The sequence below is a fragment of the uncultured Parasphingorhabdus sp. genome (assembly GCF_963677535.2).
GTDB lineage: Bacteria > Pseudomonadota > Alphaproteobacteria > Sphingomonadales > Sphingomonadaceae > Parasphingorhabdus.
Window position 1 is genome coordinate 911,693 of record NZ_CAXXUT010000001.1, and the last position, 115,343, is coordinate 1,027,035.

General features: G+C 58.7%; 98 protein-coding genes and 2 tRNA genes (2 of these 100 running past the window's edge). 35 read left to right on the plus strand and 65 right to left on the minus strand.

The features are described 5' to 3' along the window. On the plus strand, nt 1-506 hold the 3' portion of the coding sequence (locus tag ACHZCJ_RS04415) for a MoxR family ATPase (protein WP_159642075.1). It extends 340 nt beyond the left edge of the window; 506 of the gene's 846 nt are visible here — the last part of the coding sequence; its start codon lies beyond the left edge, outside the window; it ends in the stop codon at nt 504-506. A 15-nt stretch (nt 507-521) separates the two neighbouring features. Beyond that, nucleotides 522-1,703, plus strand: a complete 1,182-nt coding sequence (locus ACHZCJ_RS04420) for a VWA domain-containing protein (RefSeq protein ID WP_321324214.1) — start codon at nt 522-524, stop codon at nt 1,701-1,703. Nucleotides 1,704-1,706: 3 nt separating this feature from the next. Here the strand turns inward: ACHZCJ_RS04420 and ACHZCJ_RS04425 are convergent, their stop codons facing one another. Genes ACHZCJ_RS04425 through ACHZCJ_RS04435 form a run of 3 tightly spaced genes read right to left on the minus strand, consistent with a single transcriptional unit; the run spans nt 1,707 to nt 3,808 of the window. After that, nucleotides 1,707-2,009 carry a hypothetical protein gene (locus ACHZCJ_RS04425; RefSeq protein WP_321324215.1) on the minus strand — a complete coding sequence of 101 codons (303 nt, stop codon included), beginning with the start codon at nt 2,007-2,009 and terminating at the stop codon, nt 1,707-1,709. 57 nt (nt 2,010-2,066) lie between these two features. After that, nucleotides 2,067-3,263: a DUF1343 domain-containing protein gene (locus tag ACHZCJ_RS04430; protein ID WP_321324218.1), complete on the minus strand. Its 1,197-nt coding sequence runs from the start codon at nt 3,261-3,263 to the stop codon at nt 2,067-2,069. Beyond that, complete coding sequence (locus tag ACHZCJ_RS04435) at nt 3,263-3,808, minus strand: DOMON-like domain-containing protein (RefSeq protein ID WP_159642067.1); 546 nt, start codon at nt 3,806-3,808, stop codon at nt 3,263-3,265. The genes ACHZCJ_RS04430 and ACHZCJ_RS04435 overlap by 1 nt, the downstream gene beginning before the upstream one ends. Before the next feature lie 38 nt (nt 3,809-3,846). On the opposite strand from ACHZCJ_RS04435, the gene tyrS reads away from it, so the two are divergent. Together tyrS and ACHZCJ_RS04445 are read left to right on the plus strand one after the other, a co-directional pair. Then, entirely contained in the window at nt 3,847-5,076 is a 1,230-nt protein-coding gene (tyrS, locus tag ACHZCJ_RS04440; RefSeq protein ID WP_321324220.1) for a tyrosine--tRNA ligase, read from the plus strand. 129 nt (nt 5,077-5,205) lie between these two features. Continuing rightward, nucleotides 5,206-5,490 (plus strand): PilZ domain-containing protein, encoded by a 285-nt coding sequence (locus ACHZCJ_RS04445; protein WP_159642063.1) that lies wholly within the window; start codon nt 5,206-5,208, stop codon nt 5,488-5,490. A 3-nt stretch (nt 5,491-5,493) separates the two neighbouring features. Here ACHZCJ_RS04445 and recG read toward each other — a convergent pair whose 3' ends face one another. Continuing rightward, the gene (recG, locus tag ACHZCJ_RS04450) at nt 5,494-7,551 is read right to left on the minus strand and encodes an ATP-dependent DNA helicase RecG (protein ID WP_321324223.1); all 2,058 of its coding nucleotides are present in this window, start codon (nt 7,549-7,551) and stop codon (nt 5,494-5,496) included. Nucleotides 7,552-7,610: 59 nt separating this feature from the next. Here recG and ACHZCJ_RS04455 point away from each other — a divergent pair, with 59 nt between their 5' ends. Both ACHZCJ_RS04455 and mfd read left to right on the plus strand, forming a co-directional pair. Then, on the plus strand, nt 7,611-7,877 hold the full coding sequence (locus tag ACHZCJ_RS04455; RefSeq protein ID WP_321324225.1) for a succinate dehydrogenase assembly factor 2: 267 nt from the start codon (nt 7,611-7,613) through the stop codon (nt 7,875-7,877). Between the two features lie 32 nt (nt 7,878-7,909). Then, entirely contained in the window at nt 7,910-11,380 is a 3,471-nt protein-coding gene (gene mfd / locus ACHZCJ_RS04460) for a transcription-repair coupling factor (RefSeq protein ID WP_394700028.1), read from the plus strand. Here mfd and ACHZCJ_RS04465 read toward each other — a convergent pair. Continuing rightward, nucleotides 11,377-13,350 carry a GGDEF domain-containing phosphodiesterase gene (locus ACHZCJ_RS04465; protein ID WP_321324229.1) on the minus strand — a complete coding sequence of 658 codons (1,974 nt, stop codon included), beginning with the start codon at nt 13,348-13,350 and terminating at the stop codon, nt 11,377-11,379. The genes mfd and ACHZCJ_RS04465 overlap by 4 nt on opposite strands. Before the next feature lie 197 nt (nt 13,351-13,547). Here ACHZCJ_RS04465 and moaA point away from each other — a divergent pair, with 197 nt between their 5' ends. From moaA to ACHZCJ_RS04480, 3 genes are all read left to right on the plus strand, one after another. After that, on the plus strand, nt 13,548-14,546 hold the full coding sequence (moaA, locus tag ACHZCJ_RS04470; protein WP_159642053.1) for a GTP 3',8-cyclase MoaA: 999 nt from the start codon (nt 13,548-13,550) through the stop codon (nt 14,544-14,546). Next, nucleotides 14,543-15,316 carry an NAD kinase gene (locus ACHZCJ_RS04475; RefSeq protein ID WP_321324232.1) on the plus strand — a complete coding sequence of 258 codons (774 nt, stop codon included), beginning with the start codon at nt 14,543-14,545 and terminating at the stop codon, nt 15,314-15,316. Before moaA ends, ACHZCJ_RS04475 begins: the two co-directional genes overlap by 4 nt. A 74-nt stretch (nt 15,317-15,390) precedes the next feature. Next, nucleotides 15,391-15,465 (plus strand) — tRNA-Asn (locus ACHZCJ_RS04480). A 168-nt stretch (nt 15,466-15,633) separates the two neighbouring features. Here the strand turns inward: ACHZCJ_RS04480 and ACHZCJ_RS04485 are convergent. The 5 genes from ACHZCJ_RS04485 to ACHZCJ_RS04505 all read right to left on the minus strand — a co-directional run bounded on the left by ACHZCJ_RS04485 (nt 15,634) and on the right by ACHZCJ_RS04505 (nt 23,020). Continuing rightward, a complete protein-coding gene (locus ACHZCJ_RS04485) occupies nt 15,634-16,788 on the minus strand; it encodes a GGDEF domain-containing protein (protein ID WP_321324234.1) in 1,155 nt (384 codons plus the stop codon). A gap of 1,273 nt (nt 16,789-18,061) precedes the next feature. After that, a complete protein-coding gene (locus ACHZCJ_RS04490) occupies nt 18,062-19,003 on the minus strand; it encodes an RHS repeat-associated core domain-containing protein (RefSeq protein WP_321324236.1) in 942 nt (313 codons plus the stop codon). A gap of 43 nt (nt 19,004-19,046) precedes the next feature. Then, on the minus strand, nt 19,047-19,814 hold the full coding sequence (locus tag ACHZCJ_RS04495) for a sulfite exporter TauE/SafE family protein (RefSeq protein ID WP_321324238.1): 768 nt from the start codon (nt 19,812-19,814) through the stop codon (nt 19,047-19,049). A 32-nt stretch (nt 19,815-19,846) separates the two neighbouring features. After that, nucleotides 19,847-22,588: a preprotein translocase subunit SecA gene (gene secA / locus ACHZCJ_RS04500; RefSeq protein ID WP_321324241.1), complete on the minus strand. Its 2,742-nt coding sequence runs from the start codon at nt 22,586-22,588 to the stop codon at nt 19,847-19,849. Between the two features lie 105 nt (nt 22,589-22,693). Next, nucleotides 22,694-23,020: a hypothetical protein gene (locus tag ACHZCJ_RS04505; RefSeq protein ID WP_321324242.1), complete on the minus strand. Its 327-nt coding sequence runs from the start codon at nt 23,018-23,020 to the stop codon at nt 22,694-22,696. Nucleotides 23,021-23,079: 59 nt separating this feature from the next. Here ACHZCJ_RS04505 and argJ point away from each other — a divergent pair, with 59 nt between their 5' ends. Both argJ and ACHZCJ_RS04515 read left to right on the plus strand, forming a co-directional pair. Next, nucleotides 23,080-24,309 carry a bifunctional glutamate N-acetyltransferase/amino-acid acetyltransferase ArgJ gene (argJ, locus tag ACHZCJ_RS04510; protein ID WP_321324244.1) on the plus strand — a complete coding sequence of 410 codons (1,230 nt, stop codon included), beginning with the start codon at nt 23,080-23,082 and terminating at the stop codon, nt 24,307-24,309. 4 nt (nt 24,310-24,313) lie between these two features. Beyond that, on the plus strand, nt 24,314-25,120 hold the full coding sequence (locus tag ACHZCJ_RS04515) for an inositol monophosphatase family protein (RefSeq protein ID WP_321324246.1): 807 nt from the start codon (nt 24,314-24,316) through the stop codon (nt 25,118-25,120). On the opposite strand, the gene trxA is transcribed toward ACHZCJ_RS04515, so the two are convergent. The 7 genes from trxA to ACHZCJ_RS04550 form a co-directional block, all read right to left on the minus strand. Further along, the gene (gene trxA / locus ACHZCJ_RS04520) at nt 25,117-25,443 is read right to left on the minus strand and encodes a thioredoxin TrxA (protein WP_089132615.1); all 327 of its coding nucleotides are present in this window, start codon (nt 25,441-25,443) and stop codon (nt 25,117-25,119) included. The genes ACHZCJ_RS04515 and trxA overlap by 4 nt on opposite strands. A gap of 75 nt (nt 25,444-25,518) precedes the next feature. After that, on the minus strand, nt 25,519-28,971 hold the full coding sequence (gene addA / locus ACHZCJ_RS04525) for a double-strand break repair helicase AddA (protein WP_321324250.1): 3,453 nt from the start codon (nt 28,969-28,971) through the stop codon (nt 25,519-25,521). Beyond that, entirely contained in the window at nt 28,964-31,963 is a 3,000-nt protein-coding gene (gene addB, locus ACHZCJ_RS04530) for a double-strand break repair protein AddB (RefSeq protein ID WP_321324252.1), read from the minus strand. The genes addA and addB overlap by 8 nt, the downstream gene beginning before the upstream one ends. Further along, the gene (locus tag ACHZCJ_RS04535) at nt 31,956-32,672 is read right to left on the minus strand and encodes a nucleotidyltransferase family protein (protein ID WP_321324254.1); all 717 of its coding nucleotides are present in this window, start codon (nt 32,670-32,672) and stop codon (nt 31,956-31,958) included. Before ACHZCJ_RS04535 ends, addB begins: the two co-directional genes overlap by 8 nt. Beyond that, nucleotides 32,669-33,655, minus strand: coding sequence for a phosphotransferase (locus ACHZCJ_RS04540; RefSeq protein ID WP_321324990.1), 987 nt, complete (start codon nt 33,653-33,655; stop codon nt 32,669-32,671). The genes ACHZCJ_RS04535 and ACHZCJ_RS04540 overlap by 4 nt, the downstream gene beginning before the upstream one ends. Continuing rightward, nucleotides 33,652-34,095: a tRNA (adenosine(37)-N6)-threonylcarbamoyltransferase complex ATPase subunit type 1 TsaE gene (gene tsaE, locus ACHZCJ_RS04545; RefSeq protein WP_159647869.1), complete on the minus strand. Its 444-nt coding sequence runs from the start codon at nt 34,093-34,095 to the stop codon at nt 33,652-33,654. The genes ACHZCJ_RS04540 and tsaE overlap by 4 nt, the downstream gene beginning before the upstream one ends. Before the next feature lie 7 nt (nt 34,096-34,102). Further along, nucleotides 34,103-36,454: an ATP-binding protein gene (locus tag ACHZCJ_RS04550; protein WP_321324259.1), complete on the minus strand. Its 2,352-nt coding sequence runs from the start codon at nt 36,452-36,454 to the stop codon at nt 34,103-34,105. A 113-nt stretch (nt 36,455-36,567) separates the two neighbouring features. Here ACHZCJ_RS04550 and moaB point away from each other — a divergent pair, with 113 nt between their 5' ends. Together moaB and ACHZCJ_RS04560 are read left to right on the plus strand one after the other, a co-directional pair. Continuing rightward, on the plus strand, nt 36,568-37,095 hold the full coding sequence (gene moaB, locus ACHZCJ_RS04555; protein ID WP_321324261.1) for a molybdenum cofactor biosynthesis protein B: 528 nt from the start codon (nt 36,568-36,570) through the stop codon (nt 37,093-37,095). A 48-nt stretch (nt 37,096-37,143) separates the two neighbouring features. After that, complete coding sequence (locus tag ACHZCJ_RS04560) at nt 37,144-38,241, plus strand: PA0069 family radical SAM protein (RefSeq protein ID WP_321324263.1); 1,098 nt, start codon at nt 37,144-37,146, stop codon at nt 38,239-38,241. Here ACHZCJ_RS04560 and ACHZCJ_RS04565 read toward each other — a convergent pair. The 5 genes from ACHZCJ_RS04565 to ACHZCJ_RS04585 form a co-directional block, all read right to left on the minus strand. After that, nucleotides 38,238-39,845 carry a long-chain fatty acid--CoA ligase gene (locus ACHZCJ_RS04565; protein WP_321324265.1) on the minus strand — a complete coding sequence of 536 codons (1,608 nt, stop codon included), beginning with the start codon at nt 39,843-39,845 and terminating at the stop codon, nt 38,238-38,240. The two genes, ACHZCJ_RS04560 and ACHZCJ_RS04565, sit on opposite strands and share 4 nt — an antisense overlap. Before the next feature lie 50 nt (nt 39,846-39,895). Continuing rightward, the gene (gene dnaE, locus ACHZCJ_RS04570; RefSeq protein WP_321324267.1) at nt 39,896-43,399 is read right to left on the minus strand and encodes a DNA polymerase III subunit alpha; all 3,504 of its coding nucleotides are present in this window, start codon (nt 43,397-43,399) and stop codon (nt 39,896-39,898) included. Between the two features lie 135 nt (nt 43,400-43,534). Next, a complete protein-coding gene (locus ACHZCJ_RS04575; RefSeq protein WP_159642015.1) occupies nt 43,535-44,008 on the minus strand; it encodes a glutathione peroxidase in 474 nt (157 codons plus the stop codon). 97 nt (nt 44,009-44,105) lie between these two features. Continuing rightward, a complete protein-coding gene (locus tag ACHZCJ_RS04580; protein ID WP_159642013.1) occupies nt 44,106-44,792 on the minus strand; it encodes an ABC transporter ATP-binding protein in 687 nt (228 codons plus the stop codon). Further along, complete coding sequence (locus ACHZCJ_RS04585) at nt 44,785-46,035, minus strand: lipoprotein-releasing ABC transporter permease subunit (protein WP_321324271.1); 1,251 nt, start codon at nt 46,033-46,035, stop codon at nt 44,785-44,787. The genes ACHZCJ_RS04580 and ACHZCJ_RS04585 overlap by 8 nt, the downstream gene beginning before the upstream one ends. Nucleotides 46,036-46,556: 521 nt before the next feature. Here ACHZCJ_RS04585 and ACHZCJ_RS04590 point away from each other — a divergent pair. Beyond that, nucleotides 46,557-47,036, plus strand: a complete 480-nt coding sequence (locus ACHZCJ_RS04590; protein WP_159642009.1) for an Hsp20 family protein — start codon at nt 46,557-46,559, stop codon at nt 47,034-47,036. A 168-nt stretch (nt 47,037-47,204) separates the two neighbouring features. Here ACHZCJ_RS04590 and ACHZCJ_RS04595 read toward each other — a convergent pair whose 3' ends face one another. The 4 genes from ACHZCJ_RS04595 to tpiA all read right to left on the minus strand — a co-directional run bounded on the left by ACHZCJ_RS04595 (nt 47,205) and on the right by tpiA (nt 51,236). Next, nucleotides 47,205-47,792 (minus strand): Crp/Fnr family transcriptional regulator, encoded by a 588-nt coding sequence (locus ACHZCJ_RS04595; protein WP_394700029.1) that lies wholly within the window; start codon nt 47,790-47,792, stop codon nt 47,205-47,207. 238 nt (nt 47,793-48,030) lie between these two features. Beyond that, nucleotides 48,031-49,662: a CTP synthase gene (locus tag ACHZCJ_RS04600; protein ID WP_321324275.1), complete on the minus strand. Its 1,632-nt coding sequence runs from the start codon at nt 49,660-49,662 to the stop codon at nt 48,031-48,033. A gap of 176 nt (nt 49,663-49,838) precedes the next feature. After that, entirely contained in the window at nt 49,839-50,231 is a 393-nt protein-coding gene (gene secG, locus ACHZCJ_RS04605; protein WP_321324277.1) for a preprotein translocase subunit SecG, read from the minus strand. A 258-nt stretch (nt 50,232-50,489) separates the two neighbouring features. Beyond that, the gene (gene tpiA, locus ACHZCJ_RS04610; RefSeq protein WP_321324280.1) at nt 50,490-51,236 is read right to left on the minus strand and encodes a triose-phosphate isomerase; all 747 of its coding nucleotides are present in this window, start codon (nt 51,234-51,236) and stop codon (nt 50,490-50,492) included. A 153-nt stretch (nt 51,237-51,389) separates the two neighbouring features. Between tpiA and ACHZCJ_RS04615 the strand changes: the two genes are divergently transcribed. Continuing rightward, the gene (locus ACHZCJ_RS04615) at nt 51,390-53,333 is read left to right on the plus strand and encodes a SurA N-terminal domain-containing protein (RefSeq protein WP_321324282.1); all 1,944 of its coding nucleotides are present in this window, start codon (nt 51,390-51,392) and stop codon (nt 53,331-53,333) included. Nucleotides 53,334-53,339: 6 nt separating this feature from the next. Then, entirely contained in the window at nt 53,340-54,881 is a 1,542-nt protein-coding gene (trpE, locus tag ACHZCJ_RS04620) for an anthranilate synthase component I (RefSeq protein WP_321324284.1), read from the plus strand. A gap of 523 nt (nt 54,882-55,404) precedes the next feature. Here the strand turns inward: trpE and ACHZCJ_RS04625 are convergent. Next, on the minus strand, nt 55,405-55,707 hold the full coding sequence (locus ACHZCJ_RS04625; RefSeq protein ID WP_321324286.1) for a polyhydroxyalkanoic acid system family protein: 303 nt from the start codon (nt 55,705-55,707) through the stop codon (nt 55,405-55,407). Between the two features lie 199 nt (nt 55,708-55,906). Here ACHZCJ_RS04625 and ACHZCJ_RS04630 point away from each other — a divergent pair, with 199 nt between their 5' ends. From ACHZCJ_RS04630 to lexA, 7 genes are all read left to right on the plus strand, one after another. Further along, the gene (locus ACHZCJ_RS04630; protein ID WP_321324288.1) at nt 55,907-56,491 is read left to right on the plus strand and encodes an aminodeoxychorismate/anthranilate synthase component II; all 585 of its coding nucleotides are present in this window, start codon (nt 55,907-55,909) and stop codon (nt 56,489-56,491) included. After that, the gene (gene trpD, locus ACHZCJ_RS04635) at nt 56,488-57,474 is read left to right on the plus strand and encodes an anthranilate phosphoribosyltransferase (RefSeq protein ID WP_321324290.1); all 987 of its coding nucleotides are present in this window, start codon (nt 56,488-56,490) and stop codon (nt 57,472-57,474) included. The genes ACHZCJ_RS04630 and trpD overlap by 4 nt, the downstream gene beginning before the upstream one ends. Further along, entirely contained in the window at nt 57,471-58,262 is a 792-nt protein-coding gene (gene trpC, locus ACHZCJ_RS04640) for an indole-3-glycerol phosphate synthase TrpC (protein ID WP_321324292.1), read from the plus strand. Before trpD ends, trpC begins: the two co-directional genes overlap by 4 nt. Next, on the plus strand, nt 58,259-58,729 hold the full coding sequence (gene moaC, locus ACHZCJ_RS04645) for a cyclic pyranopterin monophosphate synthase MoaC (RefSeq protein ID WP_321324295.1): 471 nt from the start codon (nt 58,259-58,261) through the stop codon (nt 58,727-58,729). Before trpC ends, moaC begins: the two co-directional genes overlap by 4 nt. Then, nucleotides 58,726-59,910 carry a gephyrin-like molybdotransferase Glp gene (glp, locus tag ACHZCJ_RS04650; RefSeq protein WP_321324297.1) on the plus strand — a complete coding sequence of 395 codons (1,185 nt, stop codon included), beginning with the start codon at nt 58,726-58,728 and terminating at the stop codon, nt 59,908-59,910. Before moaC ends, glp begins: the two co-directional genes overlap by 4 nt. Nucleotides 59,911-60,118: 208 nt before the next feature. Then, nucleotides 60,119-60,622 carry a hypothetical protein gene (locus ACHZCJ_RS04655; RefSeq protein WP_321324299.1) on the plus strand — a complete coding sequence of 168 codons (504 nt, stop codon included), beginning with the start codon at nt 60,119-60,121 and terminating at the stop codon, nt 60,620-60,622. 194 nt (nt 60,623-60,816) lie between these two features. Then, entirely contained in the window at nt 60,817-61,506 is a 690-nt protein-coding gene (lexA, locus tag ACHZCJ_RS04660) for a transcriptional repressor LexA (RefSeq protein ID WP_321324301.1), read from the plus strand. Here the strand turns inward: lexA and ACHZCJ_RS04665 are convergent. Then, a complete protein-coding gene (locus ACHZCJ_RS04665; protein WP_321324304.1) occupies nt 61,500-63,713 on the minus strand; it encodes a ComEC/Rec2 family competence protein in 2,214 nt (737 codons plus the stop codon). The two genes, lexA and ACHZCJ_RS04665, sit on opposite strands and share 7 nt — an antisense overlap. Nucleotides 63,714-63,783: 70 nt before the next feature. On the opposite strand from ACHZCJ_RS04665, the gene gltX reads away from it, so the two are divergent. Together gltX and ACHZCJ_RS04675 are read left to right on the plus strand one after the other, a co-directional pair. Continuing rightward, complete coding sequence (gltX, locus tag ACHZCJ_RS04670) at nt 63,784-65,187, plus strand: glutamate--tRNA ligase (protein WP_321324306.1); 1,404 nt, start codon at nt 63,784-63,786, stop codon at nt 65,185-65,187. Between the two features lie 27 nt (nt 65,188-65,214). Further along, a complete protein-coding gene (locus ACHZCJ_RS04675; protein ID WP_159641952.1) occupies nt 65,215-66,498 on the plus strand; it encodes a citrate synthase in 1,284 nt (427 codons plus the stop codon). Between the two features lie 45 nt (nt 66,499-66,543). On the opposite strand, the gene ACHZCJ_RS04680 is transcribed toward ACHZCJ_RS04675, so the two are convergent. The 5 genes from ACHZCJ_RS04680 to ACHZCJ_RS04700 form a co-directional block, all read right to left on the minus strand. Then, nucleotides 66,544-67,944 carry a HAMP domain-containing sensor histidine kinase gene (locus tag ACHZCJ_RS04680; RefSeq protein ID WP_321324309.1) on the minus strand — a complete coding sequence of 467 codons (1,401 nt, stop codon included), beginning with the start codon at nt 67,942-67,944 and terminating at the stop codon, nt 66,544-66,546. After that, complete coding sequence (locus tag ACHZCJ_RS04685) at nt 67,941-68,981, minus strand: hypothetical protein (RefSeq protein ID WP_321324311.1); 1,041 nt, start codon at nt 68,979-68,981, stop codon at nt 67,941-67,943. Before ACHZCJ_RS04685 ends, ACHZCJ_RS04680 begins: the two co-directional genes overlap by 4 nt. A 72-nt stretch (nt 68,982-69,053) precedes the next feature. Next, a complete protein-coding gene (locus ACHZCJ_RS04690) occupies nt 69,054-70,259 on the minus strand; it encodes a hypothetical protein (protein WP_321324313.1) in 1,206 nt (401 codons plus the stop codon). 307 nt (nt 70,260-70,566) lie between these two features. Next, nucleotides 70,567-70,782 (minus strand): hypothetical protein, encoded by a 216-nt coding sequence (locus ACHZCJ_RS04695; protein WP_321324316.1) that lies wholly within the window; start codon nt 70,780-70,782, stop codon nt 70,567-70,569. A gap of 128 nt (nt 70,783-70,910) precedes the next feature. Continuing rightward, nucleotides 70,911-71,219 (minus strand): Hpt domain-containing protein, encoded by a 309-nt coding sequence (locus ACHZCJ_RS04700; RefSeq protein WP_159641940.1) that lies wholly within the window; start codon nt 71,217-71,219, stop codon nt 70,911-70,913. 69 nt (nt 71,220-71,288) lie between these two features. Between ACHZCJ_RS04700 and ACHZCJ_RS04705 the strand changes: the two genes are divergently transcribed. Continuing rightward, nucleotides 71,289-73,625 (plus strand): hypothetical protein, encoded by a 2,337-nt coding sequence (locus ACHZCJ_RS04705; RefSeq protein WP_321324318.1) that lies wholly within the window; start codon nt 71,289-71,291, stop codon nt 73,623-73,625. Nucleotides 73,626-73,635: 10 nt separating this feature from the next. Here ACHZCJ_RS04705 and ACHZCJ_RS04710 read toward each other — a convergent pair whose 3' ends face one another. From ACHZCJ_RS04710 to efp, 23 genes are all read right to left on the minus strand, one after another. After that, nucleotides 73,636-73,914 carry a DUF1467 family protein gene (locus tag ACHZCJ_RS04710; RefSeq protein ID WP_159641934.1) on the minus strand — a complete coding sequence of 93 codons (279 nt, stop codon included), beginning with the start codon at nt 73,912-73,914 and terminating at the stop codon, nt 73,636-73,638. A gap of 6 nt (nt 73,915-73,920) precedes the next feature. Continuing rightward, the gene (locus ACHZCJ_RS04715; protein WP_321324321.1) at nt 73,921-75,561 is read right to left on the minus strand and encodes a ribonuclease J; all 1,641 of its coding nucleotides are present in this window, start codon (nt 75,559-75,561) and stop codon (nt 73,921-73,923) included. Beyond that, nucleotides 75,558-76,340 carry a type III pantothenate kinase gene (locus ACHZCJ_RS04720; protein ID WP_321324323.1) on the minus strand — a complete coding sequence of 261 codons (783 nt, stop codon included), beginning with the start codon at nt 76,338-76,340 and terminating at the stop codon, nt 75,558-75,560. The genes ACHZCJ_RS04715 and ACHZCJ_RS04720 overlap by 4 nt, the downstream gene beginning before the upstream one ends. A 15-nt stretch (nt 76,341-76,355) precedes the next feature. Further along, nucleotides 76,356-77,147 (minus strand): biotin--[acetyl-CoA-carboxylase] ligase, encoded by a 792-nt coding sequence (locus tag ACHZCJ_RS04725; RefSeq protein WP_394700059.1) that lies wholly within the window; start codon nt 77,145-77,147, stop codon nt 76,356-76,358. After that, nucleotides 77,066-78,520: an NADH-quinone oxidoreductase subunit NuoN gene (nuoN, locus tag ACHZCJ_RS04730; protein WP_321324325.1), complete on the minus strand. Its 1,455-nt coding sequence runs from the start codon at nt 78,518-78,520 to the stop codon at nt 77,066-77,068. Before nuoN ends, ACHZCJ_RS04725 begins: the two co-directional genes overlap by 82 nt. Further along, on the minus strand, nt 78,520-80,058 hold the full coding sequence (locus ACHZCJ_RS04735) for an NADH-quinone oxidoreductase subunit M (protein WP_321324327.1): 1,539 nt from the start codon (nt 80,056-80,058) through the stop codon (nt 78,520-78,522). Before ACHZCJ_RS04735 ends, nuoN begins: the two co-directional genes overlap by 1 nt. Beyond that, nucleotides 80,058-82,058 (minus strand): NADH-quinone oxidoreductase subunit L, encoded by a 2,001-nt coding sequence (nuoL, locus tag ACHZCJ_RS04740; protein WP_321324330.1) that lies wholly within the window; start codon nt 82,056-82,058, stop codon nt 80,058-80,060. Before nuoL ends, ACHZCJ_RS04735 begins: the two co-directional genes overlap by 1 nt. A gap of 4 nt (nt 82,059-82,062) precedes the next feature. Beyond that, nucleotides 82,063-82,368 (minus strand): NADH-quinone oxidoreductase subunit NuoK, encoded by a 306-nt coding sequence (gene nuoK, locus ACHZCJ_RS04745; protein ID WP_089132663.1) that lies wholly within the window; start codon nt 82,366-82,368, stop codon nt 82,063-82,065. Next, on the minus strand, nt 82,365-82,979 hold the full coding sequence (locus ACHZCJ_RS04750; protein WP_159647867.1) for an NADH-quinone oxidoreductase subunit J: 615 nt from the start codon (nt 82,977-82,979) through the stop codon (nt 82,365-82,367). The genes nuoK and ACHZCJ_RS04750 overlap by 4 nt, the downstream gene beginning before the upstream one ends. Nucleotides 82,980-83,187: 208 nt before the next feature. After that, nucleotides 83,188-83,673: an NADH-quinone oxidoreductase subunit NuoI gene (nuoI, locus tag ACHZCJ_RS04755; protein WP_321324333.1), complete on the minus strand. Its 486-nt coding sequence runs from the start codon at nt 83,671-83,673 to the stop codon at nt 83,188-83,190. Next, complete coding sequence (nuoH, locus tag ACHZCJ_RS04760) at nt 83,670-84,728, minus strand: NADH-quinone oxidoreductase subunit NuoH (RefSeq protein ID WP_321324335.1); 1,059 nt, start codon at nt 84,726-84,728, stop codon at nt 83,670-83,672. The genes nuoI and nuoH overlap by 4 nt, the downstream gene beginning before the upstream one ends. A 160-nt stretch (nt 84,729-84,888) precedes the next feature. Continuing rightward, nucleotides 84,889-86,904 (minus strand): NADH-quinone oxidoreductase subunit NuoG, encoded by a 2,016-nt coding sequence (gene nuoG, locus ACHZCJ_RS04765; protein WP_321324337.1) that lies wholly within the window; start codon nt 86,902-86,904, stop codon nt 84,889-84,891. Continuing rightward, nucleotides 86,904-87,299: a hypothetical protein gene (locus tag ACHZCJ_RS04770; protein ID WP_394700037.1), complete on the minus strand. Its 396-nt coding sequence runs from the start codon at nt 87,297-87,299 to the stop codon at nt 86,904-86,906. Before ACHZCJ_RS04770 ends, nuoG begins: the two co-directional genes overlap by 1 nt. Nucleotides 87,300-87,660: 361 nt before the next feature. Next, nucleotides 87,661-88,398 (minus strand): hypothetical protein, encoded by a 738-nt coding sequence (locus tag ACHZCJ_RS04775; protein ID WP_321324341.1) that lies wholly within the window; start codon nt 88,396-88,398, stop codon nt 87,661-87,663. Continuing rightward, nucleotides 88,395-89,717 (minus strand): NADH-quinone oxidoreductase subunit NuoF, encoded by a 1,323-nt coding sequence (nuoF, locus tag ACHZCJ_RS04780; RefSeq protein WP_321324343.1) that lies wholly within the window; start codon nt 89,715-89,717, stop codon nt 88,395-88,397. Before nuoF ends, ACHZCJ_RS04775 begins: the two co-directional genes overlap by 4 nt. 317 nt (nt 89,718-90,034) lie before the next feature. Then, nucleotides 90,035-90,700: an NAD(P)H-dependent oxidoreductase subunit E gene (locus tag ACHZCJ_RS04785; RefSeq protein WP_321324345.1), complete on the minus strand. Its 666-nt coding sequence runs from the start codon at nt 90,698-90,700 to the stop codon at nt 90,035-90,037. Continuing rightward, a complete protein-coding gene (locus ACHZCJ_RS04790; RefSeq protein ID WP_321324348.1) occupies nt 90,701-91,261 on the minus strand; it encodes a hypothetical protein in 561 nt (186 codons plus the stop codon). Then, nucleotides 91,258-92,490: an NADH-quinone oxidoreductase subunit D gene (locus ACHZCJ_RS04795; RefSeq protein WP_321324350.1), complete on the minus strand. Its 1,233-nt coding sequence runs from the start codon at nt 92,488-92,490 to the stop codon at nt 91,258-91,260. The genes ACHZCJ_RS04790 and ACHZCJ_RS04795 overlap by 4 nt, the downstream gene beginning before the upstream one ends. A gap of 123 nt (nt 92,491-92,613) precedes the next feature. Next, entirely contained in the window at nt 92,614-93,396 is a 783-nt protein-coding gene (locus ACHZCJ_RS04800; protein WP_159641891.1) for an NADH-quinone oxidoreductase subunit C, read from the minus strand. Between the two features lies 1 nt (nt 93,397). Further along, nucleotides 93,398-93,913, minus strand: coding sequence for an NADH-quinone oxidoreductase subunit B family protein (locus ACHZCJ_RS04805; protein WP_159647866.1), 516 nt, complete (start codon nt 93,911-93,913; stop codon nt 93,398-93,400). Nucleotides 93,914-93,960: 47 nt separating this feature from the next. Beyond that, nucleotides 93,961-94,335: an NADH-quinone oxidoreductase subunit A gene (gene ndhC, locus ACHZCJ_RS04810; RefSeq protein WP_159641888.1), complete on the minus strand. Its 375-nt coding sequence runs from the start codon at nt 94,333-94,335 to the stop codon at nt 93,961-93,963. A 105-nt stretch (nt 94,336-94,440) separates the two neighbouring features. Continuing rightward, nucleotides 94,441-95,259 (minus strand): inositol monophosphatase family protein, encoded by an 819-nt coding sequence (locus ACHZCJ_RS04815; RefSeq protein ID WP_159641885.1) that lies wholly within the window; start codon nt 95,257-95,259, stop codon nt 94,441-94,443. A gap of 125 nt (nt 95,260-95,384) precedes the next feature. After that, a complete protein-coding gene (efp, locus tag ACHZCJ_RS04820) occupies nt 95,385-95,948 on the minus strand; it encodes an elongation factor P (protein ID WP_159641882.1) in 564 nt (187 codons plus the stop codon). 151 nt (nt 95,949-96,099) lie between these two features. Here efp and ACHZCJ_RS04825 point away from each other — a divergent pair, with 151 nt between their 5' ends. Further along, nucleotides 96,100-96,345 carry a hypothetical protein gene (locus ACHZCJ_RS04825; RefSeq protein ID WP_321324356.1) on the plus strand — a complete coding sequence of 82 codons (246 nt, stop codon included), beginning with the start codon at nt 96,100-96,102 and terminating at the stop codon, nt 96,343-96,345. A 9-nt stretch (nt 96,346-96,354) separates the two neighbouring features. Here the strand turns inward: ACHZCJ_RS04825 and thiE are convergent, their stop codons facing one another. The 5 genes from thiE to tkt all read right to left on the minus strand — a co-directional run bounded on the left by thiE (nt 96,355) and on the right by tkt (nt 102,219). Continuing rightward, on the minus strand, nt 96,355-96,981 hold the full coding sequence (gene thiE / locus ACHZCJ_RS04830) for a thiamine phosphate synthase (protein WP_321324358.1): 627 nt from the start codon (nt 96,979-96,981) through the stop codon (nt 96,355-96,357). Nucleotides 96,982-97,085: 104 nt separating this feature from the next. Then, nucleotides 97,086-97,973, minus strand: coding sequence for a fructose bisphosphate aldolase (locus ACHZCJ_RS04835; protein WP_321324360.1), 888 nt, complete (start codon nt 97,971-97,973; stop codon nt 97,086-97,088). A 25-nt stretch (nt 97,974-97,998) separates the two neighbouring features. Next, nucleotides 97,999-99,189, minus strand: coding sequence for a phosphoglycerate kinase (locus ACHZCJ_RS04840; RefSeq protein WP_159641870.1), 1,191 nt, complete (start codon nt 99,187-99,189; stop codon nt 97,999-98,001). A gap of 19 nt (nt 99,190-99,208) precedes the next feature. Next, a complete protein-coding gene (gap, locus tag ACHZCJ_RS04845) occupies nt 99,209-100,216 on the minus strand; it encodes a type I glyceraldehyde-3-phosphate dehydrogenase (protein WP_159641867.1) in 1,008 nt (335 codons plus the stop codon). A gap of 35 nt (nt 100,217-100,251) precedes the next feature. Beyond that, nucleotides 100,252-102,219 (minus strand): transketolase, encoded by a 1,968-nt coding sequence (gene tkt / locus ACHZCJ_RS04850; RefSeq protein WP_321324364.1) that lies wholly within the window; start codon nt 102,217-102,219, stop codon nt 100,252-100,254. Between the two features lie 200 nt (nt 102,220-102,419). On the opposite strand from tkt, the gene ACHZCJ_RS04855 reads away from it, so the two are divergent. The 4 genes from ACHZCJ_RS04855 (at nt 102,420) to ACHZCJ_RS04870 (ending at nt 104,024) form a co-directional block, all read left to right on the plus strand. Then, nucleotides 102,420-102,608 carry a hypothetical protein gene (locus tag ACHZCJ_RS04855; protein ID WP_159641861.1) on the plus strand — a complete coding sequence of 63 codons (189 nt, stop codon included), beginning with the start codon at nt 102,420-102,422 and terminating at the stop codon, nt 102,606-102,608. Nucleotides 102,609-102,612: 4 nt separating this feature from the next. Next, on the plus strand, nt 102,613-102,936 hold the full coding sequence (locus tag ACHZCJ_RS04860) for a cell division protein ZapA (RefSeq protein ID WP_159641858.1): 324 nt from the start codon (nt 102,613-102,615) through the stop codon (nt 102,934-102,936). A 228-nt stretch (nt 102,937-103,164) separates the two neighbouring features. Next, the gene (locus ACHZCJ_RS04865; protein WP_321324368.1) at nt 103,165-103,731 is read left to right on the plus strand and encodes a 5-formyltetrahydrofolate cyclo-ligase; all 567 of its coding nucleotides are present in this window, start codon (nt 103,165-103,167) and stop codon (nt 103,729-103,731) included. A 14-nt stretch (nt 103,732-103,745) separates the two neighbouring features. Continuing rightward, entirely contained in the window at nt 103,746-104,024 is a 279-nt protein-coding gene (locus tag ACHZCJ_RS04870) for a DUF2842 domain-containing protein (RefSeq protein ID WP_321324371.1), read from the plus strand. Here the strand turns inward: ACHZCJ_RS04870 and ACHZCJ_RS04875 are convergent. Beyond that, nucleotides 104,003-104,079, minus strand: a tRNA-Asp gene (locus tag ACHZCJ_RS04875). The two genes, ACHZCJ_RS04870 and ACHZCJ_RS04875, sit on opposite strands and share 22 nt — an antisense overlap. A 417-nt stretch (nt 104,080-104,496) precedes the next feature. On the opposite strand from ACHZCJ_RS04875, the gene ACHZCJ_RS04880 reads away from it, so the two are divergent. From ACHZCJ_RS04880 to ACHZCJ_RS04895, 4 genes are all read left to right on the plus strand, one after another. Then, nucleotides 104,497-105,477, plus strand: a complete 981-nt coding sequence (locus tag ACHZCJ_RS04880) for a hypothetical protein (protein WP_321324373.1) — start codon at nt 104,497-104,499, stop codon at nt 105,475-105,477. A gap of 21 nt (nt 105,478-105,498) precedes the next feature. Beyond that, nucleotides 105,499-105,963, plus strand: a complete 465-nt coding sequence (locus tag ACHZCJ_RS04885; protein WP_321324375.1) for a hypothetical protein — start codon at nt 105,499-105,501, stop codon at nt 105,961-105,963. A 62-nt stretch (nt 105,964-106,025) separates the two neighbouring features. Then, on the plus strand, nt 106,026-107,135 hold the full coding sequence (locus ACHZCJ_RS04890; RefSeq protein WP_159641843.1) for a DUF11 domain-containing protein: 1,110 nt from the start codon (nt 106,026-106,028) through the stop codon (nt 107,133-107,135). A 66-nt stretch (nt 107,136-107,201) separates the two neighbouring features. Further along, nucleotides 107,202-112,340: a hypothetical protein gene (locus tag ACHZCJ_RS04895; RefSeq protein WP_321324378.1), complete on the plus strand. Its 5,139-nt coding sequence runs from the start codon at nt 107,202-107,204 to the stop codon at nt 112,338-112,340. Between the two features lie 136 nt (nt 112,341-112,476). Here ACHZCJ_RS04895 and ACHZCJ_RS04900 read toward each other — a convergent pair whose 3' ends face one another. The 3 genes in view from ACHZCJ_RS04900 to ACHZCJ_RS04910 are tightly spaced (each overlapping or abutting the next) and all read right to left on the minus strand, a layout consistent with a single transcriptional unit that may run on beyond the window. Further along, nucleotides 112,477-113,796, minus strand: coding sequence for a dihydrolipoamide acetyltransferase family protein (locus ACHZCJ_RS04900; protein ID WP_321324380.1), 1,320 nt, complete (start codon nt 113,794-113,796; stop codon nt 112,477-112,479). Continuing rightward, nucleotides 113,793-114,806, minus strand: coding sequence for an alpha-ketoacid dehydrogenase subunit beta (locus ACHZCJ_RS04905; RefSeq protein ID WP_321324996.1), 1,014 nt, complete (start codon nt 114,804-114,806; stop codon nt 113,793-113,795). The genes ACHZCJ_RS04900 and ACHZCJ_RS04905 overlap by 4 nt, the downstream gene beginning before the upstream one ends. Further along, nucleotides 114,803-115,343: the 3' portion of a 3-methyl-2-oxobutanoate dehydrogenase (2-methylpropanoyl-transferring) subunit alpha gene (locus ACHZCJ_RS04910; protein ID WP_321324382.1), read on the minus strand. 734 nt of this gene lie beyond the right edge of the window; 541 of the gene's 1,275 nt are visible here — the last part of the coding sequence; the start codon falls outside the window, past its right edge; it ends in the stop codon at nt 114,803-114,805. Before ACHZCJ_RS04910 ends, ACHZCJ_RS04905 begins: the two co-directional genes overlap by 4 nt.

Here is a 115,343-nt window from a genome sequence, read left to right on the forward strand (position 1 = left end):
TCGACGAGATCGACAAGGCCGACATCGAATTTCCGAACGATCTGCTGCAGGAACTCGACCGCATGGAATTTCATGTTTACGAGACCAAGGAAACCGTCAAGGCGACGGAACGGCCGATCGTGATCATCACCTCGAACAACGAGAAGGAATTGCCGGACGCCTTCCTGCGCCGCTGTTTCTTCCATTATATCAAATTCCCGGACCGGGAGACGATGCAGGACATCATCAATGTCCATTTCCCTGACATTCAGGGTGTTCTGGTCAAGAAGGCAATGGACATTTTCTACGATGTCCGTGACGTTCCCGGCCTCAAGAAGAAACCCAGCACCAGCGAACTGCTGGACTGGCTGAAGCTGATCCTCAACGAGGACATGCCACTCGAAGCGCTGCAATCCTCCGACAGCAGCAAGGCGATCCCGCCTCTGCACGGCGCGCTGCTCAAGAACGAGCAGGACGTAATGCTGTTCGAGCGCCTGGCTTTCATGGCGAAACGCGAAGCACGCTAAGCAAGGGCAGATAGGATGTTCTTCAACTTCATGGACGAACTACGAGCCGCCGGTATTTCGGCGTCGCTCAAGGAACATCTGGTTCTGCTCGAAGCGCTTGAGAAAGACGTTATCCGGCGCAGTCCAGAGGAATTCTATTATCTGTCGCGCGCAACCTTCGTGAAAGACGAGGGCTTGCTCGACCGTTTTGACCAAGTGTTTTCAAAAGTCTTCAAGGGCATCGAAACTTCCTACGGCACCCAGGAAGAAGATATTCCGCTCGACTGGCTGAAAGCGGTTGCCGAGAAATATCTGTCTGAAGAAGAGATGGAGAAGATCAAGTCGCTCGGCAGCTGGGAAGAAATCATGGAGACGCTGAAAGAGCGGCTCGAGGAACAGCAGAAACGCCACGAAGGCGGGAGCAAGTGGATAGGCACTGGTGGCACATCGCCCTACGGCAATTCGGGCTATAATCCCGAAGGCGTGCGGATCGGCGGCGAAGGCGGTCAGAAGAAAGCGATCAAGGTCTGGGACAAGCGCGAGTTCCAGAATCTTGACAATACCAAGCTGCTGGGCACGCGCAATATCAAGGTCGCGCTCCGCCGGTTGCGCAAATTTGCCCGCGAAGGGGCTGCCGACGAGCTCGACATCGACCGGACAATCAGTGGTACGGCCAAACAGGGCTGGCTCGACATCCACATGCGCCCGGAACGGCACAATGCAGTGAAGCTGCTATTGTTTCTCGACGTCGGCGGGTCGATGGATCCGTTCATCAAGCTTTGTGAGGAGCTTTTCAGCGCGGCGACCAGCGAGTTCAAAAATCTCGAATTTTTCTATTTCCACAACTGCCCCTATGAAGGCCTGTGGAAAGACAATCGCCGCCGCTTTTCCGAGCGCACCAACACCTGGGATGTGCTGCACAAATATGGCCATGACTATAAGCTGATCTTCGTCGGCGACGCATCGATGAGCCCCTATGAAATCACCCATCCGGGCGGATCGGTCGAACATTTTAATGAAGAAGCCGGGGTGACCTGGATGAACCGGCTGACCAACACCTATCCTGCCGCGGCCTGGCTCAATCCGGTACCGGAAAAGCAGTGGGGCTATTCCCAAAGCGTCAAGATCATTCGCGAACTGATGAATGACCGGATGTATCCGCTGACGGTGGACGGTCTGGGCGATGCGATGAAAGAATTGACCCGGAAACAGGGCTGATCGCTAGTCTTCGATTGCGAGCAGCGTCGTTCCGTCGTATTTTTCGGCCTGCGGTTCGAAAACATCGGACCGTTCGAAATGCTGATCTTCGACGAGCACATCCTTCAGCCCGGCAAGCTTGAACGTTGCCAGCTTGATCTCACGTGGCGGCTGACCGTCCTTTTCCAGCGGCACCGCATCGACATGCATCTCGTCGTGACGGGTGTAGAGGATATGGGGCGCCAGCTTGAAGGCCGTTTTGTTATAAGTAGCAGAGACGCATTTTTTCAGCGCAACGCCTTCGAAAAACTCTTTACTCGGTAACATGGCGGCCAATTACCAGATTCCGGACTGATTGCAAGCATATGTTGCAGTGCAGCATAGTCAGTAAAGAAAAAACTCTTTCGACCGTTCTTGCCACTGATTTTCATCGGGCTCCGCTATCGCATCCAGATCGGCTGCAGTGGACGAGGGAGCCTCGATCCACTGCCGCAATGACGGACCGCCATTGATGACATCGAACGCTAATTTATCATTCTCATATTCGTAGGGAAAATCCCGCCACAGCTGATAGCCGCTGTAAAGTTTGCCGATTGCCTTCAATGCCAGAGCCTGCAGTCGCCACGGCCGGAATGCGGAGTGGTCATAAGCCGGTCCCTCGGCATGGATATGGACGCCGTTGCACAGCAGGCCCTGATGCTTGTGAAAGGTCGGTTCGAACCAGATATCCCGCAACAGGCAACCCTCGAGCCATTGCGACGCCATGTCCCGCATTGCCGCCATCACCGAGCGCGCATCGATATCCGGCGCACCGAAAAGCTCCAGCGGACGTGTCGTGCCTCGCCCTTCGGACAGCATCGTGCCTTCCAGCATCACCGTCCCGGCATAGGCGCGCGCCATATTGACATTCGGTGCATTGGGACTGGGATTGATCCAGATGCGATCTTCCGGCCAGCCGAATCCCGGGCCTTCGGGCTGCCAGCCCTGCATCTCGATAACCCGATAGTCGACGTCGAGATCGAAATGGCTGATCATCCAGCATCCCATTTCGCCCATGGTCAGCCCGTGCCGCATCGGCATCGGCCCTGCCCCGACAAAACTTTCCCATCCGTCTTCCAGCAACGTGCCCTCGACGGGTCTTCCGGCAGGATTGGGCCGGTCCAGCACCCACACGGTCTTGCCATGCTCTGCTGCGGCTTCCAGCATATAGCGCAGGGTGGTGATGAACGTGTATATCCGGCAACCGAGATCCTGTAGATCGATCAGGATCGCGTCAAAACTCTCCATCGACTCCGCCGTCGGCCGGCGCACTTCGCCATAGAGACTGAACACCGGAATATCATGGATCGGATCGTTGTAATCGGGCGACTCGATCATATTGTCCTGCTTGTCTCCGCGCAGACCGTGCTGGGGACCAAAGGCGGCGGTCAGGTTGATATCGTCCAGAGCGGACAAGGCATCGAGACTGTGCACCAGATCGCATGTTACCGAAGCCGGATGCGCCAGCAATGCGATCCGCTTGCCCGCCAGCGGCCGGCGCAGTTCGGCGTTTTCGATCAGCCTGTCTATTCCGAATTTCATCAACCTTCCGCTGCCTCCATTTTGAGCGTAAAACCATCCCGGTGGTGGAAATCCGGCCTAGCGCCGGGATGCGCCAAAGCCCAGAGGGATTTCTCTCCATCCTGCGTTTCGATCACAGCCGACAGACCGGCGTCGAGTACGGGTGCCACCCATGGGTCCGGCAATGCCACCGTGGCTTCGAGCGCTATATGCGTGTCGCTGAAATCGATATGAATCTCGGGCGTTTTTGACAGGATGAGCGGCTTCATCCCGGCCCGATAGCGGTCGAATCCATAAGCCGCCCAGTTGCCCGACGGAGAAAAATTGAATTCGCAATATTGCTCGGCCGCCGGCTCGCCGAGGAAAAGTTCGAAGCAGGTGGTTTCCCATAAATTGTCCGCCCGCGCATATTGCTCCAGATCATCCGGCAGTTTTATTTTCCCGGCCTCTCCGGAGACATGATATCGCAACCATATCGTACCGGTCTTTGCCATCGACCATTGGACTGCTATTCCCTCTATTGCCGAAACCGGCGTCGCGGGATGGCTTTGCAAGTTCAAACGCATATTGCGACTTTCGTTGTCCCCATGTAACGGACCAATCCATGACCCATTATCAATCCGATCTCCTGCGTCTACTGAATGATCGCGGCTATATCCACCAGTTAACCGATGCCGAAGCATTGGACTCGCTTGCTTCGAAGAGCATTATTCCCGGCTATATCGGATTTGATGTTACCGCCGATTCCCTGCACGTCGGCAACCTGGTCCAGATCATGATGCTCCGTCGGCTGCAGCAGGCCGGACACAAACCGATTGTGTTGATGGGAGGCGCGACCACAAAAATCGGCGATCCGTCAGGCAAGGACGAAATGCGAAAGATACTCGACGATGAAGGTATCGCGTCGAATTTCGCCAAAATTCGCGGCTGTTTTGAAAATTTTCTGACGTTTGGTGACGGTCCGACCGATGCGATCATGGTCAATAATGACGATTGGCTTGGCCAACTCGAATATATCCCGTTCCTCCGGGACATCGGCCGTCATTTTACGATCAATCGCATGTTGACCTTTGACTCTGTCAAACTCAGACTCGAGCGCGAACAGCCGCTTACGTTTCTGGAATTCAACTATATGATCCTGCAGGCCTATGACTTTGTCGAGTTATCGCGGCAATATGGATGTAAATTGCAGCTCGGTGGTTCCGATCAATGGGGCAATATTGTAAACGGCGTCGAACTCGGTCGCCGGATCGAAGGAGCCGAACTGTTCGGAGTCACCACGCCCCTGATTACGAAGGCGGACGGATCCAAGATGGGCAAATCCGTGGACGGCGCGATCTGGCTGAATGCCGAGCGGCTGTCGCCCTATGATTACTGGCAATTCTGGCGCAACACCGACGATCGCGATGTCGGCAAGTTCATGCGATTGTTTACCGACATTGATCTGGAAGAAATTGCACGACTGGAATCGCTTGAAGGGTCTGAAATAAACGAAGCCAAGAAATTATTGGCTGATGCCGCCACTGCGATGGCGCACGGTGACAGCGCGGCAGCGGATGCCGCCCGGACCGCGCAGCAGACCTTCGAGCAAGGCACTGCCGGCAACAATTTGCCTGTTTTCGAGGTGGCGGACAGCGAGATTTCCATTCTGGACGCGCTTGTCGGAATCGGCTTCTGCGCCTCCAAGGGCGAAGCCAAACGTCTGGTGGCCGGTGGTGGCGCGCGAATTGATGATGATCCTGTGCGGGACGCGGGGGCAATGGTTGATCTGGCCGGCGAGGACAGGAAGATTTCCGCCGGCAAGAAAAAACACGGTTTGCTTCGCAGCGCCTGACCGCGCAAGAATCTTAGCCCACCAACGAGGTCATTTACCAATTATTCTTGATCGACCGTTATGGTTGCGATGAACCATCTATGGAGCTCGCTGCGAATGAACGGTCTAACACCTCAAACAGCCACAGATATGCGTCGCGCCACACGTTTTTCGGTCGACTTCGAGACCGTCTGCGAAGTGCAGCCTGATAGTGAAATCCAGGTCCGGATCGCCAATATTTCTGCAAACGGCATGATGCTGGCCGACCCGATAGACATGGAAAAGGGCGACCGGGTCACCGTTCGCCTGCCGGTCGCCGGTCGAATCGAAGCCTATCTGGTCTGGTCTCATCAGGGCCGCCATGGCTTCAAATTCGAACGAGTCATCCGGGAGCCGGATTTCTACGCAATGCTCGACAAGATCAACGGCCAATAGGCTCTATCCACTGCGCAAAAGACCGACGCCCCAGTCTCGTTCGAACAGATAAAGGGCAATGCGCGCCGCCTGCCCTCTTTCGCTGGCCAGTCCTCCGTCCCGGTCAAGCAACAGCCGGGCATCATCGGTGGCCGCTCCGATAAACTCGCTGACCTGTGTCGGCGTTGCCACGCGAAAGCCGGCGTCTCCGGATTGCCGGGTCCCGAGCAGCTCACCCGCCCCGCGCAACCGGAGATCTTCCTCTGCGATCCGGAACCCATCATTGGTTTCCCGCATCAGGCTGAGTCGCGCGCGTGCCGTTTCGCTGAGCGTATCGCCGCGAATCAGCAGGCAATTCGATTTGACACTACCCCGGCCGACGCGACCGCGAAGCTGGTGCAATTGCGCGAGCCCGAAACGGTCGGCCGCTTCGATGATCATCAGACTGGCATTGGGTACATCAACGCCAACTTCGATCACGGTGGTAGCGACCAGCACCTTGATCTCGTTCCGCTGGAAGCGTTCCATCTCCCGATCTTTTTCGGGGCCTTTCATCCGGCCGTGAACAAGACCGACCTGATCACCAAAGCGCGCCTTCAGAGTGGCAGCGCGTTCCTCCGCCGCAGCCAGATCGCTTTTCTCGCTTTCGTCGATCAGCGGGCAGACCCAATAGGCCTGACCGCCAGAGCCGATATGGCGCGCCAGCCCGTCAACCACATCGGGCAAACGCCCGACAGAAATCACCCTGGTATCAATAGTCTGCCGCCCCGGGGGCAGTTCATCGATCCGCGACACATCCATTTCGCCAAATTGGCTGAGGGTCAGCGTGCGCGGAATGGGCGTGGCGGTCATCGCCAGCAGATGCGGTGTGCGGTCCGCTTTCTGGGTCAGCAAAAGGCGCTGGGAAACACCGAATTTATGCTGTTCATCAATGACCGCGACAGCAAGATTTTTATATTTCACATGCTCCTGGAATATCGCGTGGGTACCGATCAATATGTGGATGGACCCGTCCATCAGACCCATCAGTGTTGCTTCGCGTGCCTTGCCCTTGTCGCGACCGGTCAGAATTGCGATATTGACCGGTAGGCCGGTCAACAGTTTCTGCAGGCTCTCGAAATGTTGCCGCGCCAATATTTCTGTCGGGGCCAGAAATGCGCCCTGATATCCGGCTTCCACCGCCGACAACAATGCCATCAGCGCGACCAGCGTCTTGCCGGAACCGACATCGCCCTGCAGCAGCCGGAGCATTGGAGCGCTTTGTCCGAGATCGCCTTCAATCTCTGCAATGCAGCGTTGCTGGGCGTTGGTCAGATCAAAAGGCAGCTTCAGCTGCTTGCGCAGCCTGCCGTCTCCCTGAACGGGGATGCCTTTCTTGGCCCGATTGTCCGCACGCACCAGCATGAAAGCCAGCTGGTTGGCAAATATCTCGTCATAGGCAAGACGGTCGCTGTTCCCCTCGCTTTCCGTGCGATGGACAGATTGAATTTCATGTTTCCAATTCTTCCAGCTTTTGGCCGCCAGCTGGCTCGGTTCTATCCATTCCGGCAGGTCCGGAGCAAGCGCAAGCGCCTGCTCGACCAGCTGCTTCATTCGTCCATTTCCGAGCCCGTCGGCCAACGGATAAATCGGCTCTAGTACCGCAATATTTTCGCCTTGGTCGGGTTCCAGGATCTGGTCGGGATGCACCATCTGGAGTTCGTCGCCATAGCGTTCGAGCTTACCCGAGATTATCTTCGGTTTACCTAGCGGCAGCAGCTTCTTCGGCCATGCCGGATTGCGTCCGAAAAACGTCAGACTGATATAATTGCCTGCCTCGTCCGTTGCGTGAACCCGCAGCGGGCTGCGCGGTCCGCCGGTGCGATAGTCGACCGGGGTAATCTGGATAATGATCGTCTCGCCAACATCGACTTCGTCAAGTTCATCAACTCGCTTTCGACGCATCCAGTAGCTCGGCTGATGATAGAGCAGATCCTTGATACGGGTCAGTCGCAACTTCTCGAGCGGCTTGGCCAAAGCCTTGCCGACGCCCTTGAGCGACTGGGTTTCGCCAAATAATGGATTGAGTATCTCGGGCCGCATGTCTATCCGCCTTTATACCCCCGCTGGCTCAATAAGCCAGCCAAGTTGGAGCAGTAAATATGGATCGCGAGACAAGGCTCAAACGGCTACAATTTCGCGCCTGGCATCGCGGAACGCGTGAAGCCGATTTCTTGATCGGCGGCTTCTTTGATCGCTATAGTCCGGACTGGTCCGGCGAGGAGATCGAATGGTTCGAACGGCTGCTCGTGGAAGACGATGTGGATGTCATGGCCTGGGCGATCGGCACCCTTCCCGTGCCTCAGGCTTTCCAAGGCCCGCAAATGGATAATATGCGGAAGCTCGACTATATTGATGCCACAAAATAACCTTCCAATTCTGAACCCAAAAGCGATCGCAAGTGTCTCATTTAGATAGATTATCAAGTTCAACCAGGAGCATGACCGTCGCCGGTGTGCCAGCTGGCTACCGCCCGCTGTTCCTGTCGGAAATTGCAACCGCATCGAACAGGCGGACGATGTTCATCGCCACCGACGACGCGGCGATGAGCGCAATTGTCGAAGCCGCTCGTTTCTTTGCCCCCGAACTGGACATTATCGAATTTCCGGCTTGGGACTGTCTGCCCTATGACCGGGCTTCTCCGGCGCTTCATACCACCTCGGACCGGCTGGCTGCTCTGGCAAGGCTGGCGCTGCCCTTCACGGGATCACAATTGGTAATCACCACGGTCAACGCGGTAACCCAGCGCGTGCTGGCACCATCACGAACCCAGGAACTGGTCACCCGCCTCGCGCCCGGTACCGTGGTCGAGCAAGAAAAGCTGATCTCCTTTCTCTACGCCAACGGCTTTGTCCGGGTTGATACAGTCGCCGACAGCGGTGAATTTGCCGCCCGCGGAGGCTTGATCGACTTGTTTCCACCCGGAGCGGAACTGCCCATTCGCATCGACCTGTTTGGCGACGAGATTGAGACCTTGCGGCAGTTCGATCCGGCCGATCAGCGGACAGTTGCCAATATCGATGGTCTGGAACTGCTGCCGGTATCGGAGTTTCTGCTGGATGCCGAAAGCATCACCCGCTTCCGCACCGGCTATCGCGATCTGTTCGGGGCCGTTGCGACGAGCGACGCACTCTATCAATCGATTTCGGACGGACGCCGGCTGGCGGGCATGGAGCATTGGCTGCCGCTGCTAGAAGACAAGCTGGCGACGATCTTTGATTATGTCGGAGACGATTGTCTGATCCTGCGGGATACCGCCGTCACTGCCGCCGCAGAAGCGCAATTTGTCGCTATTGCAGATTATTACAAGAACCGTGTTGAAGCCGACAGGGCTAATTTGTCGAGCTACCGCCCGCTGCCGCCCGAGATGTTGTACCTTACGCCGGAAGAATGGCGAAGCCGCGAAATTGACGCTCCTATTCATGCCCTGAGCGAATTTGACGAACCGGAATCGGACACGGTGATGTCGATGGCGGTATCTTCTCCCCGCGACTTTTCCCCCGAACGGGCGCGCAACGAGAATATCTATCAGGCACTGGGCAGCCATCTCAACAGTCTGACAAAAGCCGGAACGACTGCGATAGTTGCGAGCTATAGTAAGGGTTCGCGCGCGCGTATATTTGACCTTCTTAAAGACCATGACGTCAAGGGAGCCGTTCTTTGCGATGATTGGGATGCCTGTCTCTCGGCTGCCCCCGCCATAGCGCTGACGATATTGCCCTTGTCTTCCGGCTTCCGGTCAGAAAGCCTATCTTTGCTCACCGAACAGGATATTTTCGGTGACCGGCTGGTTCGCAAATCCAAACGGCGCAAGAGCAGCGATGCCTTCATCGAAGAATTGTCCGCGCTCAGCCTGGGCGATCTGGTGGTCCATCTCGAACATGGCATCGGACTATATGAAGGCATTGTCTCGATCCCGGTCGGCGACAGCCCGCATGATTGCGTCCACCTCAAATATGCCGGCGGCGACAAGCTGTATGTCCCCGTCGAGAACATCGATGTTCTCAGCCGCTATGGCGAAGGTGGCGACAGCGTGGTGCTGGACAAGCTCGGCGGCGAAGGCTGGCAGCGGCGCAAGTCGAAGCTCAAGGAACGTATCCGCGCGATTGCCCATGAACTCCTGAAAACCGCCGCGGCCCGTGCCTTGCAACCGGCGACACCGGCCCGGGTGGAAGCCAGTGAAATGGCCGGCTTCGTCGACCGGTTCCCCTATCAGGAAACCGATGATCAGCAGCAGGCAATCGAGGAAGTCCTCGGCGACATGGCGTCCGGCAAGGCGATGGACCGTCTGGTCTGTGGTGATGTCGGCTTTGGCAAAACCGAAGTGGCAATGCGGGCGGCCTTTGCCGCTGCCATGGCGGGCATGCAGGTCGCAATCATTGCCCCGACAACTTTGCTCGCGCGTCAGCATTTTAACAATTTCGAAGAACGTTTCCGGCCCTTCCCGATCAAAATTGGTCGATTGTCTCGTCTGGTTTCTCCAGCAGAAGCCAAAAAGACCAAGGAGGGTCTGGCAAGCGGCGAGGTTGACATCGTCATCGGCACCCACGCCCTGCTCGCCAAATCAATTGGGTTCGAGCGGCTCGGCCTGATCATTATCGATGAAGAACAACGGTTCGGCGTGACCCACAAGGAACGGCTCAAAGCGATGAAGGCGGATGTGCACGTCCTGACCCTAACCGCCACGCCGATTCCACGGACATTGCAGATGGCGATGACCGGCATGCGCGAACTGTCGGTTATCCAGACTCCGCCCGTCGACCGGCTGGCCGTGCGCACCTATGTCATGCCATGGGACCCTGTTCCGCTGCGCGAAGCGCTGCTGCGGGAACATTATCGTGGCGGCCAGTCATTCGTGGTTGTTCCTCGCATCGCCGACCTTGCCGATATCGAGGATTTCTTCAAGGAACATGCCCCCGAACTGACCTATGTCGTGGCACATGGGCAGATGCCGCCAGCAACCGTGGAAGAGCGGATGTCTGCTTTTTACGACCGCAATTATGACGTGCTGCTCTCAACCACGATCGTGGAGAGCGGGCTGGATATTCCCAGCGCGAACACGTTGATCATTCACCGCGCCGATCGTTTCGGTCTAGCCCAGCTTTACCAGCTACGGGGCCGGGTCGGGCGATCTAAAACGCGCGCTTATGCCTATATGGTCACGCCGAAAGACCGGATTATTACCGAAAAGGCCGAGAAAAGACTCAAAATCCTCGGTGATCTCGACAGTCTTGGCGCCGGCTTCGAACTCGCCAGCCACGATCTGGATATTCGCGGTGCCGGCAATCTGCTGGGCGACGAGCAATCCGGGCATATCAAGGAAGTTGGCTTCGAACTTTACCAGTCGATGCTCGAAGATGCTATTCTGGAAGCCAAAGCCAAAGGATCCGGCCTGCAAGCAGCGACCGACAGCTTCTCGCCACAGATCACCGTAGACGCGCCGATCCTGATCCCGGAGGCCTATGTCCCGGATCTATCGCTACGGATGGGACTGTATCGCCGTATGAACGGACTGAAATCCCTGCAGGAAATCGAATCTTTTGCCGCGGAAATGATCGACCGTTTCGGCGACCTGCCGATCCAGACCGACAATCTGCTCAAGCTCATGCATATCAAGATGAATTGCGTGAAAGCGCGGATTTCCAAGATCGAAATGGGTCCGCGCGGGGCTTTGGTCACGTTCCACAATGACAGTTTCCCGAATGTTCCGGGTCTTCTTGACTATGTCGAGCGGCTGAAGGGGACCGCCAAGATCCGGCCAGACAACAAATTGTTCATCGAACGCAAATGGCGCGATCCCAAATCCCGCCTGCATGGCCTCACGCAGCTTACCACCGGACTGTCAAAACTGGCGCAACGGGTATCGGCCTAGTTGCTGCGCAAGGCGAAGGCTTCGAACTCGTCCGGCGACAACGCACCGGATCGCAGGAAACCCTGAAAAAACTCGCAACCTTGTTCAGCGAGAATATCCAGCTGTGATTCGGTTTCAATTCCTTCGGCAATCACACTGAGATCAAGGCTATGCGCCATGTCGATTATCGAGCGCACGACAACCTGATCCTTGGGAGAGCCTGAGATATCTCCGGTCAGGCCGCTGTCGATCTTCAGATAGTCCACCGGTAGCTCCTTGAGATAGGACAGGCTGCTGTATCCGGTGCCGAAATCATCGATCGCAATGCAAATGCCAGCCTCGCGCAATTGATGCAATTTATCCGCCGAAGCCGACAAATTGCCTATCAGTTCTGATTCAGTGATTTCGAGAGTCAGCTGGCCCGGTTCGAAGCCGGCTGCAGCGATCTCTTCCAGCATATCGTCTACAAAAGTTTTTGCCGCCAGATCACCCGCAGTGACATTCAGTGAAAGCCGCAAGAAACCGATACTTTCCGGCCAACTGGCAGCCAGTGTCAAGGCTTGCCTATGGATCTGGGACGACAGCGAATCCATCAGTCCAGCCCGCTCGGCCACGGCAAACAAGGTGGAGGCTCCCAGCAACCCATATTCGGGATGTTCCCATCGCGCCAATGCCTCAGCCCCGACCAGTTCTCCGGTAGCAACCTTTATTTGCGGCTGAAAGACAATGACGATCTCCCCCCTGCTCATCGCTCCGGGTAACTGGTTTTCCAGCTCCTCCTCCAGATGGACATCGGCTTCCGACATGGTGGAGAAATTGATCGGAAGAGCGTCTGCAGCGGTTGCTTCGGCAAGCGCCAGCACGGCTTTTCTGATCAATGTTTTCTCGCTGGAATCGCCATCGCCAATCGCAACCCCGGCCCGAACAACGGGATTGATCGGCCTTCCCTCCAGCTGCAGATCGTCAAAAATATTGCTGATCAGATCATTGACAAATTCGGAAATCTTGCCGGTCTGGAAATTGGCGAGTGCGATCAGGAAATTCTGGCCGGCGAGACGCGCTACCAGTTGTGCTCCCGCATATTCACGATGGGTTTGATCCATCAGCTTATGGCCCACAATCCGCAGCAGCTGGTCCCCGGCATTGCGTCCAAAAGCCGCGTTGATCATGCGGAAATTCTTGATACCGATCGCCACCAGCGTCAATTGGTTGCCATCTTCCAGCTGCCGTTTGATCCAGCTGCGGGCCGATGTCGTATTGCGCAGTCCCGAAAGCAGATCCCGCCCGGTCCAGTCCTCAACCTCGCCATTATTTGCCAGATATTCGATTCTACCGGAAATCAGGCCATCGGCCTCGTGCAAATGATGGATGACAGATCGGCCGTTAAACCGGTGCGGCACCGCCGCCTGCCTTGCTCCGTCTCGCAGTCGCCCCAGGGCCCCGCGCGCGCGGGACCGCTCTTCCTGCGACAGCGAGCGATAGACTCCAGTCACAGGATAGCGCTCGAAATCAATGTCTCCGGCTGCGGCGAGCAGACTGTCGCTTATCCAATATTCCCTGGTGGACCCGACGGTCATCGACCACTGCAAGTCCGCAAGCGTCAGCAAGGACTGTTCGTGACTAGCGCGCTCAGCCCCGCCTCGGAAATTTTCAACATAGCGATACGCATAGTTTATCGACTGTTCGAGATTCGCACCGGCATCGGCAAAATCCAGATAATGGGTTGCACCGGCATCGTAGCATTGCCTGATAATTTCCGCGCTTTGACTGCTGTCCGCCAGCGCCAGTATCGCAATCCCGCTCTCGGTTGCCGTGCGGGAAAGCTCGGCAATAGCCTTCAAGCCTTCCGGCTCGGCTTGACGGACATCGATCACCGCAATCATTGCACCGGCCGAGAAAAACCGGGCTCCCAGATTATCCAGCCTGCGGGCAGAATGGACCCGCCATCCCAATACCGCGATTTCGGCGGCCAGCGGATCGCGTTCGTGCACAGAAAGCAAAAACAGGTTTCTGAACTCGGTCGGGCGCACAGTCGGGATGGATGATATTTTGACCTTGCAACTCCTTTGGCGCGGTGACCTGAACGACATTTTACGGGCGATGGACTATCTTTTTCCGTAGCAGCAAAACCTTTATAGGCCGTTGCCTGCCTATCGGGAAAGCGCTAGCCCTATAGCATTGAATCAACATGAGGCGCCCAATGCAAGACGGTTTCGGACGCAAAATTGATTATCTCCGTATATCGGTCACCGACCGGTGCAATTTCCGCTGCCAATATTGCATGTCGGAGAAGATGACCTTCATGCCGAAGTCCGAGCTGCTGACTCTGGAAGAGATTACCCTGATTGCCGAGCGCTTCATCGGACACGGCATCCGCAAGATCCGGCTTACCGGCGGCGAGCCACTGGTTCGGCGGGACATGAAAGACGTCATTCAGCGGCTCGGCAGAAAGGTCGCTTCCGGCGAACTGGAAGAACTCACCCTGACAACCAACGGATCGCTGCTAACCGAATATGCCGACCATCTCGCAAGCCACGGCGTGCGGCGAATCAATGTCAGTATGGATACGCTCGATGCCGGACGCTTTTCCGAGATCACCCGCGGTGCCGATGTGCATGTTGTGCTGGACGGAATAAAGGCCGCCAGCGACGCGGGCATCCGGGTCAAGATCAACATGGTTGCGGTTCGCGATTTCAACGAAGCCGATCTTCTTCCGATGGTCGAATATTGCGCTGAACAGGGACATGATCTGACGATCATCGAGAGCATGCCATTGGGCGATGTCGGTGCAGACCGGCAGCTCGCCCATATCTCAGCCGAGGCGTTTCTGGCGCCTTTGCGCGACCGCTATACGATTCTCCCGATTGCCCATCGCAGCGCCGGCCCCGCGCGCTATGTTTCGGTTGATCCGCTTGGTCTGCGTCTTGGCCTGATCACCCCGCTCAGCAACAATTTCTGCGACGACTGCAACCGGTTGCGGCTGACGACGGACGGCAAGATATTCATGTGCCTTGGCCACAACGCGCATGTCGATCTGCGTGCGGCGGTTCGCGAGAATGGCATCGCAGCCGTTGACCAATTGCTCCAACGGGCTTTAAAGCTCAAACCGCAGCGTCATGATTTCAATGCGCAGCTGGAGGGGTCCGCAGAGATATTGGAGCGTCACATGAACGTCACGGGCGGATGAACGACAAGAAATGGGCACTGATCGTGTCACCTACGCAACCGGCCCAGGAAGCGGCCGAGAAGCTCAAATCGCTGATTGACTGGGTTCCGGTCGAAGAAGCCGATCAGGCCGTGGTTCTGGGCGGTGACGGCTTTATGCTGCAAACCCTGCACCAGATGCTCAACCGACGGAAGATCATGCCGGTCTATGGTATGAATCTGGGCACGGTCGGCTTTCTGATGAACAACTGGCATATGGAGGACCTGGAACAGCGTCTGCACAAGGCCCGGGCGTTCAAGGTCAAGCCGCTCAGAATGGATGTGGAGACCATTTCCGGCGCCAGCTTCACCCTGCCCGCAATCAATGAAGTGTCGCTGCTGCGCGAAACCCGGCAGACGGCGAAGCTCGAGATCGAGATCAACGGCCGGATCATGATGGACGAACTGGTGTGCGATGGCGTGCTGATCGCTACACCCGCCGGTTCCACGGCTTATAATCTCTCCGCAAACGGCCCAATTCTTCCCCTGACCTGCAATCTCCTTGCCCTGACGCCGATCAGCCCGTTCCGGCCAAGGCGCTGGAAAGGCGCAATCCTGCCCGACAAGATGGAGATTACCATCCGGGTCCTGAACCCCGAAAAACGGCCGGTCAGCGCGGTTGGCGACCAGCAGGAAGTCCGCGATGTCAGCTGCGTCAAGGTGGCGATCGACCGGAGCCAGTCTCTGACCATGCTGTTCGATCCGGAGCATGCCCTCGACGATCGCATCGCCATGGAACAATTTGTCGTTTGATGGCTTGCGGGACGCAAATGACATTGTTATAGGCGCGCTTCACCATGAAAGGCTCGGTCCAGAATCGAGCGTGTTCCCCGATAGCTCAGTGGTAGAGCATTCGACTGTTAATCGAATGGCCGTTGGTTCGAATCCAACTCGGGGAGCCATTTTTCTGCTTCTGTTTTCCTGATATTTGCCAGTTTCCCTGCCTCGTTTATGGCATGTGCCCCTTGTCATCCGGTGAGGAACCCGAATGGCGAACCTGTTACATTTGCGATCTGTATCGGCCCGATAACTGCAGGAAAGCCGCGCCCTGCGTCCAGCAGAGGCAATCGTCAGGCGGCTTCGGCCAGAACGACCTGATTGCGACCGTTCCGCTTGGCGTGATAAAGGGCCTGATCCGCCCGATCCATGACATCGTGCAGCGAATCGACATTGGCCAGAACCGCCAGTCCGAAGCTCGCGGTTATCTTGTGGTCGGCAGCCAGTTCGGGATGGGCCACGAATCGCAACGAATCGCAAATATGCTGCGCCAGAAGCTGCGCCGATTCGAGCGGGATCCAGCCAGTCAGGATGGCAAATTCCTCGCCTCCGGTCCGGGCCACCTGCCCCTGTTCCTGACACAGGCCGGAGGCCGTCTTTGCCACTCGCTGCAATACCTTGTCTCCCGCCGCATGACCATATTCGTCGTTCACCCGCTTGAAATGATCAATATCGAACAGAATCAGGACCCGGGTAAAATCCATGTTTGGATCCTGAGCACCCGATGCGTCGAACAGCCCTTTCAACCCGCGCCGGTTCAACAAGCCGGTCAAGGGATCGCGATTGGACTGCCCGTGAAAATGCCAGACCATATCGAGCCCCGCGGCATATAGGAGCACCACCGCGAGACCAAGCGCGCAAAGGCCGCTGGTGAAATGCAATATCCAGGCATATTCCGATTGCGAATAGCTCTGCTCGGTCAGCGTGAGACCATGCAGGGAATAGACGATCAGGATACGCACGATGAAGATGACCGCTACGGTTGCAATCACCCCGAACAGGGCGCCATCGATCACCTTTTCTCCCGCTTTCCACAAGGGAGGGAGCGCCAGCGCCAGAAGAATGGCAGCCACCACGCTGACCAGAACCGAACGTATTGAAATATCCGGAGCGACAAAGGTGAGAACAGCAAAGGCCGTGATCGCCGATGACAGGATCAACCCGACCACCACGTTGGGGAAAGCTGCGTTGCAGCGGGCATAGATCGCCTTGGCGATGGCCAGGCTGAAGATCCAGAACAGGCTGGTAGACGCGTAGATGAAACCGATATGGGTCGACTCGTTCCGCGTGCTGTCGATGACATAGGCCGCCAACGCCGCCGAATAGGCAACAGCGACCCATCCGGAAAATGGCTGGCGCCGGTTGAAAAAATGGATGAGCCAGAATACCAGCGCGAAAATCGCCAATATCATGATCGTTTGGATATGAAAGCCGGAGTTTTCAGACATCTGACCTTGTCTAACAGCAGCGCGTCAACAAAATGTTAACTGCATCATTCTGGCACAATTTTCTCCGCGCCACCTGCCCCCGACGATCCCGAAGTTCGTCAAAGTTCGGGCCAATGACGCCTTTGCCCAGAGAAATATTTGATCGCAATTAAGTCTTTCAATAATTTGATATTCAACGATTTTCTTGACGAAAACACTATCCAGGCCACACCGGTCACACATATTGAAGCGGAAACAGCGTCCCGGCGGCAGCATTTACGGCGTAGCGACCGGGCGTTCGCGCAGCGGTGCACAGCGCACAAGCGCGCATCTGGCTATGAAGCGGCATCGCCGTGGCTCCGGTTTATGCAAAGATAGATGCTGTAGGAAAGAAGAGATTATATTCTCGTACAGGCGGATACGCCCTCGCCGCCACGCGAGCGGACAAGCGCGGATGCGGCAGCGGTCGTGACCGCGAGTGCAAGGGACCAGGCAAAGCCGCGAAGGCGCGAAGTGGGTGCGCTCTGTATTCCAGACCTTCTGCCTTTGTGCCTTGGTAAGACATAGTCCTGATCGCAGAAAAAAGTCTGGCTGCGCCAATGGCCCGCTGGGTTGCACGATGCGGGAGACCGGGAATGACATAGGATTAGTGCGTTTGGTAAACTGTCACCGTAATTGCGGTGCGCGTCGGCGAAGGTCGCGCGCAACCCGTCGTCATGACTGGGCACAATGATGATATGAACATGATTGGGCATCAGGCAATAGCACCAGATATCCGACCCAGCCTTCCCCGCGGCTTCGCTCAACAAATATTTGTAGAGCGCATAGTCGTCGTCATGGAAGAATGTTGGCAGGCGACGATTGCCTCTCTGGGTCACATGATGAGGACAGCCAGGGACAACAAGGCGGGCAAGGCGAGCCATGGCCGCAAGTTATAAATATCCTTGGCGATGGTAAATGCGGTCAGGTTGTCAATAACGGACAGCAGGCGGGAAATTGGTGTATTTAGTAAACTGTCACCGTAATTCTATGATTGTTAGGTTCACTAGCGATGCTAACAGGAAAAAACCGAACAAGCCTCGCCAAGCAAGAAGCTGGTTTCGGAACTTCGGAAAATATGGAAAAAACCCAAAGGCTATCAAGTATGTGAAGAAATTCAACAGTATCGATGCAAAAACAATCAACAAATATTCTACAGAAAAAAAGAGATGTAGTAAGGTAAATATCGTACAGTTCACAAATGAGTTGGCCAGAAACGTTTTGTAACCCAGGGAAGGAGAGCCGATTCCAGGCATCATCTGCAGCCAGACGGATTATAGGTGCTATATGCCGCCGTATGATCTTTTGTTTGGTTGAGCCTTCCAGTGGCCCGTGGTCCGCCGGCTACCGAGAAAGTCCCGCTACCGCGACCGCTACCAGATTGGTCGACTTGGTAACTCCCACCTACACCAGCCTGCACTGCTAGAGTAGCTGTCCGACTCGTCCCACTGGTTGGCACGGCCCCGGAACCACTTGGGGCGATTACGGCAGTCAAGCCAAAATCCACTCCCAAACCCGCCTCTGGGGAGCTATACTTGGCATACAGCGCACCTTGGCCAGTACCTACATCGTGCATCGAACCTGCTTCTACGTAAAACCCAAACAAGCCTACGTTAAACCCAAACCCACCTGACAGTCCAAGAGCTAACTTGCAGGTGAAGTTTTGATGTATCCACTCAGACGCCCCATTTTGCGGCAAATCATCCCCCCTAACGTAATTTCTTAACATCAATATTCCAACATCATTTTGAGAACTGTCTGTTAACTCCGGGCCGACAACCACAATTTCACCATACCCAGGGTCGCTGCAATTTTCTCCGGTCGGACCACAAGCGGTATCCATTCCCGTCGGATCCCTGGCGTTCATCGGATCATTCCCGACATAAGCATAGAGATTGTACTGGTCCTCATACCCAATAGGATCGGTCTGCAGGAACCTTCCCAGATAGGGCGAATAAGCCCGCGCCTTGTAGTGATAGATGCCGATCTCGGGGATCAGGATCTGGCTGCGCGTGCCACCATGTCCCCCGGACACAGCGCATGCTCGCGTATATTGGAACCGGCCAAGGTTGGTGGCATTGGGGATGCCATAGGCGTCATAGGCGTTGACCTGGACCACGTTGCCAGTCGCGTCTGTTATCGCGGTGATGCTGCCCTGCCAATTGGCGAACGGATGGCGGCGATTGGTCGCGTTCACCGGAATTACCGTGACAGTTGGAACAAACCCCGATTCCCCACCCTCAAACCCACAAGATTCGCACCGCCACATAGAGGATCAGCAGCGCGGTCAGCCGCCGGATCCAGATCTCGGGCAGCGCTTTGCTGGCCAACAGGCTGCCGACCTGCCCGCCGAGCAGCACGCCGAGGAACAGCGGCCAATAGGCGAGGATCGCCTCGCCGCCGCTGCTGAAACCCGACTTCATCAACTGTCCGGCCAGGCCGGCGATGGAATTGACGAGAATGAAGACGCTGGCGGTCGCGGCGATGCGGCGGCTGTCGGACCAGCGGGTGAGCAAAAGGATCGGAGCGAGGAAGATGCCGCCGCCGATGCCGACCATGCCGGAGAGGAAGCCGATGCCGGTGCCGGTGGCGGGGGCGAACAGGCGGTGGCCGGTCCATTGTCCCGCGGGGGCGCTATCCCCTGCCCGCTTGATGAACGGTTCGATGATCAGCAACAGGCCCGCGGCCGCCAGCGACAGGCCGAGCAGCAACATGAAACTGTCCTGCGCCAGAATCATGCGCCCGCCCAGCCAGGCGGCCGGCACGGACAGCAACAGGATCGGCCAGATCCTGCGCCAGTCGATCAGGCCGCGCGACTGGAAGCGGATGGTGCCGCCGGTCACAACGATGATATTGCACAGCAGCGCAATGACCGGCAGCGCCCGATAGTCGAGCGCGGCCAGCGCCAGCAGCGCGATATAGGTGGAACCGCCGCCAAAACCGACGCTGGCGTAGAGCGCGGCGGTCAAAGCAAACAGCAGGGCCAGGACGGGAATTGAAAAATCCATCTCAGTTCCCGCCCGGCTGCCGGTGTTTCAGATCAAAATTTGCCGTGGCAATGCTTGTATTTACGGCCCGAGCCACAGGGGCACGGCGCATTGCGGCTGATCTTGCTGCCATCGAAAGCATCTTGCGGATTGTCCATCTGGCCGGATTGCCGTGGCGGCAATGACGATGACACCGTTCCCAATGTACCGCCGTCAATGTCGTTGCTGTTATCTTCGCCGGTCAGCGGATCAATATGCGTGGTCAGGAAATCCGGCAGTTCCGGCAGTTCCGGCACAACCAGCTCTTCCGGCTGGTTGAACTGGCTGATCGCGATAGTCTTCGTCACGCCTTCGCGAATGATTTCCAGCATCCGCTCGAACAGGCCAAAGGCTTCCTGCTTATATTCGTCGAGCGGCTTTTTCTGGGCATAGGCGCGCAGGAAAACCACTTGGCGCAGCGCGTCGAGCGTGGCGAGATGCTCCTTCCAGTGATGGTCGAGCAATTCGAGCAGGATCGACTTTTCGATATTTTCCCACATTCCGGGTTTCTCGGCGTCAACCTGGGCCTTTTTCTCTGCGAAATCGGCATCGGCCAGCTCGGCGATCCGGGTCTCGATCATCTCGGGGTCAACCGCATCTTCCTGCAACCAGCTGTCGATATCGGGAGTGAGGTTGAGCACGTCCTGGACGCGGGTCTTCAGCCCTTCGATATCCCACTGCTCGGGATAGCTGCCCGGCGGACAGGCATCGGCTACCATTGCGTTGACGGTTTCATGGCGCATGTCCTCGACGACGTCGCCGACCGTGTCGGCATCCATGATTTCCGAGCGCTGCTCGTAGATCACCTTGCGCTGGTCGTTCATCACGTCGTCATATTCGACAACCTGCTTGCGCGCTTCATAGTTGCGCGCCTCCACTTTTTTCTGTGCGGTTTCAATGGCTTTCGACAGCCATTTGCCACCGATTGCCTCGCCGTCCTCGAGATTCTTGTTCATCATCTTGGCAAACATCGTCTCGGTGCCGAAGATGCGCAGCAGATCGTCCTCTAGGCAGAGATAGAAACGGCTGAGGCCCGGATCGCCCTGACGACCGGAACGGCCGCGCAGCTGGTTATCGATCCGCCGGCTTTCGTGGCGCTCGGTGCCAAGCACGAACAGGCCGCCCGCCTCCCGCACTTCTTCGCGCAGCGCCCGCACTTCTTCCTCGATCTTGGCGATGGCCTTGTCGCGTTCCGGCCCCTCTTCCATGTCGGCAAGTTCTTCCTCGATCCGGAAATCGATATTGCCGCCGAGCTGGATATCGGTACCGCGACCGGCCATGTTGGTCGCGATCGTCACCGCGCCGGGAGAACCGGCCTGCGCGACAATATGCGCTTCCTGCTCATGGAAGCGGGCGTTGAGCACATTATGCTTCACCCCTTCCTTGTTCAGGAAGTTCGAGAGCAGTTCGGATTTTTCGATGGAAACGGTGCCGACCAGAACCGGCTGGCCCTTGTCGCTATGTTCCTTGACGGTTTTTGCGATGGCCGCGAATTTGTCGAGCGTATTCTTGTAGAATTCGTCATTCTCGTCGATCCGCTGCACCGGCTTGTTGGTCGGAATGGTGACGACGTTCATCTTGTAGATTTCGAAAAATTCTGCCGCTTCGGTTTCCGCCGTGCCGGTCATGCCGGACAATTTGGGATACATGCGGAAATAATTCTGGAAGGTGATCGAGGCCATGGTCTGGTTTTCTGGTTCGATCCGGACGCCTTCCTTGGCTTCCACCGCCTGATGCAGGCCGTTCGACCAGCGCCGCCCGTCCATCATCCGGCCGGTAAATTCGTCGATGATAATAACCTTGCCGTCCTTGACGATATAGTCGGTGTCGCGCTTGCGCATGACATTGGCCATCAGCGCCTGGTTCAGATGGTGGACCACCTGGGTATTCTCGAAATCATAGAGATTGCTACCGACCAGCAGACCGGCCTCCTCGAGCAGGCGCTCCGCCTTCTCCGTGCCGTCTTCGGTGAGAGAAAGATTGCGGGATTTTTCATCCTTTTCATAATCTTCTTCGGTGATGTGCTGAACCACCTCGTTGACCGATATATAGAGATCGGACTTGTCATCGGTCGGGCCGGAGATGATCAGGGGCGTCCGCGCTTCGTCGATCAGGATCGAATCGACTTCGTCGACGATCGCGAAGTTGAACGGCCGCTGGACCATCTGGGCACGCTCGTGCTTCATATTGTCGCGCAGATAGTCGAAACCGAATTCGTTGTTCGTGCCATAGGTGATATCAGCCGCATAGGCTGCGCGGCGTTCCTCCTCACCAAGATTCGGAACAATCACACCGACTTCCAGGCCAAGGAAATTATAGACCTGGCTCATCCACTCCGCATCGCGGCGGGCGAGATAGTCGTTGACGGTAACGACATGCACGCCCTTGCCCTCGATCGCATTGAGATAACAGGCGAGCGTCGCGACCAGAGTCTTACCTTCACCGGTGCGCATCTCGGCGATTTCGCCACGATGGAGCACGATACCGCCGATCAGCTGGACATCATAATGCCGCTGGCCCAGCGTCCGCTTGGCCGCTTCGCGAACGACCGCAAAGGCTTCCGGCAATATGTCATCAAGCGATTCGCCGCCGACGACCCGTTCCTTGAACTGCACGGTCTTGGCCGCCAGTTCCGCGTCGGAGAGCGGTTCGACTTCCGCTTCGAACGCGTTGACCGCATCGACCACTTTCTGCATGGATTTGACGTACCGGTCATTTGCTGACCCGAAGAGTGATTTGGCTAAACCGCCGAACATGACATTTTCCAATTTGTAAATTTTGCCGGCCGGTAGCCGGCCGCGAACAGGGTGAATTTGGGGAGAGTCGTTCGCCGTTCAATATCGGCGAAACAGAGAATGGCGCTAGGGCGCGCCTTCTTCATGCTCCAGCTTGTCGCCCGCTTCGCGAGCCATGGCAAGAACGGGCCAGACAGGCGCCTTGCGACCGGTCTTGACCATAGTCCGTGGCGCTAACAGGCAGGTCTCTGCGACCGCGCAATATTGCTGGTCCGATGCAGTAAAGCCTGCTGTTGCGACAACGGAGGATGACGCCATCTCCGCCATTTCCGGTTGACTGGCCTGGCTTCCGAGCTCGGGCACCATGCGTTCTGCAGCCGCTGCCGACGCAGGCACGGCGAGGCCGACAGCGTTGAAAAGCAGCAACATTAAACTTGCAAAATATGCGTTCATGGACAAGGCCCCGTCAATATCAGCGCGTTCTATCAAAACAATGTATAAAGGCAAGTTAAGTGTCGGACAAACTTTCGCCCCTGGCGCCAGCACAATCTCCCGTTTTACCCGATATAGAGGGCGTATCCTGCCGCATCGCGCGCGCGCGCTACAAGGAATGGGACCGCTGCGATCTGACCTTTGTCGAACTGGCAGCCGGCACAGCGGTCGCCGGGGTGCTGACGCAAAGCAAATGCCCTTCGCCGGAAGTCGAATATTGCCGCGAAGCGCTGAAAGGCGGCAAGGCACGCGGTCTGGTCGTCAACGCCGGCAATGCCAACGCTTTCACCGGCGCCCGCGGCATGGCAGCGGTGCAGAAGATTCTGTCCCTGACCGCTGGCCATCTCGGCTGCGCGGAACAGGAGATATTCGTATCCTCGACCGGGGTGATCGGCGTGCCGCTGCCGCAGGACAAGGCCGAAGCGGGCCTGAAAGCGGTGTTCGCAGCGGAACCCTGTAGCTGGGAAGAGGCCGCGGCAACGATCATGACGACCGATACCTTCCCGAAAATGGCGACCACGAGCGCCATTGTCGGCGGTAAGACCGTTCATCTGAGCGGCATCATCAAAGGCTCCGGCATGATCGCCCCGGACATGGCGACCATGCTCGGTTATATTTTTACCGACGCCGCGGTTGACGCGAAGCTTCTGCAGGAAATGCTGAGCGCGGCGACGGCGAAAAGCTTCAACTGCATCACCGTCGACAGCGACACGTCGACCAGTGATACCGTGCTGGCTTTCGCCACAGGGCAAAGCACGGCCCCTGCCCTGACGTCCTTTGACGACAATGGCGCCGATGCCTTCCAGGCGGCGCTGAACGATCTGTGCATGCAATTGGCGCATCTGGTGGTCCGCGACGGCGAAGGCGCGAGCAAATTTATCGAAATCGCCGTGACCGGCGCGGAAAGCGATGACAGCGCCAAGCGCATTGCTCTCTCGATTGCCAATTCGCCGCTGGTCAAGACCGCCATCGCCGGCGAGGACGCCAATTGGGGCCGCGTTGTCATGGCCGTGGGCAAGGCCGGCGAACCGGCGGACCGTGACCGCCTCGCGATCAGCTTCGGCGGTGTAACGGTCGCCCGCGAAGGCCTGGTCGTGCCCGATTATGACGAGGCGCCGGTCGCCGCCCATCTCCAGGGCAGCGAAATCGACATCGCGGTCGATATTGGTCTGGGCGAAGGCCGGGCAACCGTCTGGACCTGCGATCTGACCCATGGCTATATCGAAATCAACGCCGACTACAGGAGCTAGTCTCATGCACAATCTCTATCAGCCCGTCCTCGACATTATCGAAAAGGCGGCGCGCGATATTGTGATGCCTTATTACCAGAATCTGAAGTCTCACCAGATTGACGAGAAAACTCCTGGCGATCTGGTGACGGTCGCCGACAAGCTGAGCGAACAATATATTGCCGGAGAGCTGTCAAATTTGCTGCCGGACACCAAGATTGTCGGCGAGGAAGCTTTTGCGGCTGATGAATCGGTGCTGGACCAGCTGGCCGACGGCCAGGTCTGTATTATCGATCCGATAGACGGGACCGGCAATTATGCCGCCGGGCGGGGACCTTTCGGAATCATGATCGCGCTGGTCGAGGAGAATGAAACTGTTGCCGGCTGGCTTTACGACCCGCTGACCGGACGCATCTGTCACGCCGCCAAAGGAGGTGGCGCCTTTATAGACGGGACGCCGGTTGCGGTTCCGGAGGTGCATCCGGAGAGACCTGTTGCCGCGCTCGCGACCGGCTTCATGACGCCGGACGACCGGAACAGTCTGCTCGCTGCTGCCGAACCATTTTACGAGATAGTCGACATTCCCCGCTGTGCCGCCGAGCAATATCCCCGGCTGGTACAGGGATCCAACCATATTTCGGTGTTCCAGCGCACCCTGCCCTGGGATCATGCTTCGGGGGTATTGTTCCTCAACGAAGCGGGCGGCAAATGCGCGCGCTGGGACGGATCGGACTATCGCCCCGCAGACCGCAGGAAAGGCCTGCTCGGCGCCTCATCCCCGAAACTCTGGGACGAGGCAGCCGAGCGGCTCGGGGATATCTTCAGAAATTAAGCGGGCAATGACTGTTCGAGCCATTGCTTGAGCTGGCTTTTCGGAGCCGCACCCACCTTGGTTTCAACCTGCTCGCCATTGTTGAACAGAATCATGGTCGGAATGCCACGCACACCATATTTTGCAGGAGCATCCGGGCTGTCATCGATGTTGAGCTTGGCAATGGTTACCTTGCCGGCCAATTCATCGCTGATTTCTTCCAGCGCGGGGCCGATCATCTTGCAGGGGCCGCACCATTCCGCCCAGAAATCGACGAGCACGGGGCCGTCAGCCTTCAGGACATCGCCTTCGAAACTTGCATCAGTAATTGCTTTGGTAGCCATAACGAATCTCCAATTGTTCGGGACCTATTTAGGTATGCTGGCGTCTCGGCTCAAGCGCGCTGGCGTAAAGCTTTTTCATATCGGCTCAAAGCCGGGCTTGTGCCGGTCGATCAGATCCGGCGCAAGCTCGAGCATGAGCGGACCATGCGAATAGAGCAGCCCGGCCTTGATCGGCCGATCCGGGAATATCTTTTCCAGCGCGGCGACATAGGCCGCCATCTGCCGGAGATAGGCGACCGGCGCCTGTTCAGCATCGTCCGGAACCCGGCGACCGGTTTTGAAATCCACAACATAGATATGATCATCGGTGATCAGCAAACGGTCGACCGTACCGGAAATAACATGTTCGCCGACAACCGCAGCAATCGGCGCTTCTGCAAGGCTTTCCGGCGCAAAAAGAGCGGACCAGGTCGGGTTGTCCATGACCGCCAGAACCGTTTTGATGATCTCCGAACGGCGCGCCAGGTCGGCAATCTGCTTTTGCTTTTCCAGCCAGCGATCGGCGACGTCGATCCGGCGCGCCGGCGCGATATTGGGTAATCGCTGGAACAGGCTGTGCAGCAAGATGCCCCGTTCGGCCGCATCGCGCATGATCAGGTCCGGTGGCGGATTGCTGGCGTCGTCGGGGCCGAGATGCGACGGGGTCAAGGGTCGCGGCGGGCGGGATTCTTCCGGAGCAGCCCGGAACAGCCAGTCCGGTGGCGGCAGATGATCCCCTGCCCCGTCAGCAGCCCGTTCGGGGGCTGCCGGTGCAACGGGCCTGTTCCGGCTCTCCGTCCGATATTCCCGCACAGCCTGCCAGTCGGGATCTTCGCGCCATTCGCTGCCCAAGGCCGTCAGACCGCGCTCCATCGCCCCATACCAGCTCAGTTCCGGCACTTCGCCTTTCGCTCTGGGTCCGAGCACGCCGGCAACGACCAGATGTTCTTCCGCGCGGGTCATCGCGACGTAGAGCAGCCGCCAATGTTCTTCCATCGCGACCTTGTCGGCATAGGCCGCATGTTCAGCCAATATGCCGACGCGCTCAGCCTTGCGGACCGGGACAACCGGATATTCCAGTTCGCGACCGGTCCCTTCGCCCAGTTTGATGCTGAAACCGCCGCTTTTCTTGCTCGCCGGGTCAAAGGTCGCATTGGCAAGGATCACAAGCGGCGCCTGCAATCCCTTTGCGCCATGAACGGTCATCAGCCGCACTTCATTGCCGCCCTCGACCTGCTCGCGCTTGATTTCGACATCGCCGCGGTCGAACCAGTCGAGAAAACCCTGCAAGGTCGGGATATGATCCCGCTCGAAGGCGAGAGCCGTGGCCAGCAGTTCGTCCAGCGGATCGACCGCCGCATGGCTAAGCCGGGAGAGCAATTTGCGCCGCCCCTGCATCGGCCCGGACAATATCGTCTCGAGAAACTGGTAGGGCGTGTTGAAATCGGCCATCGCCAGCAGCTGCTGCAACGGCTTTATCTGCTCTCCCAGACCGTCCTGTCGGCGCAGAAATTCCCAGAGGCTCTTCTCGCCATTGGCCTTGCCGCGATGACCGCGCGCCAGCAGATCCTCTTGCGTCCAGCCAAGCAAAGGCGACACCAGCAAGCTGGCGAGATTAAGATCATCATTGGGCTGCAGCACGAAACGGATGGCCGCGAGCAGATCCTGCACAACCAGCGGCTGGTTGAGGCGGATACGATCAATCCCCGCCACCGGAACCTTTTCGGCAAACAGACGGGCAACGATGAGCGCACTGAGCTCGTCGCGCTTGCTCACCAATATCAATATATCCTTGGGTTGCAGCGCCCGTTTTTGCCGTTCCAGCCAAAGCGGGTTTTCCGGCGACAGCCATTGCCTGATCTGCACAGCCAGCTGCTGGGCAAAGACCCTTTTCTCTTCGCTGGCCCAGGATTCCTCGTCCTCATCGTCGGCATCGCTTCTGTTGGCAATCGGTTTCCACAAGGTCACGCTACCGCTCGCATCCTGATAGTTGCTGCGATGTTCAGGGACCTGTTGATCGAGCCCCAGCTGTTCGTGGCCCAGTTGTTCCAGCGTTGCATCGACCACTTTCAATATCGGCGGGGTCGAGCGGAAACTGCGGTCCAGCGACAGGTCGCCGAACGGCTGTTCCGATGCCTCTGCCAGAGCAAAAAATTCGGTGCGCGCATTGGCATAATTATGCGGGCTGGTGCCCTGAAAGCCGAAGATTGCCTGTTTGAAATCGCCCACGGTGAACAATGTCCGGTGCCGCTCGGGTTCCACGCCCATGCCGGCAAAAAATTCGCTGGCGAGCGCGCGGACGATATCCCATTGCGCGACATTGGTATCCTGCGCCTCGTCGATCAATATATGATCGGTACGCTGGTCTAGCTTGTAGCGGATCCATTCCGCCATATCGCTTTTCTGCAACAGCCGGGCGGTCATCCGGATCATATCGTCGAAATCGACCACGCCGTGCAGCTTTTTGGCATCGGCATAGCGGTGGTAGAAAGCCTGTCCGGCCTGCAACGCGCCCGCAAACAGGTCGGCATATTCGAACAGGACTGCTTTTCCGAGAAGGTCGCTGCTCCACTCATACAGCGATCCGGCGATGAAATCATAGTCCGGCAGAGCTTTGAGCAGGCCTTTCGTGGGTTTGGGCGGGGCTCCGGTGGATTTGGTCGCCCAGGCCAGATGAACATCAGGCAAGGCTGCTGCGCGCTCCTGCGGATTGAGGGTCAGCCAGAGGCGGATCGCCAATTGCCGCTCCTGCTCCTTCTTGCCGCCGGCTTCGGCCATCGCATCGCGCAACCGCGTGATTGCCCGCAGATCAATTGCTTCATCAGTGCAGCGGCTGGCCAGCCACGACTGGGCATCCCCGTCGATCGGCAAACCAAGCAACTGACGGACGAAGGGCAAGGTTCCGGAAGGCAGCCCTTCCATCGCATCGGCCTTGGCCGCGCAAGTCATCAGAAACTGTTCGGTCGCTTCCTCGCCCATCCGGACGCTCAGGCGCTGGATCGCTTCGACAATCTGCGGACGTCCGGCCTGCTCCTCCTCGAGCAGCAGATCACCCAGCGCCTCGCGCGCCAATATCTTCTGGTCGCGATCCTCGATCGGCTTGAACATCGAAGCGATACCAGCTTCTTCGGGAAAGGAGGCGAGCAGCGACTGGCAGAAGCCGTGAATTGTCATGATCCGCAAGCCCCCACCCTGCGCATCGAGAACCCGGGCAAACAGGGTGCGCGCCCGTTCTCGGGTTTCCGGTCCTGTTGATGCGCCGATCGCCGCAAGATCGTTGGCGAGCAGGGTGTCGTCCATCCGCACCCAGGCCGTGAGTTGCCGGTTGATCCGCTCTGCCATTTCCGCCGCGCCCGCCTTGGTGAAGGTCAGGCAGAGAATATGCTCCGGATCGACGGTCTCCGTGAGCAACAGGCGAAACACGCGCGCGGTCAGGACCTGCGTCTTGCCGGTTCCTGCGGATGCACTTAACCAGATATGGGCGTCCGGCTTGACCGCATCGATCTGCCGGTCCTTGAGCGGGAAGATTTTCGGTTTTTCGCTACTCATGGTCCGCGGCCTCCGCCGGCGCGCGGCCATACCATTCCTCGAGCCGCATCAGCTGGTCATAATCGGCATAGCGGGCATATTCCGGATGCAGCTTGGCGGTCATCGGTTCGTCGCCCAATAGATAGCGGTCGGCGGCCTCGTTTAACCGGGCGACGGCATGGTCGACCATCGCGTCGGCCGGAATGATATTGTCACCGCGCCCCTTGGCGGGTGAGCGGATATAGCCGAATGCATCGACGCCACCCTTTTTCGCCAGCGACCAATATTCAAAGGCCACCGCCTCGCCTTCAATATCCTTGAAGCCGCCCAGCTCAGCGATGGCGGCGAGCAGGCCAAGCTGCAGATTATAGCCTTCGGCCACCGCCTTGTTGCTCGGCGCGCCGCCGGTCTTGTAATCGACAATGGCGAGGCCGCCATCGGGCATCCGGTCAATACGGTCAGCGATGCCCGACAGTTCGACACCGGCAATCTCGGCCTTGCCATAGATTTCCGAAGCCAGCGGTTCGCGGCCCGTCTTGCGGCCCTCGGCCAGCGTGGCAGCGATCCAGTCCAGCCCTTCGAGCAGGCGCGGCGCCCACAGGCTGCGCATCAATGGGTGTAAGCCGGGGTCCTGCAGAAAGCTCTGCGCCCTTTCCCGCAACGCCGCCGGTGCATAATCATCCTGTTTGGCCCATTGCTCGAGAATATCGTGAATGATGGTCCCCCGCCAGGCGGCACTCGGATCCGCATCGATCATGTCGAGCGCCGCGAGGCCCATGACTTTCTTTGCGTAAAAAGAATAGGGATCGGCGATCAGGCTGTCGACCTGGGTGACCGAAATCGGGATATGGCGCTGCTTCTTGCTCGGTAACGGAGCGGGGCGCGCATAAGGCTGAGGTTCGCTTTCCGGCTGGTCGATCGCCGACAACCAGGCGCGGGCTTGCGGATGTTCCTTCAGATTGTCGCCGCACATGCCCTTCAGCCGCAGCAGGAAGCGCGAGGCAATGGCCGGGCCGGAATCGTCCCGGTGCGCGCGGGAGAGAATGACTTTTCTGGCGCCCATCGCGCCGACGAGATCGTGCGCGGAAAGACCGATCTGCCGTTCCTGCGCCGGCAGGCCGAGCGACTTGCGGATCATTGGCGCGAGCCAGGGATCGGGCGTGATGGCCTGCGGCCAGCTGCCCTCGTTGAGGCCGCAGCAGATAACGAGGTCGGACTGTTGCAGCCGCGCTTCGAGCAGACCGTAGAGCGCGATCCGCGGGTGGCCGCCATAAGGCGGGCGCACGGATATGTCGGCCATCAGGGTTTCGAAATAGCCGGGCAGCTCATCCGCCTTGATACGGATCGGCCCCATTTCCGCCCGGGTCTGCAACTTGGCCAGCAGGTCGGCCAGTTCCCGGCCACCCGGACCGGCCCAGATCGCGCCTTCGGTCAAATTCTCGGCGAGTTGCCGCAACTGGTCGAGCAGTTTCGGCCAGTCGAGCGCAGCAACGAACAGACTTTGCATCGGTTCGAATATGGTGCGCACCGATTGCCACCAGGGAATGATGGCTTCCCGCAGCTTCTTCGTCCGATGATTGTCTGCCTTCAGCAGCGCGTCTATGCCCGCCAGTCCCGGTGCCGGACGCGGTCCGCGCAGCAACAGGTCGAGCTTGCGGACATGGTCGAGCCATTGCAGCCGCCCTTCCCCGCGCTGCACCAGCGGATGCTTGAGCAAGGCCAGAAATTCCGCCGGCGGGAAACCATCCGCGACCGCCGACAGCAGGTTCAGGAAAAATACACCCTCCGGCAGCTTCGCCAGCGGCTGGCCGGCCGTGTCATCCACCCGGATATCCCAGCGTTTCAGATGGGCGGAGATGCGGGTTGCCAGAGACCGGTCCGGCGTGACAATCGCCACCCGCTGAACGGGGTCTTCCAGCGCCTCACGCGCCAGCAGCGCGATGACCTGCGCTTCCTCGGCGCTGTTGCGCGCCTCGACCGTCTGCACCCCGGCGAGACTGCGTTCGCTGCTGTCCAGCGTCTGCCAGCGCACCGTCAGTTTCGGGATCGCGAAGGCATTGCTCAGCGCCCGGCTCCGCTTGGCCGCCGCGCCGCTTTCGCCGGTGCGCGGCCAGCGCAATATTTCGCCCCGCGCAATCGACATCCGGTCGAGCAGCACTTTCATATGATATTGTGGATGGGTTTCCTGGGCGCGCTTTACATAGCCGCTGTCGGGGTCGGGCTGGAAGGGACCCAGCATATCCCATTCCTCGTCCGGCATGATCAGGTCGAGATCGGGCAGGACCACCAGCCCCTGCGGCATGAAGGCTATGGTCTCGAGAAAACGGGCAATGGCCGGAGCGGAGGTGGTGATACCGGCCGCAACGACGAAATGATCGGGCGGCGACGTCTTCCAGCTTTTGGCGATATGATCGAACAGAGCGTTGCGGCGGACCGCCTGGTCCACCCGCTGCCATGCATCCAGCTGCTTTCGCCATTTCTCGGCAATGATCAGGAAGAAGCGATAGGAAACCTGCCAGTGGCGCGACAGGTCGAGACTTTCCGGCTCCGTCTTCATCAGGTCGGCCAGCGAGATTTCCTCGACATTCAGCTGGTCAAGCGTGCTGGCAAACTCGCGCGCCAGTCGCAGCGCATCCTTGGCCAGTATCGCGTCGTCGCGCAGCCGGACTTCCTTCTGGATCAGCTGCGCGAGCGTGAGCAGGCGGTCCATCGGGTCGACGGCGGCCGGAATATCCAGCGCCAGTTCGCCGGAGTCGAGCGCGACACCGATGGACTCATCCAGATCGAGATCGCCGATCACCGCCATTTGCGGCAATAGAAGCCCGTCTTCGCTCAGCCGGACGAAGGCTTCCTGCAAGGCGCGCTGGGCGCGGTTATTGGGCAGTATGACGAGCCCACGGGCCAGCCCGAAAGCATCCTTGGCAAAACGGTCGATCAGCCCCTGTGCCAGCGCATCGGCGAAGCCGCCATGCGCGGCGATATTGTAAATGGATGGTCGCCGGCGGTCAGACATTCGCCAGCGCGGCTTCTGTCGGCGCGATCGCCTGCGGCGTGCCGACCTCGAACCATTGGCCGTCGTGTACTGCCCCGAACAACCGACCGTCCCCGATGGCGCGCTCCCAGAGGATATTGGTAGAAAAGGGGCCGGCGGGTGCATCGCGCAACAGTCGTTTGGAAATCAGCTGGATGCCGGAGTAAATTAACGGTGCCGTCTGTCCGGGTCGCCTGCGCGAAATCCGCTTTTCGTCATCGAGATGGAAATCGCCGTCGCCCTTGTAATTGTTGGCCGCTTCCCGTTTGACCAGTAGCAGCAGGGCATCCATACGATCCCCGTCCCAGGCCTGCGCCAGTTGCAACAGGCTGTTGGTCGGCCCGTTGGTCCAGAGATTATCGCTGTTGATGCAGAAAAAAACATCCTCTGCGATAAGTGGTTCCGCCCGGACCAGACCACCACCGGTCTCCAAGAGCTGCGCCCGCTCGTCGGACACAAGGATATCGACCGGATAGGGCACGGCAGCCAAATGTGCTTCCATCAGGTCTGCATGATAATGAACATTGACCACGGCCTTGCTCACGTCCGCTTCGACCAGCTTCTCGAAACAATGGTCGATCATCGCCTTGCCGGCCACCTCGACCAAAGGCTTGGGACGGCTATCGGTAAGCGGCCGCATCCGGGTACCCAGCCCTGCCGCCATGATCATCGCGGTTTCGACCCTGGTCATTTGATTGCCTTCGTCACCTGCATGGGACGGCTGCGGACCTCTTCGGGGATATTCCGGTCGAACCATTGCGCGACTGGTGCCAGCGCGGGGTGACGCAGGTCCTTTTCCAGCAGACGCCACATTCTCGGCAGGAAATCGAGATAGCGCGCCTTGCCGTCCCGCACGCAGAGACGGGTGAAGATTCCGATGATCTTGCTGTTTCGCTGTGCGCCCAGAATGGCGTAATGACTGCGGAATTCGTCCGCCGCATCCCTGTCATGATCGGTGAGATAATATGCCAGCATATCCTCTTCGAGTTCGTCCGCCACATCGCGCCGGGCATCCTGCAGCATCGACACCAGATCATAGGCCGGATGCCCCATCAGCGCATCCTGAAAATCCAGCAGACCGAGCCGGCCGTCGTCCAGCAGCATGATATTCTCGGCATGATAGTCGCGCATCACGGTGACCGGCGGATCTTGCGCGGAAAGCACAGGCGCCAGTACCTGACGCCAGATCGCTTCGAAACCCTCCGCATCGACTTCCAGCTGCTGCGCCGGGCAATACCATTCGGTCAGCAAATTGGCCTCCCGCAAATATTGGGCCTCGTCATAGGGCGGCAGTGATGCCGCCGGCGCCTGATGCAAATCCCGCAGCAGATCCATTACCCGGCGGTATATCCCATCTTCGGCCGCCGGATTCTCATCCAGATGTTCGCGCATTCGCTGGTCGCCAAAATCCTCCAGCAGAACCAGTCCCCGATCGAGATCGCGAGCGTAAATCGCGGGTGCTGCAAATCCGGCACCGCTCAGATATTCGGCGATCGCGATAAACGGCCGGGGATCTTCATGCGGCGGCGGCGCGTCCATCAATATCGCCTGACGACCACCCTCCTCAACGCGGAAATAGCGACGAAAAGACGCATCTCCGGCAACCGGTGATATGCGGGCGTCCTGCCAGCCGTTCTGCTTCAAAAATTCTGCCGCCGTAGCAGGCGGTTTCATGTCAATGGCCATCGGTTGTTCCAAGCGTTGCCGGCAGTCCAAGTCAACCGGCGATTGCCTTCCACGGTTATTTCAAGTTCAAGATTGAGCGCATCATTCCAGAAACCGTCGGGCATCCGGTCGGGCCATTCGACGATCATAGCGCCGTCAACCAGCACCTCTTCGAGACCGAGTTCGGGAATTTCTTCGGGGTCGTCGATACGATACAGGTCGACATGAGCGACGGGAATTCTGGTGTCGGGCGGTTCATAGGGCTGGACAATCGCGAAGGTTGGACTGGGCACTTCCTCGCTATAGCCAAGCCCTTCCAGCATGCCTCTCGCCAATGTGGTCTTGCCTGCGCCCAGCGTGCCCCGCAGCGCGATCTTGTCGCCGGCGCGCAATAATTTGCCCAGTTTCCGTCCGGCGTCCAGAGTTGCCTGCTCGTTCTCGAGGATCATCATAGTCTCAATGCCGCGGCAATTGCAGGGTGACCAGCGTGCCCTGCCCCGGTTCGGATGTGAGTGACAGATCGCCGCCATGGGCACGGACCAGCTGCCGCGCGAGAGGCAGGCCAAGGCCGCCGGATTTCTGTCCGGCCTTCTGATCCCGTGAACGGGCAAAACTGTCAAACACCTTGGACTGCTCGCCGGCGGTCATCCCGGGACCATTGTCGGATATATGGATCATCGCCTGTTTCACATTTCCCGATCCGTGGATGAGCAATCTGCCACCGTCATCAGTATATTTGATCGCATTGTCGACGATCTGCGAAATGGCCTGTGTCAGGCGCTTCTTGTCGGCCATTGCCGAACCGAGCGTTTCGTCCAGCTGCAGTTCCACGCCGATCGCCTTGGCGGAAGCATCATCGGCAAAATGACCGGCAATATCCTCTATCAACTTTTTCAGATTGACCTTCTCCTTGGCGATTGGCAACGCGCCGGCCTCGCTCTGGCTGAGGTCGAGAACATTTTCGATTTGGTTGCCAAGCCGTTTGACCGACTGCAGGATCGCCCGCACATAATCGTGCCCCTGGTCAGTCAGCGGCCCGGCAATGCCCTGGTCCAGAAGCTCGGCAAAACCGCCGATGGAGGTAAGCGGGGTCCGGAACTCATAGCTCATGTTGGACAGGAAACGACCCTTGATCGAGTCGGCTTCGACCAGCGCTTCGTTGCGTTCACGCAGCGCCTGCTCGATCCGGTAGCTGTCCGATATGTCCAGCATGGTGAACAGTGCGTTGCCATCGGGCAAGGGGATCGCGGCAAATTCAAACCGGCGGCCATCGGCGAAGTTGAGCCGCCCACCCTTTTGCTGACGTTCGGTGGTAGCGCTCCGCACCATTTCGCGCACTTCCGAAATTCGCGCCGGCTGCTTCAACTGGCCTGCCATTTTCTGCATCAGCGAATCCACACGCGGATGTTTCCCGAGATCGGTTTCCGCCAGTCCCCAGTTGCTGGCAAACTGGTGGTTCCAGATGTTCAATTTTCCATCGGCAGCGAACACCGCAAGCGACTCGAACAGATTGTCGAAGGTCGCGGTCCTCACCCTGAGCAATGTGTCGCGGGCGCTCGCCAGCTGGACCTGTTCGGTGCGGTCTTCGAAAATGACCAGCAGCCCGCCGTCCGGCGTCGGATTGGCCAGCACCCGCAAATGGGTTCCGTCGGCCAGCAGCCAATTCTCTTCCATCGCCCTGGCGGACTGGAACCAGCCGGTCCGTTCCTCGCGCCATTCCGGAAAATCACGGACTTCGGGAATGCGGTTCATCTCCCGCATGCGATCCAGTACGCGCGGAAATTCGGGCCGTTCCGCGATCCATTGCTGGCGCATGGAGAAAATGCGCTGGAACGGAAGATTACAGAATTTCAGCGATTTATCCGCGCCAAACTGGGCCACACCGGCGGATATACGGTCAAGCATATCACGCTGCGATTCCCCGAAACGCCGCTGTTCCCGCCGTGCGTCTTCGAGATCCTGGATGTCGATCGCATAGCCGGCGATCCCCGATTTGCCGAGCGGCACATCGACCACCTGGGTCATCCGCCGTTCGCCGCCAACGGTTGTCGCAACGACCCGTTCAAGCGGTTCGCCCCTGTCCCGCGCCCGGGCCGCGGCATCGACGGGACTGAAACCGTCGACCGGTTCGACCAGTTCGACGCCATTGGCAATGACCTGCTCGCCATTCTCGGCATCGACGGCGGCAACATAGGCGCTGTTGACCAGTGTCAGGCGCAGGTCGGGCGAGCGGTGCCACATCGGCACCGGAGCCGCCTCGATCAGGGCGGAAAGCGCATCAAACGCCGCCCTCGCCGCCGCATTCTCCTCGCGTAGCTTGGCGATCTCGCCCTCGCTGTCGGTCGCGTCGAAAATCCAAAGCAGGGCACTCCCATTGGGCGCGATTTTCTGGTCCGCCAGCCCGCCACGGATCAGCAACGCCTTGTCCGATCCCCGCACATTGATCGCGCGGACGAAACTGCTTCCGGTTTTCTGGGCGAGATTGACATCCTGCATCAGCGCGTCGAGATCCTCCCGGACCATCCCCCGACTCTCCTCGGACAATTCCGAAATATGGGCCGGCAGATGATCGAAACCGAGCCAGAGCATCAGCCTTTGCGAGGCCTCCAGCTTGCCGTCGGAACGGACGAGCAGCGGCAGCGCCGGTGATGTTTCCAGCAATCGTCCGAGCCTGCCGGATTGCCGCAGGGTGGATTCCGCCTTGGCCTTCATGGCCAGACCGGTCCAGATGGCCCAGGCAGCCACGCCCAGCCAGGCCGCAAGTATGAGGCCCAGTATGACAGCCGTGAGATCAGGGACGTTGGACATTGACTAATCCGATTAGACGGATAGTTAACCCACGAAAACCCCTATTCTTTAGGACTTGGAAATGCGCCACAGACTAAGTTATTCTGGGCGTCTTACCAAAGCGGAGAGCAGCCATGCCAATCGACGAAACCCGGACCTTCAAACCGATCAATATCGCATTGCTGACCGTGTCCGATACACGCTCGCTGAAAGAAGACACGTCGGGCGACATCTTGGCTGGACGGATCGAAAGCAAGGGCCATGTGCTGCTCTACCGAAATCTGCTGAGAGACGATAAATCCGTGCTGGTGGCACAGCTTCACCAGTGGATTGACGATGAAGAGGTCGATGTCATCATTACCACCGGTGGCACAGGCCTGACCGGACGCGACATTACGCCGGAGGCTCTGGATGCGGTCAAGGACAAGGATATACCGGGTTTTGGTGAATTGTTCCGCTATCTCAGCATCGCTCAAATCGGCACTTCAACGGTGCAGTCCCGCGCTTGCGCCGTGGTTGCGCGCGGAACCTATATTTTTGCGCTGCCCGGCTCAAACGGCGCGGTCAAAGACGGCTGGGACGGCATCTTGGACACCCAGCTGGACAGCCGTCACCGGCCCTGCAATTTTGTCGAGTTGATTCCCAGACTGCTTGAAAGATAGCGATTAAATCTATTTGTTCTTACTATGTTCTCATAGTATGAAGACGCGATGGTCGACAAGCACAAGGAATTTTACCTGGCCCGCAAGGGCAGAGGTGCACCAAGCAACGGGGTTTCACAGCGGTTCAATCTGCAGGACCGCGAGATCGACGGTGACTGGCTGGACGAACGGGAATGGATCGGCGACAGCCCTGCCCCACTGCGGACCGACGTCACCACCGAATTTCCCAAATCGATCATTACGTACAATCAGTCACCGGACCTGCCCTTCGACCGCTCGATCAATGCCTATCGCGGCTGCGAACATGGCTGTGTCTATTGCTATGCCCGACCGACCCATGGCTATCACGACCTGTCTCCCGGCCTTGATTTCGAAAGCCGGCTGTTCGCCAAGCCCAATGCCGCCGATCTGCTGCGCCGGACATTGGCCAAACCCGCCTACCGGCCGGCCAGCCTCGCCATCGGCACCAACACCGATCCCTACCAGCCTATTGAAAAACGTTACCGGATCACGCGGCAGATCTTGGAGGTCATGCTGGAAACGCTTCACCCGGTGGTAATCACGACCAAATCCAGTCGCGTGGTCGAGGATTTCGACTTGCTGGCTCAGCTTGCGGTGCAGCAGCTTACGGCGGTGGCGATTTCCGTTACCTCGCTCGATCCGCAGACGGCGCGCCTGCTGGAACCCAGAGCGCCCGCTCCCGCGCGGCGGCTGGATGCCGTGCGGGCGCTCAGCGACGCCGGCATATATGCGCATGTCAATATCGCGCCGGTCATTCCGGGGATCACCGATCACGAGATTGAAGCGATTGTCGCGGCGGCGGCAGATTGTGGCGCCAAGAGCATCTCGTTCATTCCCATGCGGTTGCCGCACGAAGTGGCGCCGCTATTCGAACAATGGCTGGAAAACCATTATCCGGAACGCAAAGCCAAGGTGATGAGCATCGTCCGGCAAATCCGCGGCGGCAAGCGCAACGATCCCGGCTTCCACAGCCGCATGCGCGGCCAGGGACCATGGGCCGACCTGATCCGCACCCGCATAGGCATCGCGTCGCGCAAGGCGGGAATCGGCAAGGCGAAGCTCAAACTCAGAACCGATCTTTTCCGGCGTCCGGTGATCCAGGGCAGCCAGATGGAACTGTTCTAGGCGTCCAAGAGGCTCTTCAGCTGATAATCTTTATATTCGTCCCGCAGCGAGCGCTTGAGGATTTTCCCGGTTGCGGTGTGCGGCAATTCGTCGACGAATTTCACTTCGTCCGGCAACCACCATTTCGCGACCTTGTCGCCGAGATATTCGATCATATCAGCTTCCGACACATCGCTGCCGGGTTTGCGCACGACCAGCAGCAGCGGCCGCTCGTCCCATTTCGGATGGTAGACACCAACCGCCGCCGCTTCGGCAACGCCCGGACAGCCGACAGCGGCATTTTCCAGCTCGATCGAGCTGATCCATTCGCCGCCCGACTTGATCACATCCTTGGCCCGGTCGGTAATCTGCATCGTACCGTCGGGATGCAGTACCGCGACATCGCCGGTATCGAACCAGCCGTCATCCGCGACCGCATCCTCATCCGCACGATAATAGCGCTGGATAATCCAAGGGCCCCGGATTTCAAGCGTGCCGCTGGTCTTGCCATCGCGCGGGGCGACATTGCCCTCCTCGTCGATCACCCGCAGTTCGACGCCGAATGGCGGCCTGCCCTGTTTACAGATAACATCCACCTGCTCGTCAAAGCTCAGCTCGTCCCAGTTGGCGGGAAGCGAACCGGCCGTCCCGATCGGAGAGGTCTCGGTCATGCCCCAGGCATGGGCGACGCGGATGCCGTTCTTCATCAGCCGCTCGATCATCGAGCGCGGGCAAGCAGAGCCGCCGATCACGACAACCGCCAATTTCCCGTAATCGCCACCATTTTCATCCATATCGGCAAACATTGACAGCCAGACGGTCGGCACGCCCGCGCTATGGGTCACACCCTCGTCCCGGATCAGCTTCCACAGGACATGCGCTTCATTGCTGGCCGACATGACCATTTTCGCGCCAACCGCAGCACAGGCAAAGGGCAAGCCCCAGGCATTGGCATGAAACATCGGGACCACCGGCAACATTACCGAGCGGGTCGCCAGATCCATCACATCCGGCTGCACCTCGGTGATCGCGTGAATGACGTTCGAGCGATGCTCGTACAGCACACCCTTCGGGTTCCCCGTCGTGCCGCTGGTGTAGCAAAGGCCGCAAGGATCATTTTCATCGACATCGACCCATTCGAAATCGCCATCTTCCGCGTCGACAAGCTCGCGAAAGGTCGGATAGTCGCCTTTCTCGCCATCGAACTGGATATAATGCTCAACCGTTTTCAGTTGCGGCTTGAGCATTTCGACAATGGGAGCGAACATCTTGTCGAACAAGAGCACGCGGTCTTCGGCATGGTTGATGATATAGACCAGTTGCTCCTCGAACAGGCGCGGATTGACCGTGTGGAGAATGCCGCCAATACCGGCCGAGCCGTACCAGCTGATCAGATGATGCGCATGGTTCATCGCGATGGTCGCGATCCGGTCGCCCCTGTTCATGCCGAGCCGTTGCAGCGCTTGAGAGAATTTGCGGGATTCGAGCCCTATTTCGGCCCAGTTGCTGCGGCTGATACTTCCGTCGGCCCAGTAGCTGACAATCTCGCGATCACCATGTTCTCTGGCGGCGTGATCTATCAAATTGGTAATCTTGAGCGCGCTCGCTTGCATCGCACCGGCCATATTATCTCTCCAGACTAGTTGTATTTGGCCGGTTTCTGGTATGTTTCAGGCTAGCTGACAAGCCTTAATTTGGGTTTCGCCACCCGCATCGGTCGCGCCGGCCCCAAGCGGACGTTGGCCAGGCCTTCAACCCGCTCGAGCATCTCCACCGTTTCCGCGTCGAGGCGGAAGGATCGTCCGAGGCAGACTTTGACAAGATCATCGTCGGGACCAGCCATGATTGCCACTATTTCACTCTGGCCGCCAAGCAGCGGCGCCACCAGATTGGTCAGCTCGTGCAAACCGGCAATATCGAGGATTTCCAGCTCCATCCGGGTGCGGGTGGTCTTCTCCAGACCGTCCAGCGGTTGCACCGTCCGGATCGCAACCCGCGGATTTTCATCTTCCGACTGCTGATCCAGTTCAACCTTGAGCAGGGCACAGCGCCCTTCCTGCGAGAGTTCCTCCAGAATCTTGCACTGGTCTTCGTCAAAGCAACTGGCGGAAAACTGGCCGCTGCTGTCCGACAGGTCGGCGAGCGCGAATCTCTTGCCCCTGCGGCTGTCCCGCCAGCGCACCTTTTCGATGAGAGCGGACATCACCGCCGGTTTGCGTATGCCTTCGCCGATCGGTTCCCCGCTGCACAGGGCCGCATAGGTCATGGCGCCAAGCGAAGAGGAAACCGCCTGAAACTGGGAAACCGGGTGCGAGGAAAAATAGAAACCGAAAGCATCGCGCTCCCGGGACATGATCTCGTTGAGCGACCAGTTGCTCCCCTCCGGCAATCGGATCGCCTGCATGTCCCCCCCGGCACTACCCTCCCCAAAAAGGCCGCCCTGTCCGCTTTCACGCGCATCGGTCGCACTGCTGGCCACCGAAAGGATCATGTCCGCACCATCATGGACCGCCGCGCGATTAGGCTCCAGATCATCAAAGGCACCAGCCGAAGCCAGGCTTTCCAGCTGGCGCTTGTTGAGGCCATGCGGATCAATCCGGTTGGCAAAATCCTCTATCGACGAAAACGGACCGGACTCGGCGCGTTCGGTGACCAGCGCGTGCATTGCCTTCTCGCCGACATTCTTCAGACCGGCCAGCGCATAGCGCACGGCGAGTCCGGATTCCGGCTGCTCCTCGACCGAGAAATTTGGCCGGCTTTTGTTGATTGCCGGCTGCAGCACGGTGACTCCCAGCCGCTTCATGTCGTCGACAAAAATACTGAGCTTTTCCGACTGATGCATATCGAAGCACATCGAAGCGGCGTAAAATTCATGCGGGTGATGCGCCTTTAGCCAGGCCGTCTGATAGGCGAGCAGCGCATAGGCCGCCGCGTGGCTCTTGTTGAAGCCATAGCCGGCAAATTTGTCGATCAAATCGAACAGTTCGTTGGCCTGATCACTGTTCAGACCGTTTTCCGCGGCCCCCGTCACGAAGCGCTTGCGCTGGACATCCATTTCCGCCTGGATCTTCTTGCCCATGGCCCGACGCAGCAAATCTGCTTCGCCAAGCGAATAGCCGGCGATGATCTGCGCGGCCTGCATCACCTGTTCCTGATAGACAAAAATCCCGTAGGTTTCCTTGAGGATTTCTTCGAGCAAGGGATGCGGATAAGCAATATCGACGCGTCCGTTCTTGCGGTCCCCGAACAGCGGTATATTGTCCATCGGGCCCGGCCGGTAGAGCGAAACGAGCGCGATAATATCACCGAAATTGGTTGGCTTCACGGCCGCAAGCGTGCGTCGCATGCCTTCGGATTCCAGCTGGAACACACCGACGGTATCGCCGCGCTGGAGCAGCTCGAAAACTTTGTCGTCTTCCCAGCTCAGGTTTTCCAGCTCGACCGTTATGCCGCGTTCAGCAAGCAGTTCGACCGCCTTCTTCAGCACCGAGAGCGTTTTCAGCCCCAGAAAGTCGAATTTCACCAGACCGGCTTTTTCAACAAATTTCATGTCGAACTGGGTTACCGGCAGATCCGAGCGCGGATCTCGATACAGCGGCACCAGCTGATCGAGCGGACGATCGCCGATCACCACGCCTGCAGCATGGGTAGAGCTGTGGCGCGGTAAACCTTCCAGTTTCATGGCCAGATCGAACAGCCGCTTCACGTCCGCCTGCTTATATTCCTGCGCCAGTTCCGTAATCCCGTTGAGCGACCGCTTCAGATCCCAGGGATCGGTGGGATGATTGGGTACCAGCTTGGTCAGCCGATCCACCTGCCCGTAAGGCATCTGCAGGACCCGGCCGACATCGCGCAACACGGCACGCGCTTTGAGCTTTCCGAAAGTGATAATCTGGGCAACCTGCCGGTCGCCGTATTTTTCCTGCACATAGCGAATGACTTCACCGCGCCGGGTTTCGCAGAAATCGATGTCGAAATCGGGCATCGACACACGTTCCGGATTGAGGAAACGTTCGAACAGCAGTCCAAGCTGGATCGGATCCAGATCGGTAATGGTCAATGCCCATGCGACAACCGAACCGGCACCCGAACCACGCCCCGGCCCCACCGGTATATCATGATCCTTGGCCCATTTGATAAAGTCGGCAACGATCAGGAAATAGCCGGGAAATCCCATGCTGACGATCACATCCAGCTCGAAAGCCAGACGTTCAAAATAGACTTGCCTTTCCTCCTCGTCCGTCACCCCGGCAAACTCCAGCCGCCTTTCGAGGCCGGCGGTGGCGTCTTTGCGCAATTGTTCGATCTCCCCATCCAGATCGCCAGCGAGACTGGGCAGGATCGGGTTCCGCTTGGGCGGTGAAAAGGCGCATCGCTGGGCGATGACAATGGTGTTCTGCAACGCTTCGGGTATGTCGGAGAATAGATCCTCCATCACCAGCGCGCTTTTCATCCACAGATGTTTGGACGGCTTCTCGCGCTCGTCATTTTCGACATAGGCCGACTGCGCGATACATTTCATCGCGTCATGGGCTTCGTGGAAATCGGGTTCGGAAAAACAACTCGGGTTGGTTGCCACCAGCGGAATATCCCGGTCCATCGCCAGCGCAATCAGGCCCTGCTCCGCGGCCATTTCGACCGGGTCCTCGCGGCGCGACAATTCGATATAGAGCCGTCCCGGGAAATATTGCTGCAACAGGGAGAGATAGGCTTCGGCTTCCGGTTGCTGCTCCTCGGCAATCAGACGGGCTAGCGCACCCTCCCCGCCCCCGGTCAGGGCCAGCAGTCCGGCATTATGGTCGCGCAACATTTCCATGGGAACATGGGCATCGAGTTCACCGGGGCGGTCGAGATGGGAGGCTGAAACCAGCTTGCAGAGATTTTCATAGCCCTCGGCATCCTGGGCATAGAGCGCGACCCAGTCCAGCACCACTTTGGCCGGGTCCGCCCCTCCGGGCCGCGCTATCCTGAGAAAGCAGCCGGTGATCGGCTGCACGCCCTGGGAGCGACAGCCGTCATCAAACGCCATGGAAGCGAAAAGGCCGATCCGGTCGCATAAGGCGACGGCCGGAAAGCCGCGCTCTTTTGCCGCAGCACCAATGACGGCCGGCTCCATCGCTCCGTCAAGAATAGTATAGGCAGAAAAGGTTCGAAGAGGGACGAAGGGAGTCTGGGCCATGATACTCAGACTAGCGCTCCATCCTGGTCTTGCATATGGCGACGATCAGACCGGGAGAAACTATCGACCATTTGTCCACAGCATATTTGCCGGCAATGGTGCTGGATTGCGTCCGGGACAAAGGACAGAGCTTGGCTACAACAGCTCTTCAATCTCGTTTTTCAGCTGGTCGGGCTTTACAGCGGGACCGTAGCGCGCGACGACATTGCCTTCGCGGTCGACGAGAAATTTGGTGAAATTCCATTTGATCCGGGAGCCGAGCAGACCGGATTTTTCCGCTTTCAGATATTTCCACAGCGGGTCGGCGTCATTGCCGTTGACGTCGATCTTGGCCATCAGCGGGAAGCTCACATCATAGTTCAGCGAACAGAAATTCTTGATTTCGTCGGCATCGCCCGGTTCCTGATTGCCGAATTGGTTGCACGGAAAGGCCAGTATTTCGAGGCCCTTGTCATGAAATTCCCGATGCAGCTTTTCGAGCCCCTCATATTGCGGCGTGAACCCGCATTTCGAAGCGGTGTTGACGATCAGCAGCACCTTGCCCTTGTGCGCAGACAGGTCCTCCATCGAACCATCCGCCTGCTTCACCTGAAATTCCGTAACCTTCATATGCGCCCCGCAATGTTTGTTTCTAGATTTTCCCTGCCCCACAGATTGATACTCGCAGGAGAAAAGTCAAAGCCAATCTCGATTCGAGCCGAAAAGCCTAGGATAAAACACCTTCATGCAGCCGCACAACCCGATCCATTTTGGCCGCCAGCCGCTCGTTATGAGTGGCAATCAGGGCGGCGCTGCCTTCCTGCCGCACCAACGCAATAAACTCGGAGAGAACCAGATCGGCGGTCGCTTCGTCCAGATTGCCGGTCGGCTCGTCGGCCAGCACCAGTTTCGGCGAAGTCGCGAGGGCGCGGGCAACGGCTACTCTTTGTTGCTCGCCACCGGACAATTTGCTCGGATTATGATCCAGCCGCGCGCCCAGTCCCAGGCTACACAGCAATGTTTCGGCTCTGGCCTCGGCTTCTTTCTGACTCGTCCCGGCAATAAGCTGTGGCATCACCACATTTTCCAGCGCGCTAAAATCGGGTAGCAAATGGTGGAACTGGTATACAAAACCCAGAAGATCGCGGCGGATCCGCGTATGACCACTGGAAGGCAGTTGCGCGGTTTCTTCACCGTTCAGCTTGATCGAGCCCTCAAAACCGCCCTCGAGCAATCCCACCGCCTGCAGCAATGTCGACTTGCCCGAACCGGACGGGCCGAGAAGCGCGACAATTTCGTTCGCGTGGATGTCGAGGTTGACGCCGCGGAGCACCTCGATCCTGACATCTCCCTGGACGAAACTGCGCCGTACATCTCGCAATTCCACGGTTTTTGCATTTTCTCTGTCACTCATAGCGAAGCACCTGGACGGGATCGGTACTGGCCGCCTTATAGGCGGGATAAAGCGTCGCCAGGAAACTGAACAGCAGCGCCAGCCCGGCGATACCCACGACCTCCATCGGATCGGTCCGCGCTGGCAGTTCGGTCAGAAAGCGGATCGACGGGTCCCACAGATTCTGGCCGGTGATCATCTGGACAAAATTGATAACATTCTGCCGGAAATGGATTGCGATCAGGCCGAGTATGATCCCGGCGGCGATGCCGAGCGTTCCGATGGATGTGCCCACCGTGACGAATATTCTCACCAAGGAAGCGCGCGAGGCGCCCATCGTGCGCAGGATCGCAATATCCCGCGTCTTGGCGCGCACCAGCATGATCAGCGACGACAATATGTTGAAAACCGCCACCAGGATGATGATCGAGAGGATGACGAACATCACCACCCGTTCAACCTGCAGCGTTTCGAAAAGCGAGGCATTCATTGTCTGCCAGTCGGTAATCACCCCGCGATCGGCCACCTTGGGCACGAGAGGCGCGATTATCTTGCCGACATTGTCGGCGTCATTGGTCTTGATTTCGATCATCCCGATCTGGTCGCCGAGCAGCAGGAGGGTCTGCGCATCTTCCATCGGCATGATCACGAACGCCTTGTCATAATCATAGACGCCGACCTCGAAAATAGCGGCGACGTCATAGGCGATCTCGCGCGGTACCGTCCCGAACGGCGTCGAGCGCCCTTGCGGATTGATGATGGTGATCCGGCTTCCAACCTGCGCACCCAGCGTGGTCGCCAGCCGGCTGCCGATGCCGACCCGTCCCGATCCGGACTCGAGCTGCGCCAGATCGCCGGAGATGGTTTTTCCGTCGAGCGTCTCATTGTTCAATATGTCCGGCACCTGCATACCACGCACCAGCACGGCTTCGACCCGTCCGTTGAACGTGGTCAGCAAGGGTTGCTCGATCAAAGGCGATGCCGAGACGACCCCCTCAGTCTGGCGGGTTTCCTCGAGCAAGTCGCGCCAACCGGGAAGACGGCCGCCATAGCCCTGGATGACGGCGTGGCCATTGAGACCGACAATCTTGTCGAACAGCTCGGCGCGGAAACCGTTCATCACGCTCATCACCACGATCAGTGCGGCTACACCAAGCATGACCGCGACCAGACTGATGCTTGCGACGAGGAAAATGAATCCCTCCCCCTTGCCTGGCAACAGATAGCGTTTTGCGATGACCCATTCATAACGGGATAGGAGCATGACTTGCGACGACTTCCTTGGATCAGAATATCCTGCCTTTACGGTTGCAGGTCGGGGCAAGCAAGTGGCATGGCACGAAATATGCTGTTGCCAATATGCCACAAGCGGCGACCAATCTTCCAAAACCAACAATTTTGTCATGACAAAATTAAGTCAGTCGATCAGATATGCCTACAGAATCAAACATCTCGATAAACGGGTCATGGTTCAGGGATCCCTTCCGGTTCCGCCAAATGTTGGGGGACAAGCGGCGTTGAATAGGACGGGAAAACAGGGGACGAATTAGTTCGTCACCATTTTCGCCCGGGTGCTTAGCGGCATCCGGGCGTTTTTTTCACTGCGAAAACATCCAAGACATAATTATCCAAACCATTGGTATTTCAGTCTTTTCTTCCCCTTGAAATCGGGAAAGTTGATCATATCTCTATTGATGTGGGGCGCCATATGGGTTCCACAATGACGAACCGGATGCCGCATTTGCGGGTCCAGATTTACATTGCTCAATTGCAGAGGATATAGATATGAATCGTTTAGACTTTACCCCCTACCGCCGCTCAACCGTAGGTTTTGACCGGCTGTTCGACCTTCTTGAAAATAATGCCCGCGCGCAGCAATCCGAGAATTACCCGCCGTTCAACATCGAACGCAGCGGAGAAGATCATTACCGGATCACGCTGGCCGTCGCCGGTTTCAAGGATGATGAAATCGAAATTACCGCCCAGCAGAATCTGCTGCTCGTCGCCGGCAACAAGAAGACCGACGAACAGGAAGGCAAGCAGTTCCTGCACATGGGAATAGCCAACCGCAACTTCGAACGGCGTTTCGAACTCGCCGACTTCGTCCGCGTGGAAAATGCCGCGCTAGCCGACGGGCTGCTCGAAATCGACCTCGTCCGGGAAATCCCCGAAGCGATGCGGCCACAGACCATCGCGATCAACAAGGGCGACAATGTCACCAAGATCGCGGACAAGCGAAAGAAGAAAGAAGAGAAAGCCGCCTAGGCAGCGCATTTCTTCGCGAATCAGGGGCAGCCGGAGCGATCTGGCTGCCTTTTTTTTACCGTTGCTGAAATGAAATGGGGCAGCCGGATGAGGATCCGACTGCCCCTGACACCCGCTTGGTGTCACTCTTGACGATAATTAGCCCGGGTCGCAAAAGGCCAATTTTCGTCAAGAATCTGCTTCGGCAATATGGGAAAGCATCGCGTGATCCAAAATCCGGACCTTCCCGCTTTCCACTGCCACAATCCCGCTTTCCGACCAGGCGGACAGCTGACGATTAATATGTTCGCGCGACATCCCGGCAAAATTGCCGAGCTCGCTCTGGCTCAGGTCCAGCTTCAGACGCCCTTCATCTGCCCCGGCTACGGATAGCCTCAAAAGATAGCGCGCCAGTCTCGGCCCCGATGTATAGGCACGATCGCCTTCGATCATGCTGTTGGCCGAGCGGATGCGCTTGGCCATGACCTTGAGCAAGCGCAAGGCCATATTCTTGTGCTTGGCCAGAATATCTTCAAAGGCTTCCCGCGTTATCGACAACGCCGACGTTGGTTCGATGGCGGTGACACTGGCGGTCCGCTCGCCACCATCCAGCAGTGCGATTTCGCCCAGAACCTGCCCGGCTTCCGCATAGTCGAGAACAACCTCATAACCATTGCTGGCGATCATGCTGGTGCGCGCATTACCTGATAATAATATCAGAAGCGAGTTGCCAGGATCCCCCTGCATGATCAATTCGTCCCCTTTTTTATATTGCACGAAATGTCCACGCAATATCAAGTCAGCCAGCTCAGCATCGTCGCAGTCAGCAAATAGGCTGTGCTCAGCCAAAAGATCTGCTAATTCTTCGACTTTCACTGCACCCGCCCCCGGCCTAATTCGAAGTTTCCACTAACTTCTTTATGCCGCATAATTGTGACAATAGTCACATCTCGTAAAATATATTGGACAAATTCGACATGTACCGGAATCTAGCCACAACTATAGCTTGGCGTCCCTAAACGAGACGGCTTTGCTGCAACGCTGCGGCTATGAAGGAAGCAAATAGCGGATGCGGATCAAAAGGCTTGCTCTTCAGTTCCGGATGGAACTGTACGCCGACAAACCAGCTGTGATCGGGCCGTTCGACGGTTTCGGGAAGCTCGCCATCGGGTGACATTCCTGAGAACATCAGACCGGTTTGTTCCAGCCGCTCGACATAGCCCTTGTTCACCTCATAGCGATGGCGATGACGTTCGCTGATTTCGCGGCTGCCATAAATTTCGCTGATTTTCGATCCTTGCTGCAGCACCGCGTCATAGGCGCCCAGGCGCATGGTACCGCCCAGATCTCCGCCAGCCTCGCGCTTCTGCAGGCCTTCTTCGGTCATCCACTCGGTGATCAGGCCGACCACCGGTTCATCGGTTTCGCCAAATTCGGTGGTCGATGCACTGGCTATGCCAGCCAGATTGCGAGCCGCTTCGACGCACGCCATTTGCATGCCCAGACAGATGCCGAAAAACGGGATATCGTTTTCGCGGGCGAATTTGACCGAACCGATCTTCCCCTCGCTGCCCCGTTCGCCAAAACCGCCGGGCACCAGAATCGCGTGAAGCGGCTCCAGTTTGGAAGCAAGGTCTTCTTCATTTTCAAACAGTTCCGCATCAAGCCAGCGGACCTGCACTTTAACCCGATTGGCGAGACCGCCGTGAAACAATGCTTCCTGCAGCGATTTATAAGCATCCTGCAGGCCGACATATTTGCCGACAACGCCGACGATGACTTCACCTTCCGGATGCTCGATCCGCTCCATCACGTCATTCCACCGCGACAGGTCCGGTTCCGGCGCATCGTCGATCGAGAAGGCGCGCAGCACCTCTCTGTCCAGACCTTCCTGATGATATTGCAACGGCACATTATAGATATTGCTGGCATCCAGCGCCGGGATCACGGATTCCTTGCGGACGTTGCAGAACTGGGCGATTTTTGCCCGTTCGGAATCGGGCAGCGGATGTTCGCAACGGCAAAGCAGGATGTCCGGCTGGATGCCCAGCGAGGTCAATTCCCGAACGCTATGCTGGGTTGGCTTTGTTTTCAGTTCACCAGCTGCGGCAATATAGGGCACGAGAGTGACATGTACCGAAATCGCATTGTCCCGGCCGACCTTGTTGCGCAACTGCCGAATCGCTTCGATAAACGGCAGACTTTCGATATCGCCGACGGTTCCACCAATTTCGCAAAGGACGAAGTCGATACCGTCGAGCTTGTCTTCGGCAAAGGCCTGGATCGCATCGGTGACATGCGGAATGACCTGGACGGTTGCGCCGAGATAATCGCCACGTCGCTCCTTGGTGATGATCGACTGATAGATTCGGCCCGAAGTCACATTGTCGGATTGCAGCGACGGAACGCCGGTAAAGCGCTCGTAATGGCCGAGATCAAGGTCGGTTTCCGCCCCGTCGTCGGTAACATAGACTTCGCCGTGCTGATAAGGCGACATCGTGCCCGGATCAACGTTGAGATAGGGGTCAAGTTTCCGGATTCGCACGGAATATCCGCGAGCCTGCAACAGAGCACCGAGGCTCGCCGCCATCAGACCTTTGCCAAGAGAGGAAACCACACCGCCGGTAATGAAAATATATCGCGCCATGGGAGGAGAGGCTTAAGGCCTGTTAGGCCCAAATGGCAATCCCGCGAATCCGGAAAAGCGAAATAAATATTATTTGACAGCGTTCATCATTTGCTGGGTGAGCGGCCATGTTCCGCGCGCACGACCAAAGGTCGCGATCTTCGCGAAAACAGGAGTGAAGATGCTGCTGGAAAGTCTTATTGGTCGAGCGGGACGGCCCCGTCGGGGCTGTCCGCCGGCGCTTCTTCTGCCGCAGCGGCAGCCGCTGCGGCCAATGGATCGTCACCGACCAGAGGCACATCGTCAGCCGGTGCAGATATTGGTGCCGTATCGCGCTGCAGACTCTGGTCGATCGTTTCAACCTTGCCTTCCGCAGCCGCCATAACCGCAAGGGTTATCGACAATGCGACAAATAATACCGCCAGAATGGACGTCGTCCGCGTCAGCAAATCCGCCGCGCCACGCGCCGACATCATGCCCGATGGCGAGCCACCCACCCCCAATCCGCCGCCTTCGGATTTCTGCATCAAAATGACGCCCACCAGCATGGCGGCGACAATGGCTTGAAGGACGGTGACAAAAAGAAACATGGGTTTTCCGAACTAATTTAACGAGCATGCGCTCCGACGTGCAGCGCACATAGCGATTGCCCCGCCGGAGTTCAAGCAATGATCCACTCCCCTTGTCGTCGCCAGAGTCTTGCAAAATACCGGCAAAAGAAGCGGGGACTTGCACGCTGCGGGAAAGCGTAGGCGAAAGAAAAAACTACCGATCCGGCACACTGGCCGGCACATTGGACAGCCCGTCCCCTCGCGGCCGCAACATTTGCCTTGCGTCCGGCGTGTCTGTCAGCTCGCCGCCGCCGCTTCAATAATCGGCCCGAATTTGGCTGCCGTCAGGCTCGCACCGCCAACCAGCCCGCCATCGACATTGGGAATCGCCAGCAATTCTGCCGCATTGCCGCCGTTCATCGAACCGCCGTAGAGAATGCGCACATCGTCACTGCCCTGCCCCATCAATTCTCCAAGCTTCACCCGGATTGCGGCGTGCATTTCCTCGACATCGCTGGCGGCGGGGACGCGGCCGGTGCCGATTGCCCATACCGGTTCATAGGCGATGGTCAGCCAGTCGGCGCTGGCCCCGGAGGGAAAGGATCGGGCGAGCTGGATGGTGACGATTTCAATCGCTTGACCGGCATCGCGTTCCTCTTCGGTCTCGCCGACGCAGATAATCGCCCCCATGTCGGCCGCATGGACCGCTTCGGCTTTGGCTTTCACCTCGGCGTCGCCTTCCTGCTGGTCGGCGCGGCGCTCGCTGTGGCCGAGAATCGAATAGGTTGCGCCCGCTTCCTTGAGCATTGCAGCGGATAGACATCCGGTATGCGCGCCGCTCTCGGCAAAATGGCAATCCTGCGCACCGATGGCGAAGCCGGGATTGGCCTCGGCCGCTGCGGCGATCAGTGTGGCAGGAGGACAGATTCCGACATCGGCGCTTTCATTATTGGCGGCAATCGCGGCAATCGCGGCGATATCCGACAGCTGCGCGCGCAGCCCGTTCATTTTCCAGTTGCCGACAATATATTTGCGGTTTGCCATAATGCCCTTAGCCTTTTCCGTTTTTCCAATCTGCGCCCGCTAACAAATATCCTCCCGCTTGCCAATTTCCTTCCGCAGTCTTTTGCTTGAACCGCAAAGCCAAGCCGCCTAAAGCAGGCCCAAATCCACCTCGCGCAATGGAACATTTCCTTCATGATCAGTTTTTTCCGCCGTATTTTTTCTTCGAAACTGGGCCTTTTTCTGACCTTCTGTTTCGTCGGTTTGATCGCCATTGCCTTTGCCACGGCCGACGTGTCGAGCAGCGGCACATTCGGCGGAGTGACCGGATCGGGTACGGCCGCCAAAATTGGCGACAGCGAGTTAACCAGCGCGGAACTCGGCCAGTCGGTCAACAATGCCTTCCGCGGCGAACAGCGCGAGAATACCGGTCTGGACCTCAAGACCTTCATCAATGGTGGCGGTTTTGACGATGTTCTCGAACGGCTGATCAACAGCTTCGCCATTGCCGATTTTGGCTCCAAATATGGCATGGCCGCAGGCAAGCGTCTGGTCGATGGAGAGATCGCCGGCATCCCCACTTTCCAGGGTGCCGACGGCCAGTTCAGCGAGGAAAATTTCCGCCGCGCCCTGCAGCAGCAGGGCATTAACGAAACCCAGTTGCGTGACGATTTTACCCGCAACCTGATGGCCGACCAGCTGTTGACCACAGCCGGTTTCGGCGCGGCGGTACCGCAAAAGCTTGTCACGCCTTATGCCTCATTGCTGCTGGAATCGCGTGAAGGGCAGATCGCAACCGTCCCTTCGGTTGCCTTCATCGAAAACAGCAAACCGGCGAAGGCCGCCATCGAAGCCTTTTATGCCAAGAACGCGTCCCGTTACACGATCCCCGAACGGCGGACGATCCGCTATGCACTGTTTGAAAAATCGCGGTTCAATGACAAGATCAAGCCGAGCGAAAAGGAAATCGCCGGCCATTACAAGCTGAACAACGCCCGCTATTCGGCCAGCGAGACCCGCACTCTGGATCAGGTCATCCTGCCGACCGAGGCCGCTGCCAAGGCACTCGCCGACAAGATCAAGGCTGGCACCACGATCGAGCAGGCCGCCCAGTCGGTTGGCCTTTCTGCGTCGTCTGTGGGACCGGTCAACAAGGCCGACTTTGCCGAAAGCGCGTCGCAAGCCGTAGCCAATGCCGCCTTTTCGGCCAGCTCAGGTGCGATTGCCGGGCCGGCGCAAAGCGCGCTCGGCTGGCACATCGTCAAGGTTCGGAATATCAAGCAAATCCCGGCTCGCTCGCTGGATCAGGTCCGCGCCGAAATCGTCACCGAACTGACGCGCGAGAAGATCGAAGAAGCGATCGCGGAATTGACCGTCCGTCTGGAAGACGAATTTGCCGACGGTGCAACGCTGGGTGATATTGCCAAGGCGGAAGAACTCAAGATCGAATCCACGCCACCGCTCCTCGCCAATGGTCAAAATCCCAATGACCAGAATTACAAGCCAATTCCCGAGATGCAGCGGATTTTGCCGGTGGCCTTCGCCGTTGATGAAGACAGCGATCCGCAGATTGTCGAAATCGTTCCCGGCGAGAAATATGCTGCCATCGATGTTTCGGAAATCACTGAATCCGCCCCGCCACCGCTGGCACAGATCGAGCAACTCGTAACCCGCGACTATATGCTGGATCAGGGTGCGAAAAAGGCAAAGGCGGTTGCGGACAAGATCGCCAAGGCGGTCAGCAGCGGCACATCCCTGTCGAAAGCGGTTGCGGATGCCGGAGTAAAATTGCCCAATGTCCAGAAGATCAGCGCCACCCGGGCCGAACTTGCCCGGCAGAGCCCGCAGGGACAGGTCCCCGCGCCGCTCAGCCTGATGTTCAGCATGGCGCAGGGCACTGCGAAATCGCTGGCCGCACCGCGCGACCAGGGATGGTATGTGGTCGTGCTCGACAAACTTAATCGCGGTGATGCCTCGAAACGGGAAGATTTGCTGACTGCGACGAGGACCCAGTTCAAACAGGTGTTCGGTAACGAATATACCGCGCAATTCATCAACGCGATGAAGGCGGATGTCGGCGTCGAGCGCAACGAGGATACGCTGACCGCGCTGAAACAGCAGCTGCTCGGCGGAAACTGACCCTGGATGACGGGCAGTTTCGGAACGGACGCGGCGCGCGCGGCGCTGGATAACGGCAAGCCGGCGCTGATCTGGCGGCGACAGGTGGCAGACACCGAGACGCCGGTGTCCGCCGCCCTGAAACTGATGGAAGAAGGCCGCGGCGATTATCTGCTGGAGTCGGTAGAAGGCGGCGAGACCCGAGGGCGTCATAGCATGATTGGCCTCGCCCCCGATCTGGTGTTCCGGGCAAATGGCGACAAAGCGGCGATCAACCCGATATGGCTGCAGGACCGCGAAGCTTTTGCTCCGGAAAGCGGCGACAGTCTCTCCGCCCTGCGCACTCTGGTCAAGGCCTGCCGGATGAATGTGCCGGAAGAATTGCCGCGTGCCCTCGCCTGTCTGGTCGGCTATTTCGGCTATGAAACCATCGGTCTGGTCGAGAAGCTCCCCCGCGCGCCGCAGTCCGAGCTGGACCTCCCCGACATGCTGTTCGTCCGGCCGACCGTGATCCTGATTTTCGACCGGCTGGCCGACGAGCTGTTTCTGGTGGCACCGGTGTGGCCGGAGACCGACGGGAATGGCGATGCAAAAATCATCGCGGCGGAAAACCGGCTGGATGAAGCTCAGCGGGGCCTCTCCAGACCCGTTCCTCCCGAACTTGCCGAAGGACGCTTGTCTGACACTCCGAAGGCGGGGCTCAATCCCGGCGAACCGGAATTCACCCCCCAGGTCCCGGCCGAAAAATATGGCGAGATGGTGTTGCGCGCCAAAGATTATATCGAGGCCGGTGATATCTTTCAGGTGGTGCTGGCACAGCGGTTCACCACGCCATTCACGCTGCCGCCCATTGAGCTCTATCGCGCATTGCGCCGAATCAACCCCTCGCCCTTCCTGTTCTTTCTCGACCTGCCCGGCTTTGCCCTGACCGGTTCCAGCCCGGAAATCCTGGTCCGCGCGCGCGATGGCGAAGTAACCATTCGCCCGATTGCCGGCACCCGTCCGCGCGGTGCCAATGCTCCCGAAGACAAGGCAAACCGGGAAAGCCTGCTGGCCGATCCGAAGGAAAGAGCCGAACATCTGATGCTGCTCGATCTCGGTCGCAACGATGTCGGCCGGGTAGCGAGCGCGCACAGCGTCGAGGTCACCGACAGCTATACGGTCGAATTTTACAGCCATGTCATGCATATCGTCTCCAACGTCGTGGGAGAGCTGGCCCCGGACAAGGATGCGCTCGACGCCCTGTTCGCCGGCTTCCCCGCCGGCACGGTCAGCGGCGCGCCGAAAGTCCGCGCCTGCCAGATCATCGCCGAACTCGAACCCGAAACCCGCGGCGCCTATGCCGGCGGCGTCGGCTATTTCTCGCCCGATGGCAGCATGGACAGCTGTATCGTCCTGCGCACCGGGATTGTGAAAGACGGCACGCTGCACGTGCAGGCGGGCGCCGGGATCGTCGCGGACAGCGATCCGGACTATGAACTGGCCGAATGCCGGGCCAAGGCCGGCGCATTGCTGGCGGCCGCAAAAGAGGCGGTGAAGCGGGCGCGGGATGTTGGGTTCGGGCAATAGCTTAAAAGTTCGCTATGGCCGTAAATAGAGCCATGACGCGTGCAGTCCCTGTTCGTCGGCTCTCGCCCCACTTGCGGACATTGTTTTCGTAGAGGATAGAGAAACAATGGGAAGGTCGAACAGTTCACTGAAAAAGCTGCTGGGGCGTTGGTCGAATCAGCAAGAGAGCGCGTTGCACCAATTGTTAAAACGCAAGACAAAGGGGCAGCGCCTCGCTGGTTTCGGAAAGTCCGAGCGAGTGGATGCCAAGTTCATCCTCCTCGTTATAGCTCCGTTCGTGCCGGTGATAATCTCGGACCAAGTAGGCTGGGAGCGTGGCAAACTCTGGCACGTATGGTTCTGGATTAGCGCAGCATGGGCAGTGGTCATTCTTTGTATCGGCCTCGCGTCATATTGGAGGGCATTGCGACCTTACATGCAGGGTAAGTGATAAGGAATGACCGCTTACCACCCAATAGCAGACGTCAAAAATGACCAACTTCACTACACTAGCGGCTTAAACCCATTCTCGGCCAGCCCCACCTCACTCCAGCATCTTCGGCGCTTCCTTCATCAGCTTCGCCTTGATCTTGTTGGCGAACATCGCCAGCATCGGTGGCAGGTCGAGCACGGCATAGACCTCGTCATCGCGGACATGCATGTCGCTTTTGATGCGCTGACCGATGGCTTCCAGGGTGAAGTGGAGATGATCGCCTTCCCAGTGATGGTCGGTCAGATTGGCGCCCGGGATGATGTCGCCCAGCGTGTGGATGCCGCTGCCGATACGGCTTTTGGCTTCTTCGAGCCCCAGTTTGTGCGGGATATTGACGGTGACGGGCTCGGCCATGCTGATTCTCCAATCGGATATCTGGTTTTTAGCGTTGATCCTGAGCCTGTCGAAGGGCATCGGTCGATGCGCCACGCGCTTGGTCCGGCTCAGTACCCACGGTCTGTTGTTGGCAAATTCCCTATCACCGCTCGCGCCCACGTCAAACCATTCGCGGAAACACTTGGCCTGCCGATAATTTCCGATTAGGCAGCATCGCATGATCCTCGTTATCGACAATTATGACAGCTTCACCTTCAACCTGGTCCATTATCTGATGGAACTGGGCGCCGAGGTTTGCGTCGAGCGCAACGACGCTCTGACCGCCAGCGAAGCTCTGGCCACCGGGGCGCAGGCCTTCCTGATTTCTCCGGGTCCCTGCACCCCCAATGAAGCGGGCATATCGCTCGATCTGGTGGCGGCCTGTGCCGATGCGGAGAAGCCATTGCTTGGTGTGTGTCTAGGCCATCAGAGCATCGGCCAGCATTTCGGCGGCAAGGTGGTGCGCGGCGGTCTGATGCACGGCAAGACATCGCCGGTCACCCACGACAGCAGCGGCGTCTTTGCCGGCCTGCCCTCACCCTATACCGCGACCCGCTATCACTCGCTGATCGTCGAGGATATTCCCGCCAGCCTGCCGGTCAATGCGACCGCCGACGATGGTTCGGTCATGGGCTTCCGCCACGAAAGCCTGCCGATCCACGGCGTGCAATTTCACCCCGAGAGCATCGCCACGGAACATGGCCATGCCTTGCTGGCCAATTTCATGGCGATTGCGGGGATTGAAGCGAAGGAAGCGGCATGACCTTGCCTGATCCGGCGAGCGCCCTGTCGGAAGCAGCGGCCCGCGAAGCCTTTTCCGCAATCCTGGACGGCTCCTGCTCGGCTGAGGAGATCACGAAATTTCTGGTCGCGCTGGCCGACCGGGGCGAGACAGCGACGGAAATCGCCGCAGCCACCACCGAAATGCGCGCGCGGATGATCGGCGTCGACGCGCCCGCCAACGCGATTGATGTCTGCGGCACCGGCGGCGATGGCAGCCACAGCCTGAATATTTCCACCGCCACCGCTCTGGTGGTCGCCGCCTGCGAAATCCCGATGGCCAAACACGGCAACCGCGCTGCCTCGAGTAAGTCGGGTGCGGCGGATACGCTGGAGGCGCTCGGGCTGGATCTGGCCAAAGCGGCGAGCAAGGCCGAGCAGAGCCTGCGCGACATCGGCATCGCCTTTTTCTTCGCACCCAATCACCATCCGGCGCTCGGGCCGCTGGGACCGATCCGCAAGGCCATCGGCCGCCGGACGATCTTCAATCTGCTAGGTCCCCTGTGCAATCCCGCAAAGGTCAAGCGCCAGCTGATCGGCGTCGCCTCGCCCGATCTGGTCGAGACCTATGCCGAAGCGGCGCTGCAACTGGGCTATGACAAGGCGATGATCGTCTCCGGCGAGGAAGGGCTCGACGAACTCAGCATCTCCGGCCCCAGCCGCGTTGCCATGATCAGCGACGGCAGCGTCACGATCAGCCGCATAACACCGGAAGATGCAGGCCTGACCCGCCATCCGGCGGAAGCGATAAAGGGCGGTGATGCCGAATATAACGCCGCTGCGCTCAAGGCGCTATTGCAGGGCGAGAAATCGGCCTATCGCGATGCCGTGCTGCTCAACAGCGCCGCCGCGCTGATGGTCGCGGGCGAAGTCGACAGCTGGGAGGAAGGCGTCGAGGAAGCCGCCGAGGCGCTCGACAAGGGCCTTGCCAATGCCATGCTCAATTGCTGGATCGCCAATCAATGAACAAGCTTGAAGAAATATGCGCGACGACGCGGGAATATGTCCAGCAACGCAAGGCGGATGTCCCGGCGTCGAAGCTGAGCGAGGACATCGCCCGCCAGAGCGCGCCGCGAGGCTTTGCCGCAGCGATCCGGGAAAAATCGGCCACCGGCTTCGCCCTGATCGCGGAGATCAAGAAAGCCAGCCCGTCCAAGGGCCTGATCCGCGAGGATTTCGATCCCCCGGCTCATGCCCGCGCCTATCAGGCCGGCGGTGCGGCCTGCCTGTCGGTATTGACGGACCAGCCCTATTTTCAGGGCGCGGACGAATATCTGGTGGCCGCGCGCGCTGCGGTCGACTTGCCCTGCCTGCGCAAGGATTTCATGGTCGATCCTTGGCAAGTATCGGAATCTCGTGCGCTGGGCGCGGATGCGATTCTCATCATCATGGCGGTGCTGGACGACGCGCTGGCAGCGGCAATCGAGGCGGAAGCCCTGTCGCTCGGTATGGACGCGCTGATCGAAGTGCATGACGAGGCGGAGCTGGAACGGGCGCTGAAGCTGCAATCGCCGCTGCTCGGTATCAACAACCGCAATTTGAAGACCTTCGAGACCAGCCTCGACCAGACCGAGCGGCTGGCGAAGCTGGTGCCCGAGGACCGGATCATGGTCTCCGAAAGCGGCATTTTCACCCATGAAGATTGCCAGCGCCTCTCCCAATCGGGCGCCCGCGCCTTTTTGGTAGGTGAATCGCTGATGCGACAGGATAATGTGGAGGCAGCAACCCGCGAGCTTTTGACAGGAACCCAATGAGCAAATTGACCCATATCGACGGCGACGGCGCGGCCCATATGGTCGATGTGGGCGGCAAGGCCGACACGGTCCGCGAGGCCCATGCCGAGGGCCGGATCACGATGAAGATGGAAGTATTGGAAGCTATAAAAGCGAACGCCATGAAGAAAGGCGATGTGCTGGCGACCGCCCGCGTTGCCGGGATCATGGCGGCGAAAAAGACCAGCGATCTTATCCCGCTGTGCCACCCGCTGGCGCTGACCAAGGTCGCGGTTGATTTCACCTTTCTCGACGACGGCATCAAGGTCTCGTCCATGGCCCGACTGACCGGAAAGACCGGGGTGGAAATGGAAGCTTTAACAGCCTGTTCTGTCGCACTCCTCACAATCTATGACATGTCCAAGGCGATGCAGAAGGACATGGAGATCAGCGATATCCGCCTGCTCTCGAAAAGCGGCGGCAAATCGGGAGACTGGGTCGCGGAATGAGCAGCTTGCTGCCTCTGGACGAAGCCCAGCAGCGACTGATCGCGCTGGCGTCCCACCTGCCCGCCCAAACGCTTTCCGTCCATGATGCGCTCGGCCGCTATCTCGCCGGAGACCTGATCGCCAGGCGCGAGCAGCCGGCCGCCGATATGTCGGCGATGGACGGCTATGCGATCCGCTTTGCAGACCGCGAGGGGCCGTGGACATTGGTCGGCGAATGCCCCGCTGGCAGCCCGCCCTGCCGCGCGCTGAAAGCCGGAGAGACTGCCCGTATTTTCACCGGTGCCTTGCTGCCCGAAGGCGCCGATACCGTGGTCATGCAGGAAAATGTCGCAGCCGACGGCACCACCATCCGCCTGACCGCAGAGCCCTCGCCCGAAAAAGGCCGCCATGTCCGGCATCAGGGTGGCGATTTCAAGGAGGGCAGCGTCGGTTTGCCCGCAGGCAGCCTGCTCAATGCGGCGGCGCTCGGCGAAGCGGTAATCGCCGGCTATGGCGAGCTATCGGTCGGCACACAGCCCCGCGTGGCGGTGGTCTCTACCGGCGACGAACTGGTCGCGCCGGGCAGTGACACCCTGCCCCACCAGATACCCGCCAGCAATGACGTCATGCTGTCCGCCATGCTCTCCGGCCTGACCGCCGAAACCCGCAGCCTGAGCCGGATTCCGGACGATATGGACATCTTGTGCCAGACGCTGGAAAGCGCGAAGGATTGCGATATCATCGTCACCATCGGCGGCGCCTCGGTCGGCGATCATGATCTGGTCGGCCCCGCCTTCCGCAAGCTCGGCGCGGAGATCGACTTCTACAAGATCGCGATGAAACCGGGCAAGCCGGTGATGGCCGGAACACTTGGCAAGACGGTGATCCTGGCGCTCCCCGGCAACCCGGCCTCCGCCTTTGTCGCGGCGACATTGTTCCTACTGCCGCTGATCCGCTTCATGGCCGGAGCCGCCCGCTATCTGCCGGAATATCAAAGCGCCCCGACCAGCGAAGCCCTCCCCGCCAACGGCCCCCGCGCCCAGTTTCTGCGAGCGAAAGTTGATCAAGCCGGGATCACGCCTTTTGGTAGTCAGGACAGCGCCAAGCTTTCGGTGCTGGCGGCGTCCAATGCGTTGTTGTGTCGGCCCGCTCATGCGGAGGCGGCTGATGTTGGCGAGATGGTGAGGTTTATTGCGATATAGTTTTCGAAATCTTCCTCAATCGGCACGCCATCAGATCCTGCTGAAGGGATGAGGATTTGGATGGGAAGCGGTCATGCCAATTATTTTATTTGGACCGCCGCTATTGGATCAACAGAGGTCGCATTGCTCTGGAATTGCAATCTGAATATCCACTTCGGATCAGTAAAAGGACCTATTAATTCGGCCCATTTTCTCTACTTTCGCTGCCATGACCGTAACCAAACTAGAAAGGCTGAAGCATGTCGGCATCACGCTGGCTGTTGGAATTCCGTTGGCGGTGCTTTTTTTGATGGACGAAAAGCCTGATCTTCCATCCCGAGCCCGCAACCTGATTCCCGAAGAGCTTACTGCGGAGTCGATGACTTCGGCAGATTTTGGTGAGGAAAGCGGCGCAGCTTTGTTCAGTATCAAAGGACATGTTCCTGAGATCATGCAATCTTTTGAGGTGCTACCTAGTTTTGGGTCTCGAGGCCCTGCAATAAGAGCGGTAAACTGGACCAACACGGCTCCGATGCGGGTCTATAGCCAACCGAATAATCAAAATTGCTCCTGCTTTGCCTGCGCTAGAGATGCGCAGATTTGCAAGATAGCCTCTGAATGGCTCAACAAAGAGGGATCATTATTATATCTCGATCCCAATCCACAGGGTACTAGCTACATCCTTAATCGTGACGAACGCCAGATAATTGTCATCTGGAATCGGCCTCTTTAAATTGGGGTGGGCTTCAAGGTCTTCTTTTGGGACAAAAGCTGACTGGCAGCTTTGTCACCGAAAATGCCAATAGCCGCCATCAAAATTGTCCACGTCTCCCACCCTTCTGCCCATGACACAATCACTTCCCGCTTGACTTCCCCCGTTTTGTTTCTTAATTGTTCCGCATTCGTTCCCAGAACAGGACACTGGACATGCTCACGCAAAAGCAACATGAACTGCTGTGTTTCATTGATGAAAAACTCAAGGATAGCGGCGTTTCCCCCTCGTTCGAGGAAATGAAGGAAGCGCTCGGGCTCAAGTCCAAGTCGGGCATTCACCGACTGATCAGCGCGCTCGAGGAGCGGCACTTCATCCGCCGCCTGCCCAACCGGGCGCGCGCTTTGGAAGTGCTGAAACTGCCCGAAGGCGGTTTGCATGAGGCGGAGCCCTCCAATGTTGTTGCGCTGCACCCGGAAACGCCGGTTCGCGAAGTCGCGTCCAGCCCTGCTCCGAGCAACGACGATATTCTGGAAATCCCCCTGCACGGCCGGATCGCCGCTGGCGCTCCGATCGAGGCGATGGAAGGCCAATCGGCGCTCAGCGTGCCGGCCGCCCTGCTCGGCCCCGGCGAACATTATGCGCTGGAAGTATCCGGCGATTCGATGATCGACGCCGGTATCCTCGACGGCGATTATGCGCTGATCCAGAAAACCGAAGTGGCGCGCGATGGCGAGATTGTCGTGGCGCTGGTCCATGAGGAAGAAGCGACGCTGAAATATCTGCACAAAGACGGTGTCCGGGTGCGGCTTGATCCCGCCAATGCCGCCTATGAACCGCAAATCTATGGTGCGGGTGAAGTGCGTATCCAGGGCAAGATGGCCGGATTGCTGCGCCGCTACTGATCGGGACGGGCGCTGGCCGCATTGCCGCTCGCGGCAACGCGATAGCGGGTCCAGATATGCCTGCCGGTCCAGCCGAGCGCCGTGGATATTTGCCGATTTTCCAGATCAATCGTCATGCCGCCGACTTGCGATAGCAGGTTGCGGTCGGCTTTCAGCCAGCGCGGCTGACAGCTGTCCGGCAGCCGCCTTTCGCTGACCACGATATCGGCGCGGCGGCAAGTTGCCGACAGAGCCAGAGCCGGGATATAGTGACCGCTGCGCGTCGCCAATATCTGCCAGTCGCGCCCGCCGGCCGATACGGTCGCCAGGCAGCTGTCACCATTGCACGTGGCGTTGGGCCAGTCTTCCAGCGCCTGCGGCTCCCCCTCTACCCCGGCATTTTCGCGGATCATGTCGCGGATGAAGTCGCCGCTGCGGTTGCGCAGCATCGCCAATTCGCCCTGTTCGTTGCGGATCGCGACATGGCGCCCGTCGCCGGTGATATAGAGATCGGGCGCGCGGGTGGTGGCGATGACCAGCCCGCCGACCAACATCGGGACCACTCCCCAGTAGCGCCAGGGCTCCCGCCACAGGCAGAGCCATAGCCCGCCCATCAGCACCAGACCGAAGGCGATCACCGGCATGGTCGGCAACATCGTCACCGCGCCGGGCCGGCTGGAAACAAAATGGGCCAGCGCGATCAGACTGCTGAGCGCCTGTTCGCATAGCCACCAGAGCGGCGCGCCCAGACCAAAGCCGTCGAGCACCAGGGCCAGCGCCTCCAGGGGCATGATCACAAAGGTCGTCAACGGGATGGCGATGATATTGGCGAGCGCGCCATAGAGGCCGGCCTTGTGGAAATGGTAAAGCGCGATCGGCATCAGCGCGATTTCGACCACCAATCCGGTGAGGAACAGAGCAAAGACGAACCGTCCGGCGCGTCGCATCAGACTTTCCTCGCGCAGCATCAGCAGCGCCTTGATCCGCGGATGCTCGTGCAACGCGATGATCGCGGTCACCGCTGCAAAACTCAGCTGAAAACTGGGACCGACCAGCGATTCGGGCCAGAAAATCAGAACGAACAGCGCCCCCGCCGCGACCATCCGCAGAGTGATCGCGCTGCGCCCCATCATCAGCGCCACCAGCACCAGCAGGGCCGCGACGCAGGCCCGGATCGTCGGAACCTGCGCCCCGGTCATCAGCGTGTAGGCCACCGCCGCCAGCGCCGCGCCGGCGGCCGCCACAATCGGCAGGCGGAAGCGCAGCGCCAGCGCAGGCGACAGGGCAAGCGTCTTCAATATCAGCAGATAGACCGCCCCGACCACTGCGGTGACGTGCAGCCCGCTGATCGATAGCAGATGCGCCAGCCCGCTGCGCCGCATCGCTTCGGCATCTTCTTCATCAATCGCGCCGCGATCTCCGGTGGCCAGGGTCGCTCCGATCGCACCGGCTGCACCGGCCATCTGCGACTGGACATGCGCCGAAAGCATCTGCCGGTATCGGGACAGCGCGAAAACCGGGTCCGCAGCGCGCAATATCCGTATCTCTCCCAGCGCCCGTCCGGTCGCGCCGAGACCCTGAAACCAGGCGCGCTCGGAAAAGTCATAAGCGCCGGGCAGCGCCGGCATTGCCGGTGGCATCAACCGCGCGCGCAGCTGGATCAGGGCGCCATCCTGCAAACCGGGGCTGGCGCGATCCAGTGGCACGTTCACCCGGACGCGCGGCGGCAACCCGGAATTGTCACCGGTACTCAATGTCAGCCGGACCATATCACGCGCCAACACCGGTTCGACTCGTTCGATTTCCGCATTGAACGTGGTGACAATCGGTCGCTCCAGCACTGGCGCGGCAACGCTCCAAGAACGCAGCCAGATCAGCACGCAGCCGATAGCGGCCAGCAGCGCGAACCAAAACAGGGCCTTGCCGAGCCGCGTGCCGCCGCTCGTGACCGCGAACAGCACAATTCCGCCGCACAGGCTGATAAAGGCCAGCCACCGCGCGCCAGTGCCCAGATTGAACCAGCAGGCAATGCCGAAACCAAGCGCCACCGGCACCCATAGAGGCAGTTGGTCCCGCTCCTTTTCCAGCTGCCTTTCAATCAATTTGGAGAGTTGTATATCGCGCCATAAATCAGACAATTGTCGCGGGTGAAACAGCGTGCTAAGGGCGGTGCCAGTCGAACCGGAACCGGTGCCTGTGGTGCCATTCGGGCTCAATCCATCCCGCATTTCAAAATCCTATCACAGGGATCATGCAAGCGTGAATTCAAATGATGCTGAACAGCCGAAAGAGACAAATATGGTCGTAACCCGCTTTGCCCCCTCCCCGACCGGGTTCCTGCATATCGGCGGCGCCCGCACCGCCATGTTCAACTGGCTGTTTGCCCGCCATCATGGCGGCAAAGCGTTGCTGCGGATTGAAGACACCGACAAGGCGCGCTCTACCCAGGAGGCAATTGATGCGATTTCCGAAGGGCTCGAATGGCTCGGTCTTGACTGGGACGAAGAAACCGTTTTCCAGTCCGAACGCGCCGCCCGGCACGCCGAAGTCGCCCACGAACTGCTGGCATCGGGCAATGCCTATAAATGTTTCGCCACCCAGGAAGAACTGGCCACCATGCGCGAACAGCAGAGGGCCGAGAAAAAGCCGATGCGCTATGACGGCCGCTGGCGCGATCGCGATCCGTCGGAAGCGCCGGATGGCGCGCCTTATGCGATCCGGCTGAAAACCGAAACCGCCGGCAAGGTCACCATTGCCGATATGGTCCAGGGCGATGTCTCGGTCCAGAACAGCGAGATTGACGATTTCATCCTGCTGCGTTCGGACGGCACGCCGACCTATATGCTCGCGGTGGTGGTCGATGACCATGACATGGGCGTAACCCATTTGATTCGCGGCGACGATCATCTCAACAATGCCTTTCGCCAGCTGGCGCTGATCCGCGCGATGGGCTGGGACGAGCCCGCCTATGCCCATATCCCGCTGATCCACGGCAATGACGGCGCAAAATTGTCGAAACGGCATGGCGCGCTGGGCGTCGAGGCCTATCGCGACATGGGCATCTTGTCCGATGCGATGTTCAACTATCTGCTGCGTCTCGGCTGGGGCCATGGCGATGACGAGATCATTTCGCGGGAACAGGCGATAGAATGGTTCGACATCTCCGGCGTCGGCAAATCGCCTTCGCGATTCGACACCAAGAAGCTGCAGAATCTCAATGGTCACTATATGCGGGAGGCCAATGATGCGGATCTGGTGCGGCTGGCCACACCGTGGATCGAACAGGATCTGGGAGCGCCTTTATCCGCTTCGGACCGCGATTTGCTCGGCCAGGCCATGCCGGTTTTGAAGAGCCGCGCAAAAAATCTTATCGAATTGGCGCAAAGCAGTCTTTTTCTCTTTAAAAAACGCCCACTTGGCCTCGACGAACGGGCAGAAAATCTGCTAGACGCTGCCGCACGGACGCTGCTGAAATCGATTCACCTTGGCTTGACCGATCTGGAAGACTGGACGCTCGAGACAACGGAAGAAACCATAAAAGCGATCGCGGAGTCTGCCGAATTGGGGCTGGGGAAGCTCGCACAACCTATGCGCGCTGCCCTGACTGGAAGCACCAGTTCACCCGGAATTTTTGACGTTCTGATACTTCTTGGGAAAGAAGAATCATTGGGACGTCTTGCAGATCAAATAGAAAAAACCTGAGTTTTCAGGAGCAGAAAGGACAATATCGTGGGCGATAACGCAAAATTCAGCATCGATGGCGACAATTTCGAATATCCGGTTCTACAGGGCACCATTGGTCCCGACGTGGTCGATATCCGCAAATTATATGGCCAGACCGGTGCCTTCACTTATGACCCGGGCTTCACCTCGACCGCCAGCTGCGAATCAGAGCTGACCTTTATCGACGGCGGCGAAGGCGTTTTGCTGCATCGCGGCTATCCGATTGAACAGCTCGCCGAAAACAGCAGCTTCATGGAAGTCGCGCATCTGCTGCTGCGCGGCGAGTTGCCGACGGCGGACGAATATTCCGAATTTACCAACACGATCACCCGCCACACCATGGTGCATGAACAGCTGCGCGGTTTCTATCAGGGCTTCCGTCGTGACGCCCACCCGATGGCGATCATGTGCGGCGTGGTCGGTGCGCTCTCGGCTTTCTATCATGACAGCACGGATATCAACGATCCCGCCCAGCGGATGATCGCCAGCCACCGTCTTGTCGCGAAAATGCCTACCATCGCGGCAATGGCCTATAAATATTCGATCGGTCAGCCTTTCGTCTATCCCGACAACGAACTGTCCTACACCGGCAATTTCCTGCGCATGACCTTTGGTGTTCCGGCCGAGGAATATGAAGTGCACCCGGCAATCGAAAAAGCGATGGACCGGATTTTCATCCTCCATGCCGATCACGAACAAAATGCGTCGACCTCGACGGTCCGGCTGGCCGGCTCCTCGGGCGCCAATCCGTTTGCCTGCATCGCCGCCGGCATCGCCTGCCTGTGGGGCCCTGCCCATGGCGGCGCCAATGAAGCGGCGCTCAACATGCTGCACGAAATTGGCCATCCTGACCGCATTCCGGAATATATCAAGCGCGCCAAGGACAAGGACGATCCGTTCCGCCTGATGGGCTTTGGCCACCGCGTGTATAAAAATTACGACCCGCGCGCATCGGTGATGCAGGAAACGGTTCGCGAAGTGTTTGAGACGCTCAAGGTCAAGGATCCCGTCTTTGACGTGGCCTTGCAGCTTGAGGAAATGGCGCTCAACGATCCCTATTTCATCGACAAGAAGCTGTTCCCGAACGTCGACTTCTATTCCGGCATCATCCTCTCGGCGATCGGTTTCCCGACCTCGATGTTCACAGTGCTGTTCGCGCTCGCCCGCACCGTCGGCTGGGTTGCACAGTGGAACGAAATGATTTCCGATCCCGGCCAGCGTATCGGTCGCCCTCGCCAGCTCTATACCGGCCCGGCAAAGCGCGACTATGTACCGATCGACAAACGGTAATTTTGATTGAAATTTGCAAGAAGGGGGGCGTTTCGCTCCCCTTTTTTATGCTGGCTTCCGTTCCGGCAAGGACAGGGTGAAGGTCGCCCCCTTCCCGGCTTCGCTGGCCACTGTCAGGCTGCCGCCCATCGCGCCGGCCAGGCGACGGGAAATGAACAGCCCCAGACCGCTGCCGCCGTCCCCGGACCGGCCCAGCCGTTCGAACTTCTCGAATATCCGTTGCTGGTCTTCGGTGGCGATACCGTCCCCCTGATCGCTCACGGCAATCCGGGCAAAGCCGTCTTCGGTTGAAACCCGCAGCTTGATCACCGAGCCGTCGGGTGAATAGCGGATCGCGTTACCGATCAGATTGACAAGAATTTGCAGCGTCCGGCGAAATTCACCACTGGCGGGGCATTTCGCGCCTTCGTCCGGAAGATCCAGACGAATGTGATGGTCCGCCGCCTTGACCGCCAGCAGGCCTGCCGCCCGGTGGGCCAGATCAGCCAGATCGATTTCGTCCCCGGCCACGGTGAATTCGGGCCGTTCGATTGCTTCGAGATCGGACAGGTCATTGACGAGGTCGAGCAAATGGCGCCCCGCCGAAGCGATATCCTTGGCATAGCTGGCATAGTCACCGCGTAGCGGACCTTCCAGCTTGCTGCTGATCGTTTCAGCGTTGGCGATGATCTTGCCCAGCGGCTGGCGCAGCGCCGGCCCCAGTTGCATGCCGAACAGGCTGTCGCTGATCAGTTTGCCGCCCGGCCGCTTTGGCTCTGTTCCCTGGGTCGCCATATCAGCGTCTGCATCATCCGGGGTCGCGGTGAATCGATAGCCGGCAAACGCCCCTGTCTTGTCGATCAGCGGATTGCCCTGCAACACGAACAGCCGCTGGGCACCGCCCTTCTGGCGCATTCGCTGATTGCGTATCGGCTGCCGCTCGGCCACGGCTTCCAGCAGTCCGGCATTGGCCGATGGCGGAATCACGTCATATATATCGAGCAGGGACTGGCCGATAACATCATAATCCTGGCCCGCCTCACCCGACAGTTGCTGGGCGATGATTCGCAGCGCTGCATCAGTGCGGATCGCCCCGCGACCTTCGAGCCGGTTGAAATCGCGCTCCCGCGCCGGGTCGATTTTCTCGCTCTCGTCTTGCGGATATTCTTTCCAGTCGATGATCGACAGGCTCAGCGGCTCCGCCTTTTCCGGCGTGCTGACCCGGGTCTCGACCCACATTTCAATACGTGACTCATCATCCGAAGCATGGACCGGCCGAGAGAGATTCATTCCCAGCCGCCGGCTGAGACGGCATAATTCTGCCAATTCCGGAACGGCCAGAGGGCCGCCTTCCTTGCCACCGCAGTGCAAATGCAACCGCAAGAGCAGCGGATCAGCCGACAGGAGCAATCCGTCGGCGTCCACCTGTCCCTGCACCGGCGCGGTCAATTTACCATCCGTGTTCATCTACCGGGAATATCCGGAAAATCGTCGGAAAGCAGCCGCGCGGCATTCTGAAAAGCGTCGGGCGAGGCCCAGCGCGACACCAGGCCCTGACAGCGATCCTGGTCGGTCTCACCATAGGTTGCGGCAGTCAATATATGGTCGCCGCCGTCAAGCGCGGCAAAAATCGACAGCGCTTCCTGTACCGGAAAGTCCGCCGCCCGCATGACAACAACAAGGCGCACCATATCGGGTTCAGCGGTGAAGCTTATAATCTGGTCGCTGGTCAGGCCGGTCCGCCGGGCGAGGCGCGCCACGAACAGGGTCAGACCATCCGTCATCGGATGGGGAACCGACTTCCGGTCGGCGGGGGACTGGTCGAGCAACTGGGCCAGCCGCTCGGCCTTGCGTGCCACGCCTGCGCTTTCATCATGCGCGGCGAGCAGCCTCTCGGTCGCCTGCTGCAACTGAAGACTGGCATGGCCGGACCGGCTGGCGAGCGCGGCGGTTACCGGCCAGGCAAAGGCATAAGCGATTTCCGGCGGTAGATCCGCGAGACTGGCGGCGATTTCTCCGGCAGCACCGGTTGTTTTGGACTGGGCCACCAGCAATCCCATGGCGGCTTCGGCAACGGCAGCATCCTCGTGATCCAGATGGCGCGTCAACGTGGACTCGAGATCTTCCTGCGAAATTTTCTGCAGCAATCTTGCTGCCAGTTCGCTTTGCTGCGTCTTGACAAACAGGTGCCGGACAATCTCGGGGGTCTTGAGCAGGCCGGATTGCTCCAGCATGGCATAGCTCTGGCCTTTGCCGCCCTGCGCGATGCCGAGCAGCACCTCTTGCCGGAGCCCCATATCTTCGGTCGCGATGGTACAGATACGCCTTTCAATCTGGTCCACGACGCTGCGCAAATATTGCTGCGCATTGGACCGCATACGGTCGTTGAAAACGATGTCGGTTCTGGGGAACAGGGCATGCGAAAAATCATCAGCCACGAACGATGCCTTGTCGGCCATCGCGCTCGCGCGGCGGACAATATCGTTGTGCTTGCTTGGATCCATCGGAAAAACTCGCTCTGCCATAGCCAGGCTGTACCCTAATGTGGTTAACAAGCCGCTAAGTCGATTATTCCGCTATCCGCCTCTCCGATCCTTGGGAATCGTCGGTTTTTTCGCCGGATAGCGATCAAGAACGAGCGTCATGCCAGCGTAGAGCGCGGCGGCATATATGCCATAGCTGATCGGACCGAAAATAGCGGCAACGAGCAGCACCAGCAGCAACAGCCGCAGATCCGGCCGGATCAGCGCGAAACGGCTATTCGCTGATACACCCCGCAACAGCAGCAGATGGGCCAGCAACAATGCAAAAATCACCAGATTGGGCAGCAGGGTGACCGCGTCGGAATCCTGCAGCATCAGGATGGCGACGCTAGCGGCCACGATCAGATCCAGCCCCATGGCGGTCCAGTCCCTGCCCATTGCGGTGCCGTCAAATTGCAGCATCGTGGTTCGGGCCAATTGGGCGACGCTGCCGAAAAACAGCAGCCCGATCGCCGCAATTGCGTAGCCAAAGGCCGCCAGCCCGATAGCGGCAAGTCCGGCCACCAGCGAAAAAATCTGCAGATATTGCGGTGCGGCCTTTTTTCTCCACAACCGGGGAAGACTGCGCTTGATCAGGGGACGCAGCAGAAAGCGATTGAGAAAATTGTCCTTTCCCCAAGGCATTTCCTTCAATTTTCGCCGCGTATATTGCCCCGCGCTGAGGGCGCTCTGGATATGGGAGACCGCGCCTGCCCCCATCCGCCGGTCCGAGATGATTGCGCGCGGACAATCGGCCTGCACTGCGGTCCGCAGCAGCGCCGACCCGATCTCCCATTCATCCGGAATATCGATCATCGCCACCAGCCGCGATGCGTTGAGGGATAGAATGCCGAGCCACCGCTGGTTGAGATCGATGCGCTCGAATTCCTGATATTCCTCTGCATGCAACACGGTGAACAGCAATTCTTGCGGCGCGGCGCCCAGCTGGCCAATGATCTCGTCATTGGGGATGATGCCATCGGCCATGTAAACAATATGATCCTGCTCGCTCGCATATTGCACGAGATCGCTGGGACTGCGGACATATTCCGCGTCGAAGCCCAGCTGCTTCATTTCGTCGATTTTCTGCAATAATGCGCCGTGGGTGGCGGGACAGAGGAAGACAAATTTTTCGCAACCGATGCGCTGCGCGGCCTGAATCTGCAAGTCCAGCAAGGTTCCGGCGAACAACGGCAGCAGGGCAATCGGCCCCTGTCCGTCAAGATCGTCTTTTGCCAGAGAAATCAGAGCCAGTTTCACAAGATGGGGAGTCCCGAACGAAGAAGTGCCGATAGGTTCCTGTCCATATATGGTGGCGTCGGGACATGCCAAGCGATAATCGGTAATGTTTTGGCTGGAGTTTGCTTCTGGCTGACTAGCGGTCGTCCGGATGTGGATCAAACTGCGCTTCCCCGATCTCGTCATCGTGCCGACTGGCGAACCGATATACCGGTAGGGCAGCGCCCGCGGTCAGAACAGCAATGGCTAGAAGCAGATTTAGATTGCTTGGGGATGAGAATTCATCGGCAAGGAATATGATCGCTGCCCCGCCGGTTGCCAGCACGACTTACGTGCCACTCCAAGCAGCGGATGGTTCCTTGTTGCCGCTGGCACGCCTGTTCTTCGACTCAACAATGGTTAAAACCGCAATGGAAAGCCAGGATCCGAACTGTATATAACCAGACAGATGTCCGGGATCTGCGATGAACGAGTTCTCAATAAGCAGCCACCAGCCAAACAAGACCAAGACAAGCGCCGTGAGAATTATCTTCGCATATTTCATCGGGCTTTCATGGCTGAAAGGTGCGAACCGGGCAATATGTGCAACAAAGGCAGAAGCGAAAACTTGACCCGTGACATTCCTCTAAATTCGGGCGATGCCGGAGAGCTCGACGTGCCGAAGCCGGGATTTCAGTCCCGGTGCGCCTCGACCGCGGAAACCGCGCGTTCCAGTTTTCGCAGGATGACCGGATCGCCGGGTGCGCTATGGGCTGCCTCGTCCGCCAGTTGCAGGATCCTGGTCGCGGAGAAGCTCGCAGCCAGACCTTTCAGACGCCAGGCCGCATATTCCCAATTGGCATCACAGCGCGCTCTCCCTAGCAAATCAACCTGCCGCTTCGCGCTCTCCAGAAACGCCGCACGCAATTCTGCAATAAGGGGCTGATCGTCCCCCACCGCAGCCGTCAGAGCGGCATCCAGAGCTCCATAATCAAATGACATTCCAGCCGTTTACAAGCAATATGGTTAACTTATGGTTTCTAAGGCCCGATATTGTGTTAAATAGTCCCCATGGCAGGTGAATCAAAGATAATCGGGATGTGGCGCGACCGGGACGAAAGTGCCGGCGAGGACCAGACAGAATCAACCGCAGGCATCGAAAGCGAAGCGCCAGACCTGACTGCGGAACCGCATGATCTTTCAGAAGAAAACCGCGAAAACGACGATGGTTCACCGGATGACAACTGGGATTATTATGCCGAAGATGCGGCTTCGGCCCCTGCCCGGTCGCGCCTGCTGCCGCTGCTGCTGTTAACCATGATCGCAATAGGCTGGACCGCGTTTTTCCTCTGGGCCTACCGCGACATATTTACAACAATGGTGACTCCCAAGGCCGGAATTGACCTGTTCAGCCAATGGTGCCTGCCTATTGCCACGCTGGGCATTGCCTATCTGCTCTACATGCGTAACAGCACCCGTGAAGCCGGCCGCTTTTCCGATGTCGGCCTCTCGCTGCGCACTGAATCAGAATTGCTCGAAGCCCGATTGAAGACCGTCAATAATGAGCTTAGCGTCGCCCGGGAATTTCTCAGTCAGGAAAGCCGGGAACTGGAGTTTCTCGGAGAGCAGTCATCGGGCAAGCTCACCACCGCTGCTGGCCTGATCCGGAAATCGCTGGATGACGGGCTGGACAAGATGCAGAAACTGGATGATGTCGGTGGCGCTGCCTACAAGAATCTCGAGCAGCTGCGCGAACATCTGCCGGTGGTAATCAACACCGCAAAGGATGTAACCAACCAGATCGGCAATGCCGGACGTACCGCCCAGACCGAAATGGCGGCAATGGTTTCGACGCTCAGGAAAATCGGTGAGGTTGGCACGGCGGCCGAAAAGAGCCTGACCACCCTGACTGACAAATCCACGCTGTCGGTTGAAAATCTGGCCGTTGAAGCCGAGCGGATCAAGGCCAGCTTGGCGGAACAGTTGCAGGAAGCCGAAGCCGGATCGGAGCAGTTGGCAGCCCTGTTGCGGAAAACCACATCAGAAACCGTTGAAACCATCCACAAGACACGGGCACGGCTCGCCACGGAAGCTTCGGATTCCACCACAGCGATGCGGGCCGATCTGGACGCGCTGGAAACCGCTCTGGCAAGCGCGGGAAAAATAGCCGACGAAGAAGAAGTCCGCCTAAAAACCCTTGCCGAGACGCTCGATCGGAATATCACCGACATTGCCGAGAATCTCGCAAATCTCGACAATGAGAGCGGGGACAAGACGGCCAAGCTGGCCTTTGCCATGACCGCCATGGAACAGAATAGCGAAGCGCTGAAACAGTCGCTGGAAAATGGCTATGCCGTTGCCGATGGCATGATCGAAAGGATGGAGCGGCTGCTGGTCGCACTCGACAGCAGCGCTCGGGAAATGGACGAAACCCTGCCCACGGCTTTTGAGCGCGTGACAGAGAAATCGCAGGAAAGTCTGGCACTTTACAGCCAGATCGCCCGCGAAGCCCGCAAGGCACAGGAAGATGCCGGCAGGGTCGCCCAGCAGGTTGCCCAGACCGATCATTCGATTACCAAACAACAGGAACAGCTGGGCAAGTTGCGCGACAGGAGCGACGATACCAGCAAGTCGGTGGTCGAGCAGATTGATGATATTGCAAAAGCCATCGAAGCGGTGCGCGAACAGAATGAATCGCTAGCCGAGAGCGCCGGCGAGAAGATGATCACTGCGCTGTTGCGGGTGAAAGAGACCGCAAAACAGGCGTCGGAACATTCGCGTCAGGCGCTCGAAAATTCCATTGCCGGCTCGACCGAAACGTTCGAGAAAATGAGCGAAGAGGCGCTGAACCGGATTATCGACGACAAGATCGCCTCGATTGCTCCGAAACTGGAGCAGGCCGTTTCAAGCGCTGTCATAACCACCGAGTCGACCGCTGCCCATCTTGCCGACCAGCTCGCCGCCATCGAAGATATGACGACAAAGCTGGAACAGCGTATCCTGTTTGCCAAAGAGAAAGCCGAGCAGAGCAGCGACGAGAATTTCACCCGGCGGGTGGCGCAGCTTACGGAATCGCTCAATTCCATCTCGATCGATGTCGGCAAGATTTTGTCGAACGACGTTACCGACACCGAATGGGCCGCCTATCTGAAAGGCGATCGCGGTATTTTCACCCGTCGGGCGGTTCGCCTGCTCGACAACCGGGAAGTGCGCGAAATCCTCGCCCAATATTCCGGCAATGACGAATTCCGCGAGCATGTTAACCGCTATATCCACGATTTCGAGGCCATGCTGCGCGGCGTGCTCGCCACCCGCGATGGCAGCGCAATCAGCGTGACTCTGCTGTCATCCGACGTCGGCAAGCTCTATGTGGCGCTGGCCCAGGCGATCGAGCGCCTGCGCAACTAGCATCGGTCGCCTAGCGCATCCGTTCCCGGCTGTTGAAAATATCGATCGTGTCGAGCGTGATCCAGCCATTGGCATAGTTGAGATAGAATAGACCGAACGCCGCCGTTGCCAGCAATGTGGTCATCAGCAACACGCGCAACGGCCGAAAGTTGGCCGGCGCTCCATCCGCCTGTCCCTTGACCATCTCGACCCCGGATTCATGATGGTTCCGGATGCCGATGGGCAGCACGATGAAGGCTGCCGTCACCCAGAAAAGCACATAAATCGCAATGATCGAAGTGAGTTCCAAGGTCCGCTAAGCCTCCACCGTCAGTACCGAAACAATGGGCTTCTTGCCCGTCCACTCGGTTGCACTGCGGCGCACCAGCAGCCGGATTGCTTCGTTGAACTTGTCGATATCGCCGACCGGCTGGCTATATTTGCCAACAATCTTGTCGATGACCTCGTCGAGAAAATCTTCTTCGTCTTCCTCCAGCGGAACGCCGTTGAGTTTCAGCACCGGCTGGCCAAAAATTTTCCCCTTGTGGTCGAGGCCGATGGCAACCGAAATCAGGCCGTTATGAGCAGATTTGCGGCGCTCGTTCAGGGTTTTTCCGTCAGCCGGAATGATCACATCGCCGTCAACAACAAGCCGCCCGGTCCGCTCCTGCCCCAATATTTTCGGGCCATTGGGTGCCAGCCGGACGACATCGCCATTCTGCTGGAAGATCGCTTTGGGAATGCCGTGCTCAAGACCAAAGGCGGCCTGGGTTTTCATATGGCGGATCTCGCCATGGACCGGCACCAGGATTTCCGGTTTGATCCAGTCATACATTTGCGCCAGCTCCGGCTGACCGGGATGACCAGAGACATGGATATGCTCCTGCCGTTCGGTGATCATCACCACGCCTTTGGCCGCCAGCTGGTTCTGGATCCGGCCAATGGCGATTTCATTGCCGGGAATCTGCTTCGACGAGAAGAGCACATGATCGCCCTCGGAAAGCTTGATCTGGTGGCTGTCGCCGGCGATCCGGCCCAGCGCGGCCCGCGCCTCGCCCTGTCCGCCCGTGGCTATAATCATGATTTCGTGGCGCGGCAGGCTCATTGCTTCCTGGAAATCTACCGTCGGCGGAAAATCCTTGAGATAGCCGTTTTCGCGGCAATTTTCGATGATCCGGTCGAGCGAGCGGCCGGCGACGCAGAGCTTCCGGCCCGCGTGGATGGCAACCTCGCCCAAGGTCTGTAACCGGGCGGCATTGGAGGCAAAGGTGGTTATCACGACGCGGGTGTCGATTTCATCGACCACGCGCATCAGATTGCGACGGACTTCGCCTTCCGAACCGGAAGCATTGGTGTTGAAGACATTGGTCGAATCGCAAACCATCGCGAGGACGCCCTCGTCGCCTATTTTCTGCAATTCCTCGGGAGTCGACGGCACGCCAAGCACCGGCTCGTCATCCAGCTTCCAGTCACCAGTGTGAAAAATCCGGCCATAAGGCGTGTCAATCAGCATCGCATTGCCCTCGGCAATAGAATGCGCAATCGGCAGGTAGCGGAAACCGAACGGGCCGAGATCAAAACTGCCCTCATTGGGAATGATATTCAGTTCGACATCATTTTGCAGGCCAACCTCTTCCAGCTTGCGCCGGATCAGACCCGCCGTGAACGGCGTCGCAAACAATGGCACATCCAGATCGGCGGCAAAATAGGGAACCGCGCCAATATGATCCTCGTGCCCGTGGGTCAGCACGATACCGAGCAGGTCCTTCTGGTTTTTCTCGATAAATTCGAGATCGGGCAGGATCAGGTCGATCCCCGGATAGCTGGGATCGGCGAAGGTCATGCCGAGATCCACCATCACCCATTTGCCGTCACAGCCATAAAGATTGACGTTCATGCCGATTTCGCCCGAACCGCCAAGGGCCAGGAAGAGAAGTTCTTTTTTAGCTTTTGTCATGAAGCGTGTGTTGCTCGCTGATAGAGGAAATGCAGGCCCTGAAGAGTCAGGTCCGATTCCAGATGATCGAATACATCTGTATGTTCGTCAAAAAGTACGGCTAATCCGCCGGTAGCAATGATCTTCGTCGGGCGGCCGATTTGTGCTTTCGTGCGCGCTACCAGACCTTCGATCATCGCGACATAGCCCCAGAAGATGCCGATCAGCATCTGGCTTTCGGTGGTTGTGCCGATCACATTGTCATCTTGCGGCGATTCCAGTGCGATCCGTGGCAATTGCGCGGTCTTGCCGACCAGCGCATCGAGCGAGAGATTGATCCCGGGGGCGATAACACCGCCCTTATAGGCGCCTTGATAATCGGCAACGTCGAAGGTGGTCGCCGTCCCGAAATCGATGATGACGATATCCTGTCCGTATTTTTGGTGCGCGGCGATTACGTTGAGCACGCGGTCCGCGCCCACGCTGTCGGGCTGTTCGACATCGAGCGCAATACCCCAGTGCGCAGCGTCACGGCCGGCAATCAGCGGGCTCACGCCAAAATATTTTTCAGAAAGAACCGTCAGATTATGCAACGCGCGCGGAACAACGGTTCCGATGATCACCGCATCGACGGCGCCCAGCTCCAGCCCTTCGAGCTCAAGCAGCTGCCTGAGCCAGACGACATATTCGTCCGCTGTGCGACGGGCATCGGTGGCGATCCGCCAGCGCGCACGAATGTCGTCGCCGTCAAACAGAGCGAACACGACATTGGTATTTCCGGCATCTATGGCCAATAGCATAAGCGACTCTTCTGTTCAGCCGATGGAAATATCACCGGCGCGTATTTCGATAAGCGTTCCGTCGGCTTTTCTCAAGCGCAGCGCACCGTCGGCGGTCAGGCCGGCGAACTTGCCGCTGATTTTGTCGCCACCAATGTCGCTGGTTGTGACCGTCATTCCAACCGGATGCGCCAGCATCTGCCATTCTTTCAATATCCTGGCCAGCCCCGCTTCGCGCCAGAGCGTCACCCAGGCCTCAAACTCTTTCGACAGCCGGTCCAGAAACGCAGCGGCGTCGGTGATCGCCCCCTCCTGTTTCAGGCTGGTCACCGCCCGTCCCTCGACCTGTGGCGCCTGGGCGATGTTTACACCGATACCGACCACCACCTGCTCCTTCACCCGCTCCAGCAAGACACCGCAAATTTTCGCGTCCGACACCAGCACGTCATTGGGCCATTTGAGGAGCATCGGCGCATCGGGCAGAAAGTTGCGAAGGGTGGCATAAACGGCCAGTCCGGCAACAAAGGACAGCGAAGACGGTTCCGGATTCCCGGGCCGCAAATCCACGATCGTGCTGCAAAAGAGATTGCCTTGCGGGCTTTCCCATTTGCGGCCCCGGCGCCCTACCCCGCCGGTCTGCGTCTCGGCGCGCAGCCAGAAGCCTTCCGGTGCGCTACCGGCCAGAGCCAGCGCCTTCACATCCGCATTGGTCGATGCGGTCTCGGCAACAGTCTCTACGAATATAGTCAGAAAAGCGACGCCGCAGCAGCGTTGGTTATCGGCGCCATGAACGGGATTGCCAGATAGCCAAGCGGAGAGACAAACAATGCCATGAGCGCGATCAGACCGTTTTCGGTCTTGTGCCCGGTCGCGACAATCTCGCCCGATGGATCATCAAAATAGATGATCTTGACGACCTTGATATAGTAGAAGGCACCGATCACCGATGCCGCAATACCGATTACCGCGAGCGGCAACATGCCGGCGGCTACGGCGGCATCAAAGACCAGGAACTTGCCCCAGAAACCGAAGAGCGGCGGGATACCGGCAAGCGAGAACATGAACACCGCAAATGCGGCAGCCAGACCGGGACGCGTCTGCGACAGTCCGGCAAGGCTGGAAAGGCTTTCCAGCGGCCTGCCGTCCTTGTCGCGCATTTCCAGCACGCAGATAAAGCTGCCCAGCGTCATCGCGACATAAATGGCGAGATAGAACATCATCGCCGAAATGCCCTCCGGCGTACCGGCAGCCAGGCCGATCAGCAGGAAACCGACATTGTTGATCGAGCTATAGGCGAGCAGACGCTTGATATTCTGTTGTCCGATCGCGGCAACCGCACCGAGAATGATCGAGGCCAACGCGACAAATATGATGATCTGCTGCCAGGCAGATGTCTGGCCGCCAAAGGCTTCGATAATGACCCGCGCCGTCAGCGCCACCGCGGCCACTTTCGGCGCGCTGGCGAAGAAGGTGCTGACCGGTGTCGGAGCGCCTTCGTAGACGTCGGGCGTCCACATATGGAACGGTACGGCGCTGATCTTGAAGGCCAGTCCCGAGAGAACCAGCACCAGACCGATCAGCGGACCGGTGGACAGATCACCGCTCAGCGTCTCGCCGATCACCGCAAAACTGGTCGAACCGGCAAAACCGTAGACTAGGGAAATGCCGAAGAGCAGCATCCCGCTGGCCAGCGCGCCCAGCACGAAATATTTCAGCCCCGCTTCGGACGAACGCACATCGGTGCGGATGAAGCTGGCCAGAACATAGGCCGACAGGCTGTTCAGTTCGAGACCGATATAAAGGGTCATCATGTCGGTCGCCGACACCATCATCCCCATGCCGACGCAGGCAAACAGGATCAGGACCGGATATTCCGGACGATATTTGCCGCCCGCCTGAAAGAATCGCGGTGCGATCATCAGGGAGACAATGGCGGCGATGTAGATCAGGAACTTCGCGGAACTGCCGAAGGCGTCCATACTATACTGGCCGTCAAAGGCGTACACCCCGCCCTTGAATTCGGGCATATGGGCCAGAACCATCAACAGGATCGAGGCGCCAAACAGCGCAGCGGCCGACAATATTGTCACCAGGCGCGCCGATTTTTCGCCGCCCCAGGCCGCAATCAGCAGCAGGATCAGACTGGAAACCGTGAGAAATACTTCCGGTGCAACCAGATAAAGGGAATTTCCGATATCCATCAGTGGGCCTCCCCATGAACTTCGTCCTGGGTCACGGCCTTGGCCTCTCCCATTTTAAGATGCGCATCGCCTTCCGGAGCCGCGCGATCGATACGCGCAACCAGCGCGCCAACATCACCGCGGATCGGCGCCATGAAGCTTTCGGGATAGACACCCATCCACATTACCGCAGCGGCGATCGGCGCGAGCAGCGCCATTTCCCGTGCGGAAAGATCCGGCATGGCTTTTACGTCCTCGTGGACAAGCTCCCCGAACGCCACCCGGCGATAGAGATAGAGCATATAGCCGGCGCCGAGGATGATCCCCGTCGTGGCGACCAGCGTCACCCAGCTGTTAACCTTGTACAGGCCGACCAGCGAGAGAAATTCGCCGACGAAACCGCTGGTGCCCGGCAGACCGATAGAGGCCATGGTGAACAGCATGAATAGAATGGCATATTTCGGCATGTTGATCGCCAACCCGCCGTAGCGATCGATCTCACGCGTATGCAGCCGGTCGTAGATGACGCCGACACAAAGGAAGAGCGCGCCGGACACCAGACCATGGCTCAGCATGACGATGACCGCGCCTTCGATGCCCTGACGGTTAAACGCGAACAGGCCGAGCGTAACAATCGCCATATGGGCAACCGACGAATAAGCGATCAGCTTCTTCATATCCTGCTGCACCAGCGCCACGAGAGACGTGTAGACCACGGCCACCATCGACAGGCCGAAGACCAGCCAGATGAACTGCTCGGACGCTTCGGGGAACATCGGCAGCGAGAAGCGCAGGAAGCCATAACCACCCATTTTCAGCAATACGCCTGCCAGAATCACCGAACCGGCGGTCGGCGCCTGAACGTGCGCGTCGGGCAGCCAGGTGTGGACCGGCCACATCGGCATCTTCACCGCGAAGCTGGCGAAGAAGGCCAGCCACAGCCATGTCTGTGCCTCGGGCGCGAAATCATAGTTGAGCAGGGTCGGAATGTCGCTGGTGCCGGCATCCTGCACCATCCACAGCATCGCGATCAGCATCACCACCGATCCGAGCAAGGTGTAGAGGAAAAATTTATAGCTGGCGTAAATCCGGTTCGCGCCGCCCCAGATACCGATAATCAGATACATCGGGATCAGGCCCGCTTCGAAAAGGATGTAGAAGAGGAAGATATCCTGCGCCGCAAAGACACCGATCATCAGCACCTCCATGAACAGGAAGGCTGCCATATATTCGCCGACTCGCGTCTGGATCGATTCCCAACTGGCACCGATACAGATCGGCATCAGGAAGACCGTGAGCATGATCAGCATCATCGAGATGCCGTCGATACCCAGGGCCCAGGCAAAATTGCCGAACAGATCGGATCGCTCGACATATTGCCACTGCGGGCCACCAATATCATAATTGGCCCAAAGCACCACGCCGAGGCCAAACAGCACCAGCGTCGTCACCAGCGCCAGCCAGCGCGCCGCCTGTGCGTTGAGGAACAGACAGATAATCGCTGCCAGCATCGGCAGGCCCATCATCAGCGACAGGATAGGAAAATCAAGCTGGTTCATTAGCTGGCTCCCCGCATGATGACCCAGGTCGCTGCGGCCGCCAGACCCAGCAGCATGACGAGCGCGTAGCTATAGAGATAGCCGCTCTGGAAGCGTTTCATCACGCCGGAGCCACTGGCGATCACCGATGCGATCCCGTTGGGACCGAAGCGATCGATCGTGCCTTCGTCCCCGGTCTTCCAGAATTTCCGGCCCAGCCAGAATGCGGGGCGGATGAAGATGAGATTGTACAACTCGTCAAAATACCATTTGTTGAAGAAGAAATTGTATAGCGGACTGAAGGTCGCAGCCAGTCTTGCCGGACGGTCTGTACCCCGGAAATACATGAAATAAGCGGTTGCGAGACCGGTCAGCATGGCCACGGTCGCGGACAATTTCACCCACAGCGGCACTTCGTGCATCGCGTGCATCAGGCCGGCGTCATAGGCAATGGATCCGTTCCAGAACGCGCCATCGTCGATAAAGGCATGGCTGAACACAAAGCCGGCAAAAACAGCACCGATGGAGAGAACGCCGAGAGGAATCAGCATAGATAACGGACTTTCATGCGGGTGATAGCCACCGGTCTGGTCAGCACCAGCCTCTTCCGGCGTCTTGTGAACGCTGTGCTGGATATGCTCGGACTGGATCCAGCGCGGCTTGCCCCAGAAGGTCAGGAACATCAGGCGCCAGCTGTAGAAGCTGGTCAGCAAGGCGGCGAGCACGCCGATGAAGAAGGCGAACTGGCCGGTTTCGCTGCCCGAGGCGAAGGCCGCCTCGATAATCGCGTCCTTGGAGTGGAAGCCGGCAAAGCCCGCGTGCAGCCAGTAGATACCGACACCGGTGATCGCCAGCGTACCGGCCATCATCGCCCAGAAGGTCAGCGGGATTTCTTTCCGCAGGCCGCCATAATAGCGCATGTCCTGCTCGTGGTGCATCGCGTGGATCACCGAACCGGCGCCGAGGAACAGCAAAGCCTTGAAGAAGGCGTGGGTGAACAGGTGGAACATCGCCACATTATAGGCACCAACGCCGGCGGCAAAGAACATATAGCCGAGCTGCGAACAGGTGGAATAAGCGATCACCCGCTTGATATCATTCTGGACCAGACCAACGGTCGCGGCGAATATCGCCGTACAGGCCCCGACAACCGTCACGACAGTCAGCGCAACATCGCTGGTTTCGAACATCGGCGACAGGCGGCAGACCATGAACACGCCTGCGGTCACCATCGTGGCCGCGTGGATCAGCGCCGACACCGGGGTCGGCCCTTCCATCGCGTCCGGCAACCAGGTGTGCAGACCGAGCTGCGCGGATTTGCCCATCGCGCCAACAAACAATAGCAGGCAGATGATCGTCATCGTGTCGAGACGCATGCCGGCAAAGGTGATCGTGGATCCGGCCATTCCCGGAGCGGCTTCGAGGATTTCGGGGATCGAGACCGTTCCGAAGACCAGAAATGTCGCGAAAATACCGAGCATGAACCCGAGGTCGCCAACGCGGTTGACGACAAAAGCCTTGATTGCAGCCGCATTGGCGCTCGGTTTCTTGAACCAGAAGCCGATCAGCAGATAGGAGGCCAGTCCCACGCCTTCCCAGCCAAAGAACATCTGGACCAGATTGTCGGCGGTCACCAGCATCAGCATGGCGAAGGTGAAGAGCGACAGATAGGCGAAGAAACGTGGCTGGTCCGGATCTTCGTCCATATAGCCCCAGCTATAGAGATGCACGAGCGCGGACACGGTGGTCACCACCACCAGCATCACGGCGGTCAGCGTGTCGACGCGCAGCGCCCAGTTAAATTGCAGGTCCCCGGAAATCAGCCAGGTCAGGACCGGCACGACCTCGGCGGAGCTGGATCCGCCCAGAAAGCCGAGAAAGATCGGCCAGCTCAGCGCACAGGACGCGAACAGCGCGCCGGTGGTGACGATCTTGGCCGGCACATTGCCGATGATACGATTGCCGAAACCGGCGACGATTGCTGCCAGCAGCGGCAGGAATACGATTAGCTGGATAGCCAAGGTCTTATCCCTTCATCCGGTTGACATCATCGACGGCAATCGTGCCGCGCTGACGGAAATAGATCACGAGAATGGCCAGCCCGATAGCGGCCTCGCCTGCCGCCACGGTCAGGATGAACATGGCGAAAATCTGCCCGGTCATATCGCCGAGAAAGGCGCTGAACGCGACAAAGTTGAGGTTCACCGCGAGCAGGATCAGTTCGATCGCCATCAGGATGATGATGACATTCTTGCGATTGAGAAAGATGCCGAGCATGCCCATCACGAACAGGATCGAGCTGACAACGAGATAATGTTCAATGCCGATCACAATTCCACTCCCTTGCCAACTTCTGGCTGTGTGTTGCGGGTCGCGTCTTCGGGACGCCGGGCGACCTGATCGGCGACATTCTGCTTGCGCACGCCGCCACGGGTTCGCAGGGTCAGCACGATTGCACCGACCATCGCGACCAGCAAGATCATGCCCGCGGCCTCGAACAGGAAGACATATTTGCTGTACAGCAAGGCGCCCAGCTGCTCGATATTCGACGGCGCGCCTTCGGGCAGGCCGACCGCAGCGGTGGCCTCGCCCATACCGGCAGACTGCCAGGTACCGACACCAAAGATAATCTCGACCACCAGCACCAGCGCGAGCAACAGACCGAGCGGCAGGTTCTTCATGAACCCGGCGCGCAATTCGGCAAAATCAATGTCGAGCATCATCACGACAAACAGGAACAATACCGCGACCGCACCAACATAGACGATGACCAGCAGCGCCGCGATAAACTCCGCGCCGACCAGCAGCATCAGTCCCGCCGCATTGAAGAAGGCCAGGATCAGCCACAAGACGCTATGCACCGGGTTGCGCGAGAAAATGCACAGGGCACCACTGGCAAGCACGATGGATGCGAAGAGATAGAAAGCGAATATTTGCATTATACACTTCCTCCCTGAAACGAAGCTTTGGGGAGGTGGCGCGCCGAAGCCTTGGCGAAGGCGTGACGGAGGGGCCGCGAACGAAGCGAGCGCTGCGCACTCGCCCCCTCCACCAACCTGCGGTTGCTCCCCCTCCCCATGCTACGCATCGGGAAGAAATATACAGCGCAATTTTGCAAAAAGGCCCCCATCTCAATCATCACAGCGCCCATTACCGATAGGGCGCATCGGCGGCAAGGTTTGCCGCGATTGCCCGCTCCCATTTATCGCCGTTTTCGAGCAGCTTCGACTTGTCGTAAATCAGCTCTTCACGCGTTTCCGTTGCATATTCGAAATTCGGCCCCTCGACGATCGCATCGACCGGACAGGCTTCCTGACAGAAACCGCAGTAGATGCACTTGGTCATGTCAATGTCATAGCGCGTGGTCCGGCGCGAACCGTCTTCGCGCGGTTCGGCCTCGATCGTGATCGCCTGCGCCGGGCAGACCGCTTCGCACAGCTTGCAGGCGATGCAGCGTTCCTCGCCATTGGGATAGCGGCGCAGCGCATGCTCCCCCCGGAACCGCGGCGAAATCGGGTTCTTTTCATAGGGATAGTTGATCGTCTTCTTCGGCTTGAAGAAATATTTCAGCGTCAGCAAATGCGCGCCGATAAATTCCCAAAGCGTGAAGGCCTTGATGGTTTGTGCAATACTCATAGCGGCAATCCAAACTTGTCAATCATCACATAGCCGCTGACCAGGAACACCCAGAGCAGGCTAAGCGGCAGGAATATCTTCCAGCCCAGACGCATCAGCTGGTCATAGCGGTAGCGCGGAACCGTCGCCATCACCCAGCTGAAGATGAAGAAGAAAAAGAACATCTTGCCGAACAGCCAGACGATACCCGGAATATCGAACCACGGGATCCAGTCGACATCCAGCGGCGGCAGCCAGCCACCCCAGAAGAGGATCGCGTTGAGCGCGCACATCAGCAGGATATTGGCATATTCACCCAGCCAGAACAGGGCGAAACTCATCGAGCTATATTCGGTCTGGTAACCGGCGACCAGCTCGCTCTCCGCCTCGGTCAGGTCAAAGGGATGCCGCGCGGTTTCCGCCATCGAGGCGATCAGGAATATTACCGCCATCGGGAACAACAGCGGGTTCAGGCCATAGGCATTAACGAGACCGAATATATGGCCTTCCTGCGAAAGCACGATATCGGAAAGATTGAATGTCCCCGCGAACAATACCACCGAGATCAGGATGAAGCCGATCGAGACTTCATAGGAAATCATCTGCGCGGCGGCGCGCATGGCGGAGAAAAACGGATATTTCGAGTTACTCGCCCAACCGGCGATAACTACGCCATAGACCCCTAGCGAACTGATCGCGAGAATATAGAGCAAGCCGATATTGATATTGGCCAACACCATGCCATCGCCGAACGGAATCACCGCCCAGGCCAGCAGGGCCACGGTAAAGGTGATGATCGGCGCCAGCAGGAACAGGCCCTTGTTGGCGCTCGACGGAATAATCGTTTCCTGCAGGAACACTTTCAGACCATCGGCAAATGATTGCAGCAAGCCAAAGGGCCCGACCACATTGGGACCACGCCGCAACGCCATTGCTGCCCAGACCTTGCGGTCGACATAGATGATCATCGCGACAGCCAGCATCAGCGGCAGCGCGATCAGCAGGATCAACGCCAGCGTGGCCACGAACCAGCCGAGCTCAGCGCCAAGGAATGTGGATTGGAGAAATTCGGTCATCTAATATTTCCTCCCTGAAGCGCCGCTTTGGGGAGGTGGCGCGCCGAAGGCGTGGCGGAGGGGCCGAACGCAGTGAGGTGGCGCGGTGCCCCTCCACCATCCTGCGGATGATCCCCCTCCCCGTGCTTCGCACAAGGAGGAAAAATGGCAGTCACATTATTCACTCTGCCGCCTCCATAATCTCGTCATCGGCGTGCAGCAGTTCCGCGGAACAGCGCTGCATGGTCGCGCTGGCGCGGGCGATGCTGTTGGTCAGGTAGAAATCCTTGACCGGATGGACGCCCTGCCCTGCTGGCTTGTCCGGCAATCCGGTTGGCGGCGACCATGCGAGCGTCACCAGACCTTCTGCGGCCAGTTCGGGATGGTCCTTCGCCATATTGGCGCGCAATTCTTCAAAACTGTCGAACGGCAGCGTCTTGCCCATCACATCGGACAAGGCCCGCAAGATGGTCCAGTCCTCGCGCGCGTCACCCGGCGCAAAGATCGCCTTGTTCGAACGCTGCACACGGCCCTCGAGATTGACATAGGTGCCATTTTTCTCGGTATAGGCAGCCCCCGGCAGAATGACATCCGCCGCATGGGCACCGGCATCGCCATGATGGCCGATATAGACCTTGAAGCTCTTGTTGAATTGGGAAAAGTCGGTTTCATCCGCGCCCAGTGCAAAGACCAGCTTCGGCTGCTTCGCCGCAATCGCCTTGATCCCGCCGTCAGAGGCATAGCCGAGCATGAGCCCGCCGGTGCGCGAGGCCCCGATATGCAGGACGTTGAAACCGTTCCAGCCATCGCGGACCAGCTTGTATTTGCTGGCCAGCTTGAGCGCCGCGCCATGCGCGCCCTCGATGCTGAGCGCGCCACCGCCGAGAATGATCGCGGGCTTCTCTGCCCCTTTCAGTGCATCGGCAAGCGCCTTGGGGAGTTTTGCCAGCAAGCCCATATCGTCGCCCAGCCATTCGACCGGATAGGTCTGGTCCGCTTCCGGCCCGATGCCGTAAACCTTCGCGCCGCGCTGGCGCACGGCCTTGCGGATACGGGTATTGACCAGCGACGCTTCCCAGCGCGGGTTGGTCGAAACAAGCAGGATCACATCCGCTTCTTCGATACCGGCGATGGTAGAGTTGAAATTCACCGCAGCGAGACTGGAGACATCATAGGACAGTCCGGTCTGGCGGCCTTCCAGCATGTCCGATTTCATCGACTTGAGCAGCTTTTTCGCCGCGTACATGGTTTCGCAGTCCACCAGATCACCGGCAATAGCGGCCACAGAACTGCCCGCGTTCACATCGGCAATCGCCTGGAAGGCTTCGTTCCAGCTTGCGGCTTCCAGCTTGCCGTTCTTGCGCACATAAGGCTTGTCGAGACGGCGCTTCATCAGGCCATCGATGGCGTGGCGGGTCTTGTCGGTCGCCCATTCCTCGTTTACGTCATCATTGACGCGCGGCAGCGCGCGCAGCACTTCACGGCCACGGCTGTCGATGCGGATATTGGTGCCGACGCCGTCCATCACGTCGATGCCGAGCGTCTTGGTCAATTCCCAGGAACGCGCTTCAAAAGCGTAAGGCTTGCTGGTCAGCGCACCAACCGGGCAGAGGTCGACAACATTGCCGCTGAGTTCGCTGTGCACCGCGCCTTCGAGATAGGAGGTAATCTCCATCCCCTCGCCTCGGCCAATAGCGCCAATTTCCTCGACGCCGGCGACTTCCTCGGCAAAGCGCACGCAGCGGGTGCAGTGGATGCAGCGGGTCATCGCAGTCTTGACGATCGGCCCCATATATTTCTCGGTCACCGCGCGCTTATTCTCTTCGTAGCGCGAGCCGCCCTTGCCATAGGCCATGGCCTGATCCTGCAGATCGCATTCGCCGCCCTGGTCGCAAATCGGGCAATCGAGCGGATGGTTGATCAGGAGAAATTCCATCACCCCTTCGCGCGCCTTCTTGACCATTTCGCTGTCGGTGCGGATTTCCTGCCCTTCGGCAGCGGGCAGCGCGCAGCTCGCCTGCGGCTTCGGTGGTCCCGGCTTTACCTCGACCAGACACATGCGGCAATTGCCGGCGATGGACAGCCGCTCATGGTAACAGAAACGTGGAATTTCCTTACCCGCCAGCTCGGCCGCCTGCAGCACAGTCGCGCCCTGCGGAACCTCGATTTCAACGCCATCTACGGTGACTTTAGGCATTAGTTTTGCGCCTCGGTTGTTTCAGTGGCTTCCATTCCCAGAGCCAATTTCATATCCAGTTCATAAGCAACTTCTGCAAGAAGCGTTCGCAATTCTAGACGGGTGAAACCGAATTGCTGGCCTTCGGAAACCGGCAGACAATGGCTCATTTCGGCTTGCAGGGATGCAAATGCCGCATCCTCGTCGTTCGAATATGGCTTTGTACCAAAAAGCGCGAGCGTCTTGGCTGGAGCCATCCGGGAAACACATTCGGAGAACTGCTTCAGGGCGATGGCTTTTACGATCGCATCGCTCGTACCATCGGCTAATGTTGTGACCCGGTAGAGGGGCTCGACAGAAGAATAGTCGCCGACCGCATCACTGCGGTATTTCCGACTTAGCAAGGCACCGGACAAAGCAGCCCTGAAAAGCGACCCGGAAAATTTTATTTCCGATCCCGCCGGGATGCAGCCGCGATTTTTCGTGGCGAGCAACTTTGTCATTCTGACATTTTCGTCCGAGTTGTCCGCTCCAATCAAAATGTCCTCTGCGCGCCGGCGGTCATGTTTCGCCACACAATTGGCATATCTCCAGAAATGCGTAACAGCCTGCCGCTCGCTGGCCTGCGAAGTTTGCGCATAAGCCGGGCCACCAAACCCGTCGATTGCCATCAGGGCCATGAGTATGAATGCAAGGACCGGTTTCACGCGGCCGCCTCCAGCACAGCTGACCCGATCGGGTGGCCATGTCCCATGTCATTTATGATGAGCCCAAACATTAGTCCTGCGCCTCTGGCGGAGTATTTTCTCCGGCTGACGGCGCTCCAACGACGAAGCGCTGCCACATTCCGTCGGCTGCAAAGCCGCGGATATTGGCGGGCTTGAGCTGAAGCTGCTGACCGGCGACGATGCAGGCGCTCAGGGCTGGAACCAGAGCGACGGCCGCATCCTTTTCGGCTTTCGTACCGGAAGCCGTGCGGAGCAGCTTGTCTGCATTTACCGGATCCTGGCTCGCAATACAGTCGGACATGATCCCCAGAGCCTTTGCCGTTGGCAACATATCGCCGCTCGTCACATAGTCGCGCGGCTTGGCTGCCCATATCTCGTGATTGGTCGGCACTTTGGGATGCGCGCGCAAATAGGCTGCTTCGAGCATCATGTAGCGGAAAGCCGACGGAGAAAACGAAATCGAGCTCTGGACCGCATCGCCCTGCATGACAAAACATTCGCGGATATTCCACTGGCGGAACATTTTTGATTCCTCGATCCCAGCGCCCTCGAAATCGACGGTCAACGGGTCGCTGATGACCAGCAGGCCATCAATCTGCTTCTGGTGCGGACCATAAGCGCAACTGACATAGCGGTCCCTGACCAGACCATCCCTGACCGGATCGGGCTTTTCCGGACGGACCGGTATCTTCGAACCGAGCTGGATGTCGGGATCGACCTGCGCAAGGGCGGGACTTCCGATGCCGACAGCCACGAGGGCGCCCAATATTACCGATGCGATTTTCATTCCGCTGCCTCCAGCACGTTCGTGCCTTTATGTTCGTGTATCCGCCGCTCCATCTCGGGGCGGAAGTGTCTGATCAGTCCCTGGATCGGCCAGGCCGCCGCGTCGCCGAGCGCACAGATCGTGTGGCCTTCGACCTGCTTGGTCACTTCGTAGAGCGTATCGATATCCTCGATATCCGCGTCGCCATCGCGCATTTTTTCCATCACCCGCCACATCCAGCCGGTGCCTTCGCGGCACGGCGTGCACTGGCCGCAGCTTTCATGCTTGTAGAAATAGCTAAGCCGCGAAATCGCGCGGACGATATCGGTCGACTTGTCCATCACGATGACCGCAGCCGTACCAAGACCGGAACCGAGATCCTTCAGACCGTCAAAGTCCATTGGCGCGTCCATGATCTGCTCGGCCGGCACCAGCGGAACCGAAGAACCGCCGGGAATAACCGCGAGCAGATTGTCCCAGCCGCCGGTGATACCGCCGCAATGTTTCTCGATCATGTCTCTGAACGGAATCGACATGGCTTCCTCGAACACCGCCGGTTTGTCGACATGGCCGGACACCTGGAACAGTTTCGTGCCGTGATTGCCCTCGCGACCAAAGCTGGCGAACCAGCTGGCACCGCGCCGCAGGATTGTCGGAACGACCGCGATCGATTCAACATTGTTGACCGTTGTCGGGCAGCCGTAAAGGCCGGCACCCGCAGGAAATGGCGGCTTGAGACGCGGCTGGCCCTTCTTGCCCTCGAGGCTTTCGATCATCGCGGTTTCTTCGCCGCAAATATAGGCGCCGGCGCCGCGGTGGACGAAGACATCGAAATCATAGCCGGACTTGGCCGCATTCTTGCCGATCAGGCCAGCGTCATAGGCTTCCTTGACGGCCGCCTCCATGACCTTGGCCTCGAAAATATACTCGCCGCGAATATAGATATAGGCGGCGCGCGCGCGCATCGCGAAACCCGCGATCAGCGCGCCTTCGATCAATTTATGCGGATCGTTGCGCAGGATTTCGCGGTCCTTGCAGCTGCCCGGTTCGGATTCATCGGCGTTGATCACAAGAAAGCTCGGCCGCGGATTGCCCTGGCTATCCTTGGGCGCTTCCTTGGGCATGAACGACCATTTCAGACCGGTCGGAAAACCCGCGCCGCCACGACCGCGCAGGCCGCTCGCCTTCATTTCCTCGATGATCTTGTCATTGCCGCGCTTGATGATATCGGCGGTATTGTCCCAGTCGCCGCGATGCTGCGCCTCTTTCAGCCCCCAGTGCTGGAAACCGTAGACATTGGTGAAGATGCGGTCCTTGTCCTGAAGGAAATCAAACGCCATTATTTTTTCCTCCAGCGACCCCACAGGCCGCCAAAAATACCAAGGATGACCACGGCGAGCCCGATCCAGCCTGCATATCCGTCGAGTAGCATGGCATCAATATCCTCCCTGAAGCGCAGCTTTGGGGGGCGTCGGGTTGGATTGCCCCCGGCAATCCAAGATCGATCTGGGAGATCGATCGACCCTAAGCCGGACCGCGCGAAGCGTGGAGGAGGGGTAAAATCCGCAGAGCGCAGCGTGCGTCGCCGCCCCTCCGTCAGTCCTGCGGACTGACACCTCCCCGTGCTTTGCACAGGGAGGAAAATAGGAAAAACCCATCACCATTCCCCCCGGTAATCGTGATTTTCTTCAACCATCGCCTGCAGGTTCGTCGGACCGCCCTCGGCCTCACTGGTCTTGCGACCGATCTGCGAGCCCACGGGGATATCCTTGCCCGCTGCCAGATCCTCGAGGATCCGGGTCATGATGTCATAGTCGAGATCTTCGTAATTATCGTCGTTGATCTGGACCATCGGCGCGTTCGAGCAATTGCCCATGCACTCGACCTCGGTCAGGGTGAACAGGCCGTCCGGCGTGGTCTTGCCCTTTGCCATGCCCTTGTTCTTGCAAGCCGCCATCACATCGTCGCTGCCGCGCAACATGCACGGCGTGGTTCCGCAGACCTGCACATGATAGCGACCGACCGGCGCGAGATTATACATGGTGTAGAAGGTCGCGACCTCATAGGCCCGCATATAGGGCATATCGAGATAGGCGGCGACATATTCGATCACCGGAACCGGCAGCCAGCCTTGTGTTTTCGTATCCGCACCGACCTGCCGCTGGGCCAGGTCGAGCAACGCCATGACCGCCGACTTCTGGCGGCCAGCCGGATATTTCGCGATCTGCCACTTGGCGAGCTTCTCGTTTTCCGGAGTAAACGCAAAATCGCCCCATTTGGCGCGGGTTTCGATTTCGTCAGGGATGGTTGGTGCTTCAGCCATTTAATTTTGTCCAAACTCTGCAGCGGCAGTAGCGCCGGCATCAAATCCACGGCTAAAATTTAAGTTACGACTTTCCATGAGAACAATTTGCTCGATTCCAGCATTGTCGATTGACTCATTCTTGCGGAGAAAAACATTCAAAACAGATGTAGACAACTCACCTTCATCACCACAACCGAGCGTCATCTCGACGACAGAACCCTTCATAAGGTCCGACGTCTCCCAGCCTCCAAAACTCCCCCAATATCCGCCAGCAGAGAATTCGTTACTGTCACCAATCATTTGAAGGCCATCGCTCAACATCAAATTTGATAACCTGCCAATGACGTGTTTTGCCCCTTCAAACATCTCTTGCCTCTCAAATGTTATCAGCATCAAACGAACATCTTTCGCTAAAAGCGCAGAAGCATCTTCAAATTTGCGGGCCGATATCAGACTGAAGAAATTTTGATGCCCCAAATCCAAAATCGGTGGAGGTGAACAAGCTGACACACTACCAGCAGCCGATAAAGCAGCGGCCAGACCCACTCCAGTTAATATTTGTCGACGGTCGACACTCACCGGTCACACTCCCCGAACACGACATCAATCGCGCCCAAAATGGCGGTGGCGTCGGGCAGCATATGGCCCTTGGTCATGAAATCCATTGCCTGCAGATGCGAGAAAGCGGTCGGCCGGATCTTGCAGCGATAGGGCTTGTTGGTGCCGTCGCTAACCAGATAGACGCCGAATTCGCCCTTCGGGCTTTCGGTCGCGACATAGACTTCGCCAGCCGGAACGTGGAAGCCTTCGGTGTAGAGTTTGAAATGATGGATCAGCGCTTCCATCGACTGCTTCATCTCGGCGCGCTTGGGCGGGACAATCTTGCGGTCGGTGGAGGCGACGGGGCCATCGGGCATTTCATTGAGGCACTGGCGCATGATCCGGGCGCTCTGGCGCACCTCCTCTACCCGCACCATGAACCGGTCATAGCAATCGCCCTTGGTGCCCACAGGCACCTCGAAGTCCATGCGGTCGTAAACGTCATAAGGCTGCGACTTGCGCAGGTCCCAGGCGACACCGCTGCCGCGCAATACCGGACCGGAAAAGCCCCAGCGGATCGCATCATCCTGCGACACAGTGGCGATATCGACGTTGCGTTGCTTGAAGATACGGTTGCCGACGACCAGGCTCATCGCGTCATCGAACAGCTTTGGAAATTCGTCGAGCCAGTCGGCGATATCGGTGAGCAGCTTCAGCGGTACATCCTGGTGCACGCCGCCGGGCCGGAACCAGGCGCTGTGCATCCGCGCGCCGCTGGCTCTTTCGAAAAAGCCCATGCATTGCTCGCGAATTTCAAACACCCAGATATTCGGCGTCATCGCGCCGACATCCATGACATGGGCGCCGATATTGAGCATGTGGTTGCAGATCCGGGTCAGTTCGGCGAACAGCACCCGCAAATATTGGCCGCGCAAGGGCACTTCCAGATCGAGCAGCTTCTCGATTGCCAGCACATAGCTATGCTCCATCGCCAGCGGCGAGCAATAGTCGAGCCGGTCGAAATAGGGCAAAGCCTGCAAATAGGTCTTGTGCTCGATCAGCTTCTCGGTGCCGCGGTGCAGCAGGCCAACGTGCGGATCGACACGTTCGACCACTTCGCCGTCCAGTTCCATCACCATCCGCAAAACGCCGTGCGCGGCGGGGTGCTGGGGACCGAAGTTGATCGTGAAATTCTGGATTTCCAGATCGCCGACCGTCGGATCGGATTCGTCTGCGATATGATCCATTTCGTCGAGATAGTCAGACACGTTTATCTCCTTCGGAGTGAACGTGCCCCTGCGCAGGCAGGGGCCCATCCAGGACCATTGCGTCCAGCGGCACTGGCAGGAGATGGATTCCTGCCTTCGCAGGAAAACAGAAAGGAACGTTCATCACTTGCCCTCCCCCTTCTTCTGCGTCCCCGACTTGGTCCGCTTGGGAGCGGGTTTCTTTGCTGCAGCCTTCTTCCGCTTCGACGGCTTGGCCGCTTCCTTGTCGGCTTTCGCGCCCGCGCCGGTATCTTTCTTGTCGTCGGTAGTCTTGGGCGTTGGAGGTGGCGCTTCGCCGCCTACTTTCTCGTCACCCGGCAAGATATAATCCGCGCCTTCCCAAGGCGACATGAAGTCGAAACTGCGAAAATCCTGGGCCAGCTTCACCGGCTCGTAGATCACGCGCTTGTCTTCTTCGGAATAGCGCATCTCGACATAGCCGGTCAGCGGAAAATCCTTGCGGAAGGGATGACCCTGAAAACCATAGTCGGTCAGGATCCGGCGCAAATCGGTATTGCCGTCGAACAGAACGCCATACATGTCGAACACTTCGCGCTCGAGCCAGCCGGCAACTTCCCAGATATGGGTAACGCTCGGCACCGCATTGTCTTCGTCGGTCGTGACCTTGACGCGGATGCGATGGTTTTTCGTCAGGCTGAGCAGATGATAGCAGACCTCGAACCGCTCGGCGCGATCCGGATAGTCGACGCCGGCGATTTCCATCAACTGCTGATATTCATGCTTGTCGCGCAGCTTTTCCAATACCGTGGCAAGCTTCTTGCGCTCGACGGTAAAGCTGATTTCGCCATAGGCCTCGACTGTGTCGATCAGTGCCGCGCCGATCGCCTTGCCAAGCTTCGCCGCAACACCGGAGTTGCTGGATATTATAGGAGCAGAATGGGCCATATTAGCGCTCGAACGTTCCGACGCGGCGGATCTTCCGCTGCAATTGCATCACGCCGTAGAGCAAGGCCTCTGCGGTCGGCGGGCATCCCGGCACATAGATATCAACCGGCACGATCCGGTCGCATCCGCGCACGACGGAATAGCTGTAGTGATAATAGCCCCCGCCATTGGCGCAGCTGCCCATCGAGATCACATATTTCGGATCGGACATCTGGTCATAGACCTTGCGCAGCGCCGGTGCCATTTTGTTGCAGAGGGTTCCGGCGACGATCATCACGTCGGACTGGCGCGGACTGGCGCGCGGGGCAGCACCGAAACGCTCCATATCGTAGCGCGGCATGTTGACGTGGATCATCTCGACCGCGCAGCAGGCAAGACCGAAAGTCATCCACCAGAGCGATCCGGTCCGCGCCCACTGGAACAATTCTTCGGTCGAGGTGACAAGAAAGCCCTTGTCATTCACTTCCGAATTCAGGTCCTTGAAAAACGCCTCGTCAGGCTGCGTATCGGGACGCATCGGCGTGCCGTCTGCGTTCAATATGGCCGAACCACTGGTGCCCGTTTCTAATCCCACTCCAGCGCTCCTACTTTCCAGGCATAAACAAAGCCGATGACCAGTTCGGCGAGGAAGACCATCATCGTCGTCCAGCCAACCCAGCCGGTCAGATCCAGCGACACCGCCCACGGAAACAGAAAGGCTGCTTCGAGGTCGAAAATGATGAACAGGATCGCCACCAGATAGAAACGCACATCAAACTGGCTGCGCGAATCTTCAAAGGCGGGAAAGCCGCATTCATATTCGGAGAGCTTTTCCGCATTCGGATTATGGGTTCCGGTCAGCCGGGAGACGCCCATGGGCAGAAACACAAAGGCTGTTGACAGGCCGGCGGCCACAAACAGGAAAAGCAGGATGGGTGCATATTCGGAAAGATCGACCACAAATGACTCGTTTCGCTAATATTCGGGCCCGCTTTTAGGCAGTGGCTTGCCATGCCGCAAGGGCGAAGTGGCTTAAATTTGCGGCCATTTGCGAGGCGTTCGCAGTTACAGCAGCGACTTGGCCAATATCCGGTGCAGCTTGCTGTGCAGCGCTTCGTTCGATGCCAATATCTCGCTCTGCCCGATCGGCTGGTCGCCGCCGGTATAATCGGTGACAAAGCCGCCGGCTTCGCGAACCATCAATATTCCCGCGGCAACGTCCCACACTTTCAGGCCGGCTTCCCAGAAACCGTCATAGCGGCCGGCCGCCAGCCAGGCGAGGTCAAGCGCGGCCGAACCATTGCGCCTGATCCCGGCAACCTGTGGCGCCACGGCACCGAAAATCCGTGCCCATTCGCCCAGATCACCATGCCCCTTGAAAGGAATGCCGGTGGCAATCAGCGCTTCCGAAAGATCGCGGCGAGCCGAGACGCGCAAACGGCGTTCGCCGAGCCATGCGCCCTTGTCCATTTCCGCCCACCAGGTGAGATCGGTCAGCGGTTCGTAGATCAGGCCGCTGGTGATCTTGCCCCAGCCGCGCCCGTCGAGCGAGCGTTCCTGGACCGCGATCGAAATGGCGAAATGCGGGATGCCATGGAGAAAATTGGAAGTGCCGTCGAGCGGATCGATGATCCAGCGCGGCTTGCCTTCCTCGCCCTCGATCATGCCGCCTTCTTCGAGCACGAAGCCCCAGCCGGGCCGGACCTTCTGCAACTCGTCGTAGAGAATCCGTTCGGCGCGCATGTCGGCCTTGGAAACAAAGTCGGCAGGCCCCTTTTTGGATACCTGCAGATGCTCGACTTCACCGAAGTCGCGGCGCAGGCGCGATCCGGCCTTGCGCGCGGCGCGTTCCATGACGGTAATAAGGGCGGAATGTGCTGGCATTTCTTTATCTCCCCCCTCCCGTGTACGGGAGGGGCTGGGGGTGGGTCTATCTGTTTTTCAAAGAGCGGGCGAGCGGCTTGATCGTGCCCGCCCCGGATTCCTCCCGCAAGCGGGAGGGTATCTGGTCAGCTGGCCTTGCCAACATATTCGCGGGCATAGACATCGACGATGATCCGCGTGCCGGCCGAAATGAACGGCGGCACCATGACGCGGACGCCATTGTCGAGAACCGCCGGCTTGTAGCTCGACGAAGCGGTCTGGCCCTTGACGACGGCGTCGGCCTCGACGATTTCCGCTTCGATCTGATCGGGGAGCTGAACGGAAATTGGCTTCTCCTCGTACAGCTCCAGCTGCACGTCCATGCCGTCCTGCAAAAATTCGACCGCATCGCCCAGCAGATCCGCAGGCAGGGTGATCTGCTCGTAATTTTCCTTGTCCATGAAGGTCAGCATATCGCCGTCGGCGAACAAATACTGGAACGTCTTGGTATCCAGACGAACCTTCTCGAGCGTGTCGGCGCTGCGGAAACGGACATTGGTCTTGCGACCGTCGACGAGATTCTTCATCTCGACCTGCATATAGGCGCCGCCCTTGCCCGGCTGCGTATGCTGGATCTTGGCAACCTTCCACAGGCCACCTTCATATTCCAAAATATTGCCGGGACGGATATCCACACCGCTGATCTTCATCGCTTGTCTCGCTCGATAGAATGTTTGATTGTGCGGCGCTGTAATCTGCTGGCGGTTAATAGGCAAGCCCGCTGACGCCGAAAGGCTGTGCAATCAGTCACAGGTCTTTTTCATACAATACGCCGCAAGGCCTAGCCGCTATTGTCAAATCATGGCCCAGACAGACATCTCCCGCCTTCGTAGCGATCCCGAAAATCCGCCCTTGCGGCGACAATGCGCACTGGCCGCTGGCCTCTTCGGTTATTCGATTGCCGATGGCCGGGTGCATTCGTTCAAGGAAACCGAGGGCTATTTGCGCGATATGGAACAGATGCCCAATTTTGTCCCGCCCTCAGCCAGCAGTTTCGTCGCCCAATATCTGGCTTCCAATATCGGCAGGACGCGCAGCTCGTCCTGAACGGCCGGATCACTCTCCCAATATATCGGCAAATTTTCTGACCGCCGCGGCCGGGCCGTCCGGATCATTCCAAACCGCGCCGCTCACCGCCAGAAAATCCGCACCGGCCTCGACCAGCGGTCGGCAATTTTCCGGTGTGATCCCGCCAATCGCAACGCATGGTATTTCCATCATTCCCGACCACCATGCCAGCAGATCGGCCTCCGGCCGATAGACGGTTTCCTTGGTGCTGGTGGGGAAAAAGGCCCCGAAGGCCACATAATTGGCACCGCCCTCACCGGCTTCCATCGCCAGATGGCGGCTGTCATGGCAGGTGATCCCGATCTGGACATCATTGCCCAAAGTCTCGCGGGCATTTTTCAGACTCTCGTCGCCCTGCCCCAGATGCACGCCATCCGCGCCCAGTTGCCGGGCCAGCGCGACATCGTCGTTAACGACGAAAGCCACGTCAAATTCGTCGCAGATCGCTTTCAGCGGGATAGCAAGCCGGGTCGCCTCATCGGCGCCCACATCCTTGACCCGGAACTGGAAGGCGGCCACCGGCCCCGCCTCCAGCGCCTCGCGCAGGCGGTCGGGAAAGGAACCGCCGACGTCCAGCGGTGAAATCAGGTAAAGCTGGCAGGGGATATCGTTCATGGCCGGGCTTCCAGCGCTCCGTCCTTGCCGATCAGCCTGCCGACGATATCATCGTCGACCGCGGACCGGCCCGGATCGGTTGTGGACAAAACCGCGCGTCCAGTTCAGGCGATCGAAGCGCGATAAATCTGGTCGATCGCGCCGCCGAGCACGGCGTCAAATTCCTCGTCGCTCTGCGAGACCCGGAGGTCCTGCAGCAGGCCGCGGCTGAAGCTGGCGATCATGCCTTCGTTTTTCGCCAGTTCCGCGCAGGCTTCCTCGGTGGAATAGCCGCCGGAGAGCGCCACCAGCCGGACCACCTTGGGGTGATCGACCAGCGATTTGTAGAGATTGGCCTCGACCGGGATCGACAGTTTCAGCATCACCCGCTGGTCATCCGCCAGCGCGTCAAGATGCTTGGTCAGTTCGCTGAGCAGAATCTGGTCGCATTCGGCGCGCTCGTCGCTCTTGATATTCACTTCCGGCTCGATGATCGGCACCAGTCCGTTGGCCAGGATCTGCTTGCCGAAGTCGAACTGCTGGGCGACGATCGCCGCGATGCCTTTCGCATTGGCCTTGTTGATCACCGAACGCATCTTGGTACCAAAAACGCCTTTCGACAGTGCCAGCTTGCACTGCTCGTCGAGATCGGGAATCGGCTTCATCAGCTGGACACCGTCGGCCTCGTCCTGCAGCCCCTTGTCGACCTTCAGGAAAGGCACGACACCACGGTCCCACAGCGCTTCGGGAACCGGCTTGCCACCGGCGTCACCGTTCATCGTCTTTTCGAACAGGATCGCGCCGATCACCTTGCCATTGCCGAAGCTGGGCGAGGTGATGATGCGGCTGCGCATCTTGTGAATCAGGCCGAACATCTCGTCATCGTTGGAGAATGAATCCGCGCCGATGCCGTAACCGGCCAGCGCCTTGGGCGTCGAGCCACCGCTCTGGTCCAGCGCGGCGATAAAGCCTTGGCCATTCTCGATCTTGCTCATCATTTCACTATTCGCCATTTTTCATTTCCTGATATGTTCAATATTATTGGTTAAGCGCTTCGACGCCGGGCAGAGGCTTGCCTTCCATCCATTCCAGGAAAGCGCCCCCCGCGGTCGATACAAAGCTGAAATCATCGGCAACGCCGGCATGGTTGAGCGCGGCGACCGTATCGCCACCGCCGGCAACCGAAAGCAATTGCCCCTCTTTGGTGAGAGCGGCAGCGGTTCTTGCCAGCGCCACGGTGGCGCTGTCGAAGGGCGGCGTCTCGAACGCGCCGAGCGGACCGTTCCAGACCAGAGTCTTGCAGGTCTTGAGCACATCGGACAGCGCCTCGACCGCGGCCGGTCCGATATCGAGGATCATTTCATCCTCTGCCACTTCATGGACGTTGACCGTGCGGGTCGGCGGATCGGCGCGAAATTCCTTCGCCGCCACCACATCATAAGGCAGGTGCACGGTGCAGTCGGCGGCGTCCGCCGCAGCCAATATTTCGTTGGCGGTGTCGGCCAGCTCATGCTCGCACAGGGACTTGCCGACAGCAACGCCGCGCGCCGCCAGAAAGGTGTTGGCCATGCCGCCGCCGATGATCAGATGATCGACCTTCTCGACCATTTGCCGCAGCACATCGAGCTTGCTGGAGACTTTCGCCCCGCCGACCACGGCGGCCACCGGATGTTCGGGATTGCCGAGCGCCTTGTCGAGCGCGGTCAGTTCGCCTTCCATCGAACGGCCGGCATAGGAAGGCAGCAGATGCGCCAGCCCCTCGGTGGTCACATGCGCGCGGTGCGCCGCCGAAAAGGCATCGTTGACATAGAAGTCACCGAAGGCGGCGATCGCCTTGGCCATGGCCGGATCATTTTTTTCCTCGCCCGGCGCAAAGCGGCTGTTTTCCAGCACGGTGATGCTGCCCTCGGGCAAGGCATCGATGGCCGCCTGGTCAGGTTTCTGCATGAAGCCGACGTCCCGGCCCAGGACCGCCGCCAGAGGGGCGACCACGGGCTCGAGCGAATATTCCGCTACATATTCCCCTTTCGGGCGTCCGAAGTGGGCGAGCAACAGCAGTTTCGCGCCCTTGTCAGCCAATTCGGCGACCGTCGGCATCAGGGCCTTCAGGCGCATGTCGTCGGTTACCTTGCCGTCCGCCATCGGGACGTTCAGGTCGACGCGGACCAGGCCGCGCTTTCCCCGAACATCACCGATATCATCAAGCGTTTTGAAGCTATTAGCTGACATTAATCAGAACCTTTGTGAGTTAGAGCAAGCCCGCCATGACCTTGGCAGTGTCGATCATGCGGTTGGAGAAGCCCCATTCATTGTCATACCAGCTGACGACGCGGACCAGCTTGCCGTCCATGACGGTCGTTTCCAGGCTGTCAACCGAGCTGCTGGCTGGCTGATGATTGAAATCGCTCGAGACCAGCGGCTTGTCTTCAAAGACCAGCACGCCTTTCATCGGGCCTTCGGCTGCGGCTTTCAGCGCGCCGTTGACTTCCTCGACCGTGGTGTCGCGGCTTGGCGTGATCACCAGATCGACCAGGCTGACATTCGGGGTCGGCACGCGGACGGACGAGCCGTCGAGCTTGCCGTTCAGTTCCGGCAGCACCAGGCCGACCGCGCGGGCCGCACCGGTGGTCGTCGGGATCATGTTGACCGCACCGGCGCGGGCGCGGCGCATGTCGCTATGCATCTGGTCGAGCATCCGCTGGTCATTGGTATAGCTGTGGATCGTGGTCATGAAGCCGCGCTCGATGCCGACCGTATCGTGCAGCACCTTGGCCACCGGAGCGAGGCAGTTGGTGGTACAGGAGGCGTTCGAAACGATGATATCGTCGGCGGTCAGCACATCATGATTGACGCCATAGACAACCGTTTTCAGGTCACCCTTGGCCGGAGCCGAGATCAGAACGCGTTTCGCGCCAGCGTCGATATGCGGTTGCGCCGCATCCTTCGACTGGAAGAAGCCGGTGCACTCGAGCACGATGTCGACGCCCATGTCGCCGTGCGGCAGGTCGCCGGGATTGCGTTCGGAGGTGACGGCGACTTTCTTGCCATTGACCATGATATGATCGCCATGAGCGGTCACTTCGCCGGGGAAACGGCCGTGCACACTGTCATAGGCGAACAGCAGCGCATTGGATTCGGCATCCGCAAGATCGTTGATCGCGACCAGTTCAAGACCATCATCATCGCGTTCCAGTATCGCGCGGGCGACCAGACGACCGATCCGGCCAAATCCGTTAATTGCTACTTTTGTCATCAATCTTGCTCCTTTGAATGCGAACTTTGTGGCTGTTTTCAGCCAATTTTATCTAAAACCTGCGGCGTGATGGCATCTGCGGTGAGACCGAAATGCTCGAAAAGATCGTCGATCGGTGCCGATGCTCCGAAGCTGTCGATACCGAAACGCAGTCCGTCAAGACCGGTATACCGCTCCCAGCCGAACGTCGTGCCCGCTTCGATCGAGACGCGCAAGATGTCAGAGCCACCCAGCAGATCATTGCGATATTCGGCCGACTGTTCGTCGAACAATTCGGTGCAAGGCATCGAAATGACATCCGCACCGGTTCCGGCGGCTTCCAGCTGCTCGGCAACCGCCAGCGCCAGCGACACTTCCGAACCGGTAGCGATCAGCACCACCCGCTTGCCATTTTCTGATGCCTTGATGCGATAAGCGCCCTTTTCACAACGATTTGAGCTGACGTCATCGCGGATTGGCGCGAGCCCCTGCCGCGTCAGCGCCAGGGTCGATGGCCCATCGGCGCGCTTGATGGCGAGCGCCCAGCATTCCGCCGTTTCGATTGCGTCCGCAGGCCGGTAGACATGCATGTTCGGCATCAGGCGCAGGCTCTGTACATGCTCGATCGGCTGATGGGTCGGGCCGTCTTCGCCGAGTCCGATACTGTCGTGAGTCATCACATAAATGGCCCGCGCGTTCTGGATCGCGGAAAGCCGCATGGCACCCCGGCAATAATCGGTAAACACCAGAAACGTGCCGCCATAGGGGATGATACCGCCGTGCAGCGCCATGCCGTTCATCGCCGCCGCCATGCCGAATTCGCGAATACCATAATAGATATAGCGCCCCGAATAATCATCTTTTGTCAAAGGCTTGGTCGAAGGAGTTTTGGTGTTGTTTGAACCTGTAAGGTCAGCACTGCCGCCAATCATTTCGGGCAGCGCTTCGGTGATCGCCCCCAGCGCCATTTCGGACGACTTGCGGGTTGCCCATTTCGGTGGATCCTTCGCCAGACCTTCCAGATAGGCTTGCATTGCCGTGCCGTCGGGGAGTTCGCCCGCCATTCGCCGCTTGAATTCGGCCGCCTCGGCGTGACTCTCCAGACGCTTGTCCCAGTCGGCGTGCGCGGCAGCGCCCTTTTCTCCCAACTGACGCCAAGCCGCCAGCACATCGTCGGGAATGACAAAAGGCTCCGCATCCCAGCCGAGCGCGACACGGGTGCCAGCGATTTCCTCGTCACCGAGCGGAGCGCCATGGGTCGCCGACGTACCCTGCTTGGTCGGGGCACCATAGCCGATGACCGTCTTGCAGGCGACCAGCGACGGCCGCGGATCGGCCTCCGCTTCTTTCAGCGCCCGGCGGATATCGTCGAAATCATGGCCATCGCAGGAAACCACGTGCCAGCCCGATGCCCGATAGCGCGCCGGAATATCTTCGCTGGTCGATAATTCCGTTCCACCATCGATAGTTATACCATTATCATCCCAAAGAACATTAAGTCTTCCAAGACCCAGATGCCCGCCCAGACCAACCGCTTCATGGTTGATTCCTTCCATCAGGCAGCCGTCACCGGCAATCACCCAGGTCTTATGATCGACCAGATCATCGCCGAAGGTCGCGTTCAGATGGCGCTCGGCGATCGCCATGCCGACCGCCGTGGCAAAGCCCTGCCCCAGCGGCCCGGTCGTCGTTTCCACGCCTTCCAGCTTGAAATTTTCCGGATGGCCGGCGCAGGGCGAGCTGAGCTGGCGGAAATCCTTGATATCCTGCAGCGTCGGCCGGGCGTAGCCGGTCAGATGGAGCAGCGAATAGATCAGCATCGAGCCATGGCCCGCCGACAGGACGAAACGGTCACGGTCCGCCCATTTCGGCGCTTTCGGATCAAATTTCAGAAAATCGGTGAACAACACGGTTGCCACGTCTGCCATGCCCATCGGCATTCCGGGATGGCCGCTGTTCGCCGCTTGTACCGCATCCATGGAGAGCGCTCTGATGGCGTTTGCCATGCTTTTTTCGGTTACGGTCATATCTAGTCTGATCCCTCGATTGGACGCGTGAAAAAACGCAACGGAATGCCGCGATTCGCTATTTTGCCTCCTCCTTTGATGATCCAGCGAGGCGGCGTCAAGGACCGCTTTTCATCATCCGGTGTTTACGGGGTCAGAATAGATTGATAGCAATGAAAGACAGCAACTGACCTGTTGGGAACAAGCTTTGGAAAATGCTCATGGACAATGAACGCGTCATCCTGGCCATCGGCCGGATCGAGCGGGCGCTCAGTCGCATAGAATCGTCAATCGACCGGTCGGCAAGCAAGAGCGACCCGGCGCTGGAGGCGCGCCACGAAGCGCTGAAAGCGGAGATGAAACAGGCGATCCGCACGATCGACGGGCTGATCGAGCGACAGGAGCACTGATAGCATGGCGCAGATGAAACTGGAAATCGGTGGCCGTTCCTTCATGGTGACCTGTCAGGATGGCGAGGAAGCGCATCTGACGAAACTGGCCGCGATGGTCGACGGAAAAGCGCGTGAATCCGGTGACCCGGCGGGACTGACGGAAAGCCGGATGTTGCTGTTCACCTCGCTTCTGCTGGCCGATGACCTGCACAGCGCACAGGGCAGCGCCGCGGCGCCCGCAGAAGCCAGCGCGCCGGCGAAACCCGACCCGATGGACGAACAGGCCATTGCTGCCCTGGAAAAACTGGCCGATCGTGCCGAACAATTGGCGAACAGCCTTGAGTAACACCCCCATCGCGCCTAGATAGGGTGTGACGGGTACTGTCTGGCACGAGCCTGATACGAACATCCCTGAGGCGATATAACTTCCTAGGGAGCTGTCCCTGCCCGGATTGCGGACTGTTTGGCAGTCGGGTCCGGTGCATATGGCGCCCACCTGACGTAATAGGCGTCAGAGGATTTTCCGGCAAACGACCAAGACGGTCCCGTCACCTTCCCAATGAAAGATTTCCTTTTGAGTAACTTAAAAGAGAAAAAGCAGAAACTACGTAAAGAATATAGAAGACGGCGCGACAGCTTTGTCAGACAAATGGACGGGGCCAGCCGCAATCTGTCCTTCCGCCGGCCGCCCTCGCCTCTGGCCCGGCTGTTCCAGCCGCAGCAGACCGTTGCCTTTTACCGCAGCGTGGGCAGCGAAGCGCCAACCGAGCGGCTGGTCGAGTATCTGACCGAGACCGGCGTGAATATTGCCTTTCCCCGCGTGACGGACAATGGCGCGATGGAATTCCGGCTGGTCACCGGCCCGGAACTGCTGGAACATGAATTCCGCAATATTCCCGAGCCGGGCGAATCCTGTCCGCTGGTCGATCCCGATGTAATTATTGCCCCGCTGGTGGCCTTTGACCGGTCGCTGCAGCGTCTTGGCCAGGGCGGCGGCTATTATGACCGCATCTTTGCCCGATATCCCGAGGTAACGCGCATCGGCCTGGCCTGGTCGGTGCAGGAAGCGGACGAGATACCGGCCGAAGCGCATGACCTGCCCTTGCAGATGATCGTCACGGAATGTGAAATCATAGAATGATACAGGATGAAGCCATGACCGCAGAAATCGACGGCAAGCCAAAAGATCAGCCCAGCTGGCGCAAACCGGCAGGCATGATTCTGATATTGTTTCTGATCCTGCTGTGGTGCGGCATTGCCGTCACCCTGATCGAACAGATCGACGCGCTGCATTTCTGGCTGCAATTGCCAGTCTATGTGATTCTCGGAATTGCGTGGATCTTCCCGATGCGTCCGTTGTTGACCTGGATGAATACGGGGTCTTGGCGCCATTTCCCGGAAAACAAGGGAAATGGCGCGAGTGACGAGACTTGAACTCGCGACCTCCGGCGTGACAGGCCGGCGCTCTAACCAACTGAGCTACACCCGCTTATGTGCCTCTATAGGCGGTGGAGCAGCGCAAGTATAAGAGCGGTGCATTTCTGTCAACAACACTCTTTCGATTATTTGATATATTTCTTTCCGGGACCTGTCCGATCGCCATGCGGAGCCCTTTCCTGCTCCGATGCCGGCGCCTGATTCCTGTCCAGGCAAAAACAGCCATGAACGGTCATTGTTACAAAAAGTTACGCACCTTCATGGTAAACAGCGGGTTAACCGTTCCGGATCGGTGGCAATTTTACCGAGGAAAAAGACCTGAAATCCGCCATTGCTGAGGCCCATGGCGGGCCAACATCATTTATCGCGCGTTTACCAAATATTTTGCTTTCCTTGGCATATGGCCTGCATGGAAAACGCACCAACACAGGATTTTCGAGGCCGGCCCTCTTTGCCCGCCGCTTCAGGTATGAGTCGCCGTCTGGCGCTGGCGCTGGGCACGGCCGCGCTTGCGCTGGCATCGACCGCAGCGCAGGCAGCGGGGACATTGGCCGGGACCGACATCGTCAATGTCGCCCAGGCCACCTATGAATCGCCCGACGACGGCACGCCAATCACCATTGATTCGAACAAGGTCACCATCAAGGTCGACGAACTGCTCGATGTGACCGTGGTGTCCAGCGATCCGGGTGACGTGGCCACGGCCCCGGGACTGACCGCACAGGTGCTCACCTATCAGGTGACCAATAGCGGCAACGGCTCGGAAGCATTTACCCTCTCGGCCGATACCGCCCGGCCCGGTGACGAATTTGACACCGGCTTCGAACAGATGATTCTCGATAGCAATGGCAACGGAGTCTATGATCCGGGCGTCGACACTATATATGCGCCCGGCACCAATGACCCGGTGCTGGCTCCCGACGAAAGCATTGTGGTTTTCATCCTGTCGACGATACCCGCCTCCGCCGAGGACGAGGACCGCGCCGAAATCGAACTTTCCGCAACCGCCAATACCGGCAGCGGCACCCCCGGTACGATATTCGCCGGAGAGGGCGATGGCGGCGGTGATGCCGTGGTCGGTTCCACCGGTGCGCGCGATGCCGACAGCGGCTATTTCGTCATCCAGACATCGGATGTCACCCTTACCAAAAGCGCGACGGTTATCGATCCGTCCGGCGGCGACCAGCCAATTCCCGGCGCGACCATCGTCTATCAACTGGTCGCGACGACGATCGGCTCCGGCGAGCTGACCAATCTGGTGATCAGCGACGATATTCCGGCCGACACCACATACAAGGCCGGATCCATCACGCTCGAAAACGCACCGCTGACCGACGCCGTCGATGATGGCGATGCCGGCAGCTTCGCGGACGATGCGATCGCCGTGGCGCTGGGCACGGTTCCGGGCGGGCAGACCCGCACCATCACTTTCCAGGTCACCATCGACTGAATGCAATCGGGGTATAGCAATATGTTTAAAGCCATTTCTCTCGCGATAGCGCTGATCATGCCGGGCACGGCAATGGCCGCCAATAATGTCAGCCTGTCGAGCGATGTCTTCGTCGAGCGCAAGGTAGCAAAGCCCAACGGCACCACCGCCCTTGTGCTCGAACCGCCGACGACCGTCACGCCGGGCGACAAGCTGGTGTTCGTCGTCAAATATAAAAATGTCGGCCGCGCGCCGGCTACGGATTTCTCTGTCACCAATCCGCTACCGAAGGCGGTGGCGTTCAATGGAACGTCTGATGGCACTGAAATTGTCTCCGTTGACGGAGGCAAAAGCTGGGGACCGCTTGCGGACCTCACCTATCTGGGCGGGAACGGTGAAGTCCGCCCCGCTCTCATGACCGATGTTACCCATGTGAAATGGACGTTCAATCGTGCCCTTTCTGCAGGTTCGGGAGGGAAATTGGTTTTTCGCGGCACCGTGAGGTGACCGCAACCGTACCGGATCGCCGCGGGGTTAGGCGATCCAATTAAGTGAAACAGGAGACAGTTATGACCAGTATACTGAAACTTCTCGTTGCCACTAGTACCATTTCTGTAGCGGCGCTGGGTGCAAACCCGGCGTTCGCTGCAGATCTGGGCACTGATGCAGGAACGAGCATTACCAATACCGTTAGCGTGGCCTATAATGTCGGAGGAACCGGCCAGACCGCGGAAACCGACAGCGACGTTTTCGTCGTCGACCGTAAAGTCAATCTTGTCGTCGCCAAAAGCGATGCCGTGAATACGTCGGTAGCGCCGAACGCCACACAGCAAGCCGTAACCTACACGGTCAGCAACCAGACCAACGACACGATTGACGTGTTGCTCAGCTCCGAACAACCGGCCACCGACGATTTCGACGTGACCGGCACGATCAGCTACTATCTTGACAATGGTACCACCGCCGGCGTTTTTGATGCCGGTGACACGCTGATCACCTATATCGACAACCTGGCCGAAGACAGCAGTGTCACGATCCATGCCGTGGCCAATATTCCCAACGGCGTCGTCACAGGCGATCTGTCTGACCTCATTCTGATCGGCCAGGCAGCCGCTCACGGCGGCAGCGGTCTTCCCGCGACCGGTTCGGGCGTGCAGGGTACTGCTTTCTCGGACGATTCGGGTGATGCCGATGATGCATCGCTGGTGCAGAACGTCTTTGCCGACGCGGCAGGAACAGGCAGCTCGGATGGTGCCGGCGACGGCTATCACAGCGCAACCGACACCTATGAAGTGTCGGCGGCGGACATCACGGTTACCAAGACCAGCAATGTCCTGTGGGATCCGGTCAACGGCAGCGCCAATCCGAAAGCCATTCCCGGCGCGATTGTCGAATATTGTATCGCGGTCGCCAATGCGGCCGGCGGCGCAGCAGCGACCGGCGTGGCCATTTCGGATACGATTCCGGCCAATTTGGTCTATTATAACAGCCTGGCCACCGGTCCGGCGACGGTTCCGGCCGTCATTGGCGTGGTAACCGAAGGCACGGTCACCGGATCCACCTGTAATGCAGATGGTACCGGCACCGGTTCGGAAGCCTCCGGCGTGGTTTCGGGTAACCTCGGCACTGTTGCCGCGGGTACGACCGAAACGCTAGTCTTCCGTGTAACGGTTGAATAGCGCTTTGTGAAATTTGGTGGCAGGCCGGCATTTCCGCCGGTTTGCCGCCGAATTCCGGCCATTACCGTGGGTAAATTCACCACCTTTTTCAAGCCAGTCGGCCTGGCATTGGCTGCTTGCGCCCTCAGCGCGCCGGCCTCTACGGCACTCGCCCAACCCGAGTTTGCCGAGGAGCAGCCGCACGCGCCCGATTTCGCGATCGAAGAGGCGCAGGATCTGCCGCTGATCAGCAATATCGCGCGAGCGGAATGGAATGTCGGCGGCCAGCGGTTGCAGAAACCGTCCAACCGTGTCGATATCCAGGTCGAGCAGCCCCCTGCCGATCCGCTGGAAATCAAGATTTACCATTTTGCCGATCCGCCAGGGGCCGAGCAATTTCCGATTGGCCAGACAATGTGTCGCGGCACGCAAGGCAGCGTGCCGATCGAACTCAGCGGTGCCTTCGCCGGGACGTCCAGAAGCCCTGCTTCGGTCATGCCGACCGACAATATCCGGGCCGGCGAGCCACTGATCGTCTCGATCATGGCCGATTACCGCAATCTCAATCCGCTGGCGATCGACAATTTCGACATCTACCTGACCACGCCGAGCGGTGACCGGGAACAGATCAATATTGTCGAAACTGCGGTCAACAGCGGCCGCTTTGTCGGACTGATCAACACCGCTGCGGTTCCGCCCGCTCCGATTCAGGGCGATTGCGTCCTCTCGGTCAAACGCGGGGAAACCTTTGACATCACCGTCCATGAACTGGGCGGCAAGGCCATCGGCGTAGCGAAAGTCGGGATTCTGATCGATCCCTTCGGCGAAATATTCGACAGCGCCGACGGCACGCCGGTCAGCGGCGCGCGCGTCACGCTGATCGATAGCGCCACCGGCCTGCCTGCCGAAGTCTTCGGTGATGACGGGGTTTCGCTATTCCCGAGCACAGTCATTTCGGGCAGCAGCGTCACCGACAGTGGCGGCACCGTCTATGACTTCCCCGACGGCTATTATCGCTTCCCCTTTGCCAGACCGGGCCGCTATCGCCTGCTCGTCGAGCCGCCCGCGCCCTATAGTTTCGCATCGGCTGCCACACCCGCGCAATTGACGGGATTGCGGAGAACCGACGGTTTTCCCTTCACCATAGTCGACGGCTCCTATGGCGGCATCATCATTCTCGACGATCCGGCACCGGTGCGCGTCGACGTACCGCTGGACCGGCCCGGCGCGCCACTGTTGATCACCAAATCCGCCTCCACGACCCAGGCGGCGCCCGGAGACGCGGTGCAATATCGGATTACCGTGCAGAATTCCGATGTCCTGCGGACCACCGGCCAGATTACGATCACCGACCAGCTGCCCGCCACTATGCGCCTGAAAGCCGGAACGGTCCGCTATAATGGCGAATTGATCACGCCAACGGTCGCGTCCAATGGCCAGGACTTCTCGGTCGCGGCACCGCCGCTGGCTCCGTCCGCGAGCGCGCTGCTGACCTATATTGCCGAAGTGCGTCAGGACGCCCAGCCCGCAGACGCGATCAATCTCGCCTCCGCGCGCGACGATCGGGGCACCACCAGCGACACTGTCGATGCTATCGTCAGCATTGTCCGCGACGGTATTTCCGAACGATTCACGCTTGTCGGCCGGATCACCGAAGGCGGTTGCAGTACCGATCCGCGGACTGCCGCGGGCATCGGCAATATTCGCGTGATGCTGCAGGACGGGACCTATACGGTCACCGACAGCGACGGCCGCTATCATTTCGAGGGGCTGAAGCCCGGCCTGCACGTGGTCCAGATCGATCCTTCAACCTTTCCGGCCGATCAGGCTCCGGTTGACTGCGCCGGGAATACTCGCGCTGCAGGCAGCGCCATTTCCCGCTTCGTGGAAGGCCGTGGCGGCGCGCTGAAACGCGCAGACTTCCGCGCCAGAACAGTCGCTCCCAGAAAGATGGAATCGGCTGATGCCTATCACAGGCCGGAGATCCTCTCGGATCCCGAAGCCGCTGGCGCCGGCCGCGACTGGGTTTCCGGCGAACAGCCCGGCATTGCATGGCTGTTTCCGGAAGAAGAGCATAATCCGAGGGTCAAGGCGCTGCGCGTCGCGATCAAGCATCATGCCGGCCAGCGGGTCGAACTGTCGGTCAACGGCAAGCCGGTCACGCCGCTTGCCTTTGACGGCACCAAGAAAAGTGCCGACGGCAAGGTCCGGGTCAGCACCTGGCGCGGGATCGAAATCGAGGACCGCACCAATATCCTGATCGCCCGTGTCGTAGACCGCGATGGCAAGCTGGTCCAGCAACTGGAACGCAAGGTCCATTATGCCGGCAGCCCGTTGCACGCGGAACTGCTCAAGGACCGCTCCATTCTCGTCGCCGACGGGGTTAGCCGCCCCGTGATCGCTGTCCGCCTGACCGACCGGGACGGCAGGCCTGCCCGCAACGGCATGGTCGGTGACTTCTCTGTCCCCGCCCCTTATGCGCCGGCGATCGAAATCGACGCCCAGCAGGCCAATCAGCTCGCCGGTCTCGAACGTGGCGGCCCCGTTTGGCGCGTCGAGGGCGAGGAAGGCATTGCCTATATCGAACTGGCTCCGACCACCGCTTCCGGTTCGCTGAGCATTTCCTTCCCCTTCCGCGACGGTGAAGTCGAACGCGCGCAACGGGTCGAAACCTGGCTTGATCCGGGCGACCGCCCATGGACCGTCGTCGGTTTTGCCGCCGGCACGCTGGGCTTCAACACGCTCGACGAAAGGCTGGAAGACCTTGCCGATGACGAAGACAATATCAACGTTGATGGCCGGGTTGCGCTTTATGCCAAGGGCCGGGTGACCGGCAAATGGCTGATGACGCTCGCCTATGACAGCGACAAGGAAGAAGATGAGACCGAGCTTCAGGGCATTATCGATCCCCGCCGCTATTATACGGTCTACGCTGACCGCAGCGAGCAACGCTATGATGCCGCATCGGTGCGCCGCCTCTATCTGAAGCTGGAACGGCCGCAGTTTTATGCCCTGTTCGGCGATTATGAAACCGGCATCAGCGAGCCCCAACTGGCCCGCTACCAGCGCGCCTTCAACGGTATCAAGGCGGAATATAAAAGCGATCAGGTACATCTCAACGCTTTTGCCGCGGATTCGCCCAACCAGTTCCGCCGCGAAGAAATCCAGGGCAACGGCCTGTCGGGTCCCTATGCTCTCGCCACGCGCGACATATTGGCCAATAGCGAGCGGATCACGCTGGAAACCCGCGACCGTTTCCGCTCGGAGCAGATTATCGAACAACGCGTGCTGACCCGGCATATCGACTATGACATCGATTATCTCGCCGGAACGATCAGCTTCCGCGAACCGATACTCAGCCGCAGCAGCGATCTCGATCCGCAGTTCATCATTGCCGAATATGAAGTTCTCGGCATTGGCGGACGCAATCTCAACGCCGGCGGCCGCGCCACCTACCAGACCGCCGACGAAAAGCTGAAGATCGGTGCGACGGCGGTGCACGACGAGGATGAAAGCGTCAAAACCGACCTGCTCGGCGTCGACGTCCGCTACCGGCCGGACCTGAAGACCGAATTGCGCGCCGAACTCGCCGTCACCGACAATGAAGCGAAAGATATCAGCGCCACCGACAGCGGCGGGGCGGCAACCGCCTGGCTGGTTGAAGCTGAACATCACGGATCGAAATTCGACATTCTCGCCTATGTCCGGCAACAGACCTCGGGCTATGGCCTGGGTCAGCTGAACACCGCCGAAAACGGCACCCGCAAATTCGGCATTGATGGCCGGGTCGGCATCAGCGACAATCTCTCGCTTGCCGTAACCAGCTATCAGGAGAATTTCCTGACGTCCGACGCACGCCGTCGCGCCGCGACCGCCGAGCTGGAATATCGCGCCGACAACACCTCTTTCCGCGCTGGTCTGGTCTATGCCAATGACCGGCTGTCGGACGGCACGGTGAACGAATCGACCCTCGTCCGGCTTGGTGCCACGCAGCGCCTGTTCGGCGGCAAGCTGGAGCTCGATGCGCAGACCGAATTTGCGCTGGGCGGACAGGATGAAAGCATCGACTTCCCGGCCCGGCACAGTGTCTCGGCCCGTTATGCGGTAACCGAGGACATCAAGATTATCGGCACCTACGAAATTGCCGATGGCGAAAATATCGATGCCCGCACCGCCCGTATCGGCGTCGATGTCTCGCCGTGGAACGGCGCGCGCATCGTCAGCAGCATGAACCAGCAGGAAATTACCGAATATGGTCCACGCAGCTATGCGGCTTATGGCCTGACCCAAAGCATCCCGCTCGGCGAGAGATGGACCATCGATTTCTCGTTGGATGGCAATGAAACGATCAGCGGATTTGATCGCGCCGATGTGATCAACAGCGATCAGCCCGTCGCCTCGGGCGGTTTTCTGGGCAATGACGCGACGCTGACCGAGGATTTTCTTGCGGTCACCGCCGGCGCAACTTACCGGCACGACGACTGGAGCTGGAACAGCCGGGTCGAGTATCGCGATGGCGATATCAGCACCCGCTACGGGCTAACCACCGCCCTGCTGAAGCAAATTGGCGAAGGCAGCGCGCTTGGTGCCCTGGCAAGCATCTTTGTCGCCGAGGACGAAACCGGTGTCAGCTCCCGCGTCATCGAAGCCGAAGCCAGCTGGGCCCACCGTCCGTCGGACAGCCAGTGGTCGTGGCTCGCAAAGCTCGAGTTCCGGGAAGATCGCCTACGCAATGCAGTCGCCGGCGAATCCGGACCGATTGGCGGCGCAGCGCTGCTCGTCGATGGCGATGTCACATCGCGCCGGATTATCAACAGCCTGAGCGTGAACTATACACCGCTGGATTCAGACAACGGCATTTTCACCGAAGCGGGCGAATATGGCTTCTTCTGGGGCAGCCGCTATGTATTCGACCGCTTCGGCCAGGATGATGTGAAGGGCTGGAGCAATGTCGTCGGCGCGGATGTCAAATTCGATCTGTCGGACACGATTGACGTCGGCGGCCAAGCCACGGCGCGCGTCGGCAATGATTTCGACAGCATCGCTTATTCCGGCGGACCGAGCCTGGGCATCACCCCGTTTAAAAATGCCTATATTTCGGTCGGCTATAATGTCGTCGGCTTTGCTGACCGCGACTTTGAAGATAGCCGCTACACAAGAGACGGCCCGTTCGTCACCTTCCGCCTGAAATTCGACCAGGAAAGTCTCGGCAAACTCGGGCTTTGAAAGTCGGCTTCTTCTCCCTCAAGGGAGAAGGGCCGCATTTACCCCATTCCGTTCGCACTGGGCTTGTCGAAGTGTACCTATCGGCGCGCATTGTCCTTCGACAGGCTCAGGACGAACGGCGGTTCGCTCGCCCTCTTCAGTCCGCAAACAGCAAGACCGGCGTCTCGAGCAGGTGCTTGAGCGCCTGCACATAGCTGGCTGCATCATAGCCATCGACCACGCGGTGATCGCAGGAGATCGACAGGTTCATCAGCTTGCGCGCGTGAATCTCGCCGTCGATGATCATCGGGCGCTCGACAATCTTGTTCGGGCCGATAATCGCCACTTCGGGTCGGTTGATCACCGGCGTGGTCGCGATGCCGCCGAGCGGGCCGAGCGAGGTCAGCGTCAGGGTCGAACCGGTCAGCTCTTTCGCCGTCGCCGTACCGTCGCGCGCTGCCGCTGCCAGACGGGCTATTTCTGACGCCAGTTGCCAGACATTCATATCCTGCGCGTTGCGCAGCACCGGTACCATCAGCCCCTGCCCGGTCTGCGTGGCCATGCCGAGATGGACCGCACCATGGCGGGTCACGATTCCGGCCTCGTCATCATAAATCGCATTGAGCATCGGAAATTCGGGCAGCGATTTGCAGATCGCGACAATCATCAACGGCAACATGGTCAGTTTCGGCCGGTCGCCGCGATTGGCGTTCAGATCGGCGCGCATATCCTCCAGTTCGGTCATGTCGATTTCGTCGACATAGGAGAAATGCGGAATATTCCGTTTCGAATCGGCCATATTCTGTGCAATTTTGCGCCGCATTCCGATGACTTTTATCACCTCATCGTCACGTTTTTGCACGGATCCGGCCGGACGATAGCCCTGCCCCGACCCGTAGTTCAGATAGGCGTCGAGATCGCTGTGCCGGATATGCTCGCCCTGCGCCTTGACCTGGCCGAGATCAACGCCGAGATCGGCGGCACGTTTGCGGACGGCCGGCGTGGCGAGCACTTTCTGCCCGGCATTTTCGGTTGCGGGACTGTCTGAGGCCACGGGCGCATCCGCGACCTGCTCGGTCTCGGTCCGAGCTGTTGGATTTGTTGAAACAGAAGTTTTTTCTTCTTTATTTTCAATATCTTGCTTGTCATTTATAGAGGCAGGCCTAGCCTGTTCCGCGCTATCGACTACGGCATCGGATGCTTCCAACTCTTCCAGTTTCTCGGCATCCACCTCGCCCTCTACCTCAATCTCGACCAGCATCGAACCGATCGCGATAATGTCGCCTTCCTCCCCGCCGATAGCAACGATCTTGCCGGAAACCGGCGCTTCCATCTCGACCGTCGCCTTGTCGGTCATGACATCGGCCAGCTGGTCATCCTCGGCCACGACATCGCCGACCTTGATATGCCATTTGACGATTTCCGCTTCGGCAATACCCTCGCCAATATCAGGCAGATTGAATGTATATTTGCTCATGATTTCAAGTCCCTGACAATTTTCTCCAGCGCTTCACCGATCCGTACCGGTCCCGGGAAATAGGCCCATTCCAGGCTGTGCGGATAGGGCGTGTCAAATCCGGTGACCCGCTCGATCGGCGCTTCGAGATGATAGAAACAGCGTTCCTGCACCAGCGCCGACAGCTCCGCACCAAAGCCGCTGGTCCGCGTTGCTTCATGCACGATCAGACAACGTCCGGTCTTCTTCACCGACTGCTCAATCGTCTCGATATCGACCGGCACAAGCGTCCGCAAATCAATGACTTCGGCGTTGATCTGGTGCTCCTCGACCACCGCCTTGCAGACATGGACCATCGTGCCATAGGCCAGAACCGTCACCGCATCGCCATCGCGCACGATATTGGCCTTGCCCAGCGGCACGGTATAATGGCCCGCCGGCACTTCGGCCTCGGCAAATTTCGACCAGGGTTCAACCGGATTGTCATAATAGCCGGTGAACGGCCCGTTGTAGATACGTTTGGGTTCGAAAAAAAGCACCGGATCATTGTCCTCGATCGACGCGATCAGCAGCCCCTTGGCATCATAAGGCGTTGACGGAATGACGGTTTTCAACCCCGAAACATGGGTGAACATGGCCTCCGGCGACTGGCTGTGCGTCTGTCCGCCGAAAATGCCGCCGCCAAAGGGCGACCGCACCGTCAGCGGCGCTGTAAACTCGCCCGCCGAACGATAGCGCAGCCGCGCCGCTTCGGAGATCAGCTGGTCCATTCCGGGATAGATATAGTCGGCGAACTGGATTTCCGGCACCGGCCGCAGGCCGTAAGCGCACATGCCCACCGCCGCGCCGATGATCCCGCATTCCGAGATTGGCGTGTCAAAACAGCGCGTCTTGCCAAATTTTTCCTGCAGGCCGGCAGTCGCGCGGAAAACGCCGCCAAAATAGCCAACGTCTTCGCCCATGATTACGACATCGTCGTCGCGTTCCATCATCGTTTCGAGACCGCTGTTGATAGCCTCTATCATATTCATGACGGCCATTTGATTTCCCGTTCCTTATTGGCCTGTTCGGCTTGTTCCTTGAGATGCCAGGGCATGTCTTCGAATACGTCCTGGAACATGGTTTCGAACGGCTGGTGCAGACCGTGACCCAATATGCCGTTTTTGGCGGCTTCCTTGACCGTCTCCTTGACCGCTTCCAGACATTCGGCATCCAGAGCTTCCTGCTGATCCTCGCTCCACACTCCGCGCCGGATCAGGTGCCGTTTGAGCCGCATGATCGGATCACCGAGCGGCCATTCCTCGCGCTCCTGCGCGCTGCGATAGGCCGTGGGATCATCGGAAGTGCTATGGGCCTCGGCGCGATAGGTGAAATGCTCGATCAGGGTCGGCCCCTGATTGGTCCGCGCCCGCTCCGCTGCCCAGCTGGTAGCGGCATAGACGGCCAGCGGGTCATTGCCATCGACGCGAAGAGCGGCAATGCCATAGCCGGCACCGCGCGCCGCAAAGGTCGTCCGCTCTGCTCCGGCGAAGCCGGAGAAGGACGAGATCGCCCACTGATTGTTGATC

What these genes read in the sequence shown, in the direction of transcription:
- ACHZCJ_RS04420 (WP_321324214.1), top strand. Translation starts at nt 522, where the DNA reads ATGTTCTTCAACTTCATGGACGAACTACGAGCCGCCGGTATTTCGGCG.
- ACHZCJ_RS04425 (WP_321324215.1), bottom strand. Translation starts at nt 2,009, where the DNA reads ATGTTACCGAGTAAAGAGTTTTTCGAAGGCGTTGCGCTGAAAAAATGC.
- ACHZCJ_RS04430 (WP_321324218.1), bottom strand. Translation starts at nt 3,263, where the DNA reads ATGAAATTCGGAATAGACAGGCTGATCGAAAACGCCGAACTGCGCCGG.
- ACHZCJ_RS04435 (WP_159642067.1), bottom strand. Translation starts at nt 3,808, where the DNA reads ATGCGTTTGAACTTGCAAAGCCATCCCGCGACGCCGGTTTCGGCAATA.
- tyrS (WP_321324220.1), top strand. Translation starts at nt 3,847, where the DNA reads ATGACCCATTATCAATCCGATCTCCTGCGTCTACTGAATGATCGCGGC.
- ACHZCJ_RS04445 (WP_159642063.1), top strand. Translation starts at nt 5,206, where the DNA reads ATGCGTCGCGCCACACGTTTTTCGGTCGACTTCGAGACCGTCTGCGAA.
- recG (WP_321324223.1), bottom strand. Translation starts at nt 7,551, where the DNA reads ATGCGGCCCGAGATACTCAATCCATTATTTGGCGAAACCCAGTCGCTC.
- ACHZCJ_RS04455 (WP_321324225.1), top strand. Translation starts at nt 7,611, where the DNA reads ATGGATCGCGAGACAAGGCTCAAACGGCTACAATTTCGCGCCTGGCAT.
- moaA (WP_159642053.1), top strand. Translation starts at nt 13,548, where the DNA reads ATGAGGCGCCCAATGCAAGACGGTTTCGGACGCAAAATTGATTATCTC.
- ACHZCJ_RS04475 (WP_321324232.1), top strand. Translation starts at nt 14,543, where the DNA reads ATGAACGACAAGAAATGGGCACTGATCGTGTCACCTACGCAACCGGCC.
- ACHZCJ_RS04485 (WP_321324234.1), bottom strand. Translation starts at nt 16,788, where the DNA reads ATGTCTGAAAACTCCGGCTTTCATATCCAAACGATCATGATATTGGCG.
- ACHZCJ_RS04495 (WP_321324238.1), bottom strand. Translation starts at nt 19,814, where the DNA reads ATGGATTTTTCAATTCCCGTCCTGGCCCTGCTGTTTGCTTTGACCGCC.
- secA (WP_321324241.1), bottom strand. Translation starts at nt 22,588, where the DNA reads ATGTTCGGCGGTTTAGCCAAATCACTCTTCGGGTCAGCAAATGACCGG.
- ACHZCJ_RS04505 (WP_321324242.1), bottom strand. Translation starts at nt 23,020, where the DNA reads ATGAACGCATATTTTGCAAGTTTAATGTTGCTGCTTTTCAACGCTGTC.
- ACHZCJ_RS04515 (WP_321324246.1), top strand. Translation starts at nt 24,314, where the DNA reads ATGCACAATCTCTATCAGCCCGTCCTCGACATTATCGAAAAGGCGGCG.
- trxA (WP_089132615.1), bottom strand. Translation starts at nt 25,443, where the DNA reads ATGGCTACCAAAGCAATTACTGATGCAAGTTTCGAAGGCGATGTCCTG.
- addA (WP_321324250.1), bottom strand. Translation starts at nt 28,971, where the DNA reads ATGAGTAGCGAAAAACCGAAAATCTTCCCGCTCAAGGACCGGCAGATC.
- addB (WP_321324252.1), bottom strand. Translation starts at nt 31,963, where the DNA reads ATGTCTGACCGCCGGCGACCATCCATTTACAATATCGCCGCGCATGGC.
- ACHZCJ_RS04535 (WP_321324254.1), bottom strand. Translation starts at nt 32,672, where the DNA reads ATGACCAGGGTCGAAACCGCGATGATCATGGCGGCAGGGCTGGGTACC.
- ACHZCJ_RS04540 (WP_321324990.1), bottom strand. Translation starts at nt 33,655, where the DNA reads ATGAAACCGCCTGCTACGGCGGCAGAATTTTTGAAGCAGAACGGCTGG.
- tsaE (WP_159647869.1), bottom strand. Translation starts at nt 34,095, where the DNA reads ATGATCCTCGAGAACGAGCAGGCAACTCTGGACGCCGGACGGAAACTG.
- ACHZCJ_RS04550 (WP_321324259.1), bottom strand. Translation starts at nt 36,454, where the DNA reads ATGTCCAACGTCCCTGATCTCACGGCTGTCATACTGGGCCTCATACTT.
- moaB (WP_321324261.1), top strand. Translation starts at nt 36,568, where the DNA reads ATGCCAATCGACGAAACCCGGACCTTCAAACCGATCAATATCGCATTG.
- ACHZCJ_RS04560 (WP_321324263.1), top strand. Translation starts at nt 37,144, where the DNA reads ATGGTCGACAAGCACAAGGAATTTTACCTGGCCCGCAAGGGCAGAGGT.
- ACHZCJ_RS04565 (WP_321324265.1), bottom strand. Translation starts at nt 39,845, where the DNA reads ATGGCCGGTGCGATGCAAGCGAGCGCGCTCAAGATTACCAATTTGATA.
- dnaE (WP_321324267.1), bottom strand. Translation starts at nt 43,399, where the DNA reads ATGGCCCAGACTCCCTTCGTCCCTCTTCGAACCTTTTCTGCCTATACT.
- ACHZCJ_RS04575 (WP_159642015.1), bottom strand. Translation starts at nt 44,008, where the DNA reads ATGAAGGTTACGGAATTTCAGGTGAAGCAGGCGGATGGTTCGATGGAG.
- ACHZCJ_RS04580 (WP_159642013.1), bottom strand. Translation starts at nt 44,792, where the DNA reads ATGAGTGACAGAGAAAATGCAAAAACCGTGGAATTGCGAGATGTACGG.
- ACHZCJ_RS04585 (WP_321324271.1), bottom strand. Translation starts at nt 46,035, where the DNA reads ATGCTCCTATCCCGTTATGAATGGGTCATCGCAAAACGCTATCTGTTG.
- ACHZCJ_RS04590 (WP_159642009.1), top strand. Translation starts at nt 46,557, where the DNA reads ATGAATCGTTTAGACTTTACCCCCTACCGCCGCTCAACCGTAGGTTTT.
- ACHZCJ_RS04600 (WP_321324275.1), bottom strand. Translation starts at nt 49,662, where the DNA reads ATGGCGCGATATATTTTCATTACCGGCGGTGTGGTTTCCTCTCTTGGC.
- secG (WP_321324277.1), bottom strand. Translation starts at nt 50,231, where the DNA reads ATGTTTCTTTTTGTCACCGTCCTTCAAGCCATTGTCGCCGCCATGCTG.
- tpiA (WP_321324280.1), bottom strand. Translation starts at nt 51,236, where the DNA reads ATGGCAAACCGCAAATATATTGTCGGCAACTGGAAAATGAACGGGCTG.
- ACHZCJ_RS04615 (WP_321324282.1), top strand. Translation starts at nt 51,390, where the DNA reads ATGATCAGTTTTTTCCGCCGTATTTTTTCTTCGAAACTGGGCCTTTTT.
- trpE (WP_321324284.1), top strand. Translation starts at nt 53,340, where the DNA reads ATGACGGGCAGTTTCGGAACGGACGCGGCGCGCGCGGCGCTGGATAAC.
- ACHZCJ_RS04625 (WP_321324286.1), bottom strand. Translation starts at nt 55,707, where the DNA reads ATGGCCGAGCCCGTCACCGTCAATATCCCGCACAAACTGGGGCTCGAA.
- ACHZCJ_RS04630 (WP_321324288.1), top strand. Translation starts at nt 55,907, where the DNA reads ATGATCCTCGTTATCGACAATTATGACAGCTTCACCTTCAACCTGGTC.
- trpD (WP_321324290.1), top strand. Translation starts at nt 56,488, where the DNA reads ATGACCTTGCCTGATCCGGCGAGCGCCCTGTCGGAAGCAGCGGCCCGC.
- trpC (WP_321324292.1), top strand. Translation starts at nt 57,471, where the DNA reads ATGAACAAGCTTGAAGAAATATGCGCGACGACGCGGGAATATGTCCAG.
- moaC (WP_321324295.1), top strand. Translation starts at nt 58,259, where the DNA reads ATGAGCAAATTGACCCATATCGACGGCGACGGCGCGGCCCATATGGTC.
- glp (WP_321324297.1), top strand. Translation starts at nt 58,726, where the DNA reads ATGAGCAGCTTGCTGCCTCTGGACGAAGCCCAGCAGCGACTGATCGCG.
- ACHZCJ_RS04655 (WP_321324299.1), top strand. Translation starts at nt 60,119, where the DNA reads ATGACCGTAACCAAACTAGAAAGGCTGAAGCATGTCGGCATCACGCTG.
- lexA (WP_321324301.1), top strand. Translation starts at nt 60,817, where the DNA reads ATGCTCACGCAAAAGCAACATGAACTGCTGTGTTTCATTGATGAAAAA.
- ACHZCJ_RS04665 (WP_321324304.1), bottom strand. Translation starts at nt 63,713, where the DNA reads ATGCGGGATGGATTGAGCCCGAATGGCACCACAGGCACCGGTTCCGGT.
- gltX (WP_321324306.1), top strand. Translation starts at nt 63,784, where the DNA reads ATGGTCGTAACCCGCTTTGCCCCCTCCCCGACCGGGTTCCTGCATATC.
- ACHZCJ_RS04680 (WP_321324309.1), bottom strand. Translation starts at nt 67,944, where the DNA reads ATGAACACGGATGGTAAATTGACCGCGCCGGTGCAGGGACAGGTGGAC.
- ACHZCJ_RS04685 (WP_321324311.1), bottom strand. Translation starts at nt 68,981, where the DNA reads ATGGATCCAAGCAAGCACAACGATATTGTCCGCCGCGCGAGCGCGATG.
- ACHZCJ_RS04695 (WP_321324316.1), bottom strand. Translation starts at nt 70,782, where the DNA reads ATGAAATATGCGAAGATAATTCTCACGGCGCTTGTCTTGGTCTTGTTT.
- ACHZCJ_RS04700 (WP_159641940.1), bottom strand. Translation starts at nt 71,219, where the DNA reads ATGTCATTTGATTATGGAGCTCTGGATGCCGCTCTGACGGCTGCGGTG.
- ACHZCJ_RS04705 (WP_321324318.1), top strand. Translation starts at nt 71,289, where the DNA reads ATGGCAGGTGAATCAAAGATAATCGGGATGTGGCGCGACCGGGACGAA.
- ACHZCJ_RS04715 (WP_321324321.1), bottom strand. Translation starts at nt 75,561, where the DNA reads ATGACAAAAGCTAAAAAAGAACTTCTCTTCCTGGCCCTTGGCGGTTCG.
- ACHZCJ_RS04720 (WP_321324323.1), bottom strand. Translation starts at nt 76,340, where the DNA reads ATGCTATTGGCCATAGATGCCGGAAATACCAATGTCGTGTTCGCTCTG.
- nuoN (WP_321324325.1), bottom strand. Translation starts at nt 78,520, where the DNA reads ATGGATATCGGAAATTCCCTTTATCTGGTTGCACCGGAAGTATTTCTC.
- ACHZCJ_RS04735 (WP_321324327.1), bottom strand. Translation starts at nt 80,058, where the DNA reads ATGAACCAGCTTGATTTTCCTATCCTGTCGCTGATGATGGGCCTGCCG.
- nuoI (WP_321324333.1), bottom strand. Translation starts at nt 83,673, where the DNA reads ATGAGTATTGCACAAACCATCAAGGCCTTCACGCTTTGGGAATTTATC.
- nuoH (WP_321324335.1), bottom strand. Translation starts at nt 84,728, where the DNA reads ATGACCGAATTTCTCCAATCCACATTCCTTGGCGCTGAGCTCGGCTGG.
- nuoG (WP_321324337.1), bottom strand. Translation starts at nt 86,904, where the DNA reads ATGCCTAAAGTCACCGTAGATGGCGTTGAAATCGAGGTTCCGCAGGGC.
- ACHZCJ_RS04775 (WP_321324341.1), bottom strand. Translation starts at nt 88,398, where the DNA reads ATGAAAATCGCATCGGTAATATTGGGCGCCCTCGTGGCTGTCGGCATC.
- nuoF (WP_321324343.1), bottom strand. Translation starts at nt 89,717, where the DNA reads ATGGCGTTTGATTTCCTTCAGGACAAGGACCGCATCTTCACCAATGTC.
- ACHZCJ_RS04785 (WP_321324345.1), bottom strand. Translation starts at nt 90,700, where the DNA reads ATGGCTGAAGCACCAACCATCCCTGACGAAATCGAAACCCGCGCCAAA.
- ACHZCJ_RS04800 (WP_159641891.1), bottom strand. Translation starts at nt 93,396, where the DNA reads ATGGCCCATTCTGCTCCTATAATATCCAGCAACTCCGGTGTTGCGGCG.
- ACHZCJ_RS04805 (WP_159647866.1), bottom strand. Translation starts at nt 93,913, where the DNA reads ATGCGTCCCGATACGCAGCCTGACGAGGCGTTTTTCAAGGACCTGAAT.
- ACHZCJ_RS04815 (WP_159641885.1), bottom strand. Translation starts at nt 95,259, where the DNA reads ATGCCAGCACATTCCGCCCTTATTACCGTCATGGAACGCGCCGCGCGC.
- efp (WP_159641882.1), bottom strand. Translation starts at nt 95,948, where the DNA reads ATGAAGATCAGCGGTGTGGATATCCGTCCCGGCAATATTTTGGAATAT.
- ACHZCJ_RS04825 (WP_321324356.1), top strand. Translation starts at nt 96,100, where the DNA reads ATGGCCCAGACAGACATCTCCCGCCTTCGTAGCGATCCCGAAAATCCG.
- thiE (WP_321324358.1), bottom strand. Translation starts at nt 96,981, where the DNA reads ATGAACGATATCCCCTGCCAGCTTTACCTGATTTCACCGCTGGACGTC.
- ACHZCJ_RS04835 (WP_321324360.1), bottom strand. Translation starts at nt 97,973, where the DNA reads ATGGCGAATAGTGAAATGATGAGCAAGATCGAGAATGGCCAAGGCTTT.
- ACHZCJ_RS04840 (WP_159641870.1), bottom strand. Translation starts at nt 99,189, where the DNA reads ATGTCAGCTAATAGCTTCAAAACGCTTGATGATATCGGTGATGTTCGG.
- tkt (WP_321324364.1), bottom strand. Translation starts at nt 102,219, where the DNA reads ATGACCGTAACCGAAAAAAGCATGGCAAACGCCATCAGAGCGCTCTCC.
- ACHZCJ_RS04855 (WP_159641861.1), top strand. Translation starts at nt 102,420, where the DNA reads ATGGACAATGAACGCGTCATCCTGGCCATCGGCCGGATCGAGCGGGCG.
- ACHZCJ_RS04860 (WP_159641858.1), top strand. Translation starts at nt 102,613, where the DNA reads ATGGCGCAGATGAAACTGGAAATCGGTGGCCGTTCCTTCATGGTGACC.
- ACHZCJ_RS04870 (WP_321324371.1), top strand. Translation starts at nt 103,746, where the DNA reads ATGACCGCAGAAATCGACGGCAAGCCAAAAGATCAGCCCAGCTGGCGC.
- ACHZCJ_RS04880 (WP_321324373.1), top strand. Translation starts at nt 104,497, where the DNA reads ATGAGTCGCCGTCTGGCGCTGGCGCTGGGCACGGCCGCGCTTGCGCTG.
- ACHZCJ_RS04885 (WP_321324375.1), top strand. Translation starts at nt 105,499, where the DNA reads ATGTTTAAAGCCATTTCTCTCGCGATAGCGCTGATCATGCCGGGCACG.
- ACHZCJ_RS04890 (WP_159641843.1), top strand. Translation starts at nt 106,026, where the DNA reads ATGACCAGTATACTGAAACTTCTCGTTGCCACTAGTACCATTTCTGTA.
- ACHZCJ_RS04900 (WP_321324380.1), bottom strand. Translation starts at nt 113,796, where the DNA reads ATGAGCAAATATACATTCAATCTGCCTGATATTGGCGAGGGTATTGCC.
- ACHZCJ_RS04905 (WP_321324996.1), bottom strand. Translation starts at nt 114,806, where the DNA reads ATGAATATGATAGAGGCTATCAACAGCGGTCTCGAAACGATGATGGAA.